Below are 114,689 nucleotides of genomic sequence, written 5' to 3'. Positions count from 1 at the left end.
CGGGAGGTGATCGTCCATCCGGTGCTCGGCGACTCCGAGGCCGGCGGCGGCGACGTCACCCTCGACCCGGGGCGGGCGCTCCTGTCGGAACGGCACGACGGCGCCTTCGCCGAGTACATCACCGTGCCCACCGCCAATCTCGTCCCGAAACCGTCCTGGCTGTCGTTCGACGAGGCGGCGTCCCTGCCGGTGGCCTGGGGCACCGCCTACCGGATGCTCTTCACGCAGGCGAAGATCCGTGCCGGGGACCGGGTGCTGGTGCAGGGGGCCGGCGGCGGCGTCGCCTCCGCAGCGATCAAGCTGGCCGCCGCCGCGGGCGCCGTCGTGTACGCCACCAGCCGCAGCGAGACCAAGCGCGCCGAGGCCCTCGCCTGGGGTGCCCGCGCCGCGCTGGCGACCGGTGAGCGGCTGCCGGAACGGGTGGACGTGGTGATCGAGACGGTCGGTGAGGCGACCTGGTCGCACTCCATGAAGGCGCTCAAGCCGGGCGGTGCCATCGTGATCGCCGGGGCCACCAGCGGGCCCGCGCCGTTCGCCGATCTCAACCGGATCTTCTACCAGCAGCTGCGGGTGCTCGGTTCGACCGGGTGCACCCGCGCCGAGCTCGTCGCCCTGCTCCGGATGATGGACGCCACCGGGGTGCGGCCGGTCATCGACCGCGCCCTGCCGCTCACCGAGATCCACAAGGGCTTCCAGCTCATGATCGACGGCAGCGTCACCGGCAAGATCATCATCCGTCCGGACGACTCCGAGGGAATCTCATGACCATCAGCGGGAGCAGTATGAACAGCGGGAGCAGCCTGGACATCGCCGCCGTCGGGCTCTCCCACTCGCCCTTGATCGGCAAGAACGATCCCGCTCCCGAGGTGCTGGAGCGCGTGGAGGCCGCGGTCTCCGGCGCCCGCGACTTCGTCCGGGACTTCGACCCGGAGCTGGTCGTGCTGTTCGCCCCGGACCACTACAACGGGTTCTTCTACAAGGAGATGCCGCCGTTCTGCCTGGCCACCGAGGCGCATGCGGTCGGTGACTTCGGCTCGTCATCGGGTCCCCTGTCGGTCGACTCGGCCGCGGCCAGGGCCCTGGCCGAAAGCGTCCTGGACCAGGACGTGGACTTGACGGTGTCCGCGCGCATGACCGTCGACCACGGTTTCGCCCAGCCGCTGGAGGTGCTGTTCGGCGGGATCGACCGGGTGCCGGTCGTCCCGGTCTTCGTCAACGGCGTCGCCACGCCGCTCGGGCCGGTCAGCCGGATCAGGGCGCTGGGCACGGCGCTGGGCCGGGCCGCCGCCGGGCTCGGCACGCGGGTGTTGTTCCTCGGGTCGGGCGGCTTGTCGCACGACCCGCCGGTTCCGGTGCTGGACGGCGCCCCGCCGCGCGTCGCCGACGCGCTGATCGAGGGCCACCCGCCGACCGCCGAGCAGCGTGCCCGCGGGGAGGAACGCGTCATCCAGGCCGGCCGGGACTACGCCGCCGGTTCGGCGAAGATGATCCCCATCAACCCCCGCTGGGACAACGACCTGCTGGACCTGCTGGAGTGTGGCGACCTAGCCGCGTTCGACTCTTGGACGGTCGCGTGGATGGGCGAGCAGGGCGGTGGCTCGGCGCACGAGGTCCGCACCTGGATCGCCGCGTTCGCCGGGCTCGCCGCCGGCGGCGCGTACGAGATGACGTCCCGTTTCTACGAGCCCGTGCCGGAGTGGATTGCCGGATTCGCCGTCGCGACCGCCCGGCGCCGCTGACGTTCCAAACACAACACAGCACTTCAGGCCCGGCCCCGCATCGCGGGGCCGGGCCTGAGGCTTTCGGTAGGCGGCTCAGCCGGTGAAGGAGGCGGTGAGGTCGGAAGTGAACGGCTCCTTGGCCACGACGAGACCGCCCTTGGCCTTGAGGTCGACGCGGTTGATGTAGGAGCTGGTAGAGGGGAACTTGGCGGCGTCGCTCAGGTCCAGTGCGGGCATGACGCCGGTCTCGACCTTGTTGAGGGAACGCATCGCCTTGGCGAGGCCGTCACGGGTCAGGTCGCCCTCCTTGCACGCCTGGTCGAGCGCCTGGCCCATGACCTCCGCGGTGGCGTACCCGTAGTTGACCATGTTGGTGGGCTTGCCGTTGGGGTAGGCGGTGCCGTACTGCGTGGCGATGGTCTGCGCCTGCTTGCTGCCGCCCGAGAACGGCTCGTAGGAGGTCGCGACGTAGAGGTTGTCGGCCAGGGTCTTGCCGACCGGAGTCGCGAGCAGGGCCGGGTCGAACCCGGGCCCGTTCGCCAGGATCGGCGTCTTCAGACCCGAGCCGGCCGCGAGCCCGGCGATCGAGGCGGTCTGGCGCGGACCCGCGCTGACCAGGATCGCCTGGGGGTCGCCGCCGGACCGCAGTTCGTTGAACTGGGCGGTCAGGTCGGTGGCGGACGGCACCACCTGCACCGGCTTGATCTTGAGGCCGAGCTTCTCGGCGGCGTACTGCGAGCCCTTCAGCGCGTTGGTGCCGTAGTCGCCCTCGAAGTAGACATGGCCGAGCGTGTCCCCCTTCTTGATCTTCTTTTCGTCGAGGAGGTACTGGATGCCGTTGATCATGTCGACCGGGTAGGCGCTGCCGACGATGACCAGGCCGTCCTTGCTCAGCCAGTCGGTGGACCAGGTGGCGGGCAGGGTGACGGCCCTGGTCGAGGCGATCTTCGGTGCGAGCGCGGAGACGATCGGCGACCCGAGCAGCTGGACGAAGCCCAGTGCCTTCGGTTCCAGCTCGGAGAACTGCGAGACGGACGTCTGGACGTTGTAGGCGTGGTCGCGGATCTCCAGCTTGACCTGCCGGCCGCAGATGCCTCCGCTGGCGTTGCGCTGCTTGAAGTACAGCTCGTTGCCCTGCACCAGGGTCTGGCCGAGCGGCCCGAACACGTTGGACAGGTCGCTGAGGACGCCCAGGGTGATGGTGCCGTCGGTGACGCCCTGGCCGGTCTTGACCGCCCCGCCGGAGGCATCGCCGCCGGGGGCCTTGGTCGAGCAGGCGGTCGCCGCCAGCGCGAGCGCCGTCGTCACGACGAGCCCGCGCAGCACAGGAGAGATGTTCACGATGGGACCTTTCAGGAAGGGATGCCGCCGGAGCGGTCAGGGGTGGAAGGGCGGCGGTCAGCGGCGGGAGGGCCGCAGCCGCCGCCAGAGCCCGGCCAGGCCACCGGGCTCTGCGATCAGGACGATGACCAGGAGGGCGCCGAAGACGAAGCGCGCGAACATCGCCGCGTCGAGGCCGCCCGAGCCGGGCGCCGCAAGGAAACCCAGCGAGCCGCTGAAGCGGTCCAGGACCAGGGGAAGCGCGGTGACGAACAGGCCTCCGGCGACCGCGCCGGGCACGGATCCGAGCCCGCCGATCACGGCCATCGCCAGGTACAGCACGGCCAGGTGGAGGGTGAAGTACTGCGGGACGATGAACTCGAACGCCAGCGCGGTCAGGACGCCGGCCGCCCCGGCGAAGACCGACGACACGGTGAACGCCGCCGCCTTGTAGCGGTGGGCGGGGACACCCATCGAGCCCGCCGCGGCAGGGTTGTCGCGCATCAGCTGCAGGGCGCGTCCGGGCCGGCCGCGCACGATGCGGCCGGCCACCACGATCGAGACGACCAGGACCGCCAGCGCCAGGTACCACAGCCGTTCCCGGCCGGTGAAGGGGACGCCCAGCACCCACAGGCCGGGGGCGCCGCCGTTCACCTCGAACCCGCCCACGGCGAGGGTCGCGACCTCGCGGCCGTTGTATCCGCCGGTGAGAGGCGTGGCGTTCTTGAGCACGTGCTCGCCGATGAACACCAGAGCCAGGGACGCGACGCCCAGGTAGAGGCCTCCGACCCGGGCCGCGACGGGGCTGAACAGCAGCCCGGCCAGGCCGGCGGCGGCGATGGCGGCCAGCGCGGCCGGAAGAGTCGGCAGACCCAGCCCGCCCGCGGCCGATGGTCCGCTCTCCCCTGCCAGGTAGGCGTAGGTGTAGGCGCCGACCGCGACGAAGAAGGCGTGGGCCAGCGACAGCTGGCCGGCGGTACCCACCAGCAGGGTCAGGCCGATGGCGCCGACCGCGGTGGACATGCCGAGGATCCCGATGATCAGCCAGGATCCGTCCAGGTACAGGGGCACCGCGCACAGCGGCAGCAGGAGCAGCCACGGAGCGGCGCGGCGGACCAGCGCCGCGCGCCCGGCACGGGAAGAGGAGGAAGGCGCGGCCTGCCCGGCGCGCCGCAGGGTCGTCGTCTCAGACACGGTTCAGCTCCTTGGAGCCCATGAGCCCGGAAGGCCGCCACAGCAGGATGAGGAGCATCACGACGTACGGCGCGACGGTGCCGAACCCCTCGCCGAGGAAGTGCAAGGAGGAGGCGTTGCCGTCGACGAGCGTCTGGGTGACGCCCACGATGAGCCCGCCCAGGACGGCTCCTTCGGTGGAGTCCAGACCGCCGATGATGATGGCTGGAATCGCGTTGAGAGCGATGAGGCCGGAAGTGTGGTCGAGGCCGGGGTTGGGGAACCCCGCGAGGAACACTCCGGCGACGCAGGCGAGGGCACCGCCGATGGCCCACGAGGTCAGTGCGACTTTGCGCTGGTCGATGCCCATCAGCGCGGCGGTGCGCGGATCGTCGGCCGAGGCGCGCATCCGGACACCGAAGTCGGTGCGGCGGAAGACCAGGAAGAACAGCGCGATGAAGAGGATGCCGACGACGGTCGCGGCGATCCTGGCCTGCGGGAGGACGGTCCCGAGGATCTCCACGCGCCGTCCGCCCCACGGGTCGCCCATGGTGAGGACGCGGGAGCCGATGCGGCGGGACAGCTCGGTGGCCAGCAGGATGTCCACGCCGATCGTGAGGATCGTCAACACGAGATGGTTCTGGGTCCGCATCGCCGCGACCAGTCGCTGGATCACCACGGCGCACAGCGCGGACGCCACTGCGCCCAGGGCGACGGCGGGCAGGAACCCGGTGTGCGGGGACAGGACCGCGACCGCGTAGGCGCCGGCCAGGAGCACCGACCCGTGCGCCAGGTTGATGACCTTGGTGCCCTTGTAGATCACGACGAATCCCAGGGCGATGAGGGAGTAGATCGAGCCGAGCGAGACACCCAGCAGCACCAGCTGCAAGATCTTCATGACGTTTCCTCCCGCGCGGGCGAGACGGTCACGGCGCCCGCCTCCGGATGCGATGAGCCGAGGTAGGCGGCGATGACCTCGGGAGAGTTCTGGACCTCGGCCGGGGTGCCGCCGGCGATGCGGCGGCCGAAGTCCAGGACGGTGACCCGGTCGGCGATCGCCATCACCATCGGCATGTCGTGCTCGACCAGCAGCACCGAGATGCCCAGCGCGTCGCGGACGCTGACGATGAGGTGCGCGATGTCCCACTTCTCGTGGGACGGCATGCCGGCGGCGGGCTCGTCCAGCAGGACGATGCCGGGTTCACTGGCCAGGGCGCGGGCCAGCTCGACCCGTTTGCGGTCGCCGTAGGCCAGGGCGCCGGCGAGGGTGTCCAGCTTGCCGCCCAGCCCGGCGAACTCGGCGATCTCGGTGACGCGGGCCTGGTGCAGCCTTTCCTCTCGCCGCACCCGTGACAGGCCGAGCGCGGTGGCCACGAACCCCGACCGGGTCAACCGGTGGCGGGCGACCATCAGGTTGTCCAGCACGGTCTCGTGGGCCGACAACGCGATGTTCTGGAAGGCGCGGCCGACGCCGCGTCGGGCGATCTCATGCGGCGGCAGATGAGTCAGATCGTCGTCGCCGAACGCGACCGTTCCGGCCTCGGGCCGGTAGTGCCCGCTGATGACGTTGAAGCACGACGACTTTCCGGCGCCGTTCGGGCCGATCAGAGCGTGGACGGTGCCCGGCTCCACGGTGAAGCCGAGCCCGTCCAGAGCGGTGACCCCGCCGAACCGCAGCCGGATGCCCTCCAGGCGGAGCGCGGTCATGCCGACCACCTCGCGAGCGGGGCTCGGTCGGCGAACCGGAGCAGTTCCTCGGCCGACCCGGAGCCGCCCAGGTAAAGCTGCTGCACCTCGTCGGTCGCCCGCAGCTCGGCGGCGGTGCCCGACAGGACCACACGTCCCTGCTCCAGGACGTAGCCGTCGTCGGCGACCGCCAGCGCCATGGCCGCGTTCTGCTCGACGACCAGGACGGCCGTGCCACTGCCGCGAATCACCGAGATGATCTCGCCGATCCGTTCGACGACCTTGGGCGCCAGGCCGAGCGACGGCTCGTCGAGCAGCAGGAGCCGGGGCCTGCTCATCAGGCCGCGGGCGATGGCGAGCATCTGCTGCTCGCCGCCCGACAGCAGGACGGCCCGCTGCCTGCGCCGCTCGGCCAGCACCTCGAACATCCCGTACGCCTCGTCGAGCGAGGCGCGAACGTCCTTGCGCGCAGTGGAGGCTCCCGCGCGCAGGTTCTCCTCGACGGTCAGGTCCGCGAAGACCCGCCGCCCCTCGGGGACGTGCGCGATGCCGCGCCGGACCAGGGCCGTCGGCCCCAGCCCGTGGACCGGTCGCCCGTCGAAAAGGATCTCGCCGCCCTCCAGGCGGCCGCCGTCGAAGGGCAGAACGCCCGAGACGGCCTTCATGAGGGTCGACTTGCCCGCGCCGTTGCCGCCGACGACCGCGGTGACCTGGCCCGGACCGGCCCTGAGGTGGAGCGATCTCAGCGCGGGTGCGCCCTGCCCGTAGCGCACGCTGATGCCCCGCACTTCCAGCATGTTCGTTGCCCTGCTTCCGGAGAGAAGGAAATTCGACTGCTGCCCCGGAACGTAAGGTGATGGCGGTCACAGGAAAGCCTGTCGTTCCGCTCTGCGGCACACGAGTCCGCTGACCGGCCGTTTCCGCCGTCGGCGTGCCGTTGTCCGGAACGCCGGCGTGTGTCACCAGGTCGGCCGTCGCAATAGTCGGGAACGGCCCATCCCCTATGACTTCGAAGGTTCGCGATGACCGAGCCCACGTTCCCGGCCGCTCAGACGCGCGGGACACCTCAAACCAGTGCGGCTGTGACCGATGCCGCGCGGCGGCTCACCGAGGCCGGAGCCTCCGGTGTCCCCTGCGCCCCTGTGCGCGACCTCATCGGCGCCACCGATGTCCGGGCCGCCTACGCGGTCCAGGGCCGCCTGGCGCAGGCCCGGCTGGCTGCGGGAGCCCGGCGAGTCGGCCGCAAGATCGGCCTGACGTCCCCGGCCGTGCAACGCCAGCTGGGCGTCGACCAGCCCGACGTCGGGGTGCTGTTCGACGACATGGACGTCTCCGCCGCGGCGCGGGTGCCCAGCGGACGGCTGCTTCAGCCCAAGGCCGAAGCCGAGATCGCGTTCGTGCTCGGCGCCGACCTGGACGACGGCGACCTGGACGACGGGCAGGTCCGCGCCGCCGTGGACCACGCGGTCGCCGCCCTGGAGATCGTGGACAGCCGGATCGCCGGATGGGACATCACCATCACCGACACCGTCGCCGACAACGCCTCCAGCGGCCTGTTCGTGCTGTCCGGCCGGCGTTCGACGCTCAAGGAGTTCGAGCCCCGCGACGTGACCATGCGGATGTTCCTGGACGGCGATCCGGTGTCCGAAGGCACCGGCGCCGCGTGCCTGGGCGATCCCCTGGCCGCCCTGGCGTGGCTGGCCCGGACCGTCCGGGACCTCGGCGAGCCGCTGCGCGCCGGGGAGGTCGTGCTGTCGGGCGCGCTCGGCCCGATGGTCGCGGTCGGGCCCGGCGACACCGTCCACGCCGAACTGTCCGGACTCGGGCCGGTCACCGCCGTCTTCAGCGCCCAGGAGAGAACGTGAAGAAGACCAAGGTCGCGATCATCGGGTCCGGCAACATCGGCACCGACCTGATGATCAAGGTGCTGCGGACCTCGCCCTCGCTGGAGATGGGCGCGATGGCCGGCATCGACCCCGGCTCGGACGGGCTCGCCCGCGCCCAGAGGATGAAGGTGGCCACGACCGCCGCCGGGGTGGACGGCCTGATCGCGATGGACGGGTTCGCCGAGATCGGCATCGTCTTCGACGCCACGTCCGCCAAGGCCCACATCGCCAACGCGGCCAAGCTCGCCCCGCACGGCACGCCCCTCATCGACCTGACGCCCGCCGCGATCGGCCCGTTCGTCGTGCCTCCGGTCAACCTGGAGGACCACCTCGGCGCCCCCGACCTGAACATGGTGACGTGCGGCGGCCAGGCCACCATCCCCATGGTCGCCGCCGTCTCCCGGGTGACACCCGTTCCCTACGCCGAGATCGTCGCCTCGATCGCGTCCAGGTCCGCCGGGCCCGGCACCCGCGCCAACATCGACGAGTTCACCGAGACCACCGCCCACGCCATCGAGTCGGTCGGCGGTGCCGGGCGCGGCAAGGCGATCATCATCCTCAACCCCGCCGACCCGCCGCTCATCATGCGCGACACCGTCTTCTGCCTGATCGGCGACGCCGACCATGACGCGATCCGCGCCTCCGTCGCCGGCATGGTCGCCGAGGTGGCGCAGTACGTCCCCGGCTACCGGCTCAAGCAGCAGGTCCAGTTCACCCCGATCACCGACGAGCCCGTTCACACCCTCGTGCCCGGCGGCGCCCCACCGGTCACGACGAAGGTGTCGGTGTTCCTGGAGGTGGAGGGCGCCGCGCACTACCTGCCCGCCTACGCCGGCAACCTCGACATCATGACCTCGGCCGCCCTGCGCGTCGCTGAGACCATCGCCCTCACGGAAGTGAGCTCATGACCAGGCTGTACATCCAGGACGTCACCCTTCGCGACGGCCTGCACGCCATCCGGCACCGCATCGATCCCGCCGACGTCGGCCGCGTCGTCGCGGCCCTCGACGCCGCCGGCGTCGACGCCATCGAGGTCGCGCACGGCGACGGCCTCGCCGGTGGCTCTCTCACCTACGGGCCCGGCAGCCACACCGACTGGCAGTGGATCGAGGCAGCCGCCCAGAACACCACCAACGCCGTCCTCACCACCCTGCTGCTACCCGGCATCGGCACCATCGCCGAACTCGAACGCGCCCACGCCCTCGGCGTCCGCTCGATCCGGATCGCGACCCACTGCACCGAGGCCGACATCGCCGCCCAGCACATCGCCAAGGCCCGCGACCTCGGCATGGACGTCTCCGGCTTCCTCATGATGAGCCATATGGCGCCGCCCAAGGAGCTCGCTGCCCAGGCCAAGCTGATGGAGTCGTACGGGGCGCACTGCGTCTACGTCACCGACTCGGGCGGACGGCTCACGATGGACGGCGTCCGCGACCGGATCCGCGCATACCGCGACGTCCTCGACTCCGACACCCAGCTCGGCATCCACGCCCACGAGAACCTGTCGCTGTCCGTGGCGAACTCCGTGGTCGCCGTCGAGGAAGGCGTCACTCGCGTCGACGCCTCCCTCGCCGGCCAGGGCGCCGGCGCGGGGAACTGCCCCATCGAGGCGTTCATCGCGGTCGCCGACCTCCAAGGCTGGGAGCACGGCTGCGACCTGTTCACCCTCCAGGACGCCGCCGACGACATCGTCCGGCCGCTGCGCGACCGCCCCGTCCAGGTCGACCGGGAGACCCTCACCCTCGGCTACGCCGGCGTCTACTCCAGCTTCCTCCGCCACGCCGAGGCCGCGGCCGCCCACCACGGACTCGACGTCCGGACGATCCTTCTCCAGGTCGGCGCCCGCAACCTGGTCGGAGGGCAGGAAGACATGATCACCGACATCGCCCTGGACCTGGCCTCCGCCACGATCTCGGCTTCTGGTCGGGATCAGTCGCGGTAGGAGCCGAGATGCCAGACATCGGCCCGGTCCAGCTTCACCGTGCCGTTCTCGGCGAAGATCTGCACTCCCTGGCTGGCGGGGTCGGGGAAGACCTGGTCGGTGATCACCGCTTCGCCGCCGCCGCCGAACACCTCGACCGACGACCAGTCGACGAGGATCCGCAGCTTCACCTTGCCGTTCTCCGCCTTCAGCGGTGCTCGCTGGACGCCGGGGAAGGTGCTGTTGAAGTCCACGGCTCCGGAGCGGCTCCGGTCGACGTACAGCTCGTGCGTCGTGGTGTCGTATCCGATGACGGTCTCCTGGCCTCCGGCGCCGGTGCGCACCTTCAGGCCGAAGCGTTCGGCGTCCTTGAGGGAGAAGGTCGCCTCGATGTCGAGTGCCTTGCCCGTGGTCGCAGCGCCGATCAGGGGCTTGGAGGAGTTGGTGACGGTGACGCCGGCCGCCGTCGCCGGGTGCCTCTGCCGGAGGGACATCAGGTTGCTGACCGGCTTGCTGGTGAGCCGGATCTTGCCGTCGACGGTGCGCAGGGCCATCTCTCGAGGGACGCTTTGCGCGCCGCGCCAGGGGGAGGTGGGGATGGCGCCGCCGTAGTCCCAGTTGTTCATCCAGCCGATCATGTACCGCTTGCCGCCCGGTGCGTTCTCCCAGGACACCGCCGCGTAGTAGTCCTTGCCGTAGTCGGCCCAGTCGGCGCGCTGCACGACGGACTTGGCGGGGGTGGCGGCGGCGGTGAACTGGTCGGCCAGGATGTGGCCCCAGCCCGCGGTGTTCATGTCGACGATCTGGATCTGGGCCTTCTTGCCGGCGTAGGAACGCAGGTCGAAGGAGGCCCAGTCCAGGGTCTCGCTGTTGGACCCGGTGGCGCTGCGGACGACCTGGCCGTCGACGATCAGGTTGACGGACGTCTCCTGGGAGACGGGCTGGGCCTTGGTGTCGGACAGCATGATGTGGTCGACGTTGATGTGGCCCCAGCCGCCGGTGTTGTCGTCGACGATCCTGATCCGCGCCTTCCTGCCCGCGAGGTCGCTGACGTCCCACGAAGCCCAGTTGAGTGCCTCGGCGTCCCTTCCGGTGGCGCTGCGCACGACCTGACCGTTGACGAGGAGCTCGACGGTGGTGGGGTTGCCGGAGCCGGCAGGGTGGTTACCGCCGCCGATGAGGAAGTTGATGTGTTTCTTGTCGATGGTGAATTCGGATGAGGTGAGGGTTCCGGTGGTGGAGTCGCCGTTCAGGAACGTGTTGACCAGTCCATTGCCCAGGAATCCGGAGACCTCTTGCTGGCCGGGGAGGGTGCCGGCGGCAGGTGCCGGGCCGAAGGCGTCTCCGGTCTTCGTCCAGTCGCCGTAGCTGCCGCCTTCGAAGTCGGCGAGGAGTGTCCCCTCGGGCGGGGGTCCCTGTTGCATGACGGTTCCGGGTTCGTGCGGGTGCCGTCCGCCGCCGACCTTGAAGTTCAGGTAGGGCGTGTCGACGGTGAAGGAAGGCGAGGTGAGGGTGCCGGTGGCGCCGTCACCTCCATGGAAGCTGTTGGCAAGGCGCTTGCCGTCGAAGCCGTCGACGGCCCCCTGCCCGTCCAGCGCCCCGGCCGCCGGTCCCTGGCCGAACGCGGTGCCGGTGGTCGTCCACGTCCCGAAGTCGGTGCTCTCGAAGTCCTGCACGACCGTGCCGGCGGGCGGCGTGTAGGTGCCCTTGTCCTCGGCGGTGAACTTCTCGCCGTCGAAGTCGCCGATGAAGTACTGGGCGGCCGAACCGCCGGCGATGCCGCCGGGGTTGATGTTGACGACCAGGACCCACTTGATGTTGTTCTTGTCCCCGTTGACCGCGAGGGGGAACAGGTCGGGGCACTCCCACACGCCGCCCGTGGCACCGGCCGGCCCGAACTCGCTGAGCAGCTTCCAGTCCTTGAGGTCCTTGGACGAATAGAACTGGACCTTGTGCTCGGTGGACAGCGACACCGTCATCAGCCAGCTCTTCGTCGGCGCGTACCACTGGACCTTGGGGTCACGGAACTCTTTGGAGCCGATGTCGATGACGGGATTGCCCTCGTACTTGGTCCAGGTGCGGCCGCGGTCGGTGCTGTAGGCAAGCGACTGCGCCTGCTTGCCGCCGTTCTTGTAGGCGCTGGTGTACACGGCCACCATGGCCGGATTCGTCTTCGTACCGAATCCGGTGGTGTTGTTCCAGTCGACGACCGCACTGCCGGAGAACACCATCTCTTTGTCGTCGTGCGACAGGGCGAGCGGCAACTCCTTCCAATGCACGAGGTCCGGGCTCACTGCGTGCCCCCAGGACATGTCACCCCAGGAGTTGCCGTTGGGGTTGTACTGGTAGAAGAGGTGATACTCGCCCTTGTAGTAAACGAGGCCGTTGGGGTCGTTCATCCAGTTCTTTTCCGGCGTGAAGTGGAACTGGGGCCGGTAGGTCTCGGAGTACGGCGCATCGCCGGCAGCGGCGGCATGGGGGGCGAGCGGGGTGGCGGACAGGACGCAGGCGGTCGCTGCGGCGATCATCCGTCTGCGGGCATGACGGGACACACGTCCAGAGCTCATGGTCTCTCCTGTGCTGCGGCCCGCCCGGCACGGACCGGCCGAAAAGTGACGCCTTGCAGGCACCGTCGTGCACGGCGCCCAGAGATGTCATCGTTGACATATGTCATCGTTGACATCGGCTGGCCCGATGATGAGCGCGCTCCGCCGATGTGTCAAGGATGTGCCCTCGCCGGCCGTCGGCCCATCATGCGATCCGGCGGCTCGAGGCTGGAAGACCGAGCAGGTCAGGGCCGCGATCCGGGGAGAGGTACTGTCATAGCGTGAACCGCCGCCCCACCCTGGCAGATGTCGCCCGAGAAGTCGGCGTCAGCGCCAAGACCGTCTCCCGCGTGCTCAACGGGGACGGGCCCGCGTCAGCCCGGACCAGGGAGCAGGTCCTCGCCGCCGTGGCCAAGCTCGGCTTCCAGCCGAACCTCATGGCCCGCAACATCCGCGTCGGCGGACCCGACACCACCATCGGACTGATCATCCCCGACCTCGGCAACCCCTTCTTCGGCACCGTGGCCAGTGGCATCGAGGACACCGTCCGCGATCGCGGCCTGACCCTCCTGATGGGCTCCTCGGCAGACGACCCCGACCGCGAACGCGCGTTGGCGGACAAGTTCCTCGCCCGCCGCATCAGCATCCTGATGATCGTGCCGTCCGTCGGCGCCGACCACTCCTACCTCAAGGCCCACCGCGCCGCAGGACTCCCCATCGTCTTCGCCGACCGTCCCGGAGTGGGCCTGGCCGCGGACAGCGTCGTCAGCACCAACCGTGCGGGCGCCCACGACGGCGTCACCCATCTGATCGCCCACGGCCACCGGCGCATCGGCTTCATCGGTGACCTCCCCACCAACCTCTACACCCGCCGCGAGCGCCTGGCCGGCTACCGCGCCGCCCTCCAGGAAGCCGGCCTCCCCTACCACCGCACCCTGGTCACCAACGCCCACGACCAGCACGAGGCCGCCGCCGCCACATCACGGCTACTGGGCCTGGCGGACCCTCCCACCGCACTCTTCGCCGGCAACAACATCGTGGCACTGGGAATCATCGTCGAACTCGCCCGCGGCAAACGGAAGGACATCGCCGTCGTCGCCTTCGACGACGTACCGCTCGCCGAGGCACTCGAACCGGCCCTGACCGTCGTCGCCCAGAACCCCGAGGAGATCGGCAGAACGGCGGCGACCGCCGCCCTGGCCCGCCTCGACGGCGACCGCTCCCGCGCCCGCACCATCACCGTCCCCACCCGACTGATCGTCCGGGGCTCCGGCGAACGCCCCGTCCCCGCACTTCAGAAAGCTTGATCCTCGGCGAAGTTCCACCAGTTCGCGGGCGGGAACGCACGGTGGCGGCTCAGGGGTCCTCCCCTGGGCCGCCACCGTGTCAGCGCCGTTAGTTCAGCGGCACCGACCAGATGTCGGCGATCGAGGGGTCGAAGTCGCCCGGGACGTCTTGGAAGCGGATTCGGACCTGGCCGTCCGCGGTGTCCGCCGAGGGTTGCACCACGAACTGGTAGGTCACTGTCCCGCTTTCACCCGCAGTTCGCTGGAATCGCCGTTGCACCTGGAGATGGCCGTCGAGCGTCACGTCGTAGGTCTTGAGCTGCGCCATGTTGTAGGTCTCGACTGCCCGGATCACGAACGCCCGGCCTGCCGGCACCTTCAGGTCGACCTCGAACCACCCGTTGGACGCGCCGTTGTCGGTGTAGCGCCTGGTCAGTCCGGCCTCGGTGTTGGTGCCCGAGGACGCGGACGCCGTGAGTGCGTGCGCGGTCTCCGAGGTCGCGTTCCCGAGGTCCACGGAGTCGACAGGGTTGGCCGGGGGGTTCACGAGCTCGACCGTGGTCGTCGCGGTGCCGCGTTCCTCCGGCAGGGCGCCGGTGGCCGCAACGATGGTGGCGTCGCCCTGCGTGACGGCGAGGGGTACATCGATCTTGACGGGCACCGTCACGGTGGCCTTGGCGGCGATCTCGTGGGACTGCCTGGAGGGTGCGGTCCAGCCCGACGGCACCTGGATGCCGAGACTCCGCGTCACGGCGTTCTCCGTCCGGTTGGTGAGCTGGATCGACGCTGTGAGGACGCCTCCGGGCCCGGTCTTGGCCGGCGAAAGGGAGACAGATGTGACCACGACCGGCGCGGCGACGGCCACGGACGCACCCACGGGCAGTTTCGCGGTCCCCTTCCGGTAGTCATAGCCGACCGTGCCCTCCAGCTGCGCAGGCCCTGGCTCGGCGTCCTTGGGCACCCGCACGTTGTAGCGCAGACGTGCCGTCTCACCAGGTTTCACGAGCGCGGGGTTGTCACCGGCCTCGCTCACCTGCCATCCGGAGGCGGCCTTGAGCGTCGCGGCGAGCGACGTCAGGTTCCTCTTCCCGGCATTCCGGACCGCGATCGCGACGGGGATGGTCGAGCCCGGGAACCATTCGCCGACGGGCATTTCGATCGTGGCCGAGGCTCCCAGGACCAGCCCGGAGACCGCCGACAGATCGGCTTCGATGCGGCTGTGCAGCGCGTCGACCGCTTTTCCATCGGCGGCGCTCAGGTGGCCCTTGCTCACCTGGAATGCCGTCCAGCGGCTGAGGTCGCCCAGGCGTGCCAGGGCCCGGTGCACCCCTCTGGCCGTGTCCTTCTCGTCACCGGCGACATGGGCGTTCCGAGCGGCGCTGACGGAGGCCTGGGCCTGGCGGGTCCACTCACGTGCCGCCGGTGCGCCGGGAGCGTTGAACTTCGCGACCAGGTCGCTCAGCTCCTTGACCGCGTCGGCGCCGTTCCCGAGCCCGCCGAGAACGGGGTCGACACCGAAGGCGTAGGAGCCGGATCCGACTTCGAACACCGCTGCCCCGCCCTCCATGCGGAGGAAGCGAAGGCCTGGCGCGTCGGTCGCCGGCCGGCCGCCTTCGGTGACCGCCCAGCGCGTCTTCGCCGGCACGTGCACCTCGGCGATGGTGTTCACCGGCACGGTGACCTTCAGGTCGAGATCCCCGTCGGACGTGCTCCACGTCGACGACAGCGGGCCGTACACGGTGGTGAGGCGTCCGGAGCCTTGCGTCAGCCCGCCACCGATCGCAGGCGCGATCCGGGAGCGCTTGTATCCGGGCGCGAGCGCCGACAGGCCACCGATGTTCTGGAACATCCAGTCGGCGACCGCCCCGTAGGCGTAGTGGTTGAACGAGTTCATGTCCACGGGCCCGAACGAGCCGTCCGGCTGGATCGAGTTCCAGCGCTCCCAGATCGTGGTCGCGCCGTTCCTGATCTCGTAGCCCCAGGACGGGTAGTCCTCCTTGAGCAGCAGCGTGTAGGCGAGGTCGGCCCGGCCGATGTTGGTCAGGGCTGGCAGCAGCCACGGGGTGCCGATGAAGCCGGTCCGGAGGTGGTTGTCGGCCTGCGCCAACTTGGCCACGTACTTCTGGCCGGCCTTCTGCTTCCGGGTGGGGTCGGTGACCAGGCCCATGCCGAGGGCGAGGGCGTACCCGGCCTGCGAGTTCCCGAGCACCGTGCCGTCCTGGGCCACGTAGGCGTCCGTGAACGACCGGCGGACGGCCTGGTAGAGGTCGGCGTATTCCTTGGCCTCGTCGCCGCGGCCGACGGCCTGGGCCATCTCGGCCATCATCCGCACGTCCTGCGCCCAGATGGCCGTACCAAGGACACCCTGGTTGGACGGGTCGTCGAGGTGGAGCCAGTCGGCGGTGAAGAACGTCGTCCGACCGGTCTCCAGGTTGTCCGCGCCGGCGCTGGCACGGGCGTAGGCGAAGAACTTGCGCATCGTCTCGTAGTTGTCCCGCACGACCTGGGCGTCCCCATAGGCGCGCCAGAGTGCGTGGGGCACGGTGATGGTGGCGTCCTCCCAGCCCACACCACTGTCCTCGAACACGCCGTTGCTGGCCGGGACGACGGCAGGGATCGATCCGTTGCCCTTCTGCTCATCGCGCACGTCGGTCATCCACTTGCCGAGGAAGGCGCGCATGTCGCTGAGGTAGCTGGCGGTCGGGGCGAAGATGCTGATGTCACCCGTCCAGCCCAGCCGCTCGTCGCGGGCGGGGGTGTCGGTCGGGATCGACAAGAAGTTGCCTCGCGCACCCCAGGAGACGTTGCTGACCAGTTGGTTCAGCATCGCGTTGGACGTGCGCAGCGTCCCCGTACTGGGCAGGTCGGAGCCCCACACGACGCCCTTCACATCCGCCGCCTCGGGCGCCTGGCTCAGGCCGGTGATCTCGATGTAGCGGAAGCCGTGCTGGGTGAAGGTCGGCTGATAGGTGATCGTGCCGTCTTTCGCGAACGTGTAGTAGTCCGTGGCCAAGGCGGCGCGGAGGTTCGCGGTGTACATCGTGCCGTCGCGGTTGAGTACCTCGGCGTGCCGGAGCCGGACGGTCTCCCCGGCCTTGCCCGTGAGGGTCACGCGCGGGACACCCACCATGTTCTGCCCGAGATCGTAGATCGTCACACCGGAGCTCGGCCGGGTGACCTTGACGGTGTCGAGGACCGCCGTCTGACGGACCGGCTCGTCGGGCTGAGGCGACAGCTTGGCGGTGTCGGACGGCCGGATCGCGACGGGCCTCCAGGACGAGGCGTCGAAGCCCGCGCCGTCCCACCCCGGCTGCTCGAACCGTGCGGCGTAGGTCTCGCCCAACTGGTTGTCGGTGGCCACGAACGGTCCCGGAGCCCACCTCCAGTCGGAACCGGTGTCGACCCACTGCACGCTTCCGTCGCCATAGGTGATCTTCAGCCGCGCGACGAGGGCCAGGTCATGGCCGTACTGTCCCTTGCCCTCCAGGCCGATCTTGCCCGCCCACCAACCGTCGCCCAGCTTGGCGCCGAGCCCGTTGCCACCCTCCCGGACCAGGCCGGTCACGTCATAGGTCTGCGACTGGATGCGCTTGGCGTACTCGGTGTAGCCCGGCGCCAGGAACTGGTCGCCCACCTTGCGGCCGTTGAGGGAGAGCTCGTAGACACCGTGCGCCGAGGCGTACACCCGTGCACTCTTGACGGTCTTGCCCGGGTCGGTCCTGAAGCCCGTCCGCAGCAGCGGCCCATTCTCATCCGGCCCCAGGAGGAACGCGTCGGTGGTCCCGGTCACGGTGACTTGGCGGTCGCTGAACGACCCTCCGTTGAACGGGTTCGCGGTGAAGTCGGGATCCGCCAGCACCGTGCCGTCAGGCTTGGTGACCTTGAACGAGCTGACGGTCACCGACTCGGCTCCGTGCGTGCGGACGCCCACCCGGCCGTGGCCGAAATTCGTCATCGTCCGGGTGTCGACGACGACATCGTCCAGGGTGGTCTTGATGGTGGTGCCGCTCACCGTGTAGGTCACCGTGTGCGTTCCCTTGAGGAGCGCGTCACGGGTGAAGCCGAAGGGCCGCAGATCCACGGCCCCGAGCACCGAGTAGTTGCCGTTGACCCGGAGATGCGGCACCAGCCTGGGGATATCGGAACTCGTGGTTCCGACGTTGATCTGCCACATGTAGGCGTTGGTGGCGTTCTGGGCGCGGAGGAACGTTCCGAAGGCGGTGTTGGTGAGCTTGAAGCTCAGTGTCGCCGAGTAGTCGGTCCAGTTCTCGTACGAGGGGGCCGGCTTGCCGATCCAGGCTGCCGAGCCCCAGTCCCCCGCCGAGAGCAATCCGGTCTCGAACCAGGCCGGCGCGCTCCAGGCGCTTGCCGAGCCCTGGCCGTCCCACACGCGGACCCGCCAGTGGTAGCGAGTACCCGATGAGAGCGCCGGGCCGTCGTAGGTGACGTTCACCTGCCGATCAGAGGCGACCCGACCCGGTCTCCAGACATCGGACGCGCCCGGGGAAGACCCGACCTGGACCTCGTACGCCGACTGGGTGACACCGCGCCGCGAGGACGTCGACATCCAGCCGAAGACCGGATTCTGACCGGGTATGCCCAGGGGATCGACGCGTCCGTTCGTGGTCAGCCCCCCGACCGCGATCGGGGCAGCCGCCTGCGCCCCTGCCGCGACAGGGGCCGGCACCGGCAGGCCCCCGAGACACACTGCGAGGGCTGCGACCAGCGCCGCCAACCGGCGCCTGACCCCCGCCCGCCGGAACCGCCGAAGAGGAACGTGAATCGACATGCGCACCATGCCTTCCAGCCAGCAGGCCGTTGCGGGGGCCATCGGAGGGTGATTAAAACGTTTTAATTGATCGGAATTGACCTGAATATGTGGGGTGCGTCACGAAGGTCAACGTTCTGGCGCAAGTAACGCCGGACAGGGCGGTCATCACGACCGCCCTGTCCGGCACTGCACAGTCAGCTGCTTGAGGTGGTCTCCCGGTCGGCTATGGCCTTGTCGCCGTTCGGCTGCTCCGGCACGGTGGCGAGGTCCGCGCGGAAGCGGCGGTTGAGGGCCGCACGTACGCGGGTCAGGCGGTGGCGTGCCTGCGGGCTCTCGACGTCGTTCACCGGGGGCGGCACGTCCAGCGGGACGGCGGGAGCGGGGCGCGGGTCGGTGATCGCGGCGGTCTTCCCGGCGGGCAGGTGCCGGTGGACCTCGGCGAACTTTCCGTCGGGCGCCTGCCGGATGACACCTGTCTCCAGCCCGTGACGTACGAGGGCGAGGTCGCGCCGCTGGAGCCCGACGCAGATCCGGTAGGCGATGACGTAGCCGAGCACGGGCCCGAGGATCACCGCGCCGCGGAAGAACCACGTCGTCCAGAACAGCGGGATGTCGAACTGGTGGGCCAGGACGTCGTTGCCGCCGGCCGCCCACAGCAGGCCGTAGAAGACGACGCCGCCGACTCCGATGCCGGTCCGCGCGGGGACGTCACGGGGCCGGTCCAGCAGATGGTGGATCGCGTGGTCGCCGGTGACCCATCGTTCGATGAACGGGTAGACGGCCAGGCCGGTGAACAGCACTCCCGGGACGACGAGCGCGGGGATCACGATGCTCAGCGTGAGCGTGTGCCCCCACGCGCTGATCTCCCACGCCGGCATGATGCGCAGGGCACCCTCCAGCCAGCCCATGTACCAGTCCGGCTGCGAACCGGCGCTGATGGCGCCCGGGTCGTACGGGCCGTACAGCCAGATCGGGTTGATCTGGATGAACGCGGCCATCAGCGTCGTGACGCCAAGGATCCACAGGAACAGCGCCGTCGTCTTGGCTATGAACGTCGGGAAGAACGGGTAACCGCGGACGGTGGAGTTGGAGCCGCCGCGTCCCGGGTACATCGTGTGCGTCTGCCGCCAGGTCAGCACGATGGCGTGCAGCGGGATCAGCGCGGCGAGGATCCCCGGAATCAGCAGCACGTGGATGATGTACAGCCGCGGGATGATGTCGGTCCCCGGGAACTCCCCGCCGAACAGGAACATCACCAGGTACGTGCCGATCACCGGGATCCCCGCGAGAAAGCCCTCCAGGATGCGGATGCCGGTGCCCGAGAGCAGGTCGTCCGGGAGCGAGTAGCCGAACAGGCCGTTCAGCATCACGAGCATGAACATGACCACGCCGATGATCCAGTTCAGCTCCCGCGGCTTGCGGAACGCCCCGCTGAAGAAGTTGCGCAGCAGGTGAAGGAGGATCGCCCCCATGAAGACGAGCGTCGCCCAGTGGTGGATCTGCCGCACCAGCAGCCCTCCACGGACGTCGAAACTGAGTTTCAGGGACGACGCGTACGCCTCGCTCATCTCCACACCGCGCAGCGGCGCGTAGGAGCCGTCGTAGACGACCTCGTGCATGCTCGGCTTGAAGAACAGCGTCAGGAACACCCCGGTCAGCAGCAGGATCACGAACGAGTACATCGCGATCTCGCCGAGCAGGAAGCTCCACTGGTCCGGGAACGCCTTGCGCATGGCCTTGCGGGCGAAGCCGGTCGTCCCGAAACGTTCGTCCAGGGCCCGCGTCGTGGCCTCCAGTGACCTCGGCGGCGTCTGCGCTCCTGCCATTCTCAAAGTCCTTTCGTCGCGTGCGAGATCAGAGGGATGCCGCGCGGTGCGCGTGCCGGGGCAGCCACCCGGTCCGGTGGAGGAGCCGCACCGGCGGCGGCATCAGGCGCATGACAGCCCGGGTCGTGGTCTCGGGGGCGCCGTCCAGGAGCCAGGACAGGAAGACCCCGAAGCCCCTGACGCCCACCTCGCGGCGGAACTCCACGTCGAACGTGGCCCACTCGAAGGGCGTGAGCGTCTCGTGGATCAGCGGCAGGACGTGGGTTTCCTTATGGTCGAGATAGGTGTGCACCGCGTCTCGGAGCATCGGCACACCGCCGGTAAGCACGGTCCGGTCTCCGTGCTGCAGCGCCGCGTCGACCGTGTCGAGCAACGGGATGAGCCGGACGGCCCGTTCGTCCATCTCGTCCAGCACCGTGCCGCCCGCACGGCCGCGCATCACCGTCCACAGCGCCCGCCGTTCGGCAGCGAGCTGGGCGCGCCAGTGGAACCTGAAAAGAACCCAAAGATCGCGCGGCGGACCAAGGACGGCACGATCCGCCTCAGACGCGGCCGCGAGGCGCGCCGTGTCACGGCGAAACGCCCCGTACACCGCATGGAGCATCGTCAGGTCGAACCGTCCGGGCGCGTTCCCCTCCGTGATCGCGCTCATGCCACCTCCTCGGCGCCTCACGACGGCCGGGAAAGGGCCGTCGGGAACGAGACGCAACGAGGAGGCCGGAACGTGACATCGAACAGGCGTCCCAGGGGTGTGATCTACCTCACTGATCGGCCTGGAAAGAAGTGATCCGGATAGTGAGCCCGGCGGAGAGCAGCCTGGACGGCGTCAGCCCGAACATGCCGTGGAACGCACTGCTCAGATGCGACGGCGTTGCGAATCCCGACTCCGCCGCGATCGTGGTGAGATCGTGCCCGGCGTCCAGCAGCGAAGCCGCGCGAAGCATCCTCGTCCACAGCCGATAGCGGCGGAAACTGGTGCCGGTCTGGGCCTTGAAGAGGTGCAGAAAGCGCGACCGTGACAGTCCGGCCGCAGCAGCCATCTCGTCGGCCGAGATCAGGGACTCGGGCTGGTCCAGCAGTCGCCGTGTCGCCGCCCGGATCCGTTCGTCGGCTCTGGCGGACGCGGCCACCGGGGCGGCCGTCCGGAGCCACTCCTCCCCGCTTTCGGCGATGGCCTCGCCAAGCCTGATCAGACGCTCTTCAGCGCGATGTCCGAGCAGGAACCCGCCGCCTTCAGAGGTCATTTCAGCGTGGCAGGCGCGGGCGCGTCGCGAGGCCGGATCGAGATAGCAGAAAACCATCTGATCTCCGCCCGCGACCAGCTGGTGGCTCAACCTCGGCGGCACGAGGGCCGTGCGCGCGGCGATCGCCTGGCCCCCCTCCGCCCGTACGCTGAACGGAGCGTCGACGCCCACCGCGAGACAGGCGACCGACCCGGCGTGCATGTCCAGATCCAGTGAGGGTCCGGCGTAGAGAGCCTGCCCAGGCCACAGCCACAAGACGGCTCCCCTCTCCCCCGGGAGCACGTTCTTGAAAGCGGGCTGACGGTGCATGGATCCATTCTCTCCAGCGATGCCAAACATCGTTCGGAGGTCGTCGTCATGAACACCGCAGTAATCGGCCTGGTGGCCATGTTCTTCCTCGGCATGGGGATCTTCGGGCTCATCGCCCCCGCCACGTTGATCAAACCGTTCGGGATCACCCTCGCCTCCGCGGAGGCCCGGACGGAGGTGCGAGCCGTATACGGCGGGTTCGGCGTCGCGATCGCCCTCCTCCTGGCCTGCGCCGCAGCCGACATCGCCGAGCTGCGGCCAGGAGCAGTGGTCGCGGTCGGCATCGCCCTGGCCGGGATGGCCTTTGGGCGATTGGTGGGACGGATGGCGGACCGGCCCGCACGCTTCTACCCGAGCTGGTTCTACTTCTGGGTGGAGTCACTGGGCGCCGCCGCCCTCATCGCCGCCAGCTGATCCGCCGCAGCTGAGAGCCGGCAGATCGCGGCCGCGGCGGCCGCGGACGCGGAACGTCTCCACTTGGAACTCGGCGGTAACTCCCCCGTCATCGTTCCCGGCGATGCTGATGAACGCGAGACGGCCGGGTGCCGGCATCCGTAGCCGCTTCGGCGGAGTTCGGGCCGGTGAACGACCCGGTACGGCTCGCCCAGGTCGAAGACCTGCCGGCCCGGCTCCCGCCGCACGCCGAAGTCGCCGTCGGCGGGAGTCGTCAGGGCCGGGCCGGCGTCTGGCGCGAGGCCACCGTCGCGGTCGTGGTGGTCAGATACGGTCGGCGGCGATCAGCAGGTAGTGGAAGCTTCCGTCGGTGTAGGCGTTGAGGAACGCCTCCTCGATGCCGGTCGCCAGATGGGAACGCGCCCGCAGCCGCCAGTAAGGGATCGTGGCCTGGGTCAGGTCGATAACGTTGATCGGGACGAGCTGGTGGGCGGCCATCGCTGCGAAATAGGCGCTGCGCGGATGGATGTCGCAGATGTAATGGGTGTTGATCTGGCTGACCGATCTGGACGGCAGCCCGTACACGTCGTTGTAGCAGCCGGTGATGCACACGTAGCGGCCACCGGGCTTCAGGAGCCTGCTGTGCTCGGCGAACAACTCGTCGAGGTTGACGTACATCGTGGACTCGTTGTTCCAGATGCCGTCGAACGAGCCGGTGGCGAAGCCGGTGTTGAGCATGTTGCGGAACTCGAAGGTCACCTTGTCGGCGACGGCCCGGCGTCCGGCCTGCTCGTTGGCGAAGGCGACCTGCTCCTCGGAGATCGACACTCCCGTCACCTGGCAGCCGAATCGCAGGTTGGCCATGAAACTCGTGCCGCCCCGCCCGGACCCGGCGTCCAGAAGACGCCCCGTGGCCGGAATCGGGCCCAGGTGCTCAAGCAGGAGATCAGCCTGTGCGGTCTCCAGCCGGTGCAATTCGGCGGTGAGGCGCTCCGCGCGGGTCTCCTCCGGGCCCTCCAGGACCGACCAGTCGGGCTCGCCGATGCCGTAGTGGTGATGGTAGGTGCCCGAGACCTTGCCCAGTTCGAGGTTGACCGGGTCGCGTTCGGCGTTCCAGTAGTCGGCGACCGAACGCTGGTAGGCGCTGGCCAGGACGCTTTCGGTGGGAGCGGTGGCTGTCATGAGGGGTCCTTCCTGGTGGCGGAGGCGTAACGGGCGTTGGTCGCGTGCCATTCGAAGCCGCCGCCCATCCAGGCCCTCAGTCCCCGCAGGAACCACTGGAGTTGCGGGGACGGGACGGCGGCCAGTGCCTGGTGGTCGCGCTCGAAGCCGCGGACGAGGTCGTTGTGGAGCGCGACGGCGATCTCGGCGGCCTCCGGGAGCGAGCAGCCCCGGTCGGCCGCCACCAGCAGCACCAGATTGCACACCGGTTTGTCGTCGGCGGCGTCCTTCTCCACCGAGTGCAGGTCGTTGACGATGACGGACGCGGTGCCCGCCCGGAACGCCGCGTGCCGCACCCTCGGGTCGTAGAACAGGTTCGCGGGCAGCTCGTACCCTCCGACCACGTCGATCAGGGTCATGGAGGTGTAGAAGCTGTCGTGCTGGCGGGCCGCCAGATACTCCCAGGCGGCCGGGTGTTCATCGCGTTCGCGCCAGGCCGCGTACGCCGTCCAGCTCACGAACATGGCGAACGTCGAGTAGCAGATCCGCTGGACCTGGGCGGGCGTGGCGTGCCGGCCGAGGTGCTCGACGGCCGAGACGAACATACGCAGCACGAGATCGTCGCGCAATGCGTCCTGCAGCGGGGGCGTGAACTCGCCCGCGGGCGGCGGCGGGTCCATCGCCGACATCGCGAGGGTGAGCCGTTCGGGCAGCAGGGCCAGCACGGCGCCGAGTGCGGAGTCGTCGGCGTAGTAGTCGTCTGCGGCCCACCAGCTCGCGTTGAGCTGGGCGGCGACGAGGAGGGCGTCGGGATCATCGGTGTCGGGATGGGTGAGCATGGCGAGGCGGCCGAACTGGGCCTTGCTCAGCCCGTCGAGCTCATGCTCCTGGAAGCCCCGTTCGGCGGCCCAGGTCAGCAACCGCCCGTCGACCTCGGCGCCGAGCCGGTCATCGACGCGTTCGACCGGCGGGCAGTACAAGAGCGGCGCGCTGCCGTCTCCCCACGATCGCTCCGAGTACGCCACCTGCGGAGCCAGCGCCAGTGGCGGGCAGCCACGCTCAGTACGGCAGGCGCCGAACAGCGAGGGGAACGCGGCCGCGGCCGTGCCCAGACCAGTCGGCCCCGGCGTCCGCCACGGCCCCGCCGCAGCGGCGACCTCTGGAGAGCCGCCAAGGAGATTCCCATGCATGATCCAGGACCTCTTTCGTCGATCCGACCCCAGGAGAATCTCACGTAGAGTATCGAACCGAACACTATAAGTCCCTATCCACAGGGTAATGAGACAAGCGCCCTCGGAAGCAATCTATGGACTGACCTGGACGTTCATTCATTCACATTGGGGGCGACCGGAGCTGGTGATCGTCAGCCAGGTATGCGAGACGCGGCCGGGTCGTCCGCGAGTCCCTCGGCAGCCGGACCGTGCCATTCGACCAGCAGCACGGTGGCGTCGTCTTGGAGTTTGTCGTCGTGATAGGCCAGCACGGCGCGGATCAGGCGGCGCAGGGTTTCGGGCACTGGGAGGCCGGCGGCATTGTGGCGGATGACGAAGTCGATGAAGCGTTGCAGGCCGAACTCCTGGCCTTGGCGGTTGCGTGCCTCGGTGATGCCGTCGGTGTACAGCAGCACTCGGTCGCCCGGCTCCAGTTGCTCGGTGCACACGGTGACGGGCCGGCCAAGGTCCAGGCCCATGGGGTGGGCAGGCGGGCAGGGCAGTTTGGTGCTCCAGCGGCCGCCGCGGATGACCACCGGCGGATGGTGCCCGCGGTTGATCCAGGTGAGCAGGCCGGTGGTGGTGTCCAGATCGGCCATGACCGCGGTGACGAACCGGGTGTCCTCCCCGAACTCGCGCAGCAGGAGGCGTTCGATGCCCTCGCTGTTGTCGGCCAGGCCCATGCCCTGGCGGCGCTGGTTGCGGCAGGCCGACATCGCCAGGTTGCCCGCCAGCCCCGCGGCCACGTCGTGGCCCATCGCGTCGAAGATCGCTAGATGCACGGTGTCACCGGCGATGGCATAGTCGAACACGTCCCCGCCGACCTCGTAGGCCGGCTCCAGCGCCGCCCCGATCACCACACTGGGGCTGGCGAAGGTCAGCGGCGGCATCAGGTTCCACTGGGTCTCGGCGGCCACGTTCATCGGCCGGGTGCGTACCAGCCGGGCGTAGGAGTCGCTGTAAGGCCGGCAGCTGACCAGGATCAACGCCACCAGCGACGCCAGATGACGCATGCGGCCGGTGATCTCGTCCTCAGCGCCGGTCCCGATGGCGCGCACGCGCAGCACTCCCAGGCGTTCGGTGCCGTCCAGCAACGGCACCCACCAGTACTCCACCCGCCCGTCGGGATCGTTCTTGGACAGCATCCGCACGTCCTGGAAGGCGCGTCCGGCCAGCGTGGCGTCGATCTTCAGCTCGGCGATCTCAGAGTCGGCGCCCTCCCCGCCGCTCCCGCCGCGGCCGGTCAGCAGCCGCAGCACGGTCTGCTGCACGTCGGTCAGGTAGATCAGCACCTCGTCCAAGCCCGCCTGCCGGGCGTACCGGGTGACCAGACCGGGCACCTGCTCGATCGACGCCAGATGACTGGCCTCCAGAAGCCCGGTCAACATCAGCTCAACGCCGCGATCGTCCTCGATGATCCCTCTCCCGCCTGTACGGCCCGTCCCGGTTCCTCGCAGTCGCCAGGTTCAGTCTGCTGCACTCCATGGCCCCAGCCCAGGAGAAAGGCCGACAAGGCGGAGCCCACGTCCTGGCCGTCGGCGTCGTCCGCAGTACGGTCTGGCAACGCCGCATGATCTTCGTGGCGAGGGCGGCGTACGCGACTCCGACGGCCAGCGAGGCGAGCAGGGCCAGAAGCTGGGAATGGCCCTCGACCAGCGGATAGACCTGCCAGTGGACCAGGTAGATGTACAGGGAACCGGCGGCCACCGGACCGATGAGGCGGTTGAGGAGCCCCGGGCTCGGCAGCGTGGGCAGCCAGATCAGCAGGGCCAGGCCGCTGATGATGAGGGTCTCCCGGACCAGCTCCCCGGAACCGAAGTAGCCAGGAACCGTGGTCACGGCGGCCGCGGTCACCAGCAACCGCTGCCAGCGGGTGCGGGCCTTCGCCGCGGCCCAGCCGAGCGGGAACATCCAGAACGCGACGATCGCGGATGGCAGGTCCAGAAGGCTGCGGAAGCCGAGGAGGTCGAAGCGGGCGACCAGTCCGAGTAGCAGGAAGCCGAAAGCGAAGCCGAAGGAGAAGCGCCGCTCCGCCCGGTCCAGCCCCGGCACGCTCAGCCAGGCGATCATGGCGAGCAGGATGTAGACGATGACCTCGACGAACCAGTAGTTGCTGTTGCGCCCGAGCGCACTGTCCAAGAGCAGGGCGTCGGACAGGTGGTAGTCGGCGGTGAGAGGCGCCATCAGCACGAGCCACGCGACGCTCGGCACGGCGATCCGGGTGAGGGCGCCCAGCACGTGCCTGCGGCGTTCGCGCCGGCCGGCCGAGGTGAGATGGAACCGCGCGAAGTTGTAGCCGGCCACCGCCAGCAGCAGATGCGCGCCGCCTCGGATCGTGAAGATTCCGATGTGCGAACCGACGACGAGGACGATGCCGGCCGCGCGCAGCATGATGCCCGTCTCCACGGTCCGCCATCGCGGGCGTCCGGAGGGCGGCCGCAGGTCGCGGATGCGCCGGGTGGGCCAGTCGGCCGGCAGGAAGCCCAGTGCCTCCTCCAGCCTCAGTGACATCTCCACATAGGACAGCGAGTCGCCACCCAGGCTGACGAAGCTGCTGTCGGCGGTGACGTCGGAACGGTCCAGAATCTCGGCGTACAGGCGGCACAGATCCGTGACCGACACCGGCTCGGGCCGGGCCAGCCGGCGAACGGCCTCGTAGTCGGGCTTTCCCGTGCCGAGCCTGGGCAGCTCGGCCAGGACATGAACAACGACCGCCCGGGCGGGCAGCCCGCATTCGGACGCCGCCAGCCGCCGGGCGTGCCGGGCGTCCACGTCACCTGTCACCGCCACGACCAGCCCCTCGTCGTCGCCGGTGCAGCAGGAGGTCAGGCCGTGGCGTGCGAGTGCCGCTTCGACGCGCTGGGGATCGATCCGCAACCCGTAGACCTTCACGAATCGGTTGCGCCGCCCCACGACCTCGTACAGCCCCGCTGAGTTGAGCCGGGCGACGTCGCCGGTGCGCAACTCCCCCACCGTCCGGCCCAGAGCCAGGCAGGAGGGGCCCTCGGCGTATCCGAGCATCACGTTCGGCCCGGAGTACACCAGTTCGCCGGTATCGGGGCCCGGCCAGTCCGGCAGTGGTTCGAGCCGGAAGGAACCGCCGGGAACGGGGATGCCCACCGCGTGGGGATGGGAGGCCGCGAGGTCCGGCGGGAGGTAGGCCATGCGGGCCGTCGCCTCGGTCTGGCCGTACATGACGATCAGGTCCCACCCGCGCCGGCGGCCCAGTGCGGCGTAGCGGGTCACGCGGTCGGCGGGCAGCCTGCCGCCCGCCTGGGTGACGTACCGCAGGTGGGGAAGGTGCATGTCGGCGAAACCGGCCCGGTCAAGCAGGTCGAAGGTGTACGGGACGCCCGCGAAGGTCGTGCCCCGCGCCTTGTGGAACAGCTCCCAGAGGCCGGTATCGGTCACCGACAGTTCGGTGAGGATCAACCCGGCGCCGCGCAGAAGATGGCTGTTGATGACCGACAGGCCGTAGCAGTAGGACATGGGCAGCGTCGTGGCGGCACGGTCACCGTCGTGGATGCCCAGGTAGCCGGCGATGGCGACCGCGTTCGCCTGCAGGTTCTCGTGTGACAGGCGGACGAGTTTCGGCGAGCCGGTGGATCCGGAGGTGCTCAGCAGCAGCGCGAGGTCTGGATGCAGTGTGTGCGCGGAAACCTGGCGGCGCTCGTCGAGGGCGCCATCGGGGGACGCCACGATGTCCGGGTCGTAGATGTCGATCAGCGACCGCGTTGATTCGGGACGGTCGTGGGGAACCAGCAGCAGGGGATGTCCGCCCGCCAGCGCCGCCAAGTAGATGACGAGGGCGTCGACGGTGTTGGCGCCGGCCAGCAGGACCAGGCGCCGTTCCGATCCCAGGCGCTGGACGGTCTCGGCCACCCGGGCGGCGAGCTCGCGGTAGGACAGTGCGCCGCCGGTGGTGATGACCGCGGCACGGTCGCCGTGATCGGCCAGCTCACGGGCGAAGGGGACCGCCTTGTGGCTCGGGTGGGGGTTGCTCACGCGGCGTATCTTAAGTAAGGCTAACCTACCTGCCAAGATGATTGAAGGACACATCCCTAGGATGATCATGCGATACCCGCTGGCGCGTTTCACTTCCGTATTCGTTTTGATGGTCGTCCTGCTTCCGCTGGGAACGGCGTGCGGCGTCTTCGGGTCGGACGCCGGTCTGGTCATCTACTCCGGCCGTAACGAAGGCTTGGTCAAGCCGTTGCTGGAGAAGCTGGAGAAGGCCGTCGACACCAAGGTGGAGGTCCGCTACGGCTCCAGTTCCGAGCTGTCGGCGCAGCTTCTGGAGGAGGGCGACAAGACCAAGGCCGACCTGTTCCTGTCTCAGGACGCAGGAGCTCTCGGAGCCCTGACCAAGCAGGGACGGCTGGACAAACTGCCGCAGGCGACCCTCGACAAGGTGGCCGCGTCGTTCCGTTCCAGCTCGGGCGACTGGGTCGGCCTCTCCGGCCGCGTCCGGGTGCTGGGCTATGACCCCAGGCAGGTCACCCGGCCGCCGAACAGCGTCTTCGACCTGGTCAAGCCGGAATGGAAGGACAAGGTCGGCTACGCGCCGACCAACGCGTCCTTCCAGGCGTTCGTCACCGGAATGCGGGTCCTCAAGGGCGACGACGCCACGCGGGAGTGGCTCAAGGGTCTCAAGGCCAACGGGGTCAAGGCCTACGACGACAACCTCGCCCTGCTGGACGCCGTCGACAAGGGGCAGGTCGCCCTCGGCCTGCTCAACCACTACTACTGGTACGAGAAGGTCGCCGAGAAGGGCGCGAACAACGTCACCGCCAAGCTCCACTACCTGCCTGGCGGCGACCCCGGCGCGTTGATCAACGTGGCGGGCGTGGGCGTGCTCAAGGGCGCCAAGCACCGCGCGACGGCGCAGAAGGCCGTCGACTTCCTGCTCTCCAGGGACGCCCAGACCTACTTCTCCGACGAGACCAAGGAGTATCCGCTCGCCTCCGGCGTCAAGAGCACGGTTCCGGGTCTGCCGCCCCTGGAGTCCCTCAAGGCTCCGAACGTTGACCTGGGCAAGCTCGATTCTCTGCAACAGACCCTGGCGATGCTGCGGGAAGCCGGGATGGTCTGACCTCGCATGAGCACGCTCCGCGCTCCTTGGGGGCTGCTCGGACCGGCGTGCCTGGCCGGTGCCTTCGCTCTACTGCCGCTCGGCTACCTTGCCGTGCGCTCGATGGAACGGGGGCCCGGCTTCGCCTGGGGGGTGGTCGCCACCGAGGGCACCGGCCTGCTGCTGGCTCGCAGTCTGGGCCTGGCCGTTGTGGTCGTGGCGGCCTGCCTGATCCTCGGCATCTCCCTGGCTTGGTTGACCGTGCGCACAGCGCTGCCGGGGGCTGCTGTCTGGTCGGTGGTGGCGACCGTGCCGCTGGCCGTGCCCAGTTACGTGGCTGCCTTCGCGTGGCTGTCGGCGATGCCGGAACTGGCGGGTTTCACCGGGTCGGCGATCGCGCTGACGTTGGTCAGCTATCCGTACGTCTACCTTCCGGTCGCCGCCGCCCTGCGGGGGACCGACCCCGCGCACGAGGAGGTGTCCAGGTCCCTTGGCGTCGGGCCGGTCCGGACGTTCCTCCGCGTCACTTTGCCGCAGTTGCGTCCGGCCGCGGCCGGCGGCGCGTTGCTGGTCGCGCTGTACGTGCTGTCGGACTTCGGCGCGGTGTCGCTGATGCGCTATGACACGTTCACCCGTGGCATCTACACCTCCTACCGGGCCAGTTTCGACCGCACTCCGGCCGCCGCACTGAGCATCGTCCTGGTGGTGATGACCGTGCTCCTCGTCGCCATGGAGACGCGCACCCGAGGGCGTCGCGGGCACTCCAGGACGGGGACCGGCACGGCTCGCCCGATCGTCCCCGCACCGCTCGGGCGGATGGTGATCCCCGCGCTGGCCTGGTGCGCCGCCGTCGTCACCGCCGCGGTCGCCTTCCCGCTGGGCACGCTCGGCTACTGGCTCACGGTCGGGAATTCCGGCACCTGGGATCTCGCCGGGTTGGTCAACATCGCGGGCGTAACGCTCACCGTGGCCGCTCTCGGCGCGGCCCTCACCACCGTGCTCGCGCTGCCCGTCGGTGTGGTCGCCGCCCGCTACCGGGGACGGGTCGCCGACCTGCTGGAGCATGCCGCCTACGCCGGGCACGCCCTCCCCGGGATCACGGTGGCCCTCGCGATGGTCTTCTTCGCCGTCCGCTACGCCTATCCGCTCTACCAGGAGCTGCCGCTGCTGGTGTGCGCCTATGCCGTGCTGTTCCTGCCGGTCGCGGTGGCCGCCACCCGCGCCGCCGTCCTCCAAGCCCCACCCGTGCTGGAGGACGTCGCCCGATCCCTCGGCCGGAGTCCGCTGAGGGTCCTGCGGGAGGTGACGGTGCCGCTGGCCGCGCCGGGTGTGGCGGCGGGCGCCGCCCTGACCTTCGTGGTCTGCATGAAGGAACTGCCGGCGACCCTGCTGCTGCGTCCCACCGGCATGGACACCCTCGCCACCCGGCTGTGGACGGAGACGGGCGTCGGATCCTACGCCGACGCCGCGCCGTACGCCGCGGTGCTGATCCTGCTCGCCGCCGTCCCCTCGTATCTCCTCGGAAGGCGCACATGACCGACCTGCGGATCGAGGGCCTGACCATGGGGTACGGTCCGGACACGACCGTGCTGCACGGGATCGACCTCACCGTCCCCAGCGGCTCGCTGGCAGCCGTGCTCGGTCCCTCCGGCTGCGGCAAGACCAGCCTGATCCGCGTCATCGCCGGTTTCCTGCGCGCCCGCGCCGGAACCGTCACCGTCGGCGGACGCACTCTCACCGGCCCCGGAACGCACGTTCCCCCCGAACGCCGCCGCATCGGCATCGTCCCCCAGGAGGGCGCGCTCTTCCCCCACCTGAGTGTGGCCGCGAACGTGGCGTTCGGCGTCACCGATCGGGCCACCCGCCGCCAGCGCACCGAGGAGATGCTCGACCTCGTGGGCCTGGCCGGCTATGGCGACCGGATGCCCCACGAACTGTCCGGTGGGCAGCAGCAGCGGGTCGCCCTGGCCCGCGCCCTGGCCCCCGAACCCGCACTGGTCCTGCTCGACGAACCGTTCAACGCCCTCGACAGCGCACTGCGCGCCGGGGTGCGCGCCGACGTCCGCGCCGCCCTCCACGCCATCGGCGCCACCGCCCTCCTCGTCACCCACGACCAGCAGGAAGCCCTCTCCACAGCGGACATCGTCGCCGTCGTCCGCGACGGACGCATCGCCCAGTGCGGCACTCCCCAGGACGTCTACGACCACCCGGCCGACCCTTGGATAGCCGGCTTCGTCGGCGACGCCGTCCTCCTCCCCGCCACCGTCGTGAACGGCACGGCCACCACGGCCCTCGGCACCGTGGAGATCCGCACGCCCACCGGCGCGACCGCCGAAACCCCCCGCCAGGGAACCGTCCTGCTCCGCCCCGAGCAACTCCGCCTCTCCGATCCCGGCGAGAGCACGCCCTCCGGCTCGGTGACCGACGTCCGCTACTTCGGCCACGACGCCATGGTCACCGTCGCCGTCGACGGCCTGGACACCCCCGTCAACATCCGGATCACCGACCACGTCGCCCCTCGCCCCGGAGACCGCATCGGTGTCCGCGCCACCGGCCAGGCCACCCTCCACGCCTGACAGCCCGGCGGACATCACACGGAGCCGGCGGGTCGCTGATGTGAGGCAGGACACACTCGTCGCCAGTCTGGCGAAGCACTGACAAACAGTCAATGGTTTTACGCCGTTCCGACGACTACTTGTCGATCTATGGGGCGCACTCTGCGCTTCTGGCTGCCGAACGCCGCGTTTTGCCGTGCGAGACGTCGCCATGGTTTAGATACAAACTCTTGACGTGACGTGTAGTTTCTGTAGATTCTGGGCGCACCTGTCAGCGCGTCGCGCCGTTCTCCTGAGGAGTCGCCATGGGCGTTCTCTCCGTTGTTCTCCGATCACGCCGGGCCGCGACGGTTCCGGCGCTGGCACTGGGCGCACTCGTGCTGTCCGCCTGTTCGGGGTCGAGCCTGGGTCAGTCCAGTGGGGGCGGATCCGGTGGCGAGATCAAGGTCGGGCTGCTGGTGCCGCTCTCCGGGGTCTACGCGCCGCTCGGCCAGGACATGCGCAACGGCTTCCAGCTCTACCTCGACCAGCACGGAGGCAAGCTGGGCGGCCGTTCGGTGAAGGTGGTCACGGCAGACGAAGGTGAAGGGCCGCAGACCGGGGTGCCGGCCGCACAGAAGCTGGTGACCCAGGACCAGTCCTCCGTGGTGGTCGGGGTGGTGAACTCCGCGACCGCGCTCGGTCTCCGCGACTTCTTCACCGAATCCAAGAAGCCGTTGATCGTCGCCAACGCCGGCGCCGACGCCATCACGGGCTCCGGCAAGTCCGAATACATATGGCGGACCAGCTTCGCCAACGGAAAGGTCGGCGCCCCTCTCGGATCCGCGGTCGCCAAGGAGGTCGATGGCAGCGTCTACCTCATCGCGGCCGACTATGCCGCCGGCAGGGAGATGGTCGCCGGGTTCCGCAAGACCTTTGAGGCCGCCGGGGGCAAGGTCGCCGGCGAGAAGTACACCCCGTTCGGCAAGACCCAGGACTTCCAGCCCTACCTGTCGGGGATCCGCGGCTCAGGCGCCAAGGCGGTCTACGGCTTCTACGCCGGCGCAGAGGCGGTGAGCTTCGTCAAGCAGTACAAGCAGTTCGGGCTCGCCGACAAGACGGCGCTGTACGGGACCGGCTTCCTGACCGAAGGTGGCGTGCTGGACGCCCAAGGCCAGGCCGCGGTCGGGGTGAAGACCTCACTGCACTACTCCACCGAAATCGACACTCCGCGCAACAAGCAGTTCGTGGCCGACTACCGCAAGGCGTTCCAGAAGGCGCCGACGGTCTACACGGTCCAGGCCTACGACGCGGCGGCCGTTCTGGACAAGGCGCTGGCCAACACCAAGAACAGTGACGGCACTGAACTGATCAAGGCCTTCGCCGGCGTCGGGACGATCGACAGCCCGCGCGGCCAGTGGTCCTTCGACTCCAATCACGACGCGCAGCAGAAGTACTACCTGCGCGAGGTCCGTTCCAGCGGCGGGACGACCGTCAACGCGGTGATCCGCGAGCTGGGCTGAGCGCGCCGCCGTGGACACCTATCTTGTGAGCGTCCTCAACGGGCTGGCCATGGGCTCGCTGTTGTTCGCCATCGCGCTGGGCCTGTCGCTGGTGTTCGGCATGATGGACGTGCTCAACCTGGCTCACGGCGCGGTCTATCTGTCCGGCGCGTATGTGGCGGTGGCCGTGGTCGGTGACGGCGCCGGGATGGCGGTCTTCGTGTTGGCGGTCCTTGTCGCCGCCGCGACCGGGGCCATTCTCGGCGGCGCTCTGGCGGGTCTGACGCGGGCCACACCGCATCATCTCGACCAGGCCTTGCTGACTCTCGGCGTCGCCCTGGTGATCGCCGAGCTGCTCGCGGTCGGCTTCGGCAATGACGTGCACTCGGTGGCCGCGCCCGCGCCTGTCGACGGCGGCGTCACGGTGTTCGGCGAGACCTATCCGGTCTACCGGTTGCTGGTGATCGCGTTCGGGATGGTCCTGGCGGTGGCGGTCTACTTCCTGGTCGAACGCAGCCGCCTCGGCTCGGTGATCCGGGCGACCGTCGCCGACCGGGTCATGGTGTCGGCACTGGGCATCAACACCGGCCGGGTGCTGGTCGGCGTCTTCGCGGCGGGAGCCGCGCTGGCCGCGGTGGGCGGGGTGCTGGCCGGGCCGATTCTCGGCGCCCAGCCCGGCCTCGACGAGAAGGTGCTGCTGCTGGCGCTGGTCGTGGTGGTGATCGGTGGTCTGGGATCGGTGCGGGGCGCGCTGCTGGGCGCCGTCCTGATCGGCCAGGTCCAGGCCCTGGGCACCGCGCTGCTGCCCGAGTACGCCTCGTTCATGATCTTCGCTGCGATGGCCGTCGTGCTGGTGCTCCGGCCGTCCGGCCTGCTTCCCGACCGGACGGCGGTGCACGCATGACAGCGGCTTCAGAGGTCGAGTCCTCATACGAGCGGCAGGACGGCGACGTCGTCGCCGGCCCGGCACGGCGCCGGGGCCCGCGCGGTCCGCTGGTCGCCGTCCCGGTCATCGCCCTGCTGGTGGCGGCGCCCCTGGTCCTCGGGCCGTATCCGGTGACCACGATGACGCGGATCCTCGCCTTCGCGGTCCTGGTTCTCAGCGTCGATCTGCTGACCGGGATCACGGGCCTGCCCACGCTGGGCCAGGCGGCCTACTTCGGAGTCGGCGGCTACACCGCCGTCCTCACCGGTCTGCACGTGACGTCGGACGCCGCGGTACAGGTCGTGGCCGCTCTGGCGGCGGGCGTGATCGCGGCCGCCGCGACCGGCTGGGTCGCCGTGCGGGCGCGCGGCATCGTCTTCCTCATGCTCACGCTCGCGATCGGCGAGTCGGTTCACCAGGTGGCCGACACCTGGAAGGCGGTCGGCGGCAGCAACGGCCTGAGCGGGATGCCGCCGATCAGCCTGTTCGGCGGTCCACCGATCATCGCCGCCGGCTTCGTGTACTGGTGGGTGCTGGCGGTGGCGATCGTCGTGTTCGCCGCGGTGGCGCTGGTCGCCCGGTCTCCGTACGGGCGGACGCTCCGCGGTGTCCGGGACAACGAGGCCCGGATGCGCGCTCTGGGCTACCGTCCGACGCTCGCCAGGTTCGGTGTGTTCTGTCTGGCGGGCGGAGTCGCCGGAGCCGGCGGTGCGCTGTGGGTGTCGCAGGCCCGCTTCATCTCGCCCGGCGATCTCGGGTTCGAGATCGCGGCGCTCGCCCTCCTCAGCGTCGTCATCGGGGGCAGAGGGAGCCTGTGGGGTCCGTGCCTGGGGGCGGCCGTGGTGCTGCTCGTCCGCGACAACCTGTCGGCCTACGTCGGCGGTCACGGTCCGCTGGTCCTGGGCTGCCTGTTCGTCGCCGTCGTCTTCCTGGTCCCCCGTGGGCTGGCCGGGCTGACCGCGCCGACCGGAGTCCGCCGACCGGCCGGGCCGGCCGGAGCCCACCGGAGGGAGAGCGCGTCGTGACCGCCCTGCTGGAACTGAAAGACCTGACCCGTTCCTATGGTTCCCTCGCCGCCGTCGACGGCGTCGACCTGAAGGTCATGCCCGGCGAACGGCACGCGCTGATCGGCCCGAACGGCGCGGGCAAGTCCACGCTGTTCGCGACGGTGGCCGGGACGCTGCGGGCGACCGGTGGACAGGTGTTGTTCTCAGGCGCCGACGTCACCTCACTGCCCGAATCCGAACGGGCACGGCGCGGCATGCTGCGCACGTATCAGCACTCCAGCCTGTTCCTGGGTTGTTCCGTGCTGGACAACGTCGCGCTGGCCGTCCAGCGCGTTCACCGTGTGGCCCATCGTTTCGACCGGGCCGCGTGGCGCTTCCGGCGAGCGGAGGCCGAGGCCAACCGCCACCTGGACTCGGTCGGGCTGGCCGACCGGGCCGGCGCGAAGGCCGCCGCGCTGTCGCACGGCGAGCGCAGGCAGCTCGAGGTGGCGATGGTCCTCGCCGCGCAGCCGACCCTGGTGATGTTCGACGAACCCACCGCCGGAATGTCGGCGGCCGAAACCGAACGGTTCGTCGAGCTGATACAGCGGCTGCCCGGCAACCTGACCCTGCTCATCGTCGAGCACGACCTGGACGTGGTGTTCCGGCTCGCCGACCGGGTCACCGTCCTGCATCTGGGCCGGGTCCTGGCCTCAGGACCGCCGGAGCGCGTCCAGGGCGACCCGCAGGTGCAGCAGGCCTACCTCGGCACCGCGCGCACCGAAGACCTGTTCATCGAAGCCGGAGACCGCTGATGACGAATTCGCTGGCTGTACGGGATCTGAAGGCGGGCTACGACGGGACCACGGTGCTCGACGGAGTCGACTTCACGGTGCCCACCGGGACGGTGGTCGCCCTGCTCGGCCGTAACGGCGTCGGGAAGAGCACCTTCCTGCACACCGTGATGGGCATGGTGAAGCCCTATTCCGGCAGCGTCCTGGTGGACGGCCGCGAACTGGCCGGATCGCCCGCCCACGTGGCGGCGCGTCACGGGGTTGCGATCGTTCCGCAGGGCCGCCGCGTCTTCGCGCCCCTCACGGTGGAGGAGAACCTGCACATCGCGGCCGGCCACAAGCACGGCCTTAAGCGCGGCCGCAGCCCCGGCCGCGAGCCCGGTCGTTGGACGGTCGCGCGGATCTATGAGCTGATGCCGCGGCTGGCCGAACGCCGCAGCAACCGTGGCGATCAGCTCTCCGGAGGGGAGCAGCAGATGCTCGCCATCGGGCGGGCGCTGTTGAGGGACCCGCGCCTGCTGCTGCTCGACGAGCCGTCAGACGGGCTCGCACCGGCGGTCATCGACCAGGTCGCCGAGGTGCTGGCAGGCCTGCGCGGCGAGGGCATCGCCTCCGTGCTGGTCGAACAGGATCTGCACCTGGCCTTCCGGCTGGCCGACGAGGTGGCCGTGATGCAGAAGGGACGGATCGTTCACCGCAGTTCGACCAGGGAATTCCGCACCGACCGCGACCGGGCCCACGCCCTTCTTGGCGTCGGCTGACCGGTTCGCGCGCTGACTCGCGCCGACGCCGCGCACCACGCGCGGGAAGAGGGAGGAATGGCATGAGACCGCCCCGACCTGCGCTGCTCTCGCGCCTACTGAGTAGTCGGCGAACGCCCGAGGACACTGAACTGACTGCCCGTTCCCCCCTTGTAACCTGGACGATGGCCGATTCGGGCCGCCCAAAAGCGGAGGAGCATCCCACCAGCCGTGTCCGACGACGAAGAGGGTATCCGCGTCCCATCGATGAGCCGCCGCCAGCGAACGGGCGGAGGGAGCGCCAAGGCCTTGCTGCTGACGGTCTTCGGTGAGTACGTGCTGCCGCACGGCGAGCCGGTGTGGACCTCGGCGTTGCTGCACGTCCTGGCGGGACTGGAGGTCGAGGAGAAGTCGGCCCGCCAGGCCCTGAACCGGCTGGCCGCCGACGGCTGGATCATGTCCGAGCGCGCGGGCCGCCGGGTGCGCTGGGCGTTGACCGAGCACGGCCGTGCAATGTTGACCGAGGGCGCGGAGCGGATCTACTCGTTCGGCCGGGACCGCGAGTCCTGGGACGGGCGGTGGCTGGTGCTCCTGGCCAGCGTCCCCGAGTCCAAGCGAGACCTGCGCCATCAGCTGCGCAACGGCCTGACATGGGCCGGCATGGGCAGCCCGGCACCCGGGGTGTGGATCAGTCCCCATGTCTCCCGGGAGCCCGAGGCCAAGCAGGTGGTGGAGAGCCTGGGCCTGGACGCGGAGGTGCTGTCCTTCTGCGGGCCGTTCGGCGGCATCGGCTCGGAGTCCGACATGGTCGAGACCGCATGGCATCTGGGTGAGCTGGCGACCGCGTACGAGGATTTCGTCCGGGAGTTCGCCGGGATGCGGCCTGCTCCCGGTGACCAGGTACTGCTCGCGCAGACCCGCCTCGTTCACCTGTGGCGGCGGTTCCCCCTGCTGGATCCACAGCTCCCCCTGGTGCTCCTCCCCCCGCACTGGATCGGCATCCGGGCCGCGAACGTCTTCAAGGACCTGCACCGGCAATGGCACGACGCCGCCCAGGCACGCTGGACGGCGCTGACCGCCGACGAATGAACGAACGGGCGGGTCAGGCCAGCCCGGCGAGGAAATCCGAGTGCCCTTGCACGGCGGTGCGCCGCAGGTAGTGATGGAGGGCGCGCAGGCCTCCCAGTTCCTCACCGCCTCCGGCGCGTCCCGGCCCACCGTGGACCAGCTGCGGCATCGCCACCCCGTGGCCGGTCGATTCGCCGGCGTCGTCCCGGTTCAGGACGAGCAGGCGGCCGTGCCACGGCGCCAGGGACTCCACCAGGACACGTGCGCTCTCGTGGTCGGCGGTGACGATCGAGCCGGCGAGGCTGCCTCGTCCCCTTGCCGCGGCGTCGGCGACGGACTCCAGATCGTCGTACGGCAGCAGGGTGCTGACCGGTCCGAACGCCTCGACCTCATGCGGAGCGGACGCCTCCACGTCGTCGCAACGCAGCAGGATCGGCGAGAGGAAGGCGCCGCGCTCGGAGTCGGCGGCGATGGTGTCGACCCGGGCGGGATCGCCGAAAACGACTCTGCCGTCCGCCGCAAGCCGCGCGACCGCGTCACGGACCTCATCGCGCTGGGCCAGGCTGACGACGGGCCCCATGTCGACGTCGGCATGTCCGGGATGTCCGACGACGACTCGGCCGAGCCTTTCGGCGACCGCCGCGGCGGTGGCGTCGGCCAGCCCGGTGGGGATGAAGGCACGGCGGATCGCAGTGCACTTCTGCCCGGCTTTGACGGTCATCTCGGTGACGAGCTGGTCGACGAAGAGCTCGAACTCCGGGTCGTCCGGCGTGACGTCGGGGCCGAGGATGGAGCAGTTGAGGGAGTCGGCTTCGGCGTTGAACGGCACGGCCTGGCCGGCGACCACCGGGTGCGTGCGCAGGGCGAGGGCGGTGGCCGCCGAACCGGTGAACGAGAGCGTGTCCTGCGGCGAGAGGGCGTCCAGCAGACCGGCGGGATCGGCGCACAGCAGGGACAGTGCGCCCTCGGGGAGCAGTCCGGACTCGGCGATGCGCCGGACCACGAGTTCGGTGAGGTAGGCGGTCTCGCCAGCGGCCTTCACCACCGACGGCATTCCGGCCAGAAATGCGGGTGCGAACTTCTCCAGCATCCCCCAGACGGGAAAGTTGTAGGCGTTGATCTGCACCGCGGCCCCCAACCGTGGGGCGAGGATGTGGCGTCCGGCGAAGGTGCCGCCTTTGGCCAGGGGCTCGATCTCACCATCGGGCAGGATCGCGGCGTCGGGCAGTTCACGGGCGGCCTTCCCGGCGTAGACGGCCAGAGTGGCGATGCCACCGTCAACGTCGACTGCGGTGTCGCGGCGGGTGGCACCGGTGCGGGTGCTGAGTCCGGCGAACTCGTCCAGGTGGTCCCGAAGGTGTTTGCTCAGGTCTTTGAGGATGGCCGCGCGTTGGGTGAAGGTCAGCGCTCGTAGCGCCGGGCCACCTGTCCGGCGGGCGTGATCGAGCATCGCGGCAGGGTCGGGACCGGTGGCGGGGAGCAGGGCGACGGGTTCGCCGGTGGCGGCGTCCAGCAGGGGCTTGGCCGGGCCGTCGCCGTCCTGCCAGGTGTCCTGCGCGTAGCTTTGCAGTACGGGCGTCATCGGGTTCTCCGCTCTAGAAAGGCCGTTCGCCGACCATGGCGACGGTCTGCATGTGTCCGTTCAGCCGATGCGGTGTCCGTTCAGCCAAGGCGACGCAGGCCGCTGCTGTAGCGCCGGGCGAGTTCCTGGTAGAGGCCGACGGCTTCGGAGATCCAATCGCGGAGTTCGGACGGCGCGGGCCTCGTCTTGGCGGGCACGCCGAGGGCGATGTGAGCCTCGGGTACGGAGGCGTCCTCAGGGACCAGCGCCGCCGCGCCGACGGCTCCGCCCGATGCGACGACCGCCCGGTTGAGCACGATCGAGCCCGATCCGACGAGACAGTCGTCGCCGATCGCGCAGCCTTCCAGGTGGGCATTGTGGCCGATGACGCAGCGATCGCCGATGAGCGTCGGCCACTGCTCGGTGGTGTGCACGACGGTGCCGTCCTGCACGGAGGTCATCTCACCGACCGTGATGTGCCCATAGTCGCCGCGCAGCACCGCGCCCGGCCACACCGAGGAGCGAGCCCCGATCTCGACCGAGCCGATCACGGTCGCGTCGGGGTGGACGAAGGCCTCGGGGTGGATCCGCGGGCTCAGGTCGTCGAGTGCGTAGATGCCCATCAGTCGCCTTGATGGGAGGCGACGAGCTCGGTGTCGACGCCGAGCGGGCCGATCACGCCGGCTCCTCCCGCCATGCCGAGCGGAGCGCCGCGGCCGGGCAGGGGCTCGGCGAAGAAGCGGGCGTTGTCGGCGACGAAATGGCTCTGGTCCGGCGGCACCCGGCGGTCCTGGCTGATCGCCGAGACCGGGCATGCCGGTTCGCAGGCGCCGCAGTCGATGCACTCGGCGGGGTTGATGTAGAGCTTGCGCTCCCCTTCGTAGATGCAGTCGACCGGGCACTCCTCGATGCAGGAGCGATCCATCACGTCGATGCACGACGCGGCGATGACGTACGGCATGGTGCTCTCCTCACACGGTCAGGCCGGGGTGGGCGCGGCGTCCGTCGAATGACCGGGGAACAGCTGCTCCTCGGGGTTGATCAGGACGGCGGCGTTGTTCACGGCCGTGGCCGCCTCGCCGAAGCCGACCGAGATCAGCCGCACCTTGCCGGGATAGTCGGTGATGTCGCCCGCGGCGAAAACGCCGGGGACGCTGGTCGACATCGTGGTGTCGACCGGCAGGTACCGGTTTCCGCTGACGTCGACCCCCCACTGGCGGATGGGGCCCAGGTTGGCGGTGAAGCCGAGCGCGGCGATGATCGCCTGCGCGGGACGGACGGTGACGCCGTCGGCACCGGTGATCTCCACCTCCTCGACACGCTCGCGTCCGCGCACCGCGGTCACCTGGGCCTCGGTGACCACTTCCACGGTTGAGGCCATGAGCTGGGCGACGCTGTGCGCATGCGCTCGGAACGCCGTGCGGCGGTGGACCAGCCTGACCGAGCGGGCGATCGGCTCAAGGCTGAGCGCCCAGTCGCAGGCGCTGTCCCCGCCACCGACGACCACCACGTCCTGTCCCGCGTGCGCCTCCAGGGAGGGGACGAAGTAGGACAGGCCCCGGTCGAGCCAGCCGTCTCCGGCGGGGAGCGGGCGCGGGGTGAAGGTGCCGATGCCACCACTGATGATCACTGCCCGGCAGTGGACGCGGAGGCCCGAGGCGGTGGTGACCGTGATCGTTCCGTCGGCGTTCCGTTCGAGGTCCTGAGCCCGTTCCCCGAGGACGAAGGCCGGGTCGAACCGGCGCGCCTGCTCCAGGAGCCCGGCGACCAGATCGCGCCCCCTCACCTGGGGGAAACCGGCGATGTCGTAGATCGGCTTCTCCGGATACATCGCCGTCACCTGGCCGCCCGCCTCGGGCAGGGAATCGACGACGGCGGTGGACAGGCCCCGGAACCCGGCGTAGTAGGCGGCGTACAAGCCCACCGGACCCGCGCCGATGACGAGCAGGTCACGTTCGGCGTCGGTCATGACGGCACCGACTCCTGGCGGTCGCCTGCGAGCAGTCCGGCGGCGTGGGCGCGCAGTTCCACCCGGCGGATCTTGCCGGTCGCGGTGGTGGGCAGGGCGTCCACGAACACCACCCGCCGGGGGCGTTTGAACGAGGGCAGCCCGGCCCGGCAGAACTCGATCAGTTCGTCCTCGGTAAGGGTGACCGCGTCGCCGGTGATGACGTACGCGATGGGTTTCTCCAAGCCGTCACCGTCGCCGGCGCCGACGACCACGGCCTGATCGACGGCCGGGTGCGCCAGCAGCCGCGACTCCACCTCCGCGGGCGAGACCCAGATGCCGCTGGCCTTGAGCATGTCACCGGTGCGGCCCATGCAGCTGTAGTAGCCATCGGTGTCCTGCACATAGGTGTCACCGGTGCACAGCCACTCGCCCTGAAAGACCTGCTGGGACGCCTTGTAACGGGACCAGTAGCCGGTGGCCGTGGACTGCCCGCGCACATAGAGCGTTCCGGGCGTGCCCGGGGCGACCTCCCTGCCGGCCTCATCCAGGATGCGCAGCTCGTAGCCCGGCACGGGTACGCCTGTCGTCCCTGGCCGGACGCCGCCTTCCTGGTTGGACAGGAAGATGTGCAGCATCTCGGTCATCCCGATGCCGTCGAGGATGTCGACGCCGAAGTGCCCGGTCCACCGGTGGTAGAGCGCGGCCGGCAACGGCTCCCCCGCCGACGCCGCCAACCTGACACCGCCCAGGGCGTCGCCGGGCAGGTCGGCGCGCAGCATGTTCGCGAAGAACGTCGGCCCGGCGAAGAACAGCGTCGCGCCGTGGACGCGGGCGCGCTCGGCCAGCAACTCCGGGCGGGACGGCGCGGGCTCGAGGATCGCGGTGGCTCCCGCCGACAGCGGGAACAGGATGGAGTTGCCCAGGCCGTAGGCGAAGAACGCCTTGGCCGCCGATAGGCAACGGTCGTCGCGGTGGATCCCGAGCACCTGCTCGCCGTAGGTCTCGCACACCACCCGGATGGACTCGTGGCGGTGCATGGCAGCTTTGGGAGTGCCGGTCGTCCCCGAGGTGTAGAGCCAGAACGCCGGGGAGTCCGCGGTCGTCGGATACAGGTGGCCGTCCGGCTCGGCATCGGCCAGGTCGGCCAATGCGTGCACCGGCAGATCGGTCGCCATCTCGACGCCGTCGCCCGCGAGGACGCCCGCCAGTTCGGGTGCGGCCGCGGCGGCCTCGGACCCGGTGGCCGCGAAGTCCGCCGTCAGCGCCAGCAGCGCGGCGCGCGAGTCGCGCAGCAGCTCGGCGAGGTCATCGGCGCGCAGCATCGTGGACACGGGGACGGGGATGGCGCCTATGCGCAACGCCGCCAGGAACACCGTGACGAAGTCGGGCGAGTCGGCCATGAACATCAGCAGGCGCTGCTCAGGGCGCAGCCCGACCGCGCGGAGGCCGGTGGCGGTGCGCAGGACGCGGTCGTGGAGCTCGGCGTAGGTCAGGTCACCCGCCATCCCGGTCAGGGCCAGGCGGTGGCCGTCGCCCTGCTCGACGTGACGGTCCAGCAGGTAGGCGCTCGCGTTGAACTCGCTCATGGTCACCGTCCGGCTTCAGGCGAGGTGGACGTAGTCGTAGTCGAACGGCTTGCCGTTGATGCCCTGCCGGGGCGGCGCGATCCAGGCTGCGATCTTCCCGGGCTGGTGGACCGGCTGCATCAGCGAGCGGACATGCGCCTTGTCGACGTCGGTGGGCAGCCAGCCGCCCTTGCGCCGCTCCCACTCCTCGGCCGAAATGATCTCGCCCTCGGGAGTGGCCTCGATCCCGGTGAACGCGCCGACCCTGCGGTTGAACGCCGCGTGCGGCAGGCGCAGCCGCTGCGGCACGCCCGCTTCCTCGAGGATGCGGTTCCAGCGGTTGAGGCCGTTCTGGCAGTCGGAGATGTACTCGCGGCGCAGGTCGGTGTTGAGCCCGACCAGGGCGGCCACCTCGGTCTGCCCCACCGTCCCGTCCACGATCGCATCGACCATGATCGAGTCGTCGGTGAGCCGGTGGTCGTCCTTACGGCGCTCCTCGGCCCAGCGGCCCTTGAGCCCCGCGGTGAAGTAGTTGGCGACGTTGGTGGAGGTCTCGCCGCCGAACAGGTCCAGCGACACCGAGTAGTGGAAGTTGACGTACTTCTGGATCACCTCGAGCGGGATGCCGCCATGCGCGATGACGTCGTCGGTGTCGTGCTCGCGCATCAGCTCCACCGTCCGCTGCACGACCCGGTCGATGCCGGTGGTGCCGACGAACATGTGGTGCGACTCCTCTTTCAGCATGAACTCGCACGTCCTGCTGAGCGGGTCGAACGCGGACTCCTTGAGGGTGCCGAGCTGGTACTTGCCGTCGCGGTCGGTGAAGTAGGTGAACATGAAGAAGGAGAGCCAGTCGGGAGTCTCCTCGTTGAAGGCGCCCAGGATGCGCGGCGACTCTTCGCTGCCGGAGTTGCGGTGCAGCAGTTCCTCGGCCTCCTCGCGCCCTTCACGGCCGAAGTAGGCGTGCAGAAGGTAGACCATCGCCCACAGGTGCCGCCCCTCCTCGACGTTCACCTGGAACAGGTTGCGCAGGTCGTACAGGCTGGGCGCGGTGGCACCCAGGTTGCGCTGCTGCTCCACCGACGCCGGCTCGGTGTCGCCCTGAATGACGATCAGCCGCTGGAGGTCGGCCCGGTACTCGCCGGGCACCTTCTGCCAGACCGGTTCCCCCTTGTGCTGGCCGAACGCGATACGGCGGTCCTCCTTGCGGTCGGCCAGGAAGATGCCCCATCGGTAGTCCCGCATCGCCACGTGCCCGAAATGCGCCCAGCCCTCGCGGCCGACGTTGACGGCCGTTCGCAAGTACACGTCCTGGGTGGGCAGGGACGGACCCATCGAGTCCCACCACGACAGGAAGTTGGGCTGCCAGGATTCCAGCGCGCGCTGCAGGCGGCGGTCTTCGCGCAGGTCGACGTTGTTGGGGATCTTCTCGCCGTAGTCAGCGGTGGTCGTCATGCTCAGACTCGCTTCTTGTCGAAGTCGGCGCGCTGGCCGGTGCCGTATTTGCGCAGCGCCCCCTCGGGGCCGGAGGCGTTGGATCGGTTGAAGATCCAGTTCTGCCAGGCGGTGAGGCGGCCGAAGATCTTGGTCTCCAGCGTCTCCGGTCCGGCGAACCGGTAGTTGGCTTCGAGGCCGGTCAGGGCGTCGGGGCTGAAGCTGGTCCGTTCCTCCACGGCGATGCGGACCTCCTCCTCCCAATCGATGTCGTCGGGAGCGAAGGTGACCAGGCCGAGCCGCTCGGCGTCCTCGGCCTGGAGCGGCTCGCCGCGGGCCGCCTCGGCGGCGTCCAGGCCCTCGTGGTCGCCGTAGAACCGGGTGCCCAGCCGGGTCAGGCCGTTGCCCATCGGCAGCGGCCCGAGGTTCATCGGCCCGACCGTCACGGCGGCCGGCTCCGCGTCGGGGTCGATCTCCTCGAAGACCCCTGCGAGCTGGAACGAACGGTCCGCGGCCAGCGCCAGCTCCAGCAGGGATCCGGCGAAGCAGCTGCCCGGCTCGATCAGCGCGATCAGGCTGCGGCTGGTGACGTCCAGCCGTTTGAGCGTGCGCTTGAGGTAGAGCACGATCTCGTTGGCCAGCCAGTCGTCACCGTTGTCCAGCAACAGCGCGTCATGGGCCAGAACGTGCCCGGCATCGCCCCGCGTGCGCAGCAGCCAGGTACCGAGGTCGGTCTCGTTGGTGCGCAGGTCGAGGATCAGGTCGTCCAGTTCGCGCGCCAGCGCGAGCGTATAGAAGTCCGCGCCCTGCTCGTGGACGTCCTCGATGCGGCCGGGAGCATCGCCGTCCGGCCCCAGCACGGTGATCTCCACGAGGCCGCGGGCACGGTCCAGAACCGCGCTGACATACCGGTATCTGATGCGGTCGTCGCTGCGTTCCTTTGCCAGTGGGGTCAGTTCGATGCCGCGCACGCCGGTGGGACGGCCCGAACGCGCGGCGAGCTCGCCGGCGCGCTGCTCGACCGTCTTCTCCCACACGCTCCGGGGCACGATCTCGTCCACCAGCCGCCAGGCGACGGCCTTCTTCCCGCCGACTCCATCGGACTTGGTGGAGAAGTAGTCCGCCACGTCGCGGCGGACGTGCCGCTTGTCCGACACCCGGGTCAACCCGCCCGTGCCCGGCAGCACGCCCAGCAACGGCAGCTCAGGCAGCGACACCGCCGAGGAACGGTCGTCCACCAGCATGATGTGGTCGCACGCCAGCGCGAGCTCGTAACCGCCGCCCGACGCGGTGCCGTTCAACGCCGCCACGTAGGTCTGGCCGGAGTTGGCGGTCGCGTCCTCGATGCCGTTGCGGGTCTCATTGGTGAACTTGCAGAAGTTCACCTTCCACTCGTGCGGCGAGGCCGCCAGCATCCGGATGTTCGCGCCGGCACAGAAGATCTTCTCCTTGCCACTGGTGATCACCACCGTGCGCACCTCGGGATGCTCGAACCGCAACCGCTGAACAGCGTCGTAGAGCTCGATGTCCACGCCGAGGTCGTACGAGTTCAGCTTGAGCTCGTAGCCGGGGAGCAATCCGCCTTCCTCGTCGACATCCATCGTGAGAGTGGCGACGGCACCATCGAAGGACAGCCGCCAGTGGCGGTAACGAGCCGGTCCGGTCCTGAACTCGACCCGACCAGGAACATCGGCGTCATCAGGCCTGTCATCGGCCGCACCGGAGGTGGGTTTGCCTGCCAGAAGGGTCATCGACTCGTCCTCTCTGCTCCCCACAAGACTCTACAGATTCAAGTCGCTACGTCAAGAAGTAGTAGAATATTACGTCCACGTCGCCGTTCATGACAGTCGCCGCTCATGACAAAGGCGGGGCCCGATCTCTCGAGCCCCGCCTGGATCCGGAACCGCGCCGTGAAGGTCGATGGCGCCTCTAGGTCCCGGACCAGCGAACTGAGTCGTGTGCTTCCGCTCTCCTTCACAGGGTCGTCGGCGCCGTTCGCCCGCCGAGCGGCTCCGTGTGGAGAGGGTCATGGAGTGCTCTGCTCGGCGAACGGCGCCGGGATGGCTTCGGGTCGTCGACGAACGCCCGCGGAGGCGGGGAGCGCTGGCGCCCGCGGGATCTGATCTTTCTGCCGGGGGCGCCGTCGAACGGCTGCACGTGCGGCGAGGCGGCCCGGGGACGCGGCGGGCGCGGTCGCTTCGAGGGCCTCTCGGGAGGGGCGGGCCACGACGGCAGCCGGGGCGGTACGCCAAATCCGGCCGCGATGAGCGCGTCGAACTCGCGGCGCAGCCATCGTGGGTCGGCGCAGATCAGGTCTGCAAACCTCGCGTACACCTCGGCTGTCGTCGGGCGAGCCACGTCGATCACTCCCTGGAACCTCTACTAGCGCCACCAGGCCACTGACCGATACACTTTTTCTATAGTCCGGGCTGCAGAAAAAGTCAAGCCCCCAACTTGGACTTCCCCGGGATGGACGGCCGGATGGCGATGACCGACAAGCTGGAGGATCCCGATTACCCGGGCTACACCACCGGCCAGGCCGCCGACGTGCTCGGTGTCCAGCAGGCGTTCCTGCGCAGCCTGGACGCCGCCGGCGCGGTCAGCCCGCACCGATCCGACGGCGGCCACCGGCGCTACAGCCGCCGCCAGCTGGCGTTCGCCCGGCGGATCCGGGAGCTGTTCGACCAGGGGCACACGCTGGCCGCGGCGTTGCGCATCCTGTCACTGGAGGACGAGCTGGCCGTCGCGCACGCCCGCATCGAGACGCTGAAGACCCAGCTCACCGCACAGGCCGGCGGCGCCGAGACGCACCGGAAGGAAGATCTTCGTTCGTGACGACGGCCGTCCACCGGGCCAGGGTCGTGACGAGCACCCCCCTATGGCTCACCGGCCGTACATGCCGACCAGCGTGCCCGTCGCGATGGCCTTGACCTTGACCACGGCGTTCAGGTCCTCGGCGGTGAACCCAGACGACAGGCCGGAGGGTTCGGACAGCGCGCTCAGCCGGAAGACGTAGCGGTGCGGCTCGTCTCCGACGGGCGGATGCGGCCCCCCGTAGCCGAGGCTTCCGTACCCGTTGCGGCCTTCGGCGGCGCCGGACGGCGGCTGCGCCGCCTCCAGGCCCTTCGACTCGGGCGGAATCCCGGCCAGCAGCCAATGAACGAACGTGCCGCTCGGGGCGTCCGGATCTTCGCACACCAGCACGAGCTCCCTCGCTTCCTCAGGCACGCCCGACCATTCCAGCGGCGGCGAAACGTCCCCTGAGTCGTGCGCGTACTCGGCCGGGATGAAGGTGTGTTCGTGGAACGCGGCGCTGCGCAGTTTCATCTCCTTCATGACGTTCCCCATTCCCGTCAGGCGGCCCGGGACTCACGAGGGGGCGGCGTCCAGATGAGGCATCTTCCAGCCCTCGGCCAGTCTTGAAGGGTGCACGTTCTCCCCGCCACCGAAGAACTCGCAGAACTTCATGATCAACGGATCCCAGCCGAGCGGGTCCACATGGTGCGTTCCCGGAATGACCAGCGACTCCTCGACATGCGTCCGCAACACCTCGACATGGATCGCCGCAGCCCTCACTGAAGGGCCCTCGACCGGATGGTGCGCCAGCACCCGGCACTCCATCTGGATCGGGCACTCCGCCACCCGCGGCGGGCTCACCATGTCCGACGCCTGCTCGGTCAGCCCCGCCAGCGCGAACTTGTCAGCCACGTACCGATACCCCTGCGCCGCCTTGCGCTCAGGTACGTCCCGCCGGCCCGTCGTCATCGCGATGCGGTCGACGGCCTCCACCATCCCCGACGACGGCAGATTCAACACGCACTCCCGCTCCCTCAGCAGGTTCGCCGTCGTCTGTCCGCTGCCGCCGAGCCCGAGCACGCAGTGCTGCCCCAGCCACCACGCCGACGACATCGGCGCCAGGTTCGCCGTCCCGTTCTCGTTCCGTGAACTGATCAACACCACGGGCGTCCCGAAGTACAACACCTTCAACCCAGGAACCACATGCATCGCAACCCCCTCCACACAGCGACTCTCTCCCACTCCCCCACCCCGCCGCTGGCAGGAATCCGCCCTCACGTTCCAACCGAAAGCCGCGGTGACCCGGTCGTGTGGCCACGCCAACAACGCCCCGGGCCGGGCGTCAGTGCCTGGCTGTATCAACGGTCCCCGACCACGTTCACCCGCGCCTACGCCGAGAACCTCGTTCACCGGCTGACCGGTCGATAGGCGCCCGCCTTCTTTGCTTGAGCGAAAGTGTCAGGTGACTTCGAGGTTGGCCATCATTCCCATGTCCTCGTGTTCGGCGTTGTGGCAGTGGAAGAGGTAGCGGCCGCGGTAGGCGTCGAAGCGTGTGATGATCTCCACTGCTTCACCCGGCCTCAGTGAGACGGTGTCCTTGAGACCCGCGTCGTGGGGCAACGGTCGCCTGCCGCTGCGCGAGAGCACCCGGAAACCGACCAGATGCAGATGGACGGGATGGTGAACGTCGGCGATCAGCCGCCACACCTCGATATCGCCGAGACGGACGGTGACGTCGGTGCGCGCGGGGTCGAACGGCTTCCCGCCGATCAGCCATCCGTGGCCGCCGCGCATCCGCCCGGCGCGGAAGGAGAACTCGCGCACCCGCACGGCGTCCGACCGGCGCCAGGTCGGCAGATCGGTCGAGAGGACGCGGGCGACGCGGCTGCCGTCCTTGGCCTTGCGTGCGACACGGAAGGCCATCACGTCGCGGGTACGACCGGAACCCAGCCGGTTGACGACCATGACGCGACCGCCGATCGGAACACTCGAGAAGTCGACGACCACGTCATGGCGTTCGGCCGGTGCGATCGGCAGGAACCGGTGGGTGACGGGAGCCGCGAGCAGGCCCTGGTCGGCGCCGACCTGGACGAGATCGAGCCGGCGTCCGTCGTCGGTGACCGCTTCGAGTTCGTAGTGCCGGGCGTTCGAGGCGTTCAGAACGCGCAGCCTGTACCGGGCCGCGTCGACCTCGTGCACGGGCCACGGGGCGCCGTTGACCAGGATCACGTCACCGAGGACTCCGGCGAGATAGGGCTCCTGGACACCCGGCTGCTTGCGCAGGGTGGGGTCGAGGGCGGGGTAGGCGAGGCTGCCGTCTGCGGAGAACGCACGGTCCGCGATCATGAGGGGCAGCTCGCGCCGTCCCGCCGGGAGGCAGAGTGACTCCTCGGCGTCGTCGCGCACGATGTGCAGACCGGCGAGGCCCCGCCAGATCGCGGGGGCGGTGAAGTCCATCCGGTGGTCGTGGTACCACAGCAGCGCCGGCCGCTGGTCCAGCGGGAACGTGTAGTCCCGCGTCAGTGTGGTCTCCACCGCCCGCGGGTCGTGCATGCCATGCGTGCCGCTCATGTCATGCCTGCCGTGGCCGCTCATGTCATGGCCGCCGTGGCCGTTCCGCATGCCCGGGGCGGCGCCGACAGCGGTGCCCGGCCAGCCCTCAGGCAGAACGAGGTCGGTCGGGTACCCGTCGGAGTCCGCCCGGGTCCGTCCACCGTGCAGGTGCACGACGGTCGGCACGGGCAGCTCGTTGCGATGCGTCACGGTGACCGGCCGACGGCGGCGCGACTCGATCGTCGGACCGGGGAAGGTGCCCTCGTACGTCCACAGCGGCGTCCTGACACCGGGCAGGATCTCCGCGGTCGCTTCACGCTGGGTCATCTCGTACCGGTCGACTCCGCCCGAGGTGCTGACTGGTTTCAGCACGGGCGGGATCGGCAACGGCACCTGGAACGGGGGCGGCAGCGGCACCTCGCTGCGCAGTTCGGCGCCGGTATGCGGCGGGCGGCGGGCCAGTGCGCCCCCGGTCGTCAGCCCGGTGAACGCCACCAGCCCGAGCGCTCCGCCGATGCCCAGCGCCTGCCGCCTGGCCATTCCACGGGCACCACCCGACTGGCCGTCCTCGTGCTCACTCATCGTCAGTCTCCTGCTGCTTCGGCTCTGCCACCTTCCGCAACTGCGCACGCCGGGCTTCGTCCCGCCGTATGAGGGGCCGGCGCCATACGCCGACGAACTGCACGACGAGCGCGGCGATCGTCGCCACACCCAGCGGGAAGTGCAGCCACAACGCACCTTCCATCCCGGCGAAGTACTGGACCGTCTCAGCCGCCACCAAGGCCAACGTGCCGAGCAACGGGGAGACCCGGCGCAGCCGAACCCAGACAACGATTGCCACGATCAGCTGCACGTAGCCGACGGAGGTGGTGACGTTGGCGCCTGCCTCATGCAGGCGCAGCCCCTCGTAGTCGCCGCTCAGGAACACGCCGGCGAACACCGGCTGACCGAAGATCGCAACTACGTGCGCGCTGACGACGGCCCGCAATGCCCACCCAGAGGGCGTCGTCCGACACGCGACATCGGATCTGGCCGGAATGGCCGGGCGGATCTTGTCGGCTGCGGTGACCATGGAACGCCCTCCTCACTCTGTCTCGATTCGCGATCAGCCACGACGTTATGACTCTGGCGTTATTCTGTCTAAGATCAATATTGCTATGACGCTATGATGTCCGGGGCATGACGAGTGAGGGGTGAGAGGGCCATGGACCTGAACACGCTCAGGCAGTTCCTCGTGGTGGCGCGGCTGGAGCACCTCAGCCGCGCGGCCGACGAACTCCACATCGCCCAGCCGTCCCTGAGCCGCACCATCGCCCGGCTGGAGAGCGAGCTCGGCACACCGCTGTTCGACCGGGCCGGCCGGCTCCGGCTGAACGACACCGGAAAGCTCTTCCGCGGTCACGTCGAACGTTCCCTCGGCGAACTGGACGCGGGGCGACGAGCCGTCGCCGAGGCGGCCGGTGAGGGGTTCGGCTCCGTGAGGCTGGCGTCAGAGACCTTTCTCGCGCTCACCGGACCGCTCGCGGCGTTCAAGCGGGCCCATCCCTCCGTCGAGATCGAACTGCACCAGATGCCGGCCGAGGAGATGGCCCGGCGCCTGCGCGCCCAGGACATCGACCTCTGCGTCGCGTCACAGCCGATCCGGGCCGAGGAGGTGGAGGCGGTCCAGCTGTCCGATGAGGCGGTGTGGCTGGCCACGCCGCTCGACCACCCGCTGGCGGGCCGCACCTCGGTGAGCGTCGACGAGCTCGCCGGCCAGCCGTTCATCACCGCCCGCAAGGGGCACTGGCAACGCCGGCTTCTCGATCGGCTCTTCGCCGAAAGGGACCTGGTTCCGAAGATCGTCTGCGAGGGTGACGAGCCCGCGGCCATCGCGGAGCTGATCAGCGCCGGACTCGGCATCGGCCTCGTCCCCGCCATCGCCCGACGCATCGCCGCCCGTGCCCCCGTCGCCTGGATCGCCGTCGACCACCCCGACTGCCGCCGCAGGCTCACCCTGTTCTGGAGCACCGACAGCCGTCTGCCGACCGCCGCCCGTCTGATGCGCACCACGATCACCAGCTGGAACTGGATCACTGGTGATTCCCAGGAGGAACGATGACGGCCCAGTCTCGCGACAAGGTCCCACGCGATGGACATCATCTGCCGTCCACGACGATCAGTCCCGGGAGCCGGTGTTCGGCCGGCAGCGGGGCGGCCTCAAGCGCACTGCCGTTCAGGGTCACGGTCGGGTGGCCGACGGCCAGTTCGTGCGCGCGCACCTTCCCGGCGCCGACCCAGACTGGTGATCATGGGATGGCTGACCGCGAAGCTGACGTGTGGAAACGGCGTGAGAATCTCGTTAAGGTCATGGACAGGTGAGCCGGGAAGTCTGGTCGGCAGGTCCCTAGCCGATCGATCCCGAAGAGATCCATGACACCCTTGTTGCTGGCGTTCGCCGGGCTGCTGCTGCTCGCGGTCCTGCTGTCCAATCTGGCCAATCGCACCATGCTGTCCACGGCCGCGCTGTTCCTGGTGGGCGGTTTCGTGCTCGGGGACGGCGTCACCGGGGTGCTGTCGCTGAGCCCGGGTGACTCGCTGGTCGCGGGGCTCGCGGAGCTGGCGTTGTTCGCGGTGTTGTTCGCCGACGGCATGCACGCCGGCTGGAAGGATCTGCGGTCCGCCTGGCGGCTGCCCGGACGGGCGCTGGGCTGGGGTCTGCCGCTCACTCTGGGCGTGACGGCGTTGCTGGCCTACTACGTGGCCGGGCTCGGCGTGGTGGAGTCGCTGCTGGTCGCGGCGATCCTGACGCCGACCGATCCGGTGTTCGCCGCCGCGCTGGTGGGCAACGACCGGGTGCCGCCGCGGCTGCGGCACCTGCTGAACGTCGAGTCCGGGGTGAACGACGGCCTGATCCTGCCGTTCGTCGTGCTGTTCCTGGCGATCGCCAAAGGCAGCGACGATCTGCATCTGGGGGAACTGGGCAGCGAGCTGGCGCTGGGTCTGGTGATCGGAGTGGCGGTGCCGTGGGCCGCGATCATGCTGGAGCGCACCCGGCTGTTCGCGATCTCACCCAAGTACGAGCCGCTGAACGCGGTGGCGATCGGCCTGCTCGTCCTGGGACTCGGCAAGGCCACCCACGGCAACCTGTTTTTGGCCGCGTTCGCCGCCGGCATCACCGTCGCGACCATCGGAGACCAGCACAGCAAGGCCTTCTCGGAGTTCGGTGAGCTGGTCGCCGAGCTGCTCAAGCTCGCCGCGCTGCTGGTGTTCGGGGCGCTGATCTCGCCGGCGTTCCTGGGCGAGGTCAGTGTGTCGGGCTGGGTGTTCGCAGTGCTGGCATTGGTGCTCGCCAGGCCGGTCGCGCTGTGGGTGTCGTTCCTGCGGTCCGGGCTGAGCGCACGGGAGCAGGGCGCGGCCATGTGGTTCGGGCCCAAGGGTTTCGCCTCGGTCGTGTACGGACTGCTCGTGCTGGAATCGGGCATCCCCGCGGCCGATGAGATCTTCCACCTGGTTGCGGTGACCATCGTGCTGTCGATCCTGGCGCACTCCTCGACCGACGTCGTCGTGGCCCGCGGGTTCGACGACGAACACGAGGTGCCCGCCTGGTACGGGAAGGCACGCACCCTGGTCCGCCGTCCCGGCCCGGCCCCACAGCCCACCCCCGATGAGAACTCTCAGTGATCGATCGAACTAGCGTGGTGGCAGGCGCACCCGAAGGCTGATCGGCGATCTTCTGCGCAATCCGTTCTGACAGGAGTGTTCTTGGCTGCCACCCTCGCCATCGCGATCTTTGTGACCGCTTATGCCTTGATCGCGTCCGAGAAGATCGACCGGACGAAGGTCGCGCTGGGTGGAGCGGCGCTGATGCTGCTCTTCCACATCACCGACGCCGAGAACGCCTTCTTCTCCGAGGAATCGGGGATCGAGTGGAACGTCATCTTCCTGCTGCTGGGCATGATGGTGATCGTCTCGGTGCTGCGGCAGACCGGCGTCTTCGAGTACCTGGCGATCTGGGCGGCCAAACGAGCCCGCGGCAAGCCCTACCGGCTCATGGTGATGCTCGTGGTCATCACCGCGGTCGCCTCGGCACTGCTGGACAACGTCACCACCGTCCTGCTGATCGCACCCGTCACCTTCCTGGTCTGCGAACGCCTCAACCTCAAAGTGGCGCCCTACCTGATCGCCGAGGTGATGGCGTCCAACATCGGCGGCACCGCCACCCTGGTCGGCGACCCGCCCAACATCATCATCGCCGCCCCCAGCCGCGGCGACCTGTCGTTCAACGACTTCCTGATCCATCTGGCGCCGCTCGTCATCGTGCTCATCGCGGTCTTCTGCCTGATGTGCCGCTGGCTGTTCCGCTCAGCGTTCACCTACGACCCGGCACTGGCTGAAGAGATCATGACGCTGGAGGAGCGCGAGGCCATCACCGACCGGCGGCTGCTGGTCCAATGCCTGCTCGTCCTCGGGGTGGTGGTGGCGGCGTTCGTGCTGCACCCGGTGCTGCACTACGAACCCTCGGTGGTGGCGCTGCTGGGCGCCGGGCTGCTGGTCGCCGCCACCAAGGTCACCACCGAACAGGCACTGGAAGAGGTCGAATGGCCGACCCTGGTGTTCTTCGCCGGCCTGTTCGTCATGGTCGGAGGCCTGGTCGAAACCGGCGTCATCTCCAAGATCTCCCAAGCCGCCGCCGACGCCACCGAGGGCCGTCTGGGCTTGGCCACGATGCTGCTGCTGTGGGCGTCAGCCGGACTGTCGGCGGTCGTGGACAACATCCCCTACGTCGCCACCATGAGCCCGATCGTCGCCGACCTCGTCCAGCAGAACGGCGGCAACGACAAGGCCCAAGTCCTGTGGTGGGCCCTCGCACTCGGCGCCGACCTGGGCGGCAACGCCACCGCCGTCGGCGCCAGCGCCAACGTCGTCGTCCTGGGCATCGCCGCCCGCAACGGCACCCCCATCAGCTTCTGGCAATTCACCAAATACGGCCTGGTAGTCACATTCGTCACCGTCGCCCTCGCCACGCCGTACCTGTGGCTGCGCTACCTATAGAAGGAACGGGCCGACCAGCCCACCGAGCCCGTCGCGGCGGTCAGATGCGGGCTTCGAACAGGGCCACCGAGCCTTGGACGGCGATCCGGTGGAAGGCGAAGCGCCGTCCCAGTTCGGCCTCCAGGTCGGCGGCTGTGTCGTCGACATTGTGAAAGACGTTGCGGGCGTTGAGCAGGCGGGCGGCCAACGTGGAGGACGGGGTGTGGCGCACACCGCGGGCAAGGACGGTGCTCCCGAATACGCGCGCCCCTTCTCCCAGGTACGGAAGCACCCGGTCGAAGATCACGGCCTTTTCCGAGATGGCGCCTGGAACGCAGTGGAGCAACAGGTTGAGCCCTGCCGAGTCGAAGCGCGCGTCGCCGAGGTTCAAGGGTTCCAGGACGTTCCGCAGGTGCGTGTCCGGTTTGTGGCGGGCCAGCCTCCGGCTCGCCGTGGCCAAGACGGTGGGGTTCAGGTCGACGAGGCTGATGCGTGACCCGGCGGCCTGTTCGCAGTTGTCGAGGAAGTAGCCGGTGCCTGGGCCGAGTTCCAGATGCCGGGGTCCGACGTTGCGTTCGTACTGGGCCAGCATGACCTCCGGTGGGCACCGCCAGACCAGCCTGCAGACCACGCCGAGCACCCCCATGTCGTAACCGCTTAGCACGGCGCGAGAGTAGACCGCGGCGCCACTCCAGGCGTCCGCCCTCATCATTCGCGGTCCCCGGCGCGGCGTCCCGCAGCGGGAGGACGTCCCGTTCCGGGTGGGCGTCCCGCAGCGGGAGGACGTCCCGTTCCGGGCGGGCGACGCCGGGCGGCCTTCCTGCCGACGCCTCGCAGCAGCCGGGCTCTGCGGGGACGGCGGCGCGGGCTGGCGATCTCGCCGGTGAGACCGCGTTCAAGATTGTCGAAGATTCCCTCGATGGTCTCGCCGTGAATCACCTTGCCGACCAGCGGCCATGCCACCCGCATGACGCTGGGGAACGAGCCGTCCAGCACATGATGTATCCGGGTGCCCTCCCGCACCGGCTCCAGGACGAATCCGTGGCCGTCGTCAGGGTCGTGCTCCATGCCGAAGCGCAGCTCCCGGTTAGGCGTGACAACGGTCACCTTGCAGTTGACCAGCGCCGCCCCAGTGTCGTGGATCATCGGCGCTTCCTCGTACAGACCCTCAGGGAAGCGGACCCATCCCCACAGGGAGGGGTAGACCGGATCGTTGTCGGTTCCCATGCGGCTCAGCAGGTCCCAGACCCGCTCGGGCGGAACGCGAAGGACTCGCTGGCGCTCATCATGAACGCGATAGGACATCGCCGCTCTCCTCTCACCGGCCGCATGTCTCGGCTGGCGAGCTTGATGTTGACTGCGTCACTTGATGTTGGTCCCCACTTGATGTTGGTCCACGTTCTGACCTTCAGCTCGCAACTGCCAGCCGCGTCCGATCGAGCGCATCAGCATCGGGTACACCACCAGGTACCGGAACGGGGCGATCGCGGCCATGTAGAGCTTCCCGAGAAGGCCGTTCGGCTTCACCAGCACGGCCATCTGGCCTCGGTGGCCACCGGACTCGTCCTGGACCCAGCCGATGTGCATCACCGCGTGCACCGTCCGGTTGGCGGTCTCCGCCGCCCACTCGTCGTCGGTGAGGTAGAGCGAGGTGAACGGAACCGCGCCGGGGTCCGGGCCGCGCGAGATGTCGCGGAGATCCGCCGGCAGCCGGTCGCGCAGTGACGGCACACGTGCGCCGACAGCGGCGCCGGGCCCGTCCAGGCCGAGCAGCCCGCCGAGCTTCCAGCGGATCGCGAAGAGCACGCGGATGACGAGGGGCATGTCCTTCAGGTCTTTGCCTTCCGTCATCTGGCGTACCAGTCGTTCGAGGTCGTCAGGACCGCCGGGCGTCGGCAATGCCCACACGTCCTCGATCCGGAAATCATTCGTGATTTCGTGGATCCGCCAGGGGCGGGAAATGTGATCGGTTTTCTGAAGTTTCATTCCTGGACCTCCGGCCCGCTCAATGGGATGTGGCTCGTTACGCGCCCGGCGTGAAGCCGCCCACGACGTCAATCGGAAAACATCCGGCCAAGGTGGCCGGCGACCTGGCCCTGATCGCCAGAACCCCCTGATGACGGCACTGCCAACGGCACTGCCAACGCGTCGGCTTTATAGGGACCGGAGATGGAAGACGTCACGAGGGAGACGTTCGCGTTCGTCGTAGGCGAAGTCCACGCCCGCGGCTCCGGCGATGGCGAAGGACGCCTTTAATGCCTCCTCGGATTCCCACTGCCCGGTTGTGACGATGGCGCCGCCGTCGACCGTGACCCAGCAGGCGGCCGACAGGCATCCTGGCGTGGTGCTCATGGTCTCGACGGCCTGGTGTACGCGGGAGATGAACTCGTCGAAATACTCGGGCTCTGGGTAGTGGACACCGACAAGGCCGACTGTCATCCCGTCGACACCTCCTTGGGTTGTGATGGCGCGGACAGGCGCTGGGTGCCGGCGCCGCAGGCCCCGCCCGCAGTGAGCCCCTCCGGACACCTGCGGCGCACCTGCGCCCTCCGCGTAACGGTCGGTGTCGACGGTACGGAGCGTGCGGCCACGGAACGATCCGGGAGGCATCACTGCCTCGGGCGTGAATCCGCCCGTGGACGGTGGTGCGAGCACGAAATCGGGCAGGTCATATGATCGCTACCATGGCACTGCGGGTCGTCTTCGCCGACGACGACTATCTCGTTCGCGAAGGGGTCGCGGCCCTGCTCGGACGCGTTGACCGCGTGGAGCTCGTCGGAACGGCGCAGGACATGCCGGGACTGCTGGGCGCCGTGGACGAACATCGCCCCGATGCCGTCCTGACCGACATCCGGATGCCGCCGACGGGCTTGAACGAGGGGATCCGCGCGGCCAAGGCCATCCGCCGCGACCATCCCGGGATCGGCGTCGTGGTGCTGTCGCAGTACGCCGAGAGCGGCTACGCCTACGACCTGCTGGGCGAGAGCGCCGAGGGCCTCGGCTACCTGCTCAAGGAGCGGGTGACCCACGTCGACGAACTCGTCCGCGCGCTGGAGGAGACGGCACGGGGCGGGTCGGCGCTCGACCCGAAGGTGGTGGACGCGCTGCTGGCTGAGCGGCGCCGGGTGGCGGCCTCGCCGCTGAACCTTCTGTCGGAACGGGAGCACGAGGTCCTCGCCCTGATGGCCGAGGGCAACAACAACGCGCGTATCGCGACGAAGCTGACGGTGTCGGTGCGCGGGGTGGAGAAGCACATCAACGCGATCTTCTCCAAGCTCGGCATCGCCGAAGAACCGGTGGTGCACCGTCGGGTGAAGGCCGTCCTGCTCTACCTGGACGACCAGGGACTGCTCTCCCCCGGCTGAGGCCGGGGCGGCGAGCCGGGGAGCCGAATGCGAGCCGGGACGCGGGGAGCGCGACAGGCCAGGACGCCGGACCGGCCTGGGCGACGGCTCAGGACTCTGAACCGGGCGGCGCGGCAGGTCCGCACGCTGGAACGGGCGCCGGAGCGGGTGGCGCGGCAGGTCCGGATTCTGGAGCGGGTGGCGCGGCGGGCCGCACACCTGCTGTGGCTGGGCACGGTGGTCCTGGCGTCGGCGAACTTCCTGTTCGCCGTCCTCAACGGCACGGACGCGGCCGGCTTCGGAATGGCCTACCCCATCGGGATTTCGGTGATGTCGGTGGCGTTCTCGGCGGTCGGCGCGGTGGTGTCGCTGCGGCTCCCGGCGAACCCGATCGGCTGGCTGCTCAGCTGCATCGGCGTCGCGATCGTGGTGACGGGGCTCAGCCAGTCCTATGCCGTCTACACCACGTTCACCCGTCCGGGCGCGCTGCCAGGTGCGGAGGTGGCGAGCTGGGCCGGGACCTGGGTCTGGATCTTCGCGGTGTTCCCGTCGGGCACCCTCTTGCCGCTGCTCTTCCCCGATGGGCGGCTGCGATCCCGGCTGTGGCGCGCCGTCGCATGGCTGGCCGCCGCCGACCTGGCCGCCGCGGCGGTGTGCTACGCGATCGTCTCGACCGACCGGCATCCACGCACGTTCCGGCCGATGATCGACGGTCTGGGCGACGTGCTGCTCATCACCGTGCCCGGCGGCGCGTTCGGCCTGCTCGCCGTGCTGGCGGCGGCGTCGAGCGTGGCCCGGTACCGGCGGGCTCACGGTGACGAGCGGCAGCAGCTCAAATGGTTCGGCGCCAGCATCGCCCTCGGCGCCACGTCGGTGACGGTCCAGCTCGTCCGGCTCGTGGCGCAGCCGGATCCGTGGTTGAACGCGCTGCTGGTGCTGGGTTCGTGCACGCCCATCGCGATCGGGTTCGCCATCTCCAAGCATCGGCTGTACGACATCGACGCCGTCCTGCGCCGGACGATCGTCTATGCGACGTTGGCCGCGTTCATCACGGCGGTGTACGTCGCGGTGGTCGCCGGGATCGGATCGGCCATCGGCACGCGGGCGGACGGTGGGCCGCTGCTGCCGCTGCTGGCGACGGCCATCGCCGCGCTGGGTTTCGGCGGCGTCCGCACGCGCGCGAAGCACCTCGCCGACCGGCTCGTGCACGGCGTCAAGGCCACGCCGTACGAAACGCTGTCACACCTGTCCGAACGACTCGCATCCGCGGCTTCGATCGACGAGTTCCTGCCCTCGCTCACACGCGCCTTGGCGGACGCCACCGGCGCCTCGCGGGCGGAAGTCTGGGTCAAGGTGGGAGATCACCTCCATCTGGCGGCCGCGCACCCGCCGGTCTCCGCCGCGCACCCGGCTGAGCCGCTCATCCTCGACAAGCCAGGCAGCCTTCCGCCCTTTGAATGGGCGGACGCGACGGCGGCGGTGCGCGACCGGGGCGAACTGCTCGGGGCGATCACGCTGGCCAAGCCGCCCGGCGACCCGCTCACCGAGCGGGACGCCGCCCTGACCGCGGACCTGGCCGCGCACGCCACGATCGCATTCCGCGACGTCGCCCGCACCGCCGAACTGCGGGAGTCGCGCAAGCGGCTGGTGACCGCCCAGGACTCCGAACGCCGACGTCTGGAACGCGATCTGCACGACGGCGCGCAGCAACACCTGCTGGCGATCGCGACCAAGGTCAGCCTGGCCAGCCACCTCCTGGACGACGGGACGCCGCCCGAGACCCGTGCGCTGCTCGACGAACTGGGACACGACATCGGAACGGCCCTGGAGACGCTCCGCGACCTGGCTCGCGGAATCTTCCCCGCGGTCCTCGCCGACCAGGGCCTCGTGCGGGCGCTCCAGGCGCACGCCGGCCGGCTTCCCGTCCCGGCGGAGCTGACCGTCACGCCCGGTCTGGTCGCACAGCGATTCGCGCCCGAGGTCGAGATGGCGGTGTACTTCTGCTGCCTCGAAGCCCTGCAGAACGCGACGAAGCACGCCGGCACGCACGCGCCCCGATTGAAGCTGACCTGCGACGACGGCACTCTGGAGTTCTCGGTGTCGGACGACGGACCCGGCTTCGACACGCGGCGCGCCACGCCCGGCACCGGACTCCGCAACATGCGAGACCGGCTCGAGGCCATCGACGGCCGCCTGGAGATCCGTTCGGCTCCAGAAGCGGGCACCACGGTGTGGGGACGTGTCCCCACTGCCGCCCACGCGTCGCATGTCTCCCTGAACGACGAGTGCGCTGAGCCGACCGCGCTGCGGTCCTCTGATGGTCCAACCGACCGATGACCTTGCGCACTGCACCGGTCGGATCGACACGCTGATGGTGGCCGGCGGGCCGGGCATGCGGGACGCTCGACAGACCCCATGCCACGACCACTGATCCGCGGCGACGAGCCTGCTCACCGTTATCCGGGGGCCACCGTAGAAACGTGACCCGATCTTCGCACGTGGCTGCCGCGATGGACGGCCCTGGCCGGCAAGACCGGCTACGTCCACATCACCGCCACCGCCCCGGGAGCAGCCTCTCAGCAACAGCGGGGCGACCGCAGCGCGCCGAGCACGAGGGTGATCGGGACCAGGGCGACCGGGATGGTCGGTGCACATCGCGGCTCTGGGCGCGGTCGGCGTCCAGGAGGGCGGTCACCATCGGCCGTCCAACTTCGAACGCCGTTACCGGCACCTGGCGGCCGATGGAATCTACCCAGGCAAGGACGGAGTACATCCCTGGTCAGCGCAGCCAGCGCTGGCCGACGCCACGGCCTGGCCATTGCGACCCGCCTGCCCTTACGCGTGCCCGGTGAGCCGTGGGCGCCGCCGCGGTCTCACGCAGCATGACCGGGGAGGGGTTCCCCCTCACGCAGCATGATCGGGGAGGGGTTCCCCTGACGTCGTGGCTGCAGGTGGTGGCGGAAGTGACATCGCACGGGCACCAGACCTGGATGGTCGAGGACCACATCGCCAAGTTACCTCTGTGGACTCTAGAACGGCCAGGCCCCGGACGGCCCAGCCCTTCAAGATCACAGACTGATTCAATGAATCGGGGACCCATGGGGACCCGCATAGCCGGGGCCTCCGGGAAGGAGAGGCCCCGGCAGGGGTCAGAAAGGTGAGCGCACGGCCCGCGGCGCCGGGCCGCGGAGGCTCAGTTCACCTTGGGCGAGCCGCCCAGGGATCCGTGCTTGTCCCCCAGTCCGTCGAGGTTGAAGTTGAAGGTGTAGGAACCATCGCCCGTCCAGCCGCCCATGGCGTTCGAGTTGGTCCACGGCGTGAAGCAGTACTTCTTCAGGGTCGTGTACCTGTTCATGTCGGAGGTCCAGTTGCAGGAAGCCTTCGCCTTGTCGGCGTCGTTCCGCTCAAGGCGCGGATGGACGATGAACTTGTCCCAGTCCGTGCCTCCGTAGGTACGCGCGTAGTCCATCTGGATGTAGGCCCGGCGGAGATAGCCGTCCGTCTCGATGCAGGCCTTCAGGAGGACGTGGCCGACGACGGGAGACGTCTGCTCCTTGGTCGGCCCGCACTTGATCGTGGCGTGGGCGGGTGCCGCGGTCAGGGCGACCATGGCGCCCGCTGCCAGCGCCGGAACGGTGACGGCGGTCGAGATTCTTCGGATGGTGCGTGACGAGAGTCGGGTCATGGCGTGGGGCTCCTCTCGAATCAGAGCCAGAAGGCTCTGGATCGGATGAGTGCCGCCTCCCCCGCTGGATCGGCACGCCCCAACTGAAACCTGTTCTACCTGGACCACTCCAGGATCCGCTCGCCCTTTTGAAACTTCCCTAACAATCTCGGACGCACCGCAGTCGCCCAGCCACGCATCGCGAGTGCGCCACCGGATCGCGGAGCAAGCCGAAGGCACCGCTTCACGAGAATCGCGAAGCAATGTCGCGCTCACCCCTTTGCAGTTTGGTCAGTCCTCCATCCGCGGTCGTTTTCGTTGGCCGAGGCCGTGGCACGGGACTATGAAATCAAGCCCCCCGAGTGCCTTGGATTTCGGCAATGGCCAGGCCAAACGCACGAGGCGGATCGGAAGTCCCCGCCAGCCTCGAGTGCAGAGGCCCAGGCGGGATCGTCTTTCACAGGCGGCAACCGTCTCGCGCAGATCCAAAGGATCGCCGTGCCGCGCTTGTCACCCGATGGCGAGCACGTCGCCGGTGTTGCACTCGATGTCGCACAGGGTCTCGGTCTCGGCGCCCTGCAACACCACGAACGAGCACCACACCAGGCAGTCATGGATCTCCGTCACTTGGCCCGGCCGCCACACTAACTACCTCTTGAACTGCGGTCACGAGGAGGAAGGAGCCTCAGTCGGGAGGCTTGTTCCCTCGCCTCTGCGGCTTCACGCGCCGCTTGGGCACGGTCTTCTGGAAAGAGCAGATGGACCGCAAGTTCGTCCAGGACCTCAGCGATCGCTTCACGCCATTCAGCGGTCGCCAGAATGTCGGCGGAGTCCTCGGACCGCCTCGCGCGAACGCATCGCAGCATCCTCAGCGCGGACTTCAACTCCGGAGTCACAGATCACCTTTGTCGTGGGCGTAACGGAAAGCTATGGCCGTTCGGGTGCCACGTTGGTCAGTTCCTGCCAGCGAGCGACGTGCTGCTGGTGTGAGCCGGTCTTGGTGGCCTGCGCGATCGTGTGCGCGGCCTCATCGTCTGGTCGACCCCTCGCGGGTGAGCAGGGTCAATGGCCATGCCGGTTCGTGCGGGTGCCCGCCGTCGAAGGGCTGCCAGTCAAAGGGCCCGGCGAATCGCCAGGCACCGCCGGCAGCGTCGGCTACTTCGTCGTCGGCTTGGAGGAAGTCGTAGGGACGGAACAGCAACTTGAAGCTGATGGGAATGTCGTCGTGAGGGTCCAGGCTCATGCCCTGGTCTTCAAGGTCGGGGGCATGGCTCTGGCCTGCCGGCAGGACCGTGGTCAAGGTGTGCGGGCGAGGCAGCCAGCCGGTCTCCAGGGGCGGGTCGAAGTGGTCGACGCTGATGACGTGCACGATGGTGGGCGGGATGCCGACCTGGCAGGTCGCGCCGGGCCACTCGACCACGACATAGTCCGGGGACAGGTCGGCCACTCGGGCGTCAATAAAGGGGCAGGCGATCTGAAGCACGTCCCCGACCTTGTGGTCCAGATCCATGCTCCAGCCCTCCTGTTCCCTGCAGTCTCTCGGGAGCCGAGCCCATGCGGCTGCAGAGTCAGGTGAAGAACCGCCCATTGGCCACCAGTCACAGCCGGGTCACAGCTTTCCGCACCGTGCTGTGACCTCTTGGTCGCTAGAAAGTGGCGTGTGGAAGGCGATCACGAAAAGGAGAAGGCCGTGGTTGATGACGGTGAATGGGACCGGCGTTCGCTGTTGCGGGGCGCCGCCGTGGTGGCCGGTGCCGCCGCGACGGCGCCAGTGCTGGGCGAGGCTGCCGCGGCGCAAGCCCGCGGCGGTGACGCGGACGCGTTGTTCAAGGCCGGGGAGTTCGAGCAGGCCGGCCGCGCGTACGAGAAAATTCTGAAAACAGACCCCACAAACCTGCACGCGGCCCGCCAGCGCGGCTATGTCGGGCTGGTGGCCAACCAGTTCCCCGATGCCGAAAAATATCTGAAGATGGCCATCGAGCTGGCACCCACTGATAAGCAAGCCAACCAGTTCCTGGCCGACTGCTATATCCGGCAAGACAAATTCTCTCTCGCTGTACCATGCGCGCAAGCGGCCGGGAACGAAACCGAAGCCAAATGGCTCGCGGCAGTCAGCGGCAAGCCGTACCAGATCCATGGCGACAGCGCACGGCTGAAATGGAAACAAACGGACCCGTTTCCGATGGTAGAGGCCTCGGTCAACGGAGGACCACTGAAGCGCTTTACGTTCTACACCGGCACCGCGCCGCTAAGCGTGTCCGCATCAGTAGCCAAAGAAGTCGGGCTGCGTGCCGTGACCAAGCACAAGCTCGACTTCTTGAAGGGCGTCATCTGGCGGTACCTCGGGGTGCTGGAGTCGTTCAAGCTGGGCGGCATCGAACTGCGCAACATTCCCGTGAGCTGGTCGGAGTGGGAGTCGGGCGGAGATGTCGACATTGAGCACGACGGCATGATCGGCACGTGGGTCTTCTATCACTTGCTGACCACGTTCGACTACGCGGGCCAGCAGCTGATCCTGCGCCGCCGCACCCCCGAAACGGCCAGGAAGGCACGCGCCGACGCCGAACGAGCGGGCGCCAAGCCCCTGCCGCTGTGGCTGGCCCGTGAGCACATGTGCCACAGCAGGGGCAGCATCGCAGGCTCCGGTCCACGGGTGATGGCCGTGAACTTCGGCGGAACCGGCGAGATCGCCGCGGGCGTGCACGGGGAAACGGCCAAGCAGCTGCGGATCCGCATCGACTACGACCGCCCGGTCGAGACGGCCGCCCACAGCCACCCAGTCGTCGTCTATCCCTGCTACCCCGAGGAGGTCCGCCTCGGCAACGCCGTCGCCAAGGACTTCTACTGCTACATGAACCCAAAACGGTCGCTCACCCCGTACGGGTTCGATGTGCCAGCCCACTTCTCCCACAGCTTCTGGAAGCCCTACACCATCACCCTCGACTTCACCGACATGAACCTCTACATCGCCCGAGGCAAGGCCACCTGATCACCGCGAAACCGCACGGAGCGCAGACCTGAGCCGTCATCGCGGCGATCGCCGACGAATCCCCGGCCTCCGGCAAGTGCAGGGTCACCGGCCGATTAGGCATCTACCGTGCCCGGTGGCCAACTGCGGTGCTCAGCCACAACACGAGCGAGCGATCTGACCGGGTAGCGGGAGCGCATTGCTGCCCCGTCCCCTCCGAACCGGACGTGCGACGTTAACCGCATCCGGCTCAAGCAAGCCGCTGGGGCGCGCCGGCGTTGCATCCGGTCGCCGTGTTGCTGCCATGGGCAGCTGGATGCCGCTCCCGGTAGTAGGCGTGTCCAAGGCAGTGGCTGTTGTTCGTGCCGGTGGCGATGGCGAAAGCCGCGCAGGCGTTGATCCTGTGATCTACCTATCGCGGGGCTCAGAACGGAGGAGCGTATGGGCGGTCTTTCACCTGGTCGTAGATCCTGCGCAGCCACGGCTGGCGGACCTCGGGCAGCCGCGCCAGCGTGTAGAGGAAAACCCTCCAGTCGGGCCGGAACGGCCACGATGGAAGCATCGGCGGCGGATCGTCGCGCCAGACGCCATCGGGTATCCCGCCCGACGTCGGAACAGGCAACCGGTCGTGATGGAAGGCCAGATGCATCCACACCTCGGCGGCCAACGGCACCACGTGTGCCCTGCCGGACACCGGCCACACCTCGCCCGTCTGTGGATGTTGCGGCACCAAGGCGATGCCGGCGCCGTGGGCAGACAGACCCGGTCCGGCCAGAACCACATTCTTCGCCGACCGCCCCGGCGGGAGCAGGGTATCGAGCACTCGGCGGAACGTCTCGGCTACCGGCCCGTCAGGGACCGCCACCGGTGTACCGGCCGATGCAGCCAGCAGCCGCGCCAGCGCCGCCCCGACCGCCGCCGCCCATACCGGGCTCCACGCCCCGGACGGCTCGACCGGCGGTGTTTCCAGCGGCTCCGCATGGAGCATCTCCCAGCTGACCACAGGGCGAGCGGGGCCGTTGCCGGCGAGCCGCCGCACGGCCTGCGGGGCCAGCCACACCGCCTGCCACAGCGAGCAGTCGTCGATGCGGGTCGCCACTGCCTGCCCGCACTGTACGCATGCCAGGTTCGGGCCGTCCCGACCGTCCAGCCCCATGCAATAGCCGTCGCAATGCTCAAGGATGAGAACGGTGCCGCGGACGTCACCCGGTGCGACCACGATCGCTCCCGGCGGCCCGTATGAAAGGGAGTGCACTGGCGCGTACACGCCGCGAGCTTCCGCTTCCTCTGCCCCGACTTCACTCCACAGCCGCCATGGCGGCCCGGAAGGCTCCGGCTCCACCGCGTATGTCCCCGGCTCCATCAGCGCGGGAAGCAGGTCATGGCCATAGATCTGACGGGCCTGTACGGGAAGGGCAACCTGTGACACCGGCGCGGTCAGCACGGCACCGCACCGCACACACGCGAACACGGTCATGCATCCTCCCTCCCCCGGAGTATCACGGCTCGGCGAGCGACGACCAACAAACTTTCGGGGCCCGCTTGCCCGCCGCTGCCATTCGCGAGCACCGCGGCGGCGGCAAGCCCGAACATTTCGCCGAGCCGACCGCCAGCCCGCCCGCCGACCTGATCGTCCGGGAGTCCTCCTGACCACCCGGAGTTCGTGCCGGCGGGGCAGGGGGCGGGTCACCGGCGGCGGGCCGACCGTCTGAGTCCGGGGATGAGGGTGGCGCCGACGCACGTCAGGACCGCGCGCATCCTGCCTGCATCGGTGGGCGGCACGGGCCGGCCGAGCGCTGGGGCCATGTCGTGGCGCAGGTGCGTGTGATGGTCGAAGACGAGTGCGCCGCCGATCATCACACCCATGGGGTAGCGGCCGAGCTCGGCCAGCCGTACCCGCACTCGCGTGGCGGGCGTGCGCCGCACGACGTCGAGGAGCGTGGTGGCCCGCCGGCTGGCGCGCTGGTACTCGGCCATCACATCGGCACGGCTCCAGTTTCGCCGCCGGTCGACGGGGTCTTCGTTCAGCTGTTCGAGGCTGGCAGCGAAGGTCGCGCGCAGCCCGGCGGGTGTGTAGAAGTTCCGCGCTGTGGCACCGATGTGGGCGACGACGTCGGCGATGCGCCATCCAGTTGCGGCGCTGGGTGCGGTCCATTCGTCGTCGGTGAGGCTGCTGGTGAAGTTCAGCATCTCGGCGCGTTCGGCGTGGAGGGCGGCGACCATGTTCGGCAGGTCGGCCGCGGGCAGGCGATCGGTCACGTCATCTTCTCTGGTTGTGCGGCGGGACGCCGGATGGCCTGCACGGCCGTGTCGTAGAGGTCGAACAGGTCGACCTGTCCGCCCAGGCGCGCCCACTCCTCGTTCGCTAGCTGCAGGCAGGTGATCGCCGCGGCCGCGATCGCGCGCGCCTGCAGGGTGCGGCGGTCGGAGTCGGGCAGTCGCGGCTCGATCAGCGGTGCGAGCAGGTCTTGCCAGCGGGCCTGCTTCTCGGCGTGCCCGGCGCGCAGAGACTCGTTGCCGAACAAGAGCGTGATCATCTCCAGCCGGCGCTCGGGCGTGGTGTCGATGTCCTCGAGCACCTGGAACGCCGCGCGCAGTGACGTCCAGGGGTCCTCCTCGGCCGGGCGCTCGGCGAGCCGCGCGGCGATCGCTTCACCCTGCTCGGCGAGGCCGCTGAGCGCGAGGTCTTCCTTGTTGCGGAAGTAGTTGAAAAGGGTCCGCCGAGAGACACCCGCTGCGGCGGCGACCTCGTCGAGTGTCGTGTTGTCGTACCCCTTGGCGGCGAACAGCTCGATGGCGGTCCGAGCCAGCAGCGAGCGGACCACCGAGCGGGTCTGCTCCCGCAGAGGTGTCGATTTCCGAGTCATGCACTGATGGTACGGAGTGCCATACGATGTAGCAACTTGCACTGAGTGCAACTCCGTGCTTAGAGTGTATGACATGACCACCATTGATTACCGCCGCCAGACCACGATCGTCACCGGAGCCAGCTCCGGCCTCGGTGCCGAATTCGCCCGTCAGTTGGCCGGCCGCGGCTCGGATCTCGTGCTCGTCGCCCGCCGGGCGGACCGGCTGGAGAACCTGGCCGCCGAACTCACCCGCGCCCACGGCGTCACGGTGACCGTCGTCGCCCGTGACCTCGGCCTGCCCGACGCCGGCCGCACGCTGCGCGCCGAACTGGAGTCCCGCGGCATCCACGCCACCGGACTGGTCAACAACGCCGGCTTCGGTACCCACGACGCGTTCACGGACGAGGATCCAGACCGCCTGCAGAGCATGATCGCTCTGAACGTCAGCGCGCTGGTCGACCTCAGCCGCGCCTTCATCGACCCGCTGACCTCCACCGACACCGGCGTCTTGATCAACGTCGCGAGCCTGCTGGGTTTCCAGCCGACCCCGTACATGAGTGTCTACGGCGCCACCAAGGCCTTCGTCCTCAGCTTCACCGAAGCGCTGTGGGAAGAGAACCACGACACCGGTCTACGCGTCCTCGCCGTGTGCCCCGGTGCCACCCGAACCGAGTTCTACGACGCCGCCGGCAGCCAGACGGCCGACTACGGCGCGAAGCGAGCCGCCCCCGCCGACGTCGTCAGAACGGCCCTCGACACGCTCGACCGCCGCTCCCCACCCCCGTCAGTGATCACCAAGGGCCGCCCGCTCGCCCTCGCCAGCAAGGTCCTGCCGCGCCGCCTGATCGTCCGGTTCATGGGCCGGATGGCCCGCCGTCAGCGCACGCAGCTCCCCGTCGCCCTCACCAACAGCGAGGGAACGACATCATGACCACCGCGGAAGTCACCGCATAGCCCACCGACGCGGAGCGCTTCGGTCACATTCTCCAAATTCAGCGCGCCGCCTACTCCGCGACGGAGCGCCCTCACTGGCGACCCGACGCCTCAACCGCCGGAATCCAAGCCAACCGGGCGAAGATGAGTTGCTCGACGTGGTTCGCGAGTTCACCCTGGCGGCAGGCCAGCCAGATCTGTATCCGCACAGATTGCGGTCCTGGTGTCCGCACTTCGTTCACCCAACCCAGCTCGGCTACCTGCGGCATCTCTCCCCTGGTTGGTGGCTGGCGTATGACCTCTTTGCAGGTCGGCGCCGAAGGGAACCTGCGGCCTGTGCCGGTGGCGGCACGCGAAGCTCAACGGGGCGGCCTTCGTATCACGGTACGGAGCCAGCTCGCGTGCGATCGTGTTGGCGACCAAGGAGCCGTGTTCACGGCGCAGCAGGTGCAGGAGCATGTCGAGGCCGGCGGCCCCGCCCGCGCCGGTCACCAGGCGACCCTCGTCGACGTACAGGGGTTCGTGGACGACCTTGACCTTTGGGAAGCGGGCGGCGAGGCCGGCCGTCAGGCTCCAGTGCGTCGTGGCGCGCCGGCCGTCGAGCAGTCCCGTGGCGGCCAGCAGGTACGAGCCGGCGCCGAAGGCGGCGATGATCGCGCCGTGGCGATGGGCGGACTGGATCGCTTCGACCACCGCCGGCGAAGGAGCGGGCGGCCTGGCACCGCCGGGCAGCAGCACGACCAGCTCGGCCGCCGACAGCCTGCCGAGGCCGGATTCGATGTGCTGGGTCAGCCCCAGATCCGTCCGCACCAAACCCGGTGTCTCGGTGACCGTCATCAGATCAAAGACCGGCAGTCCCAGGTGGGAGCGGTCGGTGAACACCTCGCTGACCAACGCCAGCCCCAGGGTGCTCATATTTTCCGGCGCGTACGCCACGACGCCACGAAAACTCACGATCACGGCCTTACTGAGAAGGGCACTGGGATTCTCCAAATCGGACGAGGCCCCGGAACCACAAGGCGGGCTGCAAGCTGTCCGACACCGTTAGCCAGGGCATGAGAACGCGATTAGCCAGGGCATGAGAACTTGATGGGCATCGGCGATCCGCCGGACGTGCGCAAGCCAGGCCAGGGCGGGCCCTCGGTCGCGCGCCACGAAGCTGTTCATGTTCGGCGGCCACTACAGAATTGCGGAATTGCTAGTCGGCTCGCCTATCTCGCCCGACAAGCGCTCGCGCAATGGTTTACTCGCGCAAGCGAGGCGTTGACCTTGTCAAGCCGCTCACATGAGGCGATGTCACCGGTGTATTCGTCAGGCCAGTGAAACGAACCCAGAGAGGCTGTGACGAACGCCGGGACGGCAATTCACTTGATCTTGACACGGGTCAACCATAGAAATCCCCATTGGCGCCGTGTTGCTGATCAGCGCCACCCCGTTGACTATGCGCGCCAAATGTGGGTGACCTGGGCCACCTGCTGTTGTCTGCGGTAGTCGTTGGGCCGGAGCCCGTAGGCGGCTTGGAAGGCCCGGGTGAAGTGTGCGGCGTTGGTGAATCCCCAGCGAGCCGCGATGGCGTTGATCGGCCGGTCGGCGAGCATGGGGTCGCTCAGGTCGCACCTGCAGCGCTCCAACCTGCGGTCCCGGATCCAGCCGGCAATCGTGCTGTCCTGCGTTTGGAACAGCCGGTGCAGGGACCGCAGCGAGATGTGATGCGCGGCCGCGATGGTCTGCGGCGACAGTTCGGGGTCTGACAGATGCTGGTCGATGAAGGCGTGGACACGCACCAGGAGGGCACGTCGGCTGGTGTCTTCCGGCAACACCCTGTCCTCGTCGAGATGGTGGGCGAGCATCGCCGCGATCAGGTCCACGGTGACGGCACTCAACCGAGCGGCGTCGACGGGCCTGCACTGCCCAGAGTGCTTGATCAGTCCACGTACATGGCTGGCGACCAGTGCACCCATCCCGTCATGGCCCGGCAGTGCGGTCACCAGCAACTTGCCGACCTTGCTCTCTGGCAGTGGCAGCAGCCTGCGCGGGAAGAGGACCATCATGTCCGTCCCGCTGCGGCCATGATTGCCGGAGACATTGTGGAACGGATGTGAGCTGTCGAACAGGACCATGTCCGACGAGTTCAGCGCGACGGTGCGGCCATGCTGGCTGGTCTGCGCTGGCCCCTGCACGTTGAGTCCAAGCTGGAACAGCTCGGGATCGCTGCGCCGGATCAGTTTGGAGGTGCGTCGCGCACGCGCCGGCGGGATGGCCAGCGACATCACCGTGACTTCTCCCAGCTCCACCGTCCGGATCGTGGCCTTGGAGTCGGCGGCGGCGTCACTGTCGACCTCCACGGGAACCACCGTCTGCGAGACCAGTTCCAGCCAGGAGGAAAACCGCTCACCGGCCGGCAGGAGACTCGTACGGGCCGCCATGTCCACGCCCATCACATCCTGAAGTTCCTAGGTTCTTGGTCAGCGAGCGTGCGGCACTCCGGCCATGGGGCCGAACGCTCAGAGCAGCTGTGATCATAAGTTCGGCGAAGTTGACGGTGCCGGTTTGGTGCTCATCCGGATGGCCTTGTCAGGGGCGCCTGCGTGAGCGCGGCGAGGACGCGGTCGATGTCGGTCTGGCTGTGCGTGGCGGAGACCTGCAGGCGTAGGCGGGCCTGGCCGCGGGGTACGACCGGGAAGGTCAGAGCGGTCACGTAAATGTCGGCTGTGACCATTGCGATGGCGCTGGCGTGGGTCTGCTGTTCGTCTCCGACGATGAGGGGGACGATGGGGTGTTCGCCGGGGTGGGTGGGCAATCCCAGCTCCGTGATGCCGTCCCGGAGTCGGCGGACGCGGGTGCGCAGGGCGGTCAGGGGCCCCGGATCGCTCTCGAGGATGTCCAAGGCGGCCAGCGCACCGGCGACGACGGCGGTGGGCGGATTGTTGGAGAACACGTAGGGGCGCGAGAGGGTTCGCACAGCGGTCATGAGGTGGCGTGCGCCGGCGACGAAGCCGCCGATGGCACCTCCCAGGGCCTTGCCCAGGGTGCCGGTGATGACATCGACGCGGCCAAGGACGCCATGTGCTTCGGCCGTGCCATGGCCGCCGGCACCGACCACTCCGGTGCCGTGGGAGTCGTCGACGATCAGCAGCGCTTCGAACTCCTCCGCCAGGGCGCACAGGTCGGCCAAGGGAGCCAGATCTCCTTCCATGCTGAACACCCCGTCCGTAACGATCACTTTCACCGTGCCGTCGGCGGGTTGGGCGAGCTGGTGCCGCAGACCGTCGAGGTCCTCGTGGCCATAGAGGACCATACGGGCGACGGCGCGGCGCTGGGCGCGGATGGCGTCGATGATGCTCGCGTGGTTGAGACGGTCGGAGAAGACCGCCAGGCGGGTATTCCCTTGCTCGGTGAGGGCGGCGAGCGCGGCGAAGATCGCCGCGTTGGCGGTCCAGCACGAGCCGTGCAGCACCGCTTCCTGGCAGCCCACCCAGGCGGCGAGGCGTTCTTCTAGCCGCGCGTGCAGGATGGTGTTGCCGCTCAGGACGCGTCCGGCCGCGCTCCCGAGTCCCCACTCCTCCATGGCAAGGTGTGCTGCTGTCAGGACGTGAGGATGGCGGGCGAGGCCGAGGTAGTCGCAGGAGGCCATGTTCACCATCGCCCGGCCATCGACGTGCACGCGTCCGGGGCCGGACTGCTGGATCAGCGGCCCGGAAGGGACTGCTGATCCAGCCAGTGCCGCCGCGGCCGCATCGAGGGCGGCCGGGATCATGACAGCATCTCGCCCGCGTACAGGGCGTACACGGCGGCGGCGCGGCACATCGCTGCCTCTTCGACGTACTCGTCGGGGCCGTGGGAAACGTCGAGGCGGCCCGGGCCGTAGCCGAACGCGGGGATGCCGAGTTGCGCGTACCAGCGGATCTCCAGGATGCCCGCGCACATCTCGAACCGAGCCTCGGCGCCCTCGACCTCACTGACCACTCGGGCGAGCGTGGCGGCGGCGGGATGGCGGCTCTCGGTGCTCGCCGAGGGCTGTAGCTGGGTGAGCTGTACCGATACCTCGGCGCCGACCTCATGCGCTGCCTCCTCGATGAGGGCGGTGAGGCGTTTGGCCTCCCCGTCGAGGTCTTCTTCCGGGTTGTAGCGGCCGTCCACGGTGAAGTACGCGGATCCGGGCACGACATTGAAGTTCGACCCGCCACCCGAGCGCCCGCCCACGACCAGCATCGTGCCCGGCGCGTCGTCGGGGTCCATGGGGAAGGCGGTGTGCCGTTCGGCCATCTCGGCTGCGTACCGTTCGACAGGGCGGGCGATGTGCAACATGTGCTGGAAGGCGTTCACACCCCGGTTCGCCTGGCCGACGTGGGCCTCACGGCCGTGGATGTCCACGCGGAGGGATATGGCGCCACGGGCGGCGTTCCAGATGCTGCCACCGCTGGGTTCGCCGGTGACCATGGCGACGGCGGAGGGGTCGATCAGCCCCGCATCGTGCAGGTGGCCGGCGCCGGCGACGCTGCCGGTCTCCTCGTCGCACACCAGGTGAACGACGATTCGTCCTTCGCGCAGGAGCCCCAGTTCCCTGGCGGCCACGGCGCCGTAGAGCATGCTGACGATGCCGCCCTTCATGTCCGCCGTGCCCCGGCCGATGATCTTTCCGTCGCGGCGCACCGCGGTGAACTGCCGGCGGTCCTGGGCCGGCACGACGTCGAAGTGCCCGTGAAAGTACAGCAGCGTGTCCCCTTCGCCGGCGGCGCCGCGTACGATGCACGGCTCTTCCAGTTCAGCGGGCGCGTCGGGAATCTCAATGATCTCCGGGGACAGGCCGAGGTCGTCCATGGCCTGGCGCAGAATCTGCGCGCAGCGGCCCAGAGCCCGGCCGGGCGGATTCTCCGAGTCCACGGCCACCAGCCGCTCCAAGAGCATGGTCATTTCCTGTGCCCGTTCGTCCAGCCATTCCTGGACCTGTCGCGCGGCGGAAGCCGTCATGATCATCACCTTTCGTCGGAACACTGCTGCGAACACGTAGTCGGAACACTGGTGCGAACACGTAAGGGTGCGCAGTGGCCACCGCTCATGCCGGCAGCGACCTGGACTCAGCGAACGACCATCGCCCCGGGGGCGACACCCGTCGGGAACGCCAGTCCGCGGCGCATGGTCAGTGCCCAGAAGCGCTGCAATCCGCGCTCCTGGCCGGCGTCATGGCCCCGCGCGGCTGAGGTCGGAGACTGTGGGAATTGGACAGGGTGCATCACGGGAACTGACAGGTACATCAAGCAGCGGGCCGCCTGCGGTAATTCTAGGCTGATATCTGCCTAATATGGTTGCTATTTATGGCGCTACACTGCCTCTGTGAGCAATGAATATAAAGCTGACGCGGTTGATCGTGAAATTTTGTTTCATCTGCGGCAGGACGGTCGTCTGACCAACGTCGAGCTCGCCAAACGGGTCGGCCTCACGCCGCCTCCGACTCTGCGCAGGGTCAAGCGCCTTGAGGAGGCCGGCATCATCTCCGGCTACCGGGCGACCATCAACCACGAGGCACTCGGCAGCGGCATGGAGGTCATCGTCTCCATCGAGGTCAGCATCAGCGACCTGAAGACCCTGGAGGAGCTGGAGACCACCGTCGCCGCATACGAGGAGGTGATCGAGTTCCGTCGGGTGTTCGGCCGGCCGGACTACTACCTGCGCGTCCTGGTCGCCGACTACGCCGCCTACGAGGCCTTCCAGACCAACAAGATCATCGGCATCCCCGGCATCGCCCGCGTCATCTCCCAGCCGACCATGAAGAAGATCAAGGTCATCGACTGAGACCCGGCGCCGAGCCGGCCACAGGGCCCGTCGTACGGTCGAGGAATCCGGCCGCGCGACGGGCGCCGCCTCCTTCACCCAAGAAGACGGCCGGCGTGGGCTGTCCCGTCCCGACGGCTGAGTTCCTCGATTGCCACGGGCTCGTGATCCCCTGCTGGGAGGTCGATGCCTCCCTGGCCGTCACGGACCTTGATCGGGGGCGGTGGTGCGGGGCTCGCCGGACACGCGAATCCAGGTCGCCGCCGGGCGAAGACCCAGCAGGATCGCCGAGATGCCAGCCAGTGCAATCGCCCGTTCAGGGCCGAGCAGGTCTGAAAAAAGACCGCCGCCCAGGGCACCGAGTCCCTGGACGGTGATCAGTCCGGAGGCCAGGACGCCGAGCCCGCGTGCCTTGGCCTCGGGGTGGAGGCGTTCCACGAAGGCGGCGTTGAGCTGAATGTGGTACGCGGTGGCGAGGGCGCCGGACATCGCGAACATCAGCGCCGACAGCGGCAGGGCCGGTCCGAAGGCGCACACCAGCAGCGGAAGTCCCGCCAGAAGCGCGCACGGTGCCAGGATCTTGCCGCGCACCGTCTCGGGGACGAACCGGCCCAGGATCAGTGCCCCGGCCACACTGCCGACCGGATCACTCGCCATGAGAATGCCGACGCTGACGGCGGTGTCGTCGCCGAGGGCGTCCGCGTACGGTGCCGCGATCGCCTCCGGAACGATGTGGAAACCCGCCAGCCAGCCCAGCGCGGTCAGCGACCGCAATCCGGGGTCGCGCCACACCATCGCGACGCCGCCGGCCCGGGCCGTGCCCTGGACGGCTGCGGAACGGAACGCTGGGGCCGGCTGACGGGGCACACCGACCCGGACCAGCGCTGCCGCGGCGGCGAAGCTGACGGCGTTGAAGGCCAGTCCCCCGGACGGGCTGATCCACTGGGCGAGTGCGCCTCCCGCCAGGAAACCCGCGACCTGTGCCGACTGGATGGTCATCTGCCGCAGCGCCAGAGCGGTGACATAACGGTCCCCGGTCAGCACATCCGCCAGGAGGGCCAGCTGGGCGGCCTTGAACGGACCGCCGAGCAAGGTGACCAGGGCGAGGAGCGCGCACAGGGCCGCCAACGGCATGCCCGGTAATGCCATCAGGCCCACCAGTGCCGCGCGCAGCAGATCCAGGACGACGATGACCTCGCGACGCGGATACCGATCGGCGAGCCCGCCCAGCAACACGCCACCGAGCAGCGACGGTAAAAAGGTGAGGGCGAAGGCCAGCCCGGCGAGCAGTGCCGAGGACGTCCGCTGGTACACCAGCACGGCAAGGGCGACTCTAGCGACCTGGTCGCCCACCTGCGACAGCAGTTCCGCGGCCCACAGGGCACGAAACTCCCGGACCGCGAGCACGGTACGAAACCTCACGCCGAAGACCGCTCCCCTGGGCGACGCCCGCCGATCGCCTCACCTGTTGACGAAAAGGACGCCCGCCTGAACGGGCGTCCTTGACCGTGGACACGAACTCACATGTCTCGGTTCCGCATAACCCCTCCTGTTCGCCCTTCATGTGTCGGCCTGTTGAGCATCACGAAGAACTAGTAGTCGCGGTTCATACGCATGCCTCCCATGCGGTCAGTGGCAATCAGAAACCTGCTCCGACTCTGACCCCCTGAACGGAGACCGACCAGCCTGCCGACTGCCAACTTTGGCCGCTTTCCTGCCATCCGGCGGTAACCCCGGTGAGCACACCCTCGCGTCATCAGGGTCGGCCTGCTCCCAGAGGTCTCGGTGGCGCCGCTGCCCCGGCCCCGAGGGCGAACAGAAGGGGGCGATCCCGGCGCCCGAGATCAAGACCCGGTTCGGCGAGGTGGCCGAGCGGATCTGCGCCTACTTCCCCGGATCTCCCCACCCGTAAGAGGCGATCGCCGCCTGGCGACCGACCTCGGCGCACCCCCAAGACCGGCAGGCGTTCGATCCAAGCGAAGACCGGCAGAGCGGCTAGAGGGGCCACCACGACAGCCCGCGGCAGACCTTTGGCGAGTTCGAGCCGCCGCTGACGATGCGCTTGGGACGGCCGTAGGCGTGCTGGTGTCACTGTGGCTGGGTGAGGGGCATGACCGTGAGTTGGGAGAGGCACACGTGGGCGGGACGGCTTACCGCGTAGCAGATCGCGTCGGCCACGTCCTCGGCGTTGAGCAGCGTCCCGCTTCGGGCTGCAGTGATCATCCGTTCGCGGATGCCGGAATGGGTGGCGTGGTCGAACAGTTCGGTGACCACGCCGCCGGGTTTGACGTCGGTGATGCGTACGCCGGTGGGGGCGAGTTCGGCCCGAAGCGCCCGCGACAGGTAGCTGACTGCGGCCTTGGTGGCTCCGTAGACGGCGAACGCAGGGACGGGGGCGTCGGCGCCGGTGCTGGAGAGGTTGACGATGTCGGCCGTCCCGCCGCGGGCCGCCGTGGCCAACAGGCCGGGCAGCAGGGCATGGGTAACGCCCAGCAGAGCGGTCAGGTTGAGATCGAGCATGTGCCGCCATTCTTCGCCGCGCCGGTCGGCGATCGGGTTGGGCAGCATGACGGCCGCGTTGTTGACCAGCAGGTCCACGGCGCCCAGCCGGGCCGTGACGTCCTCGGTGATCTTGTCGACGGCGCCGCGCTGGGTGAGGTCGGCCGGAACCGCGAGGGCTCGCTCGCCGATCTCGCCGGCCAGGGCCGCCAGCCGGTCGGCCCGGCGCGCGACCAGGGCGACGCGCGCGCCGTCGGCGGCCAGTCGGCGGGCGGTGGCCGCGCCGATCCCCGGAAGCGGCGCCGGTGACCAGGGCCACGCGTCCGGTCAAGGGTGCAGGAGAGATCGTTGCCATGCCCCGGAGTCTGGGCCTGGCCGGCACGGCCAGCCAGAGGCCGAGGTTGCCTAGGTCAAATCGAACCACCCACGATCGGTGCTCGTCGGGCATGCTGGTCGACATGACCTCTGAGCTAGGCCGTTTCCTGCGCGCCCGGCGTGCCCGGACACAGCCTGCCGATCTTGACCTGGCCGCAGGGGGTGTACGCCGCGTCGCGGGGCTGCGGCGCGAGGAGTTGGCGTTGGTGGCCGGAATCAGCCCGGACTACTACACCCGCATCGAGCAGGGCAGGGTCAGGCCCTCGCCGCAGATTCTGGAGGCGCTGGCCGCCGCGCTGCGTCTTGATGACATCGAACGCGAGCATCTCCGGCGGCTGGGCACCCTGGGCCGCAAGCCGAGCACCACATCACGCAGGCAGGCCCGGCCTTATCGTGAGACGGTGCGGGACGGCGTGCACACCGTCCTCGACCACCTCGCGGACCTGCCGGCCGTCGTTTTGGGGCGCCACATGGACGCGCTGGCCTGGACCCCGGTCGGCGGTGCGCTGCTCGGCCTGCACGAGTCCGGAGAACGCAACATGGCTCGCAGGATGTTCCTGCTGCCCGAGACTCGACGGCTGTATCCGGACTGGAACGGCGTCGCGGCCGAAACGGTCGGCCACCTGCGCCGGCTGTCGGTCGAGCGGGTCGGCGACGTCGTTCTGGCGCGACTCATCGGCGAACTGGCCATGGTGTCGGCCGAATTCGCGCGCCTGTGGTCACGGCACGATGTGCACGCCGGTGTCAGCGATCGCAAGGCGTTCCGCCATCCCCAAGCCGGGACGTTCGAACTCGAACCAGAAGTCCTCGTGTGGCCACGAGACCAGCAAACACTGTGCGTCTACCGGGCAGTCCCGGCCTCGGCCGGTGCCGAGGCGCTGCCCCTGCTGCACACGCTGGTCGCCTCGGATCTGACTAGCGACGACCCCGTCCACAACTAAACGATGCAGCCCAAGGCCCCACGGTAGTGACCTCTTCGGCGTGAACACGGCCGACCGAACCCCGTCTACTACTGATCTACGCGTTTCTGAACAAGACCTTGGTCGCCGTGGAGTCGACCATCGGCTGACACGCGGCCCTGCGGGCTGCGACAGACTCGCGGGCATGAGCTCCCGCCGACGTTCGACCTCCTCCACGGCCGATGCCACCGTGGTCGCCGAACCCTTCCTGATCATCATGCTGGTGTGCATCGCAGGCGGGACGGCCCTCGGCGGACTCACCGAACTGGCCTGGGAATGGGCGACGACCCAGACCTGGGGCCGTGAATAGGACCGACCAAGCTCCTGTTCGTGCTCCCCAGCCCTTGGCCTACCGTCCTCGCCGCCGTTGTGGGCGCACTGGCCGGGTTCCTGCTGGGAACCATCGCGTCGCATGAATCCCTGTCGGTGACCGTCTCGGCCGAGTACGTGGTCCTGACCGGCAAGGGCGAGCAACGGAAGTTCGCGTGCAACGAGATTGGCCGGGCGTTCATGGAGGACAAGCAGCTCATCCTGCTGGACCGGAACGGCCAGAACCTCACACGCCAGGACTGCGGGCTCAAACCACGACGGCTGTCCAGTGCCTTCCTCCGGCACGGCTGCCCGTGGTCGGAAGGCTCACCCGACCGCACCGCCTGACGCAACGACCTCGACGGGGGCCAGAAGCATGGGAACGAGAGATGCCACCCGATCCACCGGCCGCCAACGGGCATGCACAGACCGGGATGGTCGTCGGCATCGGATGACCCCGGTGCTGGCGCTGTTTCTCATGGTCCCCCTGCTGGGCGAGGTGGTGGGAGCGGCGCTGCGCCTGAGCTACTTCGCGGAGCCCCTCCGGGTGGTCTCGATTCTGTGCTTCTACGGTGCCGGTGTCGTCCTGATCCGCGAGATCGCGCAACGCCTACGGCTCAACGGGTGGGGGATCGTCATGCTCGGCCTCGCCTATGCGCTGATCGAGGAGGGCCTCGCCCTACAGACGATCTTCAACCCGCAAGGACCGGGTGGTGATGTGATGTACGGCCGCGCCGCCGGGGTGAACTGGTTCTGGGGCGTGCTCGTGTGCGGATATCACGTCGTCTGGAGCGTGCTCATCCCCATCGGCGTGGTGCACATCCTCTTCCCCCGGCAGAGCCGATCCCCATGGCTGTCGCGCCGGATGTTGCCGGTCTTCGGCGGTGTGTTCGCCGCGGGAACGGCGCTCTTCACACTGATCTCCTTCCTGCGGTCGGACTACCGCCTGCCCGTGGTCGCGATCGGTGCGGTGCTCGCGCTCGTGGGGCTGCTGACCGGGGCCGCGTTGCGCTGCCGGGTCCGGGACACGCCGCGTGTGCCGGGGCGGCTTCCGGGAACGGCACGCGCCGCGTGGACTGGCCTGGGCTTCGGGCTGATCTGGTTCGCCTTCCACCTGATGGCCTTCATCTGCACCGCCATGTCGTTCGTGTGGTGGGTGCTCGCGGCCGTGCTGGTCGCCGTCGCCGCCGCAGCGACCGTGGCCCGCTGGACGCCCAGGGTGACTCCTTCGATGTCATCGCCGCCGAGACCGGCATCCCAAAACCTCCCTGCACCGCTACCTGGCCGCCACCGACTCTGGGAACGGCCGTGACGACCGGGCCGAGGGTCGCCGTGCGTGTCCTGCTGGCGGTGCAGAGCGGGTACTGGGCGGTGATGTTGGCGTTGGCGGCCGTCAATGACCTGCACGCAAGAGCGCTTCTGTTCACCGGCGCGGTGGCGGTCGTCTCGCTGGCAGGCGTGCTCAGGCCGGGCCTGGCAGCAGTTCGGCTCCTTACCCTGGCGCTGGAGGTCGTGGTCACTGGCCTCGGCGCTCGCCCTCCTGACGCTCTTCTTGCTTTACCTTCGCCCCGAAGATGGGCCAGTGTCGACCACGCTAACCCTGGGCTCACTCGGAGGGTGCAGGGGGCCCGCCGCAGTGACCGGCTGGTGCCTGCGCCCGGCTCCCCAGACAACATTGCATGAGACCAAGTGAGCAGGTCGACCTCCCTCCATAGACCGTCTGCATGTGCCTATGGGCGTGCCCCGGGAGTTCTCCGGCGATCAACCTCTCCGGGCGGCAGGACAGGCCCGCCTGGGCGCGCGCTCCAGGATCGGACCGCTCATGGGGTGGATGGGCCGACCTCGAGAACGCGTGCCTGTTGCACCCCGATTGCCCGAGCCCGGCAATCTGGGCCGCTCACCAACGATCAGCGTGCACAGGACTACGGACATCCGTTCAGACGACTTCGGAATCGACATCCGATTGGATGGACGGGCCTGTCGATGACGCCTGAATACTCCTTCGTCTGTCCTCAGGAGGTGGCTGGAATCGCCATGTCCCGCACCACCGTCGCGTCGGCGGCCTGTCCGGCGGCCGCCGCTGCCAGTACCGACTGCATTGGCATCGGCAGATCCGCGACGTGCGCGAGATCACCGGCGGCGTAGACGCCGGGCACGCTGGTGTGCCCGCACTGGTCCACCGCGACGCACCTGCTCGCGCGCAACTCCAGTCCGAGCTGCGCCCCGAAGGGCGCTGCCGCTCGGCACTCGCTCGACGACGGTCACCGCAAGGTCGCGGACCTCCACGTCGCCGCCGCGAGTTCGGCGCGCACAATCGACCTGAACTCGCCGGGGCGGCAGCCGTCGTTGGTGGCGAAGCTGTGCATGGCATCGACCCTGACCAGAGGCCGAGCACATCATTGAGGATGCCTCAGCAGGCTGGCTCAACTGTGTTCGGTGAGTTCCACGATTGCCGCGATAGCCAAGCCCCACACTTCGGGTGGGGGTTGCTGGTGCCCGACGCCGGGGAGCGGCAGGAACCGCGCACCGGCGATCTCTGCGGCGAGGGCTTCACCATGCTCGATGGGGAACATCGGATCGGTGGTGCCATGGAGGACCAGGGTGGGGGCGGTGATCTGGTCGAGCCGGGCATCGGTTAGGGGATCTTCGCCGAGGATGAAGTGGTTGGTCATCGAGGCAGCCATGTTTCGGGTTCGATCAACTTCCTGGGTTGCGAGCCGCCGGACGCGCGGCTCGTCGAACCCGAGACTTCCCGCGTACGGCCGTTCGGCGTCGACCCGGTAGGCGATGACTGCGTCCCGGTCGGTCCAGTCGGGTTCAGGGTCGGGGTTCGTGAACGTCGCCGAGATCTGAGGAGCCGGCCCCGGCAAGCTGCGTCCAAGCTGCGTAGGGACCCATGGACTAGTGGAGCCCAGGCACAAGGTGCGCACCCGCTTGGGATGCTCGAGGGCGAGGTACTGGGCGATGCCGCCGCCCATCGACAGCCCCACCACGTGGGCGGTGGCAACGCCTAGGCCGTCAAGGAGCCTAAGTGGGTCGGTGGCCAGATCCTCCCCGGTGTAGGACGGCCGGCCGGCCGGTGAGCTCGTCGACCGTCCGGTGTCCCTGTGGTCATAGCGAACGACATGGCGTCCAGCCTCGGCGAGCCGAGCACAAAAGTCCTCCTCCCACCAGATCATCGACTGTGCTCCGCCGGCTATCAACAACACGGTGGCATCGGCTGGGTCGCCGAACGTCTCGAAGCACAGGTCTATCCCGTCGGTGGTCACGGTCTGCTCGGTCATGGTGCGTTCCATTCCGTCGTGGCGGGTCGGATCCGGTCGGTGCGGTGAGCGGTGATGAGCCATGCGTGTGAGTCGAAGACGACCCCGGTGCTGGTGTGGTGAGTCTGGAGCGTGTCCCGCAGCCGTTGTCGAGCGACGGCGGCATCAATGGAGCTCATGCTCGTGAGGGCTTCCCGGACGCTGTGGAACGTGAGCACCTTTCCGACTGCGGCGGCACCTTCACGTCCGTAGAAGACAGGCTCCCGGATCCGCACGAAGGTGGTGTGGTGAAAGCCAGCGCTGTCGAGGACGTCCAAACGCGGAACCACCAGATGCCCAATAGGAACGTCACCACGGCGAACAACCGGAGAGCTGGAGTGCGGGTCACACCGGCACCGTAGATTTAGGCATTGAGAAAAGTGAAACGCCTGTTCGGCTGCGATCTACACTCCTAGAGTGTGAACGCCGACTTGCGACAGTTACGGTACTTCATCGCCGTCGCCGAGGAACTGAACTTCACCCGAGCGGCGGCCCGTCTGCACATGACCCAGCAGCCGTTGAGCGCCGCGATCCAGCGGTTGGAGTCCGAGCTCGGCGTCGACTTGTTCCATCGAACGACGCGTCGCGTCGAGTTGACCGATGCCGGGAACGCACTGGTCGAGCCTGCACGCACTGCCCTCCAGGCCGTCGACGACGCCCTCGCCGCCGCCCGTGCGGCCGGGAGCGGAATCGCCGGCGAGCTGCAGTTCGGCCTGTCCACAGGTGCCCGGTATGGGCTCGAGCCACTGTTCGCGGCCCTCGACCAGCGATACCCGGCCGTGCACCTGCACACCCGGCACGACTCAGCCGTGCCCCTGCTCGCCGCCCTGCAAGTCGGACGCCTCGATGTCGCCGTGACCTTCGCTGCACACATTCCCGCCGACCTGGAACATCTGCGGCTCAAGAACGAACCAGCCGTGCTCGCGGTAGCCGCAAACCACCCCGTCGCAGGCCGCCACAGCGTCAGGCTCAGCGAACTGCGAGACGAGACGTTCGCACTCGACATCCCTGGTGACAACCCGGATTACGACAAGGCTGTCATCGAAAGCTGCCGGCAAAACGGGTTCGAACCCCGAACCCGCGTCAGCTCGCGCTTTCACGACTCATGGGAAGGTGCCGTCCACTCAGAGGGCTGCGTCGGGCTCACGGTGCGCACCGCACTCCATTCCACCCACCGCGACCTACGACTACTCACTATCGAGGACGCGCCCACGTTCCCGATCGAGCTCGTCTGGCGCAACCCAACCGGGACGCTCCGACCCGCAGTTACCGCACTCGTGAACACCGCCCGCCACGTATGCAACGAACAATCCTGGACGTGAGCAGGCCAAACGTCTGTCAGGAATCCGTGTCAACGGCGTTTCTCTTCTTCCAGCACGCCCATCCAGAACTTCGCGCTCTTCCCGCCACCGGCGGGGACCCACAGGTCCAGCACGTCCTTGTGGCCGGCCAGGTCAACCCCGATCGCAGCGTGGATTCCGACACTCCCTCGGTTGGAGCTAGAGCATGCTCTCGATGGCGATGGGTGGCTCGCGGATGCGGCGGCCGGAAGCGTGAAAGACGGCGTTGGCGATCGCGGGGCGACGCCGACCTGAACGATTTCGCCGAGCCCCTTGACGCCGATCGGGTCCGCGTAGCCATCGCGACCTTCGAGGAAGATCGGGTTCAGATTACGTACGTCGGCGCTGACGGGGACGAGGTAGCCGGCGAGGTTGGCATTGGTGGTCCGGCCGTCGCGGTGGTCGTTGTGGTGCGTTCGAGCAGGGCCTTGCCGCGTCGGTCGACGCCTACCTCTGCGAAGACCGCGCCGTAGGCATACGCCGACCGGGTTGCCCTCGGTCGGCGGCGCGAACAGGCCGGTGGCCTCCAGTCGAGCGCGGCCAATGCGGGCGAGAAGTGCACGGTGGCTGTCGTTGCGGCTCGGGTCGCTCTCGAGGCGGAGCTTGCCGCGGCTTGCCACCACGTCGGCGCCGTGGAGCGGTAAGCGGGGGTCTTCCACCGCGAGTTCGATGGCTGACCGCCGCACGTGGCGTGCGCCGTCGAGGACAGCCGATCCGACGCTGGCCATGGTCATTGAGGCGCCGTGTGGCGGACTCGCCGGCATGTCGGAGTCGCCGGGTTGAAAGGTGACGTTGTCGGTGCAGAGGCCGAGCTCGTCTGCGGCGACCTGGGTCATGGAGGTGTAGGTTCCTGTTCCCATGTCGCTGGTGGCGGCTTGGACCAGTGCGGTCCCGTCGATGCGGACGCGTACCAAGGCACGGGCGGTCTCGCTGGCGGTGTTGCAGACCGCGGCCGCCATGCCGGTGCCGACGAGCCAGTCGCCGTCCCGGGTGGATCCGGGTTCGGGTTGCGGTTGGTCCAGCCGAACTCGCGCCCGCCGACTGTGTAGCACTCCTGGAGGCGGCGGGTGGAGAACCGCAGCCCGGTGGACGGATCCTCGTCTGGTTCGTTGCGTCGTCGCAGTTCGATCGGATCGATGCCAAGCGTGTGGGCCAGCTCGTCCATCGCGGTCTCGAGGATGTGAGCCGCGCTGGCGTATCCGGGGCCGCCGGACTCGCCGACGAGAACATGGGAACACTCGCTCTCGCGGTTCCCACCCCAGCCAGGAACGTCGTGACAGGCGATACCCCATCCGCGTGGTTGGTGTCGTCAGCGGACATGCGAGTCCCCCTTCTTGGTATAGGGCGGCCTTCCGCTCCATGGGTGTCCACGATCAGCTGCGGGGCGCGGGCCAGTCCTTCGCCGGCGGGCCGCAGTCATGACGTGAATGAGTGGAGCATCGCTGCGAGTTCGGTGGGGCGGCTGAGGGCGGGGGCGTGGCCGCTTGTGATCTCGTCGGGGGTGATTCCAAGTCGGTCGTGTGCCAGTTGGCGCTGGAAGGCTGCGGGGAACAGGCGGTCCTCGGTGCAGACGATGTATCGAGTCGGTGTGGTCGGATGGGCGTCGAGGGGCCAGGGCTCGTAGTAGGCAGTATCAGAGGGCGGGCTGGGTTCGTTACTCGACACCTGGTCGGCCAGATGCTTGGGAACGTCGTGGAAGTAGCCCACATATGGGTCTGAATTGCCGGTGAGGCCACCATCTTTGGTCGCCTGGATTCGGACCGCCTCCGACCAACCGGTGTTGTCCCACCAGTCGGCCGGGGATTCGCCCGACTGGGGGACCATGGCGGTGACATAGATCAGTCCGGCGGTGGGAAGGCGTTCAGCAACCAAGGGCGCGGTGAACCCCCCGAACGAATGTGCAACAACGAAAAGTTCCTCCACGGTATCGACGGTGTCCACGACGGCGTCGGCATAGTCGGACAAGGTGTCCATATCGTCGCCGGTCCACAATGTGGGGGCGACGGTGGTGTGTCCGAGGGATCGGAGTTCGGCTTCTACGAGGTGCCAGTACCAGCCTCCGCCGACGCCGGCGCCGTGAATGAGCGCAAATGTACTCATACCGGCACCGTAGGTGGGACGTACAGGGAAGATAAACACCTGTTCAGCCCGCGATCTACACTCCTGAGGTGTGAACAAGGGTCGCGCTCGTCGCGGTCCGAGGACCACGGGTACGAGCGCAATGGTGAACTCTGGCTGCATCCCACGCTCGACCTGGTCCTGGCCGCCGACGCTCCTTTACCTCAGCGATGCCGATCTCGACTCGTCGACGCCACCCGCGGGTTTCCCATCGCCCGGAGCGGATCACCTGCGGCCCCCGCCGGGGAGGGGGTGTCCTGTGCCACATGGGCGTTCCCCGGGGTAAGGAGCGTCGGCATCGCCATTGTCTACTCGGTTGACGTCAGGGCCTCGAACGCCAACCGGATAACGGTCGCTCGTGATCGGCGGGTGTGCAGGACCAGGCGGTGGTAGATGGGGCCATAGAGCATGTCCACCACGTCGTCGAGATCCACATCGGTGCGTACCCGGCCCCTCCTGAGCCTGCTCGAGGCGCGGCTGCACCTTCGTCTCCAGCAGCACCTGGGCGACCTCCGGATCGTTCTGCGCGGGGATCAGATTGCGGGTGAAGGGCGAGAACTCGTCGCCGGACAGGAAGTCCGCCACGTCGTTCACCTGGCTGGTCAGGTCGGCCACGACGTCTCCGGTCTCGGGAAACTCGGCCGAGCCCCGGCGTACTCGTTCAGCGCGTCCAGGATCACGGCCGCCTACGCGCTGGTTACCGCTGAACACCCGTGCACACCCATGGCGTTCATGTCCGCCAGCAGGCCGGAACCCGGTTTCTGCGGCAGCACTCAAACGGCGGAACCCGTGGTCTTAGGAAGCTCCATGACAGTGGCGGCTCCTCGTGATCCAGCCATGCATGAGAAGCGACGTCCGCGCGGAACTGCGATCCGCATAGGTCCGACAAGCCGGCTGGGCGATCAAGGACAAGGTGGCGGCGAGGACCCCGCAGGTCAATCCGCCTCCAGGATCTGGCCGAGCGATCCTTGACTTGAGCCCGATGATGCGCGAGTGGGCGAATTACTTCCGCTACGGGGTACTGCGCCTGGAGTGTGTTCGGGTGCGGGGGTGGGTTTCGTACATGCGCATCGCGGCGAGCAGGCCGCTGGCGGCGGTGAGGGCAGCCACTACCCAGATGGCGGTGGTGATGCCGTACAGGTCGGCGATGACTCCGGACAGGAGGGCGCCGACGGCGAAGCCGCCGTCGCGCCAGAGGCGGTAGACGCCGACGGAGCGGGCGCGCCAGGTGGGATGGGTGACGTCGCCGATGGCGGCCAGCAGGGTGGGATAGACCATGGCGGTGCCGGCGCCGAGCAGGCTGAGCGCGATGGCCCATATCCAGAAGGTGGTGCCCAGGGCGGTGAGAGCGAGGGCGGCGGCTTGCAGGAGCATGCCGGCGACGATGAAGGGTTTGCGGCCGTACCAGTCGGAGGCGGCGCCGGTGGCCAGTTGGCCGGCGCCCCAGGCGGCGGGCAGCAGCGAGGCCAGAACGCCGATTTGGCCGATGGTCAGGCCGTGGGCGGCGAACAGGATGGGGAACAGGCCCCAGGCCAGGCCGTCGTTGGCGTTGTTGACCAGTCCGGCTTGGCTGACTGAGGACAGGGCGGGCTCGGTGAAGCTGGTGCGGGTGAAGATCTGCCTGCTGGTCAGGGTGGGTCCGGTGGGTTGTGCGGTGGTGGTGGCTTCGTGGTGGGCGTGGCCACGGGTCTCGCGGACGACCATGAGGGACAGGCCCAGGCCGAGGGCGGCGTAGGCGGCGCCGACCAGGAACGGTGCGGGCCGCAGGCCGTGTCCGGCGGCCAGGTAGCCGGTGGCCATGGCAGTGGCGGCGACGGCGAGGTATCCGGCGGCTTCGTTGAGGCCCATGGCCAGGCCGCGCCGCTGCGGCCCGGCCAGATCGATCTTCATGATGACGGTGACCGACCAGGTCAGGCCCTGGTTGATCCCGAGCAGGACGTTGGCGGCCACGACCCAGCTCCATGAGGGCGCGAAGATGAGCATGAGCGGGACGGGCAGGCCGACGAGCCATCCGGCGACGAGGACGGGTTTGCGTCCGTACCGGTCGGACCAGGTTCCGGCGAAGTAGTTGGCGGCGGCCTTGGTGATGCCGAACGCCAGGATGTAGGTGAGGGAGGCGGTGTAGGCCGTCAGGTGAAAGGTCTGCTCGGCCAGCAGAGGCAGCACGGCGCGTTCCTGGCCTAGCATCCCGCCGACCAGCGCGTTGACCGCGACCAGCAGGGTGAACTGGGCCAGGTTGGCGCGGATGCCCAGCGCGGGTGCCTTGAGGGCGGCGGCGGTCACCGGCCCGCCTGCAAGCTGTGGCCGGTGGCCTTGGCCCAGTCGTCGGGTCCACCCGCCAGGACCGCCAGGCCGTGGTGTCCGGCGCGGGCGAGCAGGCTGGCGGCGGTGACGGCGCGTTCCCCGTGCCCGCACATCACCACATACGGGCGCCGCTCCAGCCCGGCGGCATGCTCGGGTATAGCGCCGAGCTCGACGTGCACGGCGGCAGGAACGTGCGCGGCGGTGTACTCGGCGTCTTGGCGCACGTCCACGACCGGACGGTCCCCCAGGTGGGCGGCGTCCACCAGCCCCAGGCTGGCCAGGGCGTGTCCGGCGGACTGCCAGGCGGTGATGCCGCCGGTCAGTTCCCCCGCCAGGTTCTGGTGCCCGATCGTGAGGGCCTGCCAGCTGAGGTCAGTGGCGTCCTGGTCGGGGTTGCGGACGATGACGACAGGGGTGTCGGGGTCGATGAGCCAGCCCAGCCAGGTGCCGAACTGCGGCCGCAGTGGATTGGAGATGGCGCCGGGGATGTGACCCGCGGTGAAGTCGGCCACCGGCCGCACGTCCACCACCACCGCGCCGTCGGCGAGCAGCGCACGTGCCTGGTCGACGTTCAGCGGCGCGAGCACGGGTGGACCGGTCACGATCGCCGGGCCTTGCCGGTTGACCTCGGTCAGCCGGTCGAAGTAGGCCGGGTAGCTGCCCAGGTTGCCCACCAGCCGGGCAGTGAAGGTGTCGGCGTCGGGCGCGTTCAGCAGCGGGTTGGCAGCTTTCTCGCGTCCGATGGTGGAGGTGCGGTCCGCGCCGGGCGGGGCCGAGCAGAACGACCCGGCGCCGTGCGTTGGCCACACCTCGACATGGTCAGGCAGCGCCGCGAGCCGTTGCAGCGAGGCGTACTGGGCACGGGCCAGCTCTTCGGTGCGCTCAGCGCCCAGCAGGTCGGTGCGCGCGGCGGCACCGACGATCAACGAACCGCCGGTGAACACCCCGACCGGCCGCGCGCCGTCCAACAGCAGGAACGCCAAATGCTCGTCGGTATGCCCGGGAGTGGCCAGAGCCCGCAACCTCAGCCCGCCGAGGTCGACCTCGTCCTCATCGGCCAGGCCGCGATGCTCGAACGCCCGCCGGCCCGCGGCCGAAGCCAGCACCTGCGCCCCCTCATCGGCGGCGAGTTGCCGCGCGCCGGACAGGAAGTCGGCATGCAGATGGGTGTCGGCCACAAACGCGATGCGCAGCCCGGCTCGTCCGGCCTGGACCCGTAGACGACGTGTATCGCACGGCGGGTCGACCACCAGCGCCCGCCCATCGCCCAGATCGACCAGGTAGGCGCTGTTGCCCAGCCCCTCGTCAACGATCGGGCTGGCCAGAGATCTGGTCTGCGGTGCATTCATCTGGTGGTCCTTTGGCGGTGCGAGGTGGTGGTGCTAGTCTCGGAATCTACAACATTCAAAAGAATATTGGAAAGGAGTGGATCGGGACGAATGTGCTGATGACCCTCAATGACGCACCAAATACGGGTGAGCGCTCCTTCAACGGAGTTCGGCTGGCGGCAGCCTTGGCCGCTCGCGGCGAGGCTCAGGCGGGCGTGTTGCGCTTCATGGGCGCGGTGCGGCGCACGGTCCTCGACCAGCCTGATGGGACCGGATCACCGGAGGTGGGTGAGGCAGTCGCCGAGCTGGATGCGGCCGAAGTCGCCGTTCCAGCCGACAGAGTCCTCAGCTTCTGACCACACAAGGCAACGTCCGACCACGCCACGGCGGCCTGGGCACCGACAAGCCGACACCGAAGGGGAACATGATGGCCATTTCCGAAACCAGCAGATCCGACACCATCGGCGCACCGGCGCTGAGTGATGAGCGTGAGCGAAAGACGGCCTTGTACGGGCAGTTCGCCCGGGTGGGCAAGGCGCTGGCCAATCCGGCCCGGCTGGAGCTGCTGGACCTGCTGGCCCAGGGGGAACGCAGCGTCGAGGAGCTGGGGCAGGCGGCGGGCATGAAGGTCGGCAACACCTCCGCGCAGCTCAAGGCGCTGGCCGCGGCCAGCCTGGTGGCCGCCCGCCGCGAGGGCGCCAAGGTGTTCTACCGGCTGGCCGACGACGGCGTCGCCGAGCTGGTCGACCAGGTCAAGCACTTCGCTGCCGCACGCCTGGCCGAAGCCGAACGCGCCGCCCGCGACTACCTGGGTGATGTGCAAGCACTCGAACCCGTCGCCCAAGGCGAGCTGGCCCGCCGCATCGACGACGGCGACGTCGTGGTGCTCGATGTGCGGCCGCAGGCCGAATACGCGGCTGGGCACATCCCCGGCGCCATCAACCTGCCGCACGACCAGCTCGCCGCGCGGCTGACCGAACTCACCGCACACGTCGCGGCCGGCACCGACATCGTCGCCTACTGCCGCGGCCGCTACTGCGTCTATGCCCCCGACGCCGTCCGGCTCCTGCGCGACCACGGCTACACGGCCCGCCCTCTGCAAGGCGGACTACCCGAATGGCGCCGCGCGGGCCTGCCCGTCCTGGCCGGACACAGCACCGTTGCCGGGCACGCCACTGAGGGGCCATCGTGACCACCGACGTCTCGGCCCTAGCCGTCCCAGCCCTGCCGCCCGGGTTGCGAGGGGCGCCGGTTTATCTGGACTACAACAGCACCACGCCGGTCGACCCGCGGGTGACCGAGGCGATGATGCCCTACCTGGCCGAGCATTTCGGCAACCCCTCCAGTGCCAATCACTACGCCGACAAGCCCCGCCGCGCCCTCGCCCACGCCCGCGGCCAAGTCGCCGCCCTGATCGGTGCCACTCCGGGCGAGGTGGTGTTCACCGGCAGCGGCTCCGAAGCCGACGCTCTGGCCATCTTCGGCGCCGTCCTGTCCCACCGCGACCCGGGCAGGATGCAGGTGATCACTCAGGCCACCGAGCATCCGGCCGTGCTGGGGGCCTGCCGGGCGTTGCAGCGCCGTCACGGCACCACCATCACCTACCTGCCACTGGACCCCTATGGCCGCGTGTCACCGGCCGACCTGGCCGCCGCGCTCACGCCACGGACCGCGCTGGTGTCGATCATGACCGCCAACAACGAGACCGGTGCGCTGCAGCCGATCGCCGAACTGTCCGCCATCACCCGCGAGCACGGCATACTGCTGCACACCGACGCCGCCCAAGCCCTCGGCAAAATCGACGTCGACGTGGCGCGGCTGGGCGTCGACCTGCTGACCGTCGTCGGCCACAAGATGTATGCCCCCAAGGGCGTCGGCGCCCTGTACGTACGCTCCGGCGTGCACCTTGAGGCGCTGGTGCCCGGCGGCGGGCAGGAACGCGGGCTGCGCGCCGGCACCGAGAACGTCGCCCTGGCCGTGGCTCTGGGCACCGCCGCCGAACTTGCCGCCCAGGACCTGGCCGACGGCCGGCCCGCCCGCATCTCGGTTCTACGCCAGGACCTGCACCAGCATCTGCAGGCGGCCCTGCCGGGCCGGGTCCACCTCAACGGCCCGCAACACCTGCGGCTGCCCAACACGCTGAATATCAGCATCGACGGCACACTCGGACACCACATCCTGGACGCGGCACCGCAGATTGCCGCCTCCACCGGGTCGGCGTGCCACAGCGGCAGCCACTCGCCCTCGCCGGTGTTGACCGCCATGGGACTGGACGCGCCCCGCGCGCTCTTCCGGACGTCCAACCACGCCGGCGCGGACCTCGGTCGTCGCGTCGCCGCATACGACATGGCGCAACTGCTGTTCGGCTGAACGAACATGCTCTGCGGAGCCGCGGCCCGGCGTCGATCGCCGGGCCGCGCCCCAAAGGCTGGCGTCGGGTGGCTCCGGTCCGCCCGCGGAAACAGCGAACCATCTCACGTCGCCACCAGCGATAGCCAGGACATCTGCCACCAACTGCGGTTGCCTGCATGGGTACGCCAGCACCAAGAAGCTTTCGGAAGACACACGGCGCCCAGTCTTCAACACCCGCGGCACTGAGGACTGCATCAGCCGACCAGCGTCAGCGACCGCGATGGAGCAGTTCGCGCGGTTGTGGCTGGCGTGGGCTGAACAAGAGCTACTGCGGGCAGCAACGGTCGCTTCCGGCTCACTCGGGCCAAGCAGGCGACACCACCGCCTCGTTTCGCACGTTTCTACTCTGCGCCTTGAACTCCCGGCGGCTGGCCCTCGGCCTTCACACCGACAGAGTCAGCGTCTAACCGCGCCAGCGTTGTCATGCCGTGTTGTTTCGTGCGGAAGGGCCAGCGCCAGTGCCGGGACGATGATGATCGCGACGACGACGTGGCTGATGGACAAGACAACTTTGGTCGCGGTGCTGGCGTCGCTGATGATGGGCAGCGCAAAAGACGCGATGAGGCCGATCATGGCCAGTGCCACGAAGTACGACCGCGGGCGCCTGGTCCATCGCCGGCATGCGATGGCCAGCACGGTACCGGCCACCCCTCCCTCCAGGAGGGCTGCCCAGGCCATGTTCATCACCGGCATGCGGGCGAACTCATCCTCGAACACCTCTGTCAACTCCATCGGCACACCGGCAGCTCGAGCGACCGCGTACACGATGACACTGGCCACCGCCGCGACCAGTGCGGAAACAAGGCCCACTTGCCAGAGCGGCCGTTCGTTCCATGGGCGTCTGGGTGTAGGCGCGGCGTCTCGACTGCTAGTCATGCGTCGTGTCCTCCCAGTAATGTTCCCAGCAGGATTAGGAAGCAAGCCACATAGTGAAGTGTGCTTCACTATATTGGAGTGACCCGTGCGAGTCGAGGACACCGAGATCGTGGACCGGCTGTTCGAGCTGGCCGTGGTGCTCAACGATCTGATGAGCCGCCGCCTGGCCGACAACGGCCTGACTCCTGCCAGAGGCGAGGTCATCTGGCTGCTCCACCGCCACGGCCGGCTTACTCAACGCGAACTCAGCGAAATACTCGACTGCACTCCGCGCAACGTGACCGGCCTCGTGGACGCGTTGGAAGAGGCTGGCTTCGTGGCCCGCACCAGGCATCCCATCGACCGGCGCGCGGTCCTCGTCTCGCTCACCACGCGCGGCCAGACGCTGGCCGCCGGGTGGGGCGCGGACCGCGACGACGGTATCGCCAGACTGTTCGCCGGCACCTCCAGCGCCGACCTCGCCACCTTCGCCACGGTCCTGGGTCGCGTACTCGCCGCACTGCGAACGACCATGTCTGAAGGTGCCCTTCAGAGTGGTGACCGCCGGAACGCGTAGCAGGTTGCCTCACTGGCCGCGGCGCCGCACGGGCGACACCGGTCCGGGCGGCTCACGCCGCATGATCCACCGGCGTTCCGTCGAACGCCGCCGCAGCCGCAAAGCTGGCAGAAGCCGGGGCGAACGGGATGAAGACGAGCAGGCACAGCAAGGCCGACAGGCAAGCTGCGCCTCGCTACCGGCCCGGCAGGCCCGTACATCGCTCCTAGCCAGGTAAGGCGCTGGAACCTGCCGAGACGCTGTCAACCTAGGTCGACATAATCCTATTACCGATCAGTCGACGATAGGTCGCTCCCAGTCTGGCGGCGCGTCAGCTCGATTCACACCAATGGTCAAAGCGCTTCCAGCAATGTGCCGTACCTGCTGCAACACTGCCTCCGCGGATGGCGCAGTCGCCAATGCTCCACACCCGCGGGCGGTCCCACACGCAGCCAGCACCCAAGGACTGACCCAGACACAACCGGAGGACCAAGTGACCGAGCAGCAGCGCATCCACGGCGCCCCCAGGCCTTCGAGGGCACGGGCGACCGCGCCACCGGGCAGGCCGCCGTCACGACGGACGAGATCATCTCACGACCCGCAACGCCCGCGTCAGGCTCAGCGGGAACACCGGCGTGCAGATCGGTGAAGGGAACGTGCAGGTCAACGTCTTCTAGAAGACCACCTGACGCGGCCTTGCAGAAGGACACCTCATTCACGGGGGCCTAGCGGCTGCCAGGCCCCCATCTTCGAGGTGCTGATGCTGCTCGGCGTCTCGTTCGCCGTGCACGCGGCGACCGCCGGCACCGCCCTGGCGCTGCGGAACAGGCGCAGTCCCTCCGACTCGTCTCGTCGGCCAGTAGGTAGACCAGCCGGGCGGCCGAGTCCGGGTCCGGGTCGCTGTTGTCGGCGTGGTTGCGAGGGATGGCGAGCGCTTTCGTCGGTACCGCCTCGTTCGGTCAGCAGTTCGGCTAGCTGGACGGCGGCGTGGGGTCGGTGTTGGCGGCGTGGCGGGGCAGGGGATGGCGTAGCGGTAGCGAAGCCGGTTAGCGGCGTTGATGCCGAGGCGGGTCAGGTCGTAGGGGTTGGTCAAGTGCGGGTTGCATTGCAGAAGCTGGCGGGTGGGCTGTAGGGGCGGCGTTGGGGCAGGGTGTGCTGCAGGAGGTCGTTCATCGCCCGCAGAGGGTGAGGCCCGAGCCCCGTTCAACCTGCGGGAACCGCTGCGGCGCGCGTGCCACACGACGCGCGCCGCGGCGCTCCCTGTCGCCCGGCAACCTTGATCAGCCAGGAACGAGCCTCGCGGATCGCCAAGTGAGGCGCCCCAAGGCGAGGGCCATATCCGTTGGATTTCAGCGATTGCTGCCGGGCGGTCGGTTGCGTATCACGTTGCCGATCGGCCGGAGCAGCCGCACCCAGCCGATCGCATGAGGGAGCCTGCTGTTCAGCGGACCCTGCCGTCCCATTGCCACTGGCCGTGTCCGAGCTGGACGATCCCGGGCAAAGCGACGCGGCCAGTGCACCACAGCAGCGTTTGCCCCGCCGTATGCCCGGTCGGCGCATCAGGAAACAGCCGTTGGAGTATCGGCGCACACAGCTCGTCGGGCGGACTCCACTCAAAGCCCAAGGTCCGAGTGAGGTCGTGACTGTGAACCAGGATCTCGACGCCGGCCATGGCAGCGAACCCGGACGGATCCGAGGTACCCCATGGGTGGTAAGCCCTGATATCTGGTTGCGACGCGCGTACCGCCAAGGACACAAAGGTCGCGGCGACCTCGACCGCCTCGATACAGGCGTGGATGGACGCGTGGCGGTCTGTGCCTGAGATCAGGCCCGTCGGCCGATCGGGGGGCTGGGCCAGAAGAGAACCCGCGTAACCGACCGCGCCGAGCACTACATGGCTGAGCATTGTGCGGCAGGTCCACTCGGTGTCTCCCGCTCGCCTGGACCATGCCCCTTTCAGGAGCACAGGCAGAGTCTCGGCAGTTGCGGCAGTCGGCAGGTCTGCCCACGGAATCGTCATGCTCAAGGTCCTTGGTGAGGTGGAGGGCCAACGACGGACGTACATCAGCTGTGCAGACTGGTGTGCGCCTCCGCTCCGGGCTTCTTGGTGCGCTCCCGCATCATGTTCAGCGCGATCGCCATCACAAGACAGATGATCGCGAAGACGGCGACCGCTCCGAACGCCGCCTGGACTCCTTCGTTGAGGCCTGTGCGAGCGTCGGCCGCTGCCGGATCGGTGTACGCAACCGATACGGTCGTGCAGACCGCGATCCCGAATGCGGCGCCGATCTGGAAGACGGAATTGTTGATCCCGGAAGCCAGGCCCGACTCGTTGGGCGCGACATCCGACAAGGCTGCGATGGCGGATGCCACCACCGTGGTTCCGATGCCCGCGCCGAAGACGACGAGCCCTGGCAGTAGATCCGTCCAGTACGCGCCGTCCACCGGGACCCGGGAAAGGAGGAGGGTTCCTACACTCAGCAGAACAGCGCCGAGCACTGCCACCTTCTTGTAGCCGAACCTGGTGGTGAGAAGTCCTGCGAGGTTGGAACCGACGATGGACATCGCCGAGTAGATCGCGGTGCTCAGGCCGAACACGACAGCGCTGTAGCCGAGGACCTCCTGCGCATAGATGGACATGATGAGCGCACCTCCGTAGGTGCTCATCGCCACCAGGAGCGTCATCAGGTTCCCGCCGACCAAGGCGCGTACGCGGAAGACCCGCAGCGGAATCAGCGGCGCCTTGGCCCTGCTTTCGACGACGGCGAAGAGGCCGAACAACACGATCGCGCCGGTCAGCAGGCTCACCGTACGTACCGACCCCCATCCGGCTACCGGACCATGATCCGCGACACGGATACCTCTCTGCTCACCGCCGCTTGACTGGGGCGCTCAAGAATCCTTGGTTGCGCTCCAGGGCACGAGCCCGGCGGTGAAGGTCGCCCTGCCGAGGAGTTCCGGCGTGAGGTGAACCCCCGTCAACCGCGCAGCCAGGGCGAATGCGGCCTCAGTTGTCAAGGAGTCGACGAGTTCTTCCTCGTCCGCTCGTAGATCGAAGCCCACCTCCGCCATCAGTTCCACGAGCTCGTCAGGGGTGGAACCGTCTCTGTCGGTCGGGAAGAGCGGTTCGAAGAACGTCCGGAGGGTCCCGTCCTCGTACCAAAGAAACTGGTCATGTGCGTTGACGTTGCAGAAGTGGGCGACCAGGCGGGTGCCGCTCGACAGCGGCGCCACCAGATGAGGAAGGGTGCCCAGGTAGCCGTTGATTTCCAGGCCGAGGACCCACTCGCCCTGATCACCAGGGACCGTGGTGGTCCCGATCAGGTACTCGTTGCCGGAGTGTTGATCCCAGACATCCCTGGTTCGCTGCTCCAACTCGGTGTACCCGGAGAGGTTTCCTAGAGGCTTGGCCCGCATCCCCCGCAGGAACTCCTGCACGGTCACCCCTCGAACCAGGACCGCGCAGTATGCCTCGGCCAGGTCGGAGTAGTCATTGATCCACTGATAATCGGTCGCGGTGATCGCCATCGGACCACCATGCCAGGAATACGACGCTCAGACACGATCGCCCGTGCTGGTGACGGCAGTGGTTCGGTCGTGAGCCTGATGGAAGCGCCGCTGATCCTTGGGGGTGGGAGGACCTGATCTAGAGTCCGCCTGGTTCTGCTCTTCTCGGGTGTCGCCGATCGGGCCCAGCGTGATAGACCAGGCAGCCCAACACTGACGGCACGATCCCCCGTGCCGACCTCTCCGTGGGTACATGAAGGTGCCGAGCGGCGAGGCCCTATCCTGCAGCAGGCGAGGCAGGCGCTGCAGATGCGTCACAGCCGGGCGACTCTCCACTGCGAGCACTGGTACCCGACGAACGACCAGGAGGTTGACTGGTGATCACTTTGGCCGCAGTCGGAGGGGTGGCCCTAGTCGAGCTTGGCATGGCCCTGACTCCGGGACCGAACATGATCCACCTCGCCTCCCGCGCGATCACTCAAGGCCGCAGGGCGGGCCTGGTAAGTCTCAGTGGGACCGCCGTGGGATTCGTGTTCTACCTGCTGGCTGCGGCTGCGGGCCTGTCCGCGTTGTTCGCCGCCGTGCCGGTGGCGTTCACGGCGGTCAAGCTTGCCGGAGCCGCCTACCTGGCCTACCTCGCCTGGGGCATGCTCAAGCCCGGCGGCCGCTCGCCCTTCGCCCCGTCCCAGGACCTGCCTCCGGTCTCCGACGCCCGCCTGTTCTCGATGGGGCTGTTGACCAACCTGCTCAACCCCAAGATTGCTCTTATGTACGCTGCCCTACTGCCCCAGTTCCTAGACCCGCAGGCAGGCCCGGCCTGGGCGCAACTGCTCCAGCTCGGTGGTGTGCAAATCATCGTGGGGATCTCCGTGAACGCTCTGATCATGCTGGGGGCGGCACGGGTGTCGGGGTTTCTGACCTCCCGGCCTCGCGCCATGACCGCCCAGCGGCTCATGGCAGGCGGCTTGCTCGGCACCTTCGCGTTGCGCACCGCCCTGTCCCGCACTCCTGTCTCCGGTCTGAGCCAGGCACGCGTGCCTGTGGCACCGGTCCCGCTTTAAGGGATGGTTTCCGGACTCATCGGCCCAGGTACCTCACCGGCGGCGATCGCCGGGACACAGCAGACTGGTGACCTCGACGATCGCCTCCGGCGAGGGGCGGAAGTAGCGGCGCACGTTCTCGGGCTTCTTGTGCCGGGACTTGGCCAGCAGCATCAGCAGGCTCGCGCCGCCCTCGCCCAGACGGGTCTGCGCCGAGTGCCGCAGCTCATGCGGGTCCCAGCCGGTGCCCGGCCCGCCGAGCGCGGTGCGGTGTGGGTGTCCAGCAGCGCGCGGGCCTTCCCATAGGACAGGCAGGCGGGGGCAGCCGGTGTCGGGGCAGGTGTCGCGCGGCGTGAGGACCTTTACCCGGTCCGGGACGGCGGTGGACGGTGAACGCCGGCCCGCGAGTGCGGCCCTTGAGCAGGCGCGGCAGCAACCGCGCGGTCCCGGCGACCCAGTAGACCGTCTCCAGGACCACATCCTCGCGGGCCTGCCCACGTCGGCGGGTCTTGGCGCGGGCGCCTTGGCCTCGACCAGATGGGCGCCGGGCAGGCCGGCCAGGCGAGACCGGCACGTGACCAGCACAGCGCACCGCGGTGCACCCGGCACCAGAGGCTGGACCTGCGCTTCGTCCACCGCGTTGTCCAGGACCACAAGCAGTCGCCGGCCGGCCACACGTTCCCGGTAGAGCTCGGTCCGTTCCTCCAGGCCGTCGGGGATCGTCGCGCCGTCCACGCCGAGCCGCATCTGGCGCCCGGGCACAGGTTTCGGCCCCGGTCTGTTCGAGCTCGGTGAGACGGCGTTGGAGGGCGTCGATGTCGTAGGGGCGCCGAGGCCGGATCACCGTCGGTCACGTCACCGAGTGGATCAGGCCGCCAGAGGGGCGAGGGAGAATTTCTCCAGCAGGGCCAGTGCGGCCGCCCGGTCGCCGGTGATCTTCAGCTCGCCGGCGGCCTCGGCGGCGGTCAGTGTGTGGCCGGCGTTGAACAGGCGGGTGAGGGTGACCGAGTCGGACACGATGGTGGCGTCGGGGGCTTGGGGCGGGGTTGCGCTGGGCTCGAAGGTGGCCGGTCCGACGGTGAGGCCTATGTCGTGGTCGCCGAGGACGAAGCGGTAGCACGCCTCGAAGTCGACGCCTTTGGCCAGCACCCAGTGCCGGTTGAGCCGCATCTGGCGCAGGAGGGCTTCGCTGGGGCCGGTGGGCGCGTTCTCGAACAGGAAGGCTCCGAAGCGGCCGAGGGCGTTGAGTACCGGCAGGAGCGCCTCGCGGCTGCGCGGTTCGAGTTCGTACACGGTGGTGGCGGCCGGCGGGGGGAGCTGCCGCCTGACCACGATCCCGCTGTCCTGCAGGGAGCGCAGCCGTTTGGTGAGCAGGTTGGGCGAGATCTTCGGATTGATCGCCTGGAAGTCGGTGAAGCGCATCGGTGCGTGCGTCAGGTCGCGCAGCAGCAGCAAGGTCCAGCGGTCGCCGATCACATCCAGTGCCACCGCGACGGGGCAGCCCTGCTCGTATCCCTCGCTCACGAACCACCCTCCAGATACTTCATAAATGATAGCAATCGCTTGACCGTTGATAGTTTCCACTGCTACATGTTTAGCCGTGGTCACTATCAATTATGCGGTAGGAGCGGGACCGGCTCCCGGATCCGGCCAGGGGTCACCGGCCATCGAGGTCGCGCATCTGACCAAGCGATTCGGCCCTGCGGTCGCGGTCGACGACGTCAGCTTCACCGTCGAGCAGGGCGAGATCTTCGGGTACCTGGGGCGGAACGGCTCGGGGAAGACGACGACCGTGCGCATGCTTGCCACCCTCACCCGGCCCACCTCGGGTCAGGCCCGGATCTGCGGCGCCGACATCACCGATGCCCGCCGGGTCCGCAGGCTGATCGGCGTGACCATGCAGGAGGCCGCGCTGGATGAGGCCATGACCGCCGGCGAGCACCTGCGCTTCGTCGCCGGGCTGTCCGGCCTGGGCCGGGCCGCGGCCCGGCGTCGCGCCGAGGAGGTCCTGGAGGTGGTCGGGCTGAGCCGGGACGCCGAGGTCAGGATCGGCGCCTTCTCCGGAGGCATGAAGCGTCGGCTGGACATCGCCTCCGCCCTGATCAGCAGGCCTCCGGTGCTGTTCCTCGACGAGCCCACCACGGGGCTCGACCCGCAGAGCCGCAGGGCGGTGTGGGAGGAGATCCGCACGCTCCAGGCCTCGGGCGCCACCGTCTTCCTCACCACCCAGTACCTGGAGGAGGCCGACCAACTCGCCGGGCGCCTGGCGATCGTGGACGCCGGCGCCATCGTGGCCGAGGGAAGCCCGCGCAAGCTCAAGGCCGACCACGGCCGCACGACCATCACCGTGGCGCACAACGGAGTCGCCGGCCAGATCGAGAGCACCCTGAAGGGCGACCTGCTTGCCGACGAGCACCTCGCCACCGACGGCTCGGGCCGTACGGTCATCACTCTCAGCAGCGGCACCGGAGGCGAGCGAGCGCTGGAACTCCTGGCCAGGATCCAAGGAGCCGGGATCTCCCCCACCCATCTGGCCGTGACCGAGACCAGCCTGGAGGACGTCTTCATCCGGCTGACCGGCACCGCCATCGGCGTCGGAGCATCCGGAAGTGACGGAGCATCCGGAAGTGACGGAGCATCCGGAAGTGACGGAGCATCCGGAAGTGACGGAGCACCGGACGGCACCGGCGGCGAGGACCGTCGATGAACGAGTCGAGGAACGTGCTGGAGGCGCCGGGCGCCACGGCGGGCCGGGCGGTGGGTCTGGTCTTCCGGCGGCAGGCGACGGCGGCGTTGCGCGACCCCGGCCCTCATTTCGTCCTGCCCGCGCTGCCGGCCCTGCTGATGACCGTGGTCTTCACCGCGCTGTTCGACCGGATCGGCGACGCGCCCGGCTATGACGCAGGCGGCCTCGACAGGAGCCACGCCGGGGGCTACGACGCCTTCCTGATACCCGGTGTGGTGATGCTCGTCGCGCTGCTGGGTGCGGGCGCGACGTCCGCGAGCCTGGCCGCCGACCTGCGATCCGGCTATTTCGAGCGGCTGCGCCTGCTGGGCGCCCGCCCCGGGACGCATCTGACCGGCCGGCTGCTGTTCGAGGCGGTCCGGTTGCTGCCGGGCACCGCGGTCGTCCTGGGCGTCGGCCTTGTGTTCGGAGGTGACAATCGCAACGGCATCGTCGGCCTCGCACTGGTCACCATGCTGGTGGCAATGCTGGGCATGGCCTACTCCGGCGTCTTCTACACGGTGGCCATCCGCACCACGGACCCGCAGACACCGTTCCAACTGCAACCGCTGGGCCTGCCCCTGGCCTTCCTGTCCACGGCCCTGGTCCCGCTGGGCGTCATGCCCGGATGGGCCGAAACCATCGCCCGGTGGAACCCGGTCAGTCCCGTGGTGGACGCCAGCCGCCAAGCCCTCACCGGCGACCCCTGGGCCGGTGAGCTCCCGGGCGCCGTGGCCCTCCTAGCCGGGATCATCGTGGCCACCCACGCGCTGGCGTCGCTGACCCTGCGCCGCCGGCTGGCGGGGAGCTGACCATGACCGCAGCCCGCACCTTCCTCCGTGACACCGGCCTGATCTTCACCCGCACCGCCCGGGAGGCGAAAGGCAACGCCGGCCTGGCCTTCGTCGCGCCCACCCTGCTCTCGGTGTTCCTCATCGTGCTGTTCCAGGCGGCGTACGGGCAGATCGCCGAGGTCTCCGGCTGGCCCACCGATCGCTTCATCGACTGGGTCGCGCCCGGAGCCGTACTGCTCAGCGTGTTCGTCGGAGCCGGCTACACCGCCGGAGGGCTGCTCCGGGACGCCGACAGCGGCTACCTCGACCGTATCCGCCTTCTCCCGGCCCACCCCGCCACCGTGCTGGCCGGAAAGATCGGCTTCGAGGCCGCCCGCGCCATCATCCCCGCCACCGCGGTCCTGCTCGTCGCCATCACGCTGGGCGCCGACAACCGCAACGGACTCCCCGGCGGGATCGCGGTCATCTCCCTCGCGGTAGCCCTGGCGATCGCCTGGAACGGCATCTTTTACTACTCGGCCCTGGCCACCCGCAACCACGCCGCCGTCCTCGGCCTGCAACCCCTGTTCATGCCCGTGGTCATGTTCTCCACCTTCTGGGTGCCACCCGACTTCATGCCCGGCTGGTACGCCACCGTCGCCATCTGGAACCCCTTCACCCCCACCCTGGACGCCACCCGATCCATCATGCTCGGCGCCACCGACTGGGCCGCCCTCGGCACCGGCCTGGGCCTGCTGGCCATGCTCGCACTCCTCACCTACGGCTTGGCCGGCCGCCACTACGCCGCCGCCACGGCGGCCGACTGACCTCGGCCCGCCCATCCACCCGCTCGCAACCGAACACCAGAGAGGACATCAGCATGGGATCGCCATTCGCCTGGTACGACCTCACCACGACCACCGACGACGCGGACAATGTGCGCACCTTCTACAGCGACCTGCTGGGATGGACCATCGCCCCGGCCGACGGCTCGGGCCCGTACCTGGGCTGGATCATGGACGGCGAGCAGCCGTGGGCCGCAATCGTGGAGGCCGACACCGCCGCGACCGGCCGCTGGGTGCCCTACGTCCAGGTCGAAGACCTCGACAAGGCCGTCGAGCAGGCCACCGCCCTGGGCGCGACCGTGGTCGCGGGCAAAACCGACGGACCAGCCGGAACCGCCGTCACCATCAGCGACCCCGGCGGCGCCGTGCTCGCACTCTGGACCCCGTACCCCGGCAAACCCTGACCCCCACCCGCCCGGCTACTCCTCCTGCCGTTCAAGATCTACCAGGCGGTCATCGAAGGCGGCGCCAGCACAGGATCGCTCTTCTTCAGCCACGCTTCTAAGTTCCGGAGCTTGCTCCGGAACCAGCGGGAAAGGCGACGATTCTCCCCATCCTCCGGCTCAGCCGCCAAGACGCGGGGAAGGCGATCCGCACGTAGGCCGCGTCCCCGGTGACGCCCCGCACCGCCCCGGCCTGCCATCGGTCTCTTCTGCGAGCGGGGCGGCGCATTCGTGGCGCGAACACGCCGACCCACAGCGGCCCACGCTTCCCCGCTTCGAGTCGTGGGGCCACGCGTGCTTCACGCTAGGGTCAGCTCTTGCACTATGCAATGCTCGGCGTGCCCGGCGCGGGGACCATCAGGAGACCCGCACGCCACACCTGCGCGGCTCGGATTGAGATCATGCTCGCCAGGAACATTCCGTTGGGCGAACCGGGAGCGCAGCGGTGGTCACGCGGCTGGCTTTCAGCGGATCCGGCGGCGTAGGAGCAGCATGGCGGCGTCGTCGTCGATCGGGCCTCCGACATGCTCCACCAGATCATCCTGAAGCTTGGCCAGTGCCTCCTCCGGAACCGCGGCCTGCAGGAGGTAAGCCCGTTCCAGCAGCGGATAGAACTTCCTGTTCACGTCCCGCGCTTCGATGACCCCGTCGGTGTAGAGCAGCAGCTGGTCGCCGGGTCCGAAATGAGTCTTCAGCGGCTGCGGAATGTCATCGGCCATGCCGATCAAGCCGAGTGGTGGAGCGTGGTCGGGCGGTTCGACGAGTCGGATCTCGCTGTCGGCCGTCACCATCAGGGGTGGCGGATGCCCGCAGTTGAGCAGGCTGATGTGATCATCGGAGCCCAGTTCAGCGAGCACCGCGGTGACGAACTGCTCTCCGGTCAGCTGCCGGCTCAGCGCTCTTTCCAGGCGCAGCGCCACTCCTGGGAGATCGAGTTCGTCGTACGCAGCTTCGCGGAACGCGCCGAGCACGACGGCGGCGGTCTCGACCGCATCCAGGCCCTTGCCTTGGACGTCGCCGACGATCACGCGTGCGCCCACGGGAGTGGTGACCACCTCGTAAAGGTCACCGCCGATCCGTGCCTGCGCACTGGCGGAGATATAGGAGACGGCGGCGTGCACCGGCCCGATGCGCCGGGGAACGGGACGTAGGAGCACTCGCTGGGCGACTTCGGCGACCGTCCGGACATCGTGCAGTTCCCGCTCCTTGCGTTCCCGCAGGGCCGAGGCCAGCATCGCGGCGCCCGTGACACCCGCGATCGACGTCAGGGTGAGCAAGTTCTGGCGAGTACCGATCAAATGATCGTAAACGGCGAGCAGCAGGCACAGCCCCACGGCGGACAAGCCGATCCACCCGGTCCTGCGGGCACCGCCCGACAGGCTGGCAAAGGCGGGTCCCAGCGACAACAAGGGCAGGAATCCGGCCCCTGGGCCGGCGAGCACGTCCACCAGCGTGATCAGGAGCATCACGACGAACGGCAACGACCGCAGGAACGAGGGTTTTCCCACTCCCATTCCCCCATCGCTCTCAGCACGCCGAATGATTAATCTCGCCGTTCCGTGAGCTTATCGGTCTGTCTTGGTCGTTCGTGTCGTTGCGCGAGGCCACGCTGCGCTGGGAGGCGCCGATATGCAGCAAGGTGCGCCTCGCTCGGACTCCCGCCCGGCGGGCGTGCCTTGACCGTGCCGTTCTGAATCGACGAAAAGCGTTAAGGCGGTTTGCCATCACGCTACGCGTGTCGGCGTGCAGGGGAAGTCTGGTCGGCGTTGGATGCGACCTGGCCCGGAGGCGGCGGATTTCATCGGATGAGTGTCGCGCGGGCATAGTGAGGCTCGGAATGTTCACCGCTGACGGCTACTGCTATCCAGCGCAACGTCGAACGGTGCGCGGCCGGTAGCCGCCGAGTGTTCGAGCGTCTTGATGACGGCGGGGTCGACGGCGGGCTCGGTGAGGTCGGGTGCCGGAGTGTCCGGCGAATGGCTGCGGGTGTCGATGAGGGTTCTGAACAGGTCGGCCTGATGCTGATTGTCGGGTTTGGGCCGGGCGATGGTGAGGACCTCGCCGAACCGCAGGCCCCGGCCGGGATGATCGTGTTCGGCTGCCGATTGAGGGGTGTAGAGGATCTTGACGGCGTCGGCGACGCCGCGTTGCACCGGTTTGGGCACGGGACGGCCGTAGGTCTCAGACCAATACAGCAGGAGTCGACCCGGCTCATGGGCGTGCTTCAGCACGGCCCTGATGAGTTTGCGGTTGTCGGTGGCGCCGGTCTTGAGCCGCGCGTGCACCAGATCGGCGGTGAGAACAATCGCGGCGGGTCCCAGACCTGGGACGGCGCGGAGCCAGCCGATACAGCGCAGAAGCCAGAGCGGGTCGCGGTCGGCGATCTGTTCGATGAGACCGGAGAGTTCGCCGTCGTCCGGTTCGAACCAGTCACGGCCGCGCGCGGCGCCTGCGGCGAGCACGCGCAGCAGCGCCTGCTCTGGGGAGCGGGAAGGGTAAGGGGCTTCGGGCATGGACTCTTCCGGCATTTGTAGGGCGGCTCAGCGTAGGTCGCGGCGACGAAAAACGACCACCCCCAACACGAACAGGACGGCGGAGGCGAGGATCGGCAGCCAGAGCGCGGTAGCGCTCGGGCCGTGGGCGAGTGGGTTGTCGTTCAGGTACCAGTGCCAAGGGGAGACGGCTTTGAGGCTGGATGAGGTGTCCAGGCTCTGCAGTAGGTAGCCGACGGTTGCGAATGCGGAGGCGATGGCCACGGCCGGGCCGCGCCGTCCAGTGATGGCGCCAACGGTGAAGGCGAGCGTGGACGGTAGGAGCGCGAGGCAGAACAGCGTCGCGCACGCGGTGAGCAACCGGGGTGCCGGTATTCCGTCGAGAGCCCCGAACAGTGGTCCGCACACAGCCAGCGCAAAGGTGAACACCGTGACGATCGCAGCCAGGAGCACAACACTGGCCAGATACCTTTCGATCGCGACCCGTTCCCTGCTGACCGGGTTGGCGAGCAGGGGCTCCAGGAATCCGTCCTCTTCGGCTCCGCCGATAGCGTGAGCGCCCGCGCCGATGCCGAACACGAGCGTCAGGATCGGCGCGAGCGTGGCGAACAGCCGGGCGTTGAGATATCCGGCCGGTGAGGTGAGCATGATGTCCGGCTGGTAGCCCACCATGGTGCGCAACGTCTCCGGGAGTTCTCGCACGAGGTCGTCGACCGACTGCTGGTCCCTCAATGAGGGATACAAAGACACCGTGAACAGGACGAGACCTGCCATGGCGGCGCTCCACCAGACCAGAGAGCGGCGCCGGTCCATGAGGAGCCGCAGCGCGACGTTCACGATCGCTCCTCCTGGTAATAGCGCAGGAACACCTCGTCCAGATCGGCTTCATGGGTGACGATCCTCTCCACGCCCAGCCGCGCGGCGGCCCGGACGACCTCGGCGACCGAGCCGTCAACGACCAGCCGGAGTGTCCGGCCGGCGACGGTCGCCTCGACGACGCCGGGCAGCCGCCGAAACTCCTCCGGTGCATCGGGTGCCCGGGACAGGTGCAGGTCGAGACGCTGCCGGGCCTGGCGGCGAAGGTCGTCGATCGTCGAGATGGTCATCAGCCGGCCCTGCCGCAGGATCGCGACCCGGCGGGCGAGCAACTCCACCTCCGGCAGCACATGGCTGGACAGGAACACCGTCGCGCCGTCGGCGGCCAACTCCCGCACCAGGAGCTGGAACTGGTGCTGCAGTAGCGGATCGAGGCCCGAGGTCGGTTCGTCCAAGATCAGAAGTTCCGGCCGGTGGGCCACCGCCGCAACGACCCCCACCTTGCGCCGGTTGCCGGTCGAGAGCTCACCGATCCGCCGACCGGGATCAAGATCGAACCGGTCCAGCAGGTCCCCCACCCACTCTGGGTCGTGGCCGCCGCGCAACCGCCCGTAGAACCCGATGAGGTCGTTCGTGGTGTATCCAGGTGGGACCTTCAGGTCTGCCGGGAGATAGCCGATCCTCGCCCGAATCGCAGGATCGCTGCCCGGCCCGTCCAGCACCTCGCTGCGGCCTGAGCTCGGGAACAGGAATCCGAGCAGCAACCTGATCGTGGTCGTCTTGCCTGCACCGTTCGGCCCGAGATAGCCGAACACCTCTCCCCGCTCGACACTCAACTCGAGCCCATCGAGCGCGGTCAACCCGCCGAAACGTTTCGTCAGCCCACACGCGCGCACCGCGGCGCCGTCCGACATGGCCCCTCCAGGAAGCCGACCAGACACTGAAACGCCGACCAGACTTCCCGGCACGCCTCCACGAACGTAACATCACGCCGCCGCACCCACCAGATCGCCACACCGCCACAGAGACAAGGCAACTTCTGCGGAAGACTGCGGCACCCGAGAGCGGCTGGCCCTCAGTAGTGGAGCAGGAGCCCGTCGCGACAATGATCGAGATCATTATTGGTGAGGCATTGATCCCTGAGTCCACGTTCGATTCTCAACACCCGCAAGCCAGGCGATCAACCGAGTGGCGGCTCACCCGAGCGATAGAAGTTCTGGGCAGCGACGGCGGCCACCGCCCCGAACTGCACAGGCCCTGGACCTTTGGCATGTTGCTGTTTGAGTTGTGTGATTTGGCTGGTCAGTGTGGCGATAACGGCGTTGTTGCTGTCATTAAGCGGGGGGGCACCGCCGGAGCGGGCAGGCCTGTGTGCGTAGTCGTTTGCTGCCGGCGGAGTGCTGGGTGGCCGCAGTTCACGGCTAGCCGGGCTGGCCCAAGAGCCGCTGGAGACTGCCCAGCCGGGCCGGTATCCGGTCTACCGTCCGCGGAGCCGCCTGCCCCGTGGGCCTGGGAGGGCCAGGTGGCCCTTGGTGATCAAATGGAACCGTTCCAGGCCGGGGCATTGCACCTGGACCACGGTGGTGCCGTGGTCCAGCGCCCGCAGCCTGTGCACCACGACGCGGTGACCGGCCGCGGCGATCCGTTCTACGGCGACGGCGCGTTGCCTCGGCACGCTGGTGCCGGGCGGAACAGTCTCCGGAGGCATACCGGTCATCGGGGCTTCGTCCAGACGTCCAGCGAAGTCCAGGTGTGCGCAGGCCAGCAGCCGCGGATGGCCAGCGAGCCGGTCGCGCACCGCGTCCGCGATGTCGTGGTCGGCCACCACACGCGCGAAGGACAAGCGATCGGCATGCCGGTCCCGTGCGGCGGCGTCCCTGTCGTGCTCGGCCACGACCCTGGCCAGGAGCTCGCCCTGAACCAACTCGGTCACCGCGCGTTCCACGGCTGTCTCACCCGAGAGCGAAGCGCCGAGCCCGTACCGGTGTGCCGCGCCGCCGCCTGACTCAGGCGCGTAGGCCATCACCACGGGGATGCCCAGGTCGGTGGTCAAGTCCAGAAGGACGACCGGGCCGTCCACCAGCACAGCCGCACGATCTAGCCGTTCCTTCAGGAAGCCGGGCACCGCCCCGGACGGTATGCGGGCGGGCATCGCCCCTCCGTCGTAGACGCTGCGCAGCAGGAACAGGGAGAACGCGTCCCGTTCGGCCCACTCGTTCAGCGCGTGCAGCAGCGCCTCGTCCTCAGTGGCACCGATCGCGCAGCCCGTGTTGACGGTGTAGGAGAGCACCGGTCGATAGTCGGCGCTGTCGCCGAGCCGCGCCCGTTCGCGCGCCATCGCCTCGGTGGGCAGCGGATACCACGGCGCCCACAAGGCCAGGGGAACATCCACCGGAGTACCACCGTCCAGGGCCCGATACGGCAGGCACGCGATGCGGGCATTCCCCTGCCCAGCCAGCTCCCGGACCGCCCGCTCGGCACCGAGCGGACCGGCGAGCAGATCGCCGGGATCGCAGAGCCGCACGGGAAGAGAATCAAGCACGACGGGACCACTGAAAGCATGCTCCAGCGCTTCGAAATGCGCCCCGACACGGGCTTGCGCTTTGGGGCCCTTGCCACTGCCGAGCCCGTAGGGGATCTCGGCGCCGTCCGCGGACCGCAACTCGCACTGAACCGCAGTGGGGTCGTCCTCATCCAGCAGCCGATGGCGGGACCACCAGCCCAGCGCGCGAATATCCGCGAGAACCTGCCGCTCGGCCTCGTCCAGTGCCAGCTCACGCTCGCCTGCGCCCGGCCAGACCCCGGTACCCGCCGCGGCCGGAACGGGCATCGTTCCGGCCGCGGCGATCCACTCAGACCGCGGCAACGCCCTCGGTCGCCTCGTCGGTGTCGAGTTCGAGCTCGTCCGCTTCGAGCGGAGCGTTACTCACGTGCTCAAGGGAGACGGTCCAGTCGTAGCCTGCACAAGCCACAAGCGCACTCCTCTGCAATCAGCCGACAGCTGCCTAGCCATGATCAACATACCTCCTGCGTTTTGTCGAGGTTTCCGGCGATGCCAGACTCACGGCATGGCGACCCCGGAACCCGCTCTCCGCACCCGCATCGATGCGCTGATCACCGATGCCTGGGTGCTCGCCGCCCTGGCCGCCGCAATACGCGACCCTTCGTTGAGCGAAGAACACGGCGCGGTACTGGGCGCCGCCGGATACGCCGAACACACCCCAGACGGCTGGCGGCTGCATCCCGCCTGCCGCACGTTCCTGGACGGACTGCCCGCGCCGGACGCCTTCGCCGGCCAGGTCGCGGGCATCCTCCGCCAAGCCGCCGACGCAGCCGACGGACGTCCCGCCGAAGAAGATGACGACGCGTCCTTCATCGTTCAGGGCGAGTCCTCCGGCGAGCGCATGACCGAGTTCCTGGATCTGGTGGCGGCCCGCGTCCCCGAGGTCGGCAAGGTCCTGCACCGCCCCGGCCTGCGCTTTCTCGACATCGGCACGGGGATCGGCGCGATCGCCGCCACGGTGATCTCACGGGCGCCGGCCGCCCGAGCGGTCGGCATCGACATCGCTCCCCGCGCGCTGCGTCTGGCCGAGGACCACCTGATTCGCCGAGGCGTCCGCGACCGCGTCGACCTACGGCTCCAGGATGTCGCCGAACTCGCCGACACCGCCGCCTACGATCTGGCCTGGCTGCCGCTCGGCGTCCTGGCACCACATGCCACCGCGCAGGCCTTGCCACGCATCCTGGCCGCGCTTCGGCCTGGAGGCTGGCTGATCAGCGCGACCGTCCTTGCCGGCACGGACCAGCCCGGCAGCGTACGCGAGGCTGTACTGCGATGGCGAATGGCCCGCCGCGCCATCACTCCCTGGACCCCGGCCGAACTGGCGGCACGCCTCACAGCAACCGGCTTTCACTCCGTCACGCAGATCGCCACCCCACAGAACGCGATGGGCCTCGTAGCAGCCCAAGCCTGACACCGAGGGGTTGCGTCCACGGAGGTGGTGTACGAGTTCTCGCAGGTCAAGGGCGTGGCGTCATGAAATAGGGGCGGTCTTCCACACTGGCTACGCAGGTTCGATTCCCGTCGCCCGCTCCACATTCCCCCAGCTCAAACCATTGATCACCCACCAACGATCAAGACTCAAGATCATTTGCCGTTCATTTGCCATCGGGATCCGACGTGATCGAGTGGACATTCCCGTGACCTGATCACCCCGCACGGCACCACACGGCATCCCGATTGGACACGTCCCCAGCTCGCGCGTCGCATCTCCCGATCAGCCCTGGCTGTGAAGCAGCCACCACCCGGCGCTCCGCAGGAGTCGCCCCGGGACGTCGAGCAGCATCACACCCACGCGCCCACGACGTTCCTGCATGCGACCAGCCGAGTTGGCTGAACTTCAGGCATGACCTGTGACAAGGGCCTCCCTGCCGATGGTGATCGAGCATCCGCTATAGCCGTCAGCGCCCGCGTTGCCGCTGGCTTACGAGCCAAGGGGCCCTAGCCGGCTGCGTGGAGGAGGCTGATCGTCTCCTCCACCGGCTGGGCGGTGAACAGCTGGCTGCGGTGCACAGGGCGATGAGTCGGCTGCGGATGACGGTTGGGGCCGTACGGCCAGGGACCGTGGAGGAGGGCAATTAGGCCGGGCGCGGCCACCGGACGGGTGAGGTCATCATCTGGCCTGTCGTGATGGTGAGGCTGTCGCCACCGGCGAGAGTCAGGTCGGCACGGTGGCGGCAATGGTGAGGGGGCGGTCCAGGCCGGTGCAGACCAGGGTTTTACGCAGGTAGCGGCGAGGGTGCAGCAGTAGCAGCCGGCCACTGGCAGTGGTGATCTGTTTTGGTTGTCCACCGCCGCCCGCTGCTGATTCCCCTGCCGACAGGAAAGGCTCATTGGAAGATGCGTGACCACGACCCCGACGACCACCTCGCCGCCATCCGGCGCATCACCAACGGGAACTTCCGCCTCATCGACTGACATCGGTACCGACGCGTGGCTGGCTTGACCAGCCACTTTGCCCGCAACACTTCGTCCAGGCCCCGCCCTACTGGCGGTTGTGCGGCACAAGCGCTGTCCGCTGCGCGCCTGAGCCACCAGCAAGCATTCGGACGGCGCGTTAGTGTCGTGGATCATAGGTGAGAAACAGCCCCATCGCTCACAAAGCGCCTGGCTGGAGGGAAGCCTTATGGCCGACTGGTCCCACGAGTACCGGCGGCACGGCTGGTGGCGGGAGGAGACCTTCCTCGACGACCTGCGCCGGCATGCCCGCGAACGACCCGCAGCGACGGCGCTCATCGGCCATCGGGCCGACGGCGCCCTCGGCCTTGTCAGCTATGCCGACCTGCTCGCCGACACCGACCGCTACGCCGCGAGGCTGCTCGACATCGGGGTCGAACCCGGTGACGTCATCGCCGTCCAGCTCCCCGACTGGTATGAGTTCGTCCCGCTCGCTCTGGCCTGCGCCCGGGTGGGAGCGAGGTTCTGCCCGCTCATGCCGATCTACCGGCAGTACGAGCTGTCGCACATCCTCGCGCTGACCGAGGCAAAGGTCTGCGTCACCATGGCGGAGTGGGACGGTGACAGGCTGGCCGAGATCGTGACCGGGCTGGACCTGCCGCATCTGGAGCACGTTCTCGTCGCCGGAGAGCCTCGCCCGGCCGAGACCGCCTCGTTCGAGGACTTCCTCGAAGGGCGCAGCGACACGACCCCCACGTCCGAGGTCGAACTCGCGCCGGACGACCCGTACCTCATCCTCTTCACCTCGGGAACGACTGGCGAGCCGAAGGGAGTGCTGCACAGCCAGAACACCCTGTACGCCTCCGCACGCGGATTCGCCGACGCGATGGGCCTCGACTCCGGGCTGGTCATGGAGGTCGCCCACGTCAACACGCACATGTCCGGGTTCGCGATGGGCCTGATGGTCCCGCTGCTGCTCGGGGGCACCGCGGTCTTCCAGGAGAGGTGGGACGGAGGGGTCGCTCTCGACCTCGCCCAGGAGCACGGCCTCACGCTCTTCTACGGCGCCGCGCCCTTCCTGACGGACGTGCTGGACGGCCAGCGCGAACGCCCCCGCGACCTGCGGAGCCTGCGCTGGGTGGTGACCGGCTCGGCCCAGGTCCCCCCGCGCATCGTGGACGAGGTCCAGGACGTCTTCGGCCTGCCGACCTACTCGTTGTGGGGCATGACGGAGAACGGCCCGGTCACGGTCACCCGGCCCGACGACCCGCCCGACTGGGGCGCGCACAGCGACGGGCGGCCGATCGAAGGCATGAAACTGCGGATCGATCCCCTGAAGGGCCGCGACGACGGCGCGGGTCGGCTCTGGGTGCGCGGACCCGCCCAATGCCTGGGCTACTTCCGGCGGGACGAACTGTACGAGGCGGAGCTGGACGGCGACGGCTGGTTCGACACCGGGGACCTCGCCCGCGACGACGGCCGCGGCGGCATCCGCATCGCGGGCCGCGCCAAGGACATCATCATGTACAAGAGCCTCAACGTGCCCGTCACCGAGGTGGAGGCCGTCCTAGGGCGGCATCCGAAGGTACGTGAGGTCGCGGTCGTCGGCATCCCTCACCCCGAAGTGCTCGAAGAGGTGTGCGCCGTGGTGCTTGCGACCGGCGAGCCGCTCACGCTCGACGAGCTGCACGAGCACATGCGGGCCTCCGGTGTGAACGACTGGTTCTGGCCCCGGCGCCTGGAGATCGTCGAACGCATGCCGAAGACCGTCACCGGCAAGATCCGCAAGGTGGAACTGCGGCGCCGGTACGGCGGCGGATGAGCTCGCGGCGATCGCCGTCGATCGCGGCGGTCTGCGCTGGGGTGTTCCTCGGGGCGATCGACGTCCATCTGGTGAACGTGGCGTTCCCGCAGATACTGAGGGATTTCCCCGGCACGGACCTCGCCGGGCTCTCCTGGGTCTTCACCGGCTACACGATCGCCTTCACCGCCGCGCTCCTCCCAGCGGGCGGCCTGGCCGACCGCTTCGGCCGCCGCCGCGTGTACCTGGCCGGGCTCACCGTCTTCGTGGCCGCGTCGGTCGGCTGCGCGATCGCCCCCTCTCCCGGAGTGCTGATCGCCGCGCGCCTCGTGCAGGGCGCGGGCGGAGGAGTGATCACCCCGCTGGCGCTCGCCTTGATCCTGCCCTGGTTCACCGAGGAACGTCGCGGCACCGGCATCGGCATCTGGAGCGCGACCCAGTCCGTCGCCATCGCCGCGGGTCCCACCCTCAGCGGCATCCTCGTCACGACCTGGGACTGGCGCACCATCTTCTGGCTGCACCTGCCCGTCGGCGCGGCGGCCATCGCGCTCAGCCTCGCCACGCTCCCACCCGACCCCCAGAACAGCGATCCGGCGCTCCCCGACCTCCCCGGCCTGGGGCTCCTGGCAGCCGCGATCGGCCTCCCATCCCTGGCGATCGCGCAAGGCCAAGCCTGGGGCCTCACGGACATCCGCACCGCGCTGGCCATGGCCGCCGGACTGGCCGCGGGCTACCTCTTCTTCCGCCGCTCGACCCGCCATCCAGCCCCGCTGGTCGACCTCGACGTCCTGCGCGTGACCCGGCGACCCAACGCGGCGATGTTCGTGCTGGGCCTGGTGATCTTCGCATTCCCCCTGGCCGCCGTGCTCTTCCTGACCGGCGTGTGGGGCTACAGCGAAGCACGCGCCGGTCTCGCCATCACCCCCGCGCCCGCCGTCCAGGTACTGGTGGCCCCGCTGGCAGGCCGCCTGATGCATCGAGTCGGCTACCGCGCGATGGCCCTCGGCGGCGCGGCCCTCCTCGGCGCGAGCGTCATCCTCCCCGCCCTCACCGCAGACCAAGCCCCTGCCTACCCTCAAGTCCTCCTGCCCGCATTGCTTGTCGCCGGAGCAGGCATCGCCGTACTCACCACCGCGTTGAGTGGTGCCGCGCTAGCGGACGTACCACCCTCGCGCCTGGCCACCGGGACGGCCCTCTCAGTCACCTCACGAGCCTGCGGCGCGGTACTCGGCCTCTCCGCCCTAGCCGCCTTCCTAGCCGGAGCCCCACGCGACTCCCTGAACGCCTACCAAACCGTCTGGTGGGCCATGGCCGTCCTTTGCCTCACCCTCCTGGCCTCCTCCCTCCGTCTCCCCTTCCGCGCAAGTACCGGGGCTTGAGCGACAACCACTCGGCAAGTGGCGTTAGGAAGCCGTCGAGGGCGAAGTCACCGCCATCCATCGCAGCGATGCGGGTGGGCTCGTCGGGGTCCGCGCTTGGTGCCCTCGTGCGCCAGCATCACCAATGCCGGGTCCAGGTGCTGGACGATCCCGCAAAGCGAGCCCGCGGTGAACGTGGCGGCCTCCGCGACGCCCATGACCACGCGCAACACGAGCAGGGCGGCGATGCCCGCGGCGCCCTCCACCGCCGCGTAGCCCGCCCCGACTAGGGCCGCGGTCGCCGACCCGGCGGCGATGACGAGGCGGACGTCGCCGCGCTGGGCCAGCCTTCCGACGTAGGGGCGGCTGAAGGCGCCCGTCCAGGGGCGGGGGGGTGGTTCCGGTCACGGGATGCCTTCGTTGGCGCCGCCGTCCACCAGCTGCACAGTGCCGGTGACGAAGCGCGCGTGCTCGGAGGCGAGGAAGGCGGCCACGGCGGCGAAGTCGTCCGCGTCGCCCACGCGGCCGAGAGGGATCCCCTTGGCGATCTCGGCGACGGCGGCGCCGGGGTCGGTGAACTGCCGTTCCAGCGCGGGCGTGCGATGGTACCCGGGCGCCAGCACGTTCACGGTGATGTCGCCGGGGCCGAGCTCGTGCACCAGCGACTTGGCGAAGCCGACGAGGCCGGGCCGCGTCGCGTTCGACAGGCCGTATTTCGGGATGGGCCGCCGCACGGTCTCCGAGGCGACCATCAGGATGCGCCCCCACCCGGCGGCGCGCAGGTGCGGCAGCGCGGCCAGCACGAGCGCGACGTGCGGGATGAACGCGGTGTCGAGCGCGGTCCGGTAGTCGGCGGGCGTGAACGAGTCGACCGGGCCGGGGCGCGGCCCGGCTCCGTTGGTGACGACGACGTGCAATGCGCCCGCGTCCTGGACGGTCTCGGCGATCCAGGCCTCCGGTGCGCCGTCGTCGGTCAGATCGAGGGCGCGGCTCCACACCCGGCCCGGCCCGGCCGCGCCGACCTCGCGCGCGGCGTCGGCGAGCCGGCCGGGGTCGCGGCCGCAGATCGCCACGTCGGCGCCCTCGGCGGCGAGCCGG

The 114,689-nt window shown here is 68.9% G+C and carries 105 protein-coding genes and 1 pseudogene (1 of these 106 running past the window's edge); 44 read left to right on the top strand and 62 right to left on the bottom strand.

The window, feature by feature from the left end; genetic code table 11:
- Together F8566_RS45965 and F8566_RS45960 are read left to right on the top strand one after the other, a co-directional pair.
- Positions 1–765, top strand: the 3' portion of a protein-coding gene (locus tag F8566_RS45965; RefSeq protein WP_151570107.1) for a zinc-binding dehydrogenase. The gene continues 225 nt to the left of window position 1, outside the view; the window shows 765 of its 990 coding nt (coding positions 226–990); its start codon lies off the left edge, out of view; its stop codon occupies positions 763–765.
- A gap of 17 nt (positions 766–782) precedes the next feature.
- Positions 783–1,739: a 3-carboxyethylcatechol 2,3-dioxygenase gene (locus tag F8566_RS45960; protein ID WP_151570105.1), complete on the top strand. Its 957-nt coding sequence runs from the start codon at positions 783–785 to the stop codon at positions 1,737–1,739.
- A 75-nt stretch (positions 1,740–1,814) separates the two neighbouring features.
- Here F8566_RS45960 and F8566_RS45955 read toward each other — a convergent pair whose 3' ends face one another.
- The 5 genes from F8566_RS45955 to F8566_RS45935 are packed head-to-tail and all read right to left on the bottom strand — an operon-like array spanning position 1,815 to position 6,697.
- Positions 1,815–3,062, bottom strand: a complete 1,248-nt coding sequence (locus F8566_RS45955; protein WP_192810234.1) for an ABC transporter substrate-binding protein — start codon at positions 3,060–3,062, stop codon at positions 1,815–1,817.
- 57 nt (positions 3,063–3,119) lie between these two features.
- Complete coding sequence (locus tag F8566_RS45950) at positions 3,120–4,235, bottom strand: branched-chain amino acid ABC transporter permease (protein ID WP_151570101.1); 1,116 nt, start codon at positions 4,233–4,235, stop codon at positions 3,120–3,122.
- Positions 4,228–5,112, bottom strand: coding sequence for a branched-chain amino acid ABC transporter permease (locus tag F8566_RS45945; RefSeq protein ID WP_151570099.1), 885 nt, complete (start codon positions 5,110–5,112; stop codon positions 4,228–4,230). Before F8566_RS45945 ends, F8566_RS45950 begins: the two co-directional genes overlap by 8 nt.
- A complete protein-coding gene (locus F8566_RS45940) occupies positions 5,109–5,921 on the bottom strand; it encodes an ABC transporter ATP-binding protein (protein WP_151570097.1) in 813 nt (270 codons plus the stop codon). The genes F8566_RS45945 and F8566_RS45940 overlap by 4 nt, the downstream gene beginning before the upstream one ends.
- The gene (locus tag F8566_RS45935) at positions 5,918–6,697 is read right to left on the bottom strand and encodes an ABC transporter ATP-binding protein (protein ID WP_151570095.1); all 780 of its coding nucleotides are present in this window, start codon (positions 6,695–6,697) and stop codon (positions 5,918–5,920) included. Before F8566_RS45935 ends, F8566_RS45940 begins: the two co-directional genes overlap by 4 nt.
- Before the next feature lie 225 nt (positions 6,698–6,922).
- On the opposite strand from F8566_RS45935, the gene F8566_RS45930 reads away from it, so the two are divergent.
- Genes F8566_RS45930 through dmpG form a run of 3 tightly spaced genes read left to right on the top strand, consistent with a single transcriptional unit; the run spans position 6,923 to position 9,728 of the window.
- Complete coding sequence (locus F8566_RS45930) at positions 6,923–7,765, top strand: 2-keto-4-pentenoate hydratase (protein ID WP_151570093.1); 843 nt, start codon at positions 6,923–6,925, stop codon at positions 7,763–7,765.
- Positions 7,762–8,694 (top strand): acetaldehyde dehydrogenase (acetylating), encoded by a 933-nt coding sequence (locus tag F8566_RS45925; RefSeq protein ID WP_151570091.1) that lies wholly within the window; start codon positions 7,762–7,764, stop codon positions 8,692–8,694. The genes F8566_RS45930 and F8566_RS45925 overlap by 4 nt, the downstream gene beginning before the upstream one ends.
- On the top strand, positions 8,691–9,728 hold the full coding sequence (dmpG, locus tag F8566_RS45920) for a 4-hydroxy-2-oxovalerate aldolase (protein ID WP_151570089.1): 1,038 nt from the start codon (positions 8,691–8,693) through the stop codon (positions 9,726–9,728). Before F8566_RS45925 ends, dmpG begins: the two co-directional genes overlap by 4 nt.
- On the opposite strand, the gene F8566_RS45915 is transcribed toward dmpG, so the two are convergent.
- Positions 9,716–12,274 (bottom strand): glycoside hydrolase family 32 protein, encoded by a 2,559-nt coding sequence (locus F8566_RS45915; RefSeq protein ID WP_151570087.1) that lies wholly within the window; start codon positions 12,272–12,274, stop codon positions 9,716–9,718. The genes dmpG and F8566_RS45915 overlap by 13 nt on opposite strands.
- A 260-nt stretch (positions 12,275–12,534) precedes the next feature.
- Here F8566_RS45915 and F8566_RS45910 point away from each other — a divergent pair, with 260 nt between their 5' ends.
- On the top strand, positions 12,535–13,560 hold the full coding sequence (locus F8566_RS45910) for a LacI family DNA-binding transcriptional regulator (protein WP_225994133.1): 1,026 nt from the start codon (positions 12,535–12,537) through the stop codon (positions 13,558–13,560).
- Between the two features lie 88 nt (positions 13,561–13,648).
- Here F8566_RS45910 and F8566_RS45905 read toward each other — a convergent pair whose 3' ends face one another.
- The 4 genes from F8566_RS45905 to F8566_RS45890 form a co-directional block, all read right to left on the bottom strand.
- On the bottom strand, positions 13,649–18,328 hold the full coding sequence (locus tag F8566_RS45905) for a family 78 glycoside hydrolase catalytic domain (protein ID WP_151570083.1): 4,680 nt from the start codon (positions 18,326–18,328) through the stop codon (positions 13,649–13,651).
- Positions 18,329–18,504: 176 nt separating this feature from the next.
- On the bottom strand, positions 18,505–20,136 hold the full coding sequence (qcrB, locus tag F8566_RS45900; RefSeq protein WP_151570081.1) for a cytochrome bc1 complex cytochrome b subunit: 1,632 nt from the start codon (positions 20,134–20,136) through the stop codon (positions 18,505–18,507).
- A gap of 28 nt (positions 20,137–20,164) precedes the next feature.
- On the bottom strand, positions 20,165–20,788 hold the full coding sequence (locus F8566_RS45895) for a hemerythrin domain-containing protein (RefSeq protein ID WP_151570079.1): 624 nt from the start codon (positions 20,786–20,788) through the stop codon (positions 20,165–20,167).
- Between the two features lie 109 nt (positions 20,789–20,897).
- Positions 20,898–21,689: a helix-turn-helix transcriptional regulator gene (locus tag F8566_RS45890; RefSeq protein WP_151570077.1), complete on the bottom strand. Its 792-nt coding sequence runs from the start codon at positions 21,687–21,689 to the stop codon at positions 20,898–20,900.
- A gap of 48 nt (positions 21,690–21,737) precedes the next feature.
- On the opposite strand from F8566_RS45890, the gene F8566_RS45885 reads away from it, so the two are divergent.
- A complete protein-coding gene (locus tag F8566_RS45885) occupies positions 21,738–22,103 on the top strand; it encodes a DUF4345 family protein (RefSeq protein WP_151570075.1) in 366 nt (121 codons plus the stop codon).
- 24 nt (positions 22,104–22,127) lie between these two features.
- Positions 22,128–22,247, top strand: a complete 120-nt coding sequence (locus F8566_RS52740; protein ID WP_151570164.1) for a hypothetical protein — start codon at positions 22,128–22,130, stop codon at positions 22,245–22,247.
- 159 nt (positions 22,248–22,406) lie between these two features.
- Here the strand turns inward: F8566_RS52740 and F8566_RS45875 are convergent, their stop codons facing one another.
- The 4 genes from F8566_RS45875 to F8566_RS45860 form a co-directional block, all read right to left on the bottom strand.
- Positions 22,407–23,264, bottom strand: a complete 858-nt coding sequence (locus F8566_RS45875; protein ID WP_151570073.1) for a geranyl diphosphate 2-C-methyltransferase — start codon at positions 23,262–23,264, stop codon at positions 22,407–22,409.
- A complete protein-coding gene (locus F8566_RS45870) occupies positions 23,261–24,433 on the bottom strand; it encodes a family 2 encapsulin nanocompartment cargo protein terpene cyclase (RefSeq protein WP_151570071.1) in 1,173 nt (390 codons plus the stop codon). The genes F8566_RS45875 and F8566_RS45870 overlap by 4 nt, the downstream gene beginning before the upstream one ends.
- A 173-nt stretch (positions 24,434–24,606) precedes the next feature.
- The gene (locus F8566_RS45865) at positions 24,607–25,842 is read right to left on the bottom strand and encodes a PP2C family protein-serine/threonine phosphatase (RefSeq protein WP_151570069.1); all 1,236 of its coding nucleotides are present in this window, start codon (positions 25,840–25,842) and stop codon (positions 24,607–24,609) included.
- Between the two features lie 4 nt (positions 25,843–25,846).
- Entirely contained in the window at positions 25,847–28,459 is a 2,613-nt protein-coding gene (locus F8566_RS45860) for an AMP-binding protein (protein WP_225994131.1), read from the bottom strand.
- A 61-nt stretch (positions 28,460–28,520) separates the two neighbouring features.
- On the opposite strand from F8566_RS45860, the gene F8566_RS45855 reads away from it, so the two are divergent.
- The 9 genes from F8566_RS45855 (at position 28,521) to F8566_RS45815 (ending at position 38,095) form a co-directional block, all read left to right on the top strand.
- Positions 28,521–29,546, top strand: a complete 1,026-nt coding sequence (locus F8566_RS45855) for an iron ABC transporter substrate-binding protein (RefSeq protein ID WP_225994130.1) — start codon at positions 28,521–28,523, stop codon at positions 29,544–29,546.
- 6 nt (positions 29,547–29,552) lie between these two features.
- Complete coding sequence (locus F8566_RS45850) at positions 29,553–31,061, top strand: ABC transporter permease (RefSeq protein WP_151570063.1); 1,509 nt, start codon at positions 29,553–29,555, stop codon at positions 31,059–31,061.
- Entirely contained in the window at positions 31,058–32,101 is a 1,044-nt protein-coding gene (locus tag F8566_RS45845) for an ABC transporter ATP-binding protein (RefSeq protein WP_151570061.1), read from the top strand. Before F8566_RS45850 ends, F8566_RS45845 begins: the two co-directional genes overlap by 4 nt.
- A gap of 284 nt (positions 32,102–32,385) precedes the next feature.
- Complete coding sequence (locus F8566_RS45840; RefSeq protein WP_151570059.1) at positions 32,386–33,582, top strand: ABC transporter substrate-binding protein; 1,197 nt, start codon at positions 32,386–32,388, stop codon at positions 33,580–33,582.
- Between the two features lie 10 nt (positions 33,583–33,592).
- A complete protein-coding gene (locus F8566_RS45835) occupies positions 33,593–34,465 on the top strand; it encodes a branched-chain amino acid ABC transporter permease (RefSeq protein ID WP_225994129.1) in 873 nt (290 codons plus the stop codon).
- Entirely contained in the window at positions 34,462–35,511 is a 1,050-nt protein-coding gene (locus tag F8566_RS45830) for a branched-chain amino acid ABC transporter permease (RefSeq protein ID WP_151570057.1), read from the top strand. Before F8566_RS45835 ends, F8566_RS45830 begins: the two co-directional genes overlap by 4 nt.
- Positions 35,508–36,287 (top strand): ABC transporter ATP-binding protein, encoded by a 780-nt coding sequence (locus F8566_RS45825; RefSeq protein WP_151570055.1) that lies wholly within the window; start codon positions 35,508–35,510, stop codon positions 36,285–36,287. The genes F8566_RS45830 and F8566_RS45825 overlap by 4 nt, the downstream gene beginning before the upstream one ends.
- Positions 36,287–37,027, top strand: a complete 741-nt coding sequence (locus F8566_RS45820; RefSeq protein ID WP_151570053.1) for an ABC transporter ATP-binding protein — start codon at positions 36,287–36,289, stop codon at positions 37,025–37,027. The genes F8566_RS45825 and F8566_RS45820 overlap by 1 nt, the downstream gene beginning before the upstream one ends.
- A gap of 210 nt (positions 37,028–37,237) precedes the next feature.
- Positions 37,238–38,095: a PaaX family transcriptional regulator gene (locus tag F8566_RS45815; RefSeq protein WP_225994128.1), complete on the top strand. Its 858-nt coding sequence runs from the start codon at positions 37,238–37,240 to the stop codon at positions 38,093–38,095.
- Between the two features lie 13 nt (positions 38,096–38,108).
- Here the strand turns inward: F8566_RS45815 and paaZ are convergent, their stop codons facing one another.
- The 7 genes from paaZ to boxC form a co-directional block, all read right to left on the bottom strand.
- Positions 38,109–39,656, bottom strand: coding sequence for a phenylacetic acid degradation bifunctional protein PaaZ (gene paaZ / locus F8566_RS45810; RefSeq protein WP_151570051.1), 1,548 nt, complete (start codon positions 39,654–39,656; stop codon positions 38,109–38,111).
- Between the two features lie 80 nt (positions 39,657–39,736).
- Positions 39,737–40,258, bottom strand: a complete 522-nt coding sequence (locus F8566_RS45805) for a gamma carbonic anhydrase family protein (protein ID WP_151570049.1) — start codon at positions 40,256–40,258, stop codon at positions 39,737–39,739.
- Entirely contained in the window at positions 40,258–40,596 is a 339-nt protein-coding gene (gene fdxA, locus F8566_RS45800) for a ferredoxin (RefSeq protein WP_151570047.1), read from the bottom strand. Before fdxA ends, F8566_RS45805 begins: the two co-directional genes overlap by 1 nt.
- Positions 40,597–40,614: 18 nt before the next feature.
- A complete protein-coding gene (locus F8566_RS45795; protein ID WP_151570045.1) occupies positions 40,615–41,604 on the bottom strand; it encodes an NAD(P)/FAD-dependent oxidoreductase in 990 nt (329 codons plus the stop codon).
- Positions 41,601–43,172 (bottom strand): benzoate-CoA ligase family protein, encoded by a 1,572-nt coding sequence (locus tag F8566_RS45790; RefSeq protein ID WP_151570043.1) that lies wholly within the window; start codon positions 43,170–43,172, stop codon positions 41,601–41,603. Before F8566_RS45790 ends, F8566_RS45795 begins: the two co-directional genes overlap by 4 nt.
- Before the next feature lie 15 nt (positions 43,173–43,187).
- Positions 43,188–44,606 carry a benzoyl-CoA 2,3-epoxidase subunit BoxB gene (gene boxB / locus F8566_RS45785; RefSeq protein WP_151570040.1) on the bottom strand — a complete coding sequence of 473 codons (1,419 nt, stop codon included), beginning with the start codon at positions 44,604–44,606 and terminating at the stop codon, positions 43,188–43,190.
- A 2-nt stretch (positions 44,607–44,608) separates the two neighbouring features.
- The gene (boxC, locus tag F8566_RS45780) at positions 44,609–46,336 is read right to left on the bottom strand and encodes a 2,3-epoxybenzoyl-CoA dihydrolase (RefSeq protein ID WP_151570038.1); all 1,728 of its coding nucleotides are present in this window, start codon (positions 46,334–46,336) and stop codon (positions 44,609–44,611) included.
- Between the two features lie 730 nt (positions 46,337–47,066).
- Here boxC and F8566_RS45775 point away from each other — a divergent pair.
- Positions 47,067–47,420 (top strand): MerR family transcriptional regulator, encoded by a 354-nt coding sequence (locus tag F8566_RS45775; protein ID WP_151570036.1) that lies wholly within the window; start codon positions 47,067–47,069, stop codon positions 47,418–47,420.
- 48 nt (positions 47,421–47,468) lie between these two features.
- Here the strand turns inward: F8566_RS45775 and F8566_RS45770 are convergent, their stop codons facing one another.
- From F8566_RS45770 to F8566_RS45755, 4 genes are all read right to left on the bottom strand, one after another.
- Complete coding sequence (locus tag F8566_RS45770; RefSeq protein ID WP_151570034.1) at positions 47,469–47,921, bottom strand: YbhB/YbcL family Raf kinase inhibitor-like protein; 453 nt, start codon at positions 47,919–47,921, stop codon at positions 47,469–47,471.
- Between the two features lie 33 nt (positions 47,922–47,954).
- Positions 47,955–48,590, bottom strand: a complete 636-nt coding sequence (locus F8566_RS45765; RefSeq protein ID WP_151570032.1) for a flavin reductase family protein — start codon at positions 48,588–48,590, stop codon at positions 47,955–47,957.
- Between the two features lie 249 nt (positions 48,591–48,839).
- A complete protein-coding gene (locus F8566_RS45760) occupies positions 48,840–50,516 on the bottom strand; it encodes a multicopper oxidase family protein (protein WP_151570030.1) in 1,677 nt (558 codons plus the stop codon).
- Entirely contained in the window at positions 50,509–51,006 is a 498-nt protein-coding gene (locus tag F8566_RS45755; protein WP_192810233.1) for a hypothetical protein, read from the bottom strand. Before F8566_RS45755 ends, F8566_RS45760 begins: the two co-directional genes overlap by 8 nt.
- Positions 51,007–51,138: 132 nt before the next feature.
- On the opposite strand from F8566_RS45755, the gene F8566_RS45750 reads away from it, so the two are divergent.
- Entirely contained in the window at positions 51,139–52,035 is an 897-nt protein-coding gene (locus tag F8566_RS45750) for a LysR family transcriptional regulator (RefSeq protein WP_151570028.1), read from the top strand.
- Between the two features lie 37 nt (positions 52,036–52,072).
- Here the strand turns inward: F8566_RS45750 and F8566_RS52515 are convergent, their stop codons facing one another.
- Positions 52,073–52,195 (bottom strand): CBS domain-containing protein, encoded by a 123-nt coding sequence (locus F8566_RS52515; protein WP_264159542.1) that lies wholly within the window; start codon positions 52,193–52,195, stop codon positions 52,073–52,075.
- Between the two features lie 151 nt (positions 52,196–52,346).
- Between F8566_RS52515 and F8566_RS45745 the strand changes: the two genes are divergently transcribed.
- Together F8566_RS45745 and F8566_RS45740 are read left to right on the top strand one after the other, a co-directional pair.
- The gene (locus F8566_RS45745; RefSeq protein ID WP_151570026.1) at positions 52,347–53,597 is read left to right on the top strand and encodes a cation:proton antiporter; all 1,251 of its coding nucleotides are present in this window, start codon (positions 52,347–52,349) and stop codon (positions 53,595–53,597) included.
- A gap of 75 nt (positions 53,598–53,672) precedes the next feature.
- On the top strand, positions 53,673–54,968 hold the full coding sequence (locus F8566_RS45740) for an ArsB/NhaD family transporter (protein ID WP_151570025.1): 1,296 nt from the start codon (positions 53,673–53,675) through the stop codon (positions 54,966–54,968).
- Positions 54,969–55,008: 40 nt separating this feature from the next.
- Here the strand turns inward: F8566_RS45740 and F8566_RS45735 are convergent, their stop codons facing one another.
- The 4 genes from F8566_RS45735 to F8566_RS45720 form a co-directional block, all read right to left on the bottom strand.
- Positions 55,009–55,659, bottom strand: a complete 651-nt coding sequence (locus F8566_RS45735) for a class I SAM-dependent methyltransferase (RefSeq protein WP_192810232.1) — start codon at positions 55,657–55,659, stop codon at positions 55,009–55,011.
- Entirely contained in the window at positions 55,656–56,252 is a 597-nt protein-coding gene (locus F8566_RS45730; protein WP_151570023.1) for an SRPBCC family protein, read from the bottom strand. The genes F8566_RS45735 and F8566_RS45730 overlap by 4 nt, the downstream gene beginning before the upstream one ends.
- Before the next feature lie 57 nt (positions 56,253–56,309).
- Entirely contained in the window at positions 56,310–56,933 is a 624-nt protein-coding gene (locus F8566_RS45725; protein ID WP_151570021.1) for a DUF2867 domain-containing protein, read from the bottom strand.
- A gap of 168 nt (positions 56,934–57,101) precedes the next feature.
- On the bottom strand, positions 57,102–57,386 hold the full coding sequence (locus tag F8566_RS45720) for a putative quinol monooxygenase (RefSeq protein ID WP_151570019.1): 285 nt from the start codon (positions 57,384–57,386) through the stop codon (positions 57,102–57,104).
- A gap of 245 nt (positions 57,387–57,631) precedes the next feature.
- On the opposite strand from F8566_RS45720, the gene F8566_RS45715 reads away from it, so the two are divergent.
- Positions 57,632–58,312, top strand: coding sequence for a response regulator transcription factor (locus F8566_RS45715; protein WP_151570017.1), 681 nt, complete (start codon positions 57,632–57,634; stop codon positions 58,310–58,312).
- A gap of 27 nt (positions 58,313–58,339) precedes the next feature.
- A complete protein-coding gene (locus tag F8566_RS45710) occupies positions 58,340–60,628 on the top strand; it encodes a sensor histidine kinase (protein ID WP_151570015.1) in 2,289 nt (762 codons plus the stop codon).
- Positions 60,629–61,484: 856 nt separating this feature from the next.
- Here F8566_RS45710 and F8566_RS45705 read toward each other — a convergent pair.
- Together F8566_RS45705 and F8566_RS45690 are read right to left on the bottom strand one after the other, a co-directional pair.
- The gene (locus F8566_RS45705; protein WP_151570013.1) at positions 61,485–61,976 is read right to left on the bottom strand and encodes a hypothetical protein; all 492 of its coding nucleotides are present in this window, start codon (positions 61,974–61,976) and stop codon (positions 61,485–61,487) included.
- 1,006 nt (positions 61,977–62,982) lie between these two features.
- The gene (locus tag F8566_RS45690) at positions 62,983–63,465 is read right to left on the bottom strand and encodes a hypothetical protein (RefSeq protein WP_225994126.1); all 483 of its coding nucleotides are present in this window, start codon (positions 63,463–63,465) and stop codon (positions 62,983–62,985) included.
- 150 nt (positions 63,466–63,615) lie between these two features.
- On the opposite strand from F8566_RS45690, the gene F8566_RS45685 reads away from it, so the two are divergent.
- Complete coding sequence (locus F8566_RS45685) at positions 63,616–64,944, top strand: aspartyl protease family protein (RefSeq protein WP_151570009.1); 1,329 nt, start codon at positions 63,616–63,618, stop codon at positions 64,942–64,944.
- 403 nt (positions 64,945–65,347) lie between these two features.
- Here F8566_RS45685 and F8566_RS45680 read toward each other — a convergent pair whose 3' ends face one another.
- The 3 genes from F8566_RS45680 to F8566_RS45670 form a co-directional block, all read right to left on the bottom strand.
- A complete protein-coding gene (locus F8566_RS45680; protein WP_151570007.1) occupies positions 65,348–66,400 on the bottom strand; it encodes a hypothetical protein in 1,053 nt (350 codons plus the stop codon).
- Positions 66,401–66,609: 209 nt separating this feature from the next.
- The gene (locus tag F8566_RS45675) at positions 66,610–67,182 is read right to left on the bottom strand and encodes a maleylpyruvate isomerase family mycothiol-dependent enzyme (protein WP_151570005.1); all 573 of its coding nucleotides are present in this window, start codon (positions 67,180–67,182) and stop codon (positions 66,610–66,612) included.
- Positions 67,179–67,790, bottom strand: coding sequence for a TetR/AcrR family transcriptional regulator (locus tag F8566_RS45670; RefSeq protein ID WP_192810231.1), 612 nt, complete (start codon positions 67,788–67,790; stop codon positions 67,179–67,181). Before F8566_RS45670 ends, F8566_RS45675 begins: the two co-directional genes overlap by 4 nt.
- A gap of 73 nt (positions 67,791–67,863) precedes the next feature.
- Here F8566_RS45670 and F8566_RS45665 point away from each other — a divergent pair, with 73 nt between their 5' ends.
- Positions 67,864–68,703 carry an SDR family NAD(P)-dependent oxidoreductase gene (locus F8566_RS45665; protein ID WP_151570001.1) on the top strand — a complete coding sequence of 280 codons (840 nt, stop codon included), beginning with the start codon at positions 67,864–67,866 and terminating at the stop codon, positions 68,701–68,703.
- 173 nt (positions 68,704–68,876) lie between these two features.
- On the opposite strand, the gene F8566_RS45660 is transcribed toward F8566_RS45665, so the two are convergent.
- From F8566_RS45660 to F8566_RS45645, 4 genes are all read right to left on the bottom strand, one after another.
- Positions 68,877–69,659 (bottom strand): GlxA family transcriptional regulator, encoded by a 783-nt coding sequence (locus F8566_RS45660; RefSeq protein WP_151569999.1) that lies wholly within the window; start codon positions 69,657–69,659, stop codon positions 68,877–68,879.
- Positions 69,660–70,144: 485 nt separating this feature from the next.
- Positions 70,145–71,131 (bottom strand): AraC-like ligand-binding domain-containing protein, encoded by a 987-nt coding sequence (locus F8566_RS45655; RefSeq protein WP_225994140.1) that lies wholly within the window; start codon positions 71,129–71,131, stop codon positions 70,145–70,147.
- Positions 71,132–71,262: 131 nt separating this feature from the next.
- Complete coding sequence (locus F8566_RS45650) at positions 71,263–72,462, bottom strand: aminotransferase class I/II-fold pyridoxal phosphate-dependent enzyme (RefSeq protein ID WP_151569988.1); 1,200 nt, start codon at positions 72,460–72,462, stop codon at positions 71,263–71,265.
- Positions 72,459–73,676, bottom strand: a complete 1,218-nt coding sequence (locus tag F8566_RS45645) for an ArgE/DapE family deacylase (RefSeq protein ID WP_192810230.1) — start codon at positions 73,674–73,676, stop codon at positions 72,459–72,461. Before F8566_RS45645 ends, F8566_RS45650 begins: the two co-directional genes overlap by 4 nt.
- Before the next feature lie 405 nt (positions 73,677–74,081).
- Between F8566_RS45645 and F8566_RS45640 the strand changes: the two genes are divergently transcribed.
- A complete protein-coding gene (locus tag F8566_RS45640) occupies positions 74,082–74,498 on the top strand; it encodes an Lrp/AsnC family transcriptional regulator (RefSeq protein ID WP_404800407.1) in 417 nt (138 codons plus the stop codon).
- A 180-nt stretch (positions 74,499–74,678) separates the two neighbouring features.
- Here F8566_RS45640 and F8566_RS45635 read toward each other — a convergent pair whose 3' ends face one another.
- Complete coding sequence (locus F8566_RS45635; protein ID WP_151569982.1) at positions 74,679–75,899, bottom strand: MFS transporter; 1,221 nt, start codon at positions 75,897–75,899, stop codon at positions 74,679–74,681.
- A gap of 666 nt (positions 75,900–76,565) precedes the next feature.
- Positions 76,566–77,213, bottom strand: a complete 648-nt coding sequence (locus F8566_RS45625) for an SDR family oxidoreductase (RefSeq protein ID WP_264159545.1) — start codon at positions 77,211–77,213, stop codon at positions 76,566–76,568.
- A gap of 221 nt (positions 77,214–77,434) precedes the next feature.
- Between F8566_RS45625 and F8566_RS45620 the strand changes: the two genes are divergently transcribed.
- The 4 genes from F8566_RS45620 to F8566_RS45610 all read left to right on the top strand — a co-directional run bounded on the left by F8566_RS45620 (position 77,435) and on the right by F8566_RS45610 (position 79,931).
- Positions 77,435–78,292 (top strand): MmyB family transcriptional regulator, encoded by an 858-nt coding sequence (locus F8566_RS45620; protein WP_151569978.1) that lies wholly within the window; start codon positions 77,435–77,437, stop codon positions 78,290–78,292.
- 163 nt (positions 78,293–78,455) lie between these two features.
- Complete coding sequence (locus tag F8566_RS50630; RefSeq protein WP_192810229.1) at positions 78,456–78,620, top strand: hypothetical protein; 165 nt, start codon at positions 78,456–78,458, stop codon at positions 78,618–78,620.
- Complete coding sequence (locus F8566_RS45615) at positions 78,617–78,967, top strand: YqeB family protein (protein ID WP_449693837.1); 351 nt, start codon at positions 78,617–78,619, stop codon at positions 78,965–78,967. The genes F8566_RS50630 and F8566_RS45615 overlap by 4 nt, the downstream gene beginning before the upstream one ends.
- A gap of 103 nt (positions 78,968–79,070) precedes the next feature.
- On the top strand, positions 79,071–79,931 hold the full coding sequence (locus tag F8566_RS45610; RefSeq protein ID WP_151569974.1) for a hypothetical protein: 861 nt from the start codon (positions 79,071–79,073) through the stop codon (positions 79,929–79,931).
- Positions 79,932–80,631: 700 nt separating this feature from the next.
- Here the strand turns inward: F8566_RS45610 and F8566_RS45605 are convergent.
- Both F8566_RS45605 and F8566_RS45600 read right to left on the bottom strand, forming a co-directional pair.
- Complete coding sequence (locus F8566_RS45605; RefSeq protein ID WP_151569972.1) at positions 80,632–80,829, bottom strand: hypothetical protein; 198 nt, start codon at positions 80,827–80,829, stop codon at positions 80,632–80,634.
- 213 nt (positions 80,830–81,042) lie between these two features.
- Positions 81,043–81,903 carry an alpha/beta fold hydrolase gene (locus F8566_RS45600; RefSeq protein WP_151569970.1) on the bottom strand — a complete coding sequence of 287 codons (861 nt, stop codon included), beginning with the start codon at positions 81,901–81,903 and terminating at the stop codon, positions 81,043–81,045.
- Between the two features lie 437 nt (positions 81,904–82,340).
- Here F8566_RS45600 and F8566_RS45595 point away from each other — a divergent pair, with 437 nt between their 5' ends.
- Positions 82,341–83,243, top strand: a complete 903-nt coding sequence (locus F8566_RS45595) for a LysR family transcriptional regulator (RefSeq protein ID WP_151569968.1) — start codon at positions 82,341–82,343, stop codon at positions 83,241–83,243.
- Between the two features lie 29 nt (positions 83,244–83,272).
- Here the strand turns inward: F8566_RS45595 and F8566_RS45590 are convergent, their stop codons facing one another.
- The 6 genes and pseudogenes from F8566_RS45590 to F8566_RS45570 all read right to left on the bottom strand — a co-directional run bounded on the left by F8566_RS45590 (position 83,273) and on the right by F8566_RS45570 (position 89,032).
- A complete protein-coding gene (locus F8566_RS45590) occupies positions 83,273–84,313 on the bottom strand; it encodes a molybdopterin cofactor-binding domain-containing protein (protein WP_404800406.1) in 1,041 nt (346 codons plus the stop codon).
- 68 nt (positions 84,314–84,381) lie between these two features.
- Positions 84,382–84,546: pseudogene (locus tag F8566_RS53205) on the bottom strand (hypothetical protein); the annotation flags it as partial.
- 131 nt (positions 84,547–84,677) lie between these two features.
- Positions 84,678–85,361, bottom strand: a complete 684-nt coding sequence (locus tag F8566_RS45585; protein ID WP_151569965.1) for an alpha/beta fold hydrolase — start codon at positions 85,359–85,361, stop codon at positions 84,678–84,680.
- A gap of 326 nt (positions 85,362–85,687) precedes the next feature.
- On the bottom strand, positions 85,688–85,897 hold the full coding sequence (locus tag F8566_RS53200; RefSeq protein ID WP_151570156.1) for a TetR/AcrR family transcriptional regulator C-terminal ligand-binding domain-containing protein: 210 nt from the start codon (positions 85,895–85,897) through the stop codon (positions 85,688–85,690).
- A 493-nt stretch (positions 85,898–86,390) separates the two neighbouring features.
- On the bottom strand, positions 86,391–87,662 hold the full coding sequence (locus tag F8566_RS45575) for an MFS transporter (RefSeq protein WP_225994125.1): 1,272 nt from the start codon (positions 87,660–87,662) through the stop codon (positions 86,391–86,393).
- Positions 87,659–89,032, bottom strand: coding sequence for an MBL fold metallo-hydrolase (locus F8566_RS45570; protein WP_151569963.1), 1,374 nt, complete (start codon positions 89,030–89,032; stop codon positions 87,659–87,661). The genes F8566_RS45575 and F8566_RS45570 overlap by 4 nt, the downstream gene beginning before the upstream one ends.
- An 11-nt stretch (positions 89,033–89,043) precedes the next feature.
- Here F8566_RS45570 and F8566_RS45565 point away from each other — a divergent pair, with 11 nt between their 5' ends.
- The 3 genes from F8566_RS45565 (at position 89,044) to F8566_RS45555 (ending at position 91,381) form a co-directional block, all read left to right on the top strand.
- Positions 89,044–89,367: a hypothetical protein gene (locus tag F8566_RS45565; RefSeq protein WP_151569961.1), complete on the top strand. Its 324-nt coding sequence runs from the start codon at positions 89,044–89,046 to the stop codon at positions 89,365–89,367.
- 68 nt (positions 89,368–89,435) lie between these two features.
- Entirely contained in the window at positions 89,436–90,203 is a 768-nt protein-coding gene (locus tag F8566_RS45560; protein ID WP_225994124.1) for an ArsR/SmtB family transcription factor, read from the top strand.
- Positions 90,200–91,381 (top strand): cysteine desulfurase family protein, encoded by a 1,182-nt coding sequence (locus F8566_RS45555; protein WP_225994123.1) that lies wholly within the window; start codon positions 90,200–90,202, stop codon positions 91,379–91,381. Before F8566_RS45560 ends, F8566_RS45555 begins: the two co-directional genes overlap by 4 nt.
- 438 nt (positions 91,382–91,819) lie before the next feature.
- Here F8566_RS45555 and F8566_RS45550 read toward each other — a convergent pair whose 3' ends face one another.
- The gene (locus F8566_RS45550) at positions 91,820–92,299 is read right to left on the bottom strand and encodes a DUF6069 family protein (protein ID WP_225994122.1); all 480 of its coding nucleotides are present in this window, start codon (positions 92,297–92,299) and stop codon (positions 91,820–91,822) included.
- A gap of 85 nt (positions 92,300–92,384) precedes the next feature.
- Between F8566_RS45550 and F8566_RS45545 the strand changes: the two genes are divergently transcribed.
- A complete protein-coding gene (locus F8566_RS45545; RefSeq protein ID WP_151569955.1) occupies positions 92,385–92,855 on the top strand; it encodes a MarR family winged helix-turn-helix transcriptional regulator in 471 nt (156 codons plus the stop codon).
- A 1,420-nt stretch (positions 92,856–94,275) separates the two neighbouring features.
- Here F8566_RS45545 and F8566_RS45540 read toward each other — a convergent pair.
- The 3 genes from F8566_RS45540 to F8566_RS45530 are packed head-to-tail and all read right to left on the bottom strand — an operon-like array spanning position 94,276 to position 96,362.
- Positions 94,276–94,854, bottom strand: coding sequence for a DinB family protein (locus F8566_RS45540; protein WP_151569953.1), 579 nt, complete (start codon positions 94,852–94,854; stop codon positions 94,276–94,278).
- Between the two features lie 44 nt (positions 94,855–94,898).
- On the bottom strand, positions 94,899–95,693 hold the full coding sequence (locus F8566_RS45535) for an MFS transporter (protein ID WP_151569951.1): 795 nt from the start codon (positions 95,691–95,693) through the stop codon (positions 94,899–94,901).
- Positions 95,694–95,726: 33 nt separating this feature from the next.
- Positions 95,727–96,362, bottom strand: coding sequence for a DUF6461 domain-containing protein (locus tag F8566_RS45530; protein WP_151569949.1), 636 nt, complete (start codon positions 96,360–96,362; stop codon positions 95,727–95,729).
- 404 nt (positions 96,363–96,766) lie between these two features.
- Here F8566_RS45530 and F8566_RS45525 point away from each other — a divergent pair, with 404 nt between their 5' ends.
- Entirely contained in the window at positions 96,767–97,402 is a 636-nt protein-coding gene (locus F8566_RS45525; RefSeq protein WP_225994121.1) for a LysE family translocator, read from the top strand.
- Between the two features lie 33 nt (positions 97,403–97,435).
- Here F8566_RS45525 and F8566_RS45520 read toward each other — a convergent pair whose 3' ends face one another.
- Both F8566_RS45520 and F8566_RS45515 read right to left on the bottom strand, forming a co-directional pair.
- Positions 97,436–98,143, bottom strand: a complete 708-nt coding sequence (locus F8566_RS45520; protein ID WP_225994120.1) for a hypothetical protein — start codon at positions 98,141–98,143, stop codon at positions 97,436–97,438.
- A 105-nt stretch (positions 98,144–98,248) separates the two neighbouring features.
- Positions 98,249–98,905: a winged helix-turn-helix transcriptional regulator gene (locus F8566_RS45515; protein ID WP_192810227.1), complete on the bottom strand. Its 657-nt coding sequence runs from the start codon at positions 98,903–98,905 to the stop codon at positions 98,249–98,251.
- A gap of 76 nt (positions 98,906–98,981) precedes the next feature.
- Between F8566_RS45515 and F8566_RS45510 the strand changes: the two genes are divergently transcribed.
- From F8566_RS45510 to F8566_RS45495, 4 genes are read left to right on the top strand one after another with little or no spacing between them, the layout of a single operon-like run.
- Positions 98,982–100,088, top strand: coding sequence for an ABC transporter ATP-binding protein (locus F8566_RS45510; RefSeq protein ID WP_192810226.1), 1,107 nt, complete (start codon positions 98,982–98,984; stop codon positions 100,086–100,088).
- Positions 100,085–100,918 (top strand): ABC transporter permease, encoded by an 834-nt coding sequence (locus tag F8566_RS45505; protein WP_151569940.1) that lies wholly within the window; start codon positions 100,085–100,087, stop codon positions 100,916–100,918. The genes F8566_RS45510 and F8566_RS45505 overlap by 4 nt, the downstream gene beginning before the upstream one ends.
- 2 nt (positions 100,919–100,920) lie before the next feature.
- Positions 100,921–101,706, top strand: coding sequence for an ABC transporter permease (locus F8566_RS45500; RefSeq protein ID WP_151569938.1), 786 nt, complete (start codon positions 100,921–100,923; stop codon positions 101,704–101,706).
- A gap of 53 nt (positions 101,707–101,759) precedes the next feature.
- Positions 101,760–102,128, top strand: coding sequence for a VOC family protein (locus tag F8566_RS45495; RefSeq protein ID WP_151569936.1), 369 nt, complete (start codon positions 101,760–101,762; stop codon positions 102,126–102,128).
- 503 nt (positions 102,129–102,631) lie between these two features.
- Here the strand turns inward: F8566_RS45495 and F8566_RS45490 are convergent.
- The 5 genes from F8566_RS45490 to F8566_RS45470 form a co-directional block, all read right to left on the bottom strand.
- A complete protein-coding gene (locus F8566_RS45490; protein ID WP_151569934.1) occupies positions 102,632–103,681 on the bottom strand; it encodes a PP2C family protein-serine/threonine phosphatase in 1,050 nt (349 codons plus the stop codon).
- A 327-nt stretch (positions 103,682–104,008) separates the two neighbouring features.
- A complete protein-coding gene (locus F8566_RS45485; RefSeq protein ID WP_151569932.1) occupies positions 104,009–104,680 on the bottom strand; it encodes a hypothetical protein in 672 nt (223 codons plus the stop codon).
- A gap of 27 nt (positions 104,681–104,707) precedes the next feature.
- Positions 104,708–105,496 (bottom strand): ABC transporter permease subunit, encoded by a 789-nt coding sequence (locus F8566_RS45480; RefSeq protein ID WP_151569930.1) that lies wholly within the window; start codon positions 105,494–105,496, stop codon positions 104,708–104,710.
- Entirely contained in the window at positions 105,493–106,389 is an 897-nt protein-coding gene (locus tag F8566_RS45475; RefSeq protein ID WP_151569928.1) for an ABC transporter ATP-binding protein, read from the bottom strand. Before F8566_RS45475 ends, F8566_RS45480 begins: the two co-directional genes overlap by 4 nt.
- Positions 106,390–106,952: 563 nt before the next feature.
- Positions 106,953–108,341 (bottom strand): YcaO-like family protein, encoded by a 1,389-nt coding sequence (locus F8566_RS45470; RefSeq protein WP_225994118.1) that lies wholly within the window; start codon positions 108,339–108,341, stop codon positions 106,953–106,955.
- 202 nt (positions 108,342–108,543) lie between these two features.
- Here F8566_RS45470 and F8566_RS45465 point away from each other — a divergent pair, with 202 nt between their 5' ends.
- The 4 genes from F8566_RS45465 to F8566_RS45455 all read left to right on the top strand — a co-directional run bounded on the left by F8566_RS45465 (position 108,544) and on the right by F8566_RS45455 (position 113,612).
- The gene (locus F8566_RS45465; RefSeq protein WP_151569926.1) at positions 108,544–109,449 is read left to right on the top strand and encodes an SAM-dependent methyltransferase; all 906 of its coding nucleotides are present in this window, start codon (positions 108,544–108,546) and stop codon (positions 109,447–109,449) included.
- An 866-nt stretch (positions 109,450–110,315) separates the two neighbouring features.
- Positions 110,316–110,453, top strand: coding sequence for a hypothetical protein (locus F8566_RS50625; RefSeq protein ID WP_192810225.1), 138 nt, complete (start codon positions 110,316–110,318; stop codon positions 110,451–110,453).
- Between the two features lie 208 nt (positions 110,454–110,661).
- Positions 110,662–112,254: an AMP-binding protein gene (locus tag F8566_RS45460; RefSeq protein ID WP_151569924.1), complete on the top strand. Its 1,593-nt coding sequence runs from the start codon at positions 110,662–110,664 to the stop codon at positions 112,252–112,254.
- Positions 112,251–113,612: an MFS transporter gene (locus F8566_RS45455; protein WP_192810224.1), complete on the top strand. Its 1,362-nt coding sequence runs from the start codon at positions 112,251–112,253 to the stop codon at positions 113,610–113,612. Before F8566_RS45460 ends, F8566_RS45455 begins: the two co-directional genes overlap by 4 nt.
- 47 nt (positions 113,613–113,659) lie before the next feature.
- Here F8566_RS45455 and F8566_RS45450 read toward each other — a convergent pair whose 3' ends face one another.
- Both F8566_RS45450 and F8566_RS45445 read right to left on the bottom strand, forming a co-directional pair.
- Positions 113,660–113,857, bottom strand: coding sequence for a hypothetical protein (locus tag F8566_RS45450; RefSeq protein WP_151569920.1), 198 nt, complete (start codon positions 113,855–113,857; stop codon positions 113,660–113,662).
- Between the two features lie 138 nt (positions 113,858–113,995).
- On the bottom strand, positions 113,996–114,689 hold a 694-nt coding region (locus F8566_RS45445), incomplete at its 5' end, for an SDR family NAD(P)-dependent oxidoreductase (RefSeq protein ID WP_151569918.1).

This window comes from Actinomadura rudentiformis (assembly GCF_008923185.1).
Classification (GTDB): Bacteria; Actinomycetota; Actinomycetes; order Streptosporangiales; family Streptosporangiaceae; genus Spirillospora; species Spirillospora rudentiformis.
This window is presented reverse-complemented; position numbering and strand designations above follow the sequence as displayed.

Bases quoted from the DNA above. Each gene is read 5' to 3' on its own strand.
- F8566_RS45960 (WP_151570105.1), top strand. From the start codon at position 783: ATGAACAGCGGGAGCAGCCTGGACATCGCCGCCGTCGGGCTCTCCCAC.
- F8566_RS45945 (WP_151570099.1), bottom strand. From the start codon at position 5,112: ATGAAGATCTTGCAGCTGGTGCTGCTGGGTGTCTCGCTCGGCTCGATC.
- F8566_RS45940 (WP_151570097.1), bottom strand. From the start codon at position 5,921: ATGACCGCGCTCCGCCTGGAGGGCATCCGGCTGCGGTTCGGCGGGGTC.
- F8566_RS45935 (WP_151570095.1), bottom strand. From the start codon at position 6,697: ATGCTGGAAGTGCGGGGCATCAGCGTGCGCTACGGGCAGGGCGCACCC.
- F8566_RS45930 (WP_151570093.1), top strand. From the start codon at position 6,923: ATGACCGAGCCCACGTTCCCGGCCGCTCAGACGCGCGGGACACCTCAA.
- dmpG (WP_151570089.1), top strand. From the start codon at position 8,691: ATGACCAGGCTGTACATCCAGGACGTCACCCTTCGCGACGGCCTGCAC.
- F8566_RS45915 (WP_151570087.1), bottom strand. From the start codon at position 12,274: ATGAGCTCTGGACGTGTGTCCCGTCATGCCCGCAGACGGATGATCGCC.
- F8566_RS45905 (WP_151570083.1), bottom strand. From the start codon at position 18,328: ATGTCGATTCACGTTCCTCTTCGGCGGTTCCGGCGGGCGGGGGTCAGG.
- qcrB (WP_151570081.1), bottom strand. From the start codon at position 20,136: ATGGCAGGAGCGCAGACGCCGCCGAGGTCACTGGAGGCCACGACGCGG.
- F8566_RS45895 (WP_151570079.1), bottom strand. From the start codon at position 20,788: ATGAGCGCGATCACGGAGGGGAACGCGCCCGGACGGTTCGACCTGACG.
- F8566_RS45890 (WP_151570077.1), bottom strand. From the start codon at position 21,689: ATGCACCGTCAGCCCGCTTTCAAGAACGTGCTCCCGGGGGAGAGGGGA.
- F8566_RS45885 (WP_151570075.1), top strand. From the start codon at position 21,738: ATGAACACCGCAGTAATCGGCCTGGTGGCCATGTTCTTCCTCGGCATG.
- F8566_RS45875 (WP_151570073.1), bottom strand. From the start codon at position 23,264: ATGACAGCCACCGCTCCCACCGAAAGCGTCCTGGCCAGCGCCTACCAG.
- F8566_RS45870 (WP_151570071.1), bottom strand. From the start codon at position 24,433: ATGCATGGGAATCTCCTTGGCGGCTCTCCAGAGGTCGCCGCTGCGGCG.
- F8566_RS45865 (WP_151570069.1), bottom strand. From the start codon at position 25,842: ATGTTGACCGGGCTTCTGGAGGCCAGTCATCTGGCGTCGATCGAGCAG.
- F8566_RS45855 (WP_225994130.1), top strand. From the start codon at position 28,521: ATGATCATGCGATACCCGCTGGCGCGTTTCACTTCCGTATTCGTTTTG.
- F8566_RS45850 (WP_151570063.1), top strand. From the start codon at position 29,553: ATGAGCACGCTCCGCGCTCCTTGGGGGCTGCTCGGACCGGCGTGCCTG.
- F8566_RS45845 (WP_151570061.1), top strand. From the start codon at position 31,058: ATGACCGACCTGCGGATCGAGGGCCTGACCATGGGGTACGGTCCGGAC.
- F8566_RS45840 (WP_151570059.1), top strand. From the start codon at position 32,386: ATGGGCGTTCTCTCCGTTGTTCTCCGATCACGCCGGGCCGCGACGGTT.
- F8566_RS45830 (WP_151570057.1), top strand. From the start codon at position 34,462: ATGACAGCGGCTTCAGAGGTCGAGTCCTCATACGAGCGGCAGGACGGC.
- F8566_RS45820 (WP_151570053.1), top strand. From the start codon at position 36,287: ATGACGAATTCGCTGGCTGTACGGGATCTGAAGGCGGGCTACGACGGG.
- paaZ (WP_151570051.1), bottom strand. From the start codon at position 39,656: ATGACGCCCGTACTGCAAAGCTACGCGCAGGACACCTGGCAGGACGGC.
- F8566_RS45805 (WP_151570049.1), bottom strand. From the start codon at position 40,258: ATGGGCATCTACGCACTCGACGACCTGAGCCCGCGGATCCACCCCGAG.
- fdxA (WP_151570047.1), bottom strand. From the start codon at position 40,596: ATGCCGTACGTCATCGCCGCGTCGTGCATCGACGTGATGGATCGCTCC.
- F8566_RS45795 (WP_151570045.1), bottom strand. From the start codon at position 41,604: ATGACCGACGCCGAACGTGACCTGCTCGTCATCGGCGCGGGTCCGGTG.
- F8566_RS45790 (WP_151570043.1), bottom strand. From the start codon at position 43,172: ATGAGCGAGTTCAACGCGAGCGCCTACCTGCTGGACCGTCACGTCGAG.
- boxB (WP_151570040.1), bottom strand. From the start codon at position 44,606: ATGACGACCACCGCTGACTACGGCGAGAAGATCCCCAACAACGTCGAC.
- boxC (WP_151570038.1), bottom strand. From the start codon at position 46,336: ATGACCCTTCTGGCAGGCAAACCCACCTCCGGTGCGGCCGATGACAGG.
- F8566_RS45775 (WP_151570036.1), top strand. From the start codon at position 47,067: ATGGCGATGACCGACAAGCTGGAGGATCCCGATTACCCGGGCTACACC.
- F8566_RS45770 (WP_151570034.1), bottom strand. From the start codon at position 47,921: ATGAAGGAGATGAAACTGCGCAGCGCCGCGTTCCACGAACACACCTTC.
- F8566_RS45765 (WP_151570032.1), bottom strand. From the start codon at position 48,590: ATGCATGTGGTTCCTGGGTTGAAGGTGTTGTACTTCGGGACGCCCGTG.
- F8566_RS45760 (WP_151570030.1), bottom strand. From the start codon at position 50,516: ATGAGTGAGCACGAGGACGGCCAGTCGGGTGGTGCCCGTGGAATGGCC.
- F8566_RS45755 (WP_192810233.1), bottom strand. From the start codon at position 51,006: ATGGTCACCGCAGCCGACAAGATCCGCCCGGCCATTCCGGCCAGATCC.
- F8566_RS45750 (WP_151570028.1), top strand. From the start codon at position 51,139: ATGGACCTGAACACGCTCAGGCAGTTCCTCGTGGTGGCGCGGCTGGAG.
- F8566_RS45745 (WP_151570026.1), top strand. From the start codon at position 52,347: ATGACACCCTTGTTGCTGGCGTTCGCCGGGCTGCTGCTGCTCGCGGTC.
- F8566_RS45735 (WP_192810232.1), bottom strand. From the start codon at position 55,659: ATGATGAGGGCGGACGCCTGGAGTGGCGCCGCGGTCTACTCTCGCGCC.
- F8566_RS45730 (WP_151570023.1), bottom strand. From the start codon at position 56,252: ATGTCCTATCGCGTTCATGATGAGCGCCAGCGAGTCCTTCGCGTTCCG.
- F8566_RS45725 (WP_151570021.1), bottom strand. From the start codon at position 56,933: ATGAAACTTCAGAAAACCGATCACATTTCCCGCCCCTGGCGGATCCAC.
- F8566_RS45720 (WP_151570019.1), bottom strand. From the start codon at position 57,386: ATGACAGTCGGCCTTGTCGGTGTCCACTACCCAGAGCCCGAGTATTTC.
- F8566_RS45715 (WP_151570017.1), top strand. From the start codon at position 57,632: ATGGCACTGCGGGTCGTCTTCGCCGACGACGACTATCTCGTTCGCGAA.
- F8566_RS45710 (WP_151570015.1), top strand. From the start codon at position 58,340: ATGCGAGCCGGGACGCGGGGAGCGCGACAGGCCAGGACGCCGGACCGG.
- F8566_RS45705 (WP_151570013.1), bottom strand. From the start codon at position 61,976: ATGACCCGACTCTCGTCACGCACCATCCGAAGAATCTCGACCGCCGTC.
- F8566_RS45690 (WP_225994126.1), bottom strand. From the start codon at position 63,465: ATGGATCTGGACCACAAGGTCGGGGACGTGCTTCAGATCGCCTGCCCC.
- F8566_RS45680 (WP_151570007.1), bottom strand. From the start codon at position 66,400: ATGACCGTGTTCGCGTGTGTGCGGTGCGGTGCCGTGCTGACCGCGCCG.
- F8566_RS45670 (WP_192810231.1), bottom strand. From the start codon at position 67,790: ATGACTCGGAAATCGACACCTCTGCGGGAGCAGACCCGCTCGGTGGTC.
- F8566_RS45665 (WP_151570001.1), top strand. From the start codon at position 67,864: ATGACCACCATTGATTACCGCCGCCAGACCACGATCGTCACCGGAGCC.
- F8566_RS45655 (WP_225994140.1), bottom strand. From the start codon at position 71,131: ATGGCGGCCCGTACGAGTCTCCTGCCGGCCGGTGAGCGGTTTTCCTCC.
- F8566_RS45650 (WP_151569988.1), bottom strand. From the start codon at position 72,462: ATGATCCCGGCCGCCCTCGATGCGGCCGCGGCGGCACTGGCTGGATCA.
- F8566_RS45645 (WP_192810230.1), bottom strand. From the start codon at position 73,676: ATGACGGCTTCCGCCGCGCGACAGGTCCAGGAATGGCTGGACGAACGG.
- F8566_RS45620 (WP_151569978.1), top strand. From the start codon at position 77,435: ATGACCTCTGAGCTAGGCCGTTTCCTGCGCGCCCGGCGTGCCCGGACA.
- F8566_RS50630 (WP_192810229.1), top strand. From the start codon at position 78,456: ATGAGCTCCCGCCGACGTTCGACCTCCTCCACGGCCGATGCCACCGTG.
- F8566_RS45610 (WP_151569974.1), top strand. From the start codon at position 79,071: ATGACCCCGGTGCTGGCGCTGTTTCTCATGGTCCCCCTGCTGGGCGAG.
- F8566_RS45600 (WP_151569970.1), bottom strand. From the start codon at position 81,903: ATGACCGAGCAGACCGTGACCACCGACGGGATAGACCTGTGCTTCGAG.
- F8566_RS45585 (WP_151569965.1), bottom strand. From the start codon at position 85,361: ATGAGTACATTTGCGCTCATTCACGGCGCCGGCGTCGGCGGAGGCTGG.
- F8566_RS45570 (WP_151569963.1), bottom strand. From the start codon at position 89,032: ATGAATGCACCGCAGACCAGATCTCTGGCCAGCCCGATCGTTGACGAG.
- F8566_RS45560 (WP_225994124.1), top strand. From the start codon at position 89,436: ATGATGGCCATTTCCGAAACCAGCAGATCCGACACCATCGGCGCACCG.
- F8566_RS45550 (WP_225994122.1), bottom strand. From the start codon at position 92,299: ATGACTAGCAGTCGAGACGCCGCGCCTACACCCAGACGCCCATGGAAC.
- F8566_RS45540 (WP_151569953.1), bottom strand. From the start codon at position 94,854: ATGACGATTCCGTGGGCAGACCTGCCGACTGCCGCAACTGCCGAGACT.
- F8566_RS45530 (WP_151569949.1), bottom strand. From the start codon at position 96,362: ATGGCGATCACCGCGACCGATTATCAGTGGATCAATGACTACTCCGAC.
- F8566_RS45525 (WP_225994121.1), top strand. From the start codon at position 96,767: ATGGCCCTGACTCCGGGACCGAACATGATCCACCTCGCCTCCCGCGCG.
- F8566_RS45505 (WP_151569940.1), top strand. From the start codon at position 100,085: ATGAACGAGTCGAGGAACGTGCTGGAGGCGCCGGGCGCCACGGCGGGC.
- F8566_RS45500 (WP_151569938.1), top strand. From the start codon at position 100,921: ATGACCGCAGCCCGCACCTTCCTCCGTGACACCGGCCTGATCTTCACC.
- F8566_RS45495 (WP_151569936.1), top strand. From the start codon at position 101,760: ATGGGATCGCCATTCGCCTGGTACGACCTCACCACGACCACCGACGAC.
- F8566_RS45490 (WP_151569934.1), bottom strand. From the start codon at position 103,681: ATGGGAGTGGGAAAACCCTCGTTCCTGCGGTCGTTGCCGTTCGTCGTG.
- F8566_RS45485 (WP_151569932.1), bottom strand. From the start codon at position 104,680: ATGCCCGAAGCCCCTTACCCTTCCCGCTCCCCAGAGCAGGCGCTGCTG.
- F8566_RS45475 (WP_151569928.1), bottom strand. From the start codon at position 106,389: ATGTCGGACGGCGCCGCGGTGCGCGCGTGTGGGCTGACGAAACGTTTC.
- F8566_RS45465 (WP_151569926.1), top strand. From the start codon at position 108,544: ATGGCGACCCCGGAACCCGCTCTCCGCACCCGCATCGATGCGCTGATC.
- F8566_RS45460 (WP_151569924.1), top strand. From the start codon at position 110,662: ATGGCCGACTGGTCCCACGAGTACCGGCGGCACGGCTGGTGGCGGGAG.
- F8566_RS45455 (WP_192810224.1), top strand. From the start codon at position 112,251: ATGAGCTCGCGGCGATCGCCGTCGATCGCGGCGGTCTGCGCTGGGGTG.